The 112,332-nt window shown below is 61.7% G+C and carries 105 protein-coding genes and 2 tRNA genes (1 of these 107 cut by a window edge); 56 read left to right on the plus strand and 51 right to left on the minus strand.

The annotated features are described in order from the left end of the window. From NCHOL11_RS05455 to NCHOL11_RS18335, 3 genes are all read right to left on the minus strand, one after another. Positions 1-279 (minus strand): DUF2280 domain-containing protein (locus NCHOL11_RS05455; protein WP_141397813.1); only part of this gene is annotated, 279 nt, incomplete at its 3' end. 314 nt (positions 280-593) lie between these two features. Continuing rightward, complete coding sequence (locus NCHOL11_RS05460) at positions 594-1,220, minus strand: hypothetical protein (RefSeq protein WP_097091409.1); 627 nt, start codon at positions 1,218-1,220, stop codon at positions 594-596. 46 nt (positions 1,221-1,266) lie between these two features. Then, a complete protein-coding gene (locus NCHOL11_RS18335) occupies positions 1,267-1,566 on the minus strand; it encodes a hypothetical protein (protein ID WP_097091410.1) in 300 nt (99 codons plus the stop codon). Between the two features lie 93 nt (positions 1,567-1,659). On the opposite strand from NCHOL11_RS18335, the gene NCHOL11_RS05470 reads away from it, so the two are divergent. Both NCHOL11_RS05470 and NCHOL11_RS05475 read left to right on the plus strand, forming a co-directional pair. Beyond that, positions 1,660-1,869 carry a helix-turn-helix transcriptional regulator gene (locus tag NCHOL11_RS05470; protein ID WP_255254794.1) on the plus strand — a complete coding sequence of 70 codons (210 nt, stop codon included), beginning with the start codon at positions 1,660-1,662 and terminating at the stop codon, positions 1,867-1,869. 779 nt (positions 1,870-2,648) lie between these two features. Beyond that, the gene (locus NCHOL11_RS05475; protein WP_097091412.1) at positions 2,649-3,341 is read left to right on the plus strand and encodes a hypothetical protein; all 693 of its coding nucleotides are present in this window, start codon (positions 2,649-2,651) and stop codon (positions 3,339-3,341) included. A 614-nt stretch (positions 3,342-3,955) separates the two neighbouring features. On the opposite strand, the gene NCHOL11_RS05485 is transcribed toward NCHOL11_RS05475, so the two are convergent. Together NCHOL11_RS05485 and NCHOL11_RS05490 are read right to left on the minus strand one after the other, a co-directional pair. Further along, positions 3,956-5,008 (minus strand): AbiJ-NTD4 domain-containing protein, encoded by a 1,053-nt coding sequence (locus tag NCHOL11_RS05485; protein WP_141397814.1) that lies wholly within the window; start codon positions 5,006-5,008, stop codon positions 3,956-3,958. 693 nt (positions 5,009-5,701) lie between these two features. Then, positions 5,702-5,778 (minus strand) — tRNA-Met (locus tag NCHOL11_RS05490). A 234-nt stretch (positions 5,779-6,012) separates the two neighbouring features. On the opposite strand from NCHOL11_RS05490, the gene NCHOL11_RS05495 reads away from it, so the two are divergent. From NCHOL11_RS05495 to trxB, 5 genes are all read left to right on the plus strand, one after another. After that, entirely contained in the window at positions 6,013-7,422 is a 1,410-nt protein-coding gene (locus NCHOL11_RS05495) for a circularly permuted type 2 ATP-grasp protein (RefSeq protein ID WP_097091415.1), read from the plus strand. A gap of 148 nt (positions 7,423-7,570) precedes the next feature. Further along, positions 7,571-8,503, plus strand: a complete 933-nt coding sequence (locus NCHOL11_RS05500; RefSeq protein WP_097091416.1) for an alpha-E domain-containing protein — start codon at positions 7,571-7,573, stop codon at positions 8,501-8,503. 16 nt (positions 8,504-8,519) lie between these two features. Further along, on the plus strand, positions 8,520-9,392 hold the full coding sequence (locus NCHOL11_RS05505; RefSeq protein ID WP_097091417.1) for a transglutaminase family protein: 873 nt from the start codon (positions 8,520-8,522) through the stop codon (positions 9,390-9,392). 24 nt (positions 9,393-9,416) lie between these two features. Then, positions 9,417-10,154 carry a peptidase gene (locus tag NCHOL11_RS05510; RefSeq protein ID WP_097091418.1) on the plus strand — a complete coding sequence of 246 codons (738 nt, stop codon included), beginning with the start codon at positions 9,417-9,419 and terminating at the stop codon, positions 10,152-10,154. Between the two features lie 129 nt (positions 10,155-10,283). Continuing rightward, positions 10,284-11,246 (plus strand): thioredoxin-disulfide reductase, encoded by a 963-nt coding sequence (gene trxB / locus NCHOL11_RS05515; protein ID WP_097091419.1) that lies wholly within the window; start codon positions 10,284-10,286, stop codon positions 11,244-11,246. 161 nt (positions 11,247-11,407) lie between these two features. On the opposite strand, the gene NCHOL11_RS05520 is transcribed toward trxB, so the two are convergent. Further along, the gene (locus tag NCHOL11_RS05520) at positions 11,408-11,698 is read right to left on the minus strand and encodes an acyl carrier protein (RefSeq protein WP_097091420.1); all 291 of its coding nucleotides are present in this window, start codon (positions 11,696-11,698) and stop codon (positions 11,408-11,410) included. A 29-nt stretch (positions 11,699-11,727) separates the two neighbouring features. Beyond that, on the minus strand, positions 11,728-12,729 hold the full coding sequence (locus NCHOL11_RS05525; RefSeq protein WP_097092751.1) for a GNAT family N-acetyltransferase: 1,002 nt from the start codon (positions 12,727-12,729) through the stop codon (positions 11,728-11,730). A gap of 50 nt (positions 12,730-12,779) precedes the next feature. Here NCHOL11_RS05525 and NCHOL11_RS05530 point away from each other — a divergent pair, with 50 nt between their 5' ends. The 19 genes from NCHOL11_RS05530 (at position 12,780) to NCHOL11_RS05620 (ending at position 36,534) form a co-directional block, all read left to right on the plus strand. Next, the gene (locus tag NCHOL11_RS05530; RefSeq protein ID WP_097092752.1) at positions 12,780-14,312 is read left to right on the plus strand and encodes an acyl-CoA ligase (AMP-forming), exosortase A system-associated; all 1,533 of its coding nucleotides are present in this window, start codon (positions 12,780-12,782) and stop codon (positions 14,310-14,312) included. Continuing rightward, positions 14,309-15,541, plus strand: coding sequence for a pyridoxal-dependent decarboxylase, exosortase A system-associated (locus tag NCHOL11_RS05535; RefSeq protein WP_097091421.1), 1,233 nt, complete (start codon positions 14,309-14,311; stop codon positions 15,539-15,541). Before NCHOL11_RS05530 ends, NCHOL11_RS05535 begins: the two co-directional genes overlap by 4 nt. 133 nt (positions 15,542-15,674) lie before the next feature. Next, on the plus strand, positions 15,675-16,319 hold the full coding sequence (locus NCHOL11_RS05540) for an XrtA/PEP-CTERM system exopolysaccharide export protein (RefSeq protein WP_097091422.1): 645 nt from the start codon (positions 15,675-15,677) through the stop codon (positions 16,317-16,319). A gap of 1 nt (position 16,320) precedes the next feature. Then, positions 16,321-17,838, plus strand: a complete 1,518-nt coding sequence (locus NCHOL11_RS05545; RefSeq protein WP_097091423.1) for an XrtA system polysaccharide chain length determinant — start codon at positions 16,321-16,323, stop codon at positions 17,836-17,838. 11 nt (positions 17,839-17,849) lie between these two features. Next, the gene (locus NCHOL11_RS05550) at positions 17,850-18,767 is read left to right on the plus strand and encodes an AAA family ATPase (protein ID WP_097091424.1); all 918 of its coding nucleotides are present in this window, start codon (positions 17,850-17,852) and stop codon (positions 18,765-18,767) included. After that, entirely contained in the window at positions 18,767-20,347 is a 1,581-nt protein-coding gene (locus tag NCHOL11_RS05555; protein ID WP_441339470.1) for a hypothetical protein, read from the plus strand. The genes NCHOL11_RS05550 and NCHOL11_RS05555 overlap by 1 nt, the downstream gene beginning before the upstream one ends. Positions 20,348-20,366: 19 nt before the next feature. Continuing rightward, a complete protein-coding gene (locus NCHOL11_RS05560; RefSeq protein ID WP_097091426.1) occupies positions 20,367-21,590 on the plus strand; it encodes an XrtA/PEP-CTERM system-associated ATPase in 1,224 nt (407 codons plus the stop codon). 8 nt (positions 21,591-21,598) lie between these two features. Beyond that, positions 21,599-22,447, plus strand: coding sequence for an XrtA system polysaccharide deacetylase (locus NCHOL11_RS05565; protein WP_097091427.1), 849 nt, complete (start codon positions 21,599-21,601; stop codon positions 22,445-22,447). Continuing rightward, positions 22,444-23,514 carry a FemAB family XrtA/PEP-CTERM system-associated protein gene (locus tag NCHOL11_RS05570; protein WP_097091428.1) on the plus strand — a complete coding sequence of 357 codons (1,071 nt, stop codon included), beginning with the start codon at positions 22,444-22,446 and terminating at the stop codon, positions 23,512-23,514. Before NCHOL11_RS05565 ends, NCHOL11_RS05570 begins: the two co-directional genes overlap by 4 nt. Continuing rightward, positions 23,511-24,740 (plus strand): TIGR03087 family PEP-CTERM/XrtA system glycosyltransferase, encoded by a 1,230-nt coding sequence (locus NCHOL11_RS05575; protein ID WP_097091429.1) that lies wholly within the window; start codon positions 23,511-23,513, stop codon positions 24,738-24,740. The genes NCHOL11_RS05570 and NCHOL11_RS05575 overlap by 4 nt, the downstream gene beginning before the upstream one ends. Positions 24,741-24,766: 26 nt before the next feature. Continuing rightward, positions 24,767-26,272 (plus strand): exosortase A, encoded by a 1,506-nt coding sequence (gene xrtA, locus NCHOL11_RS05580; RefSeq protein WP_097091430.1) that lies wholly within the window; start codon positions 24,767-24,769, stop codon positions 26,270-26,272. Between the two features lie 11 nt (positions 26,273-26,283). Next, on the plus strand, positions 26,284-28,179 hold the full coding sequence (locus NCHOL11_RS05585) for an XrtA/PEP-CTERM system amidotransferase (protein ID WP_097091431.1): 1,896 nt from the start codon (positions 26,284-26,286) through the stop codon (positions 28,177-28,179). A gap of 105 nt (positions 28,180-28,284) precedes the next feature. Continuing rightward, positions 28,285-29,634, plus strand: coding sequence for an exopolysaccharide biosynthesis polyprenyl glycosylphosphotransferase (locus NCHOL11_RS05590; protein WP_441339471.1), 1,350 nt, complete (start codon positions 28,285-28,287; stop codon positions 29,632-29,634). Continuing rightward, entirely contained in the window at positions 29,634-30,767 is a 1,134-nt protein-coding gene (locus NCHOL11_RS05595) for a glycosyltransferase (protein ID WP_097091433.1), read from the plus strand. Before NCHOL11_RS05590 ends, NCHOL11_RS05595 begins: the two co-directional genes overlap by 1 nt. A 62-nt stretch (positions 30,768-30,829) precedes the next feature. After that, on the plus strand, positions 30,830-31,582 hold the full coding sequence (locus tag NCHOL11_RS05600) for a class I SAM-dependent methyltransferase (protein WP_097091434.1): 753 nt from the start codon (positions 30,830-30,832) through the stop codon (positions 31,580-31,582). Positions 31,583-31,611: 29 nt separating this feature from the next. Further along, entirely contained in the window at positions 31,612-32,901 is a 1,290-nt protein-coding gene (locus tag NCHOL11_RS05605; RefSeq protein ID WP_097092753.1) for a hypothetical protein, read from the plus strand. Then, positions 32,898-34,043 carry a glycosyltransferase family 4 protein gene (locus NCHOL11_RS05610; protein WP_097091435.1) on the plus strand — a complete coding sequence of 382 codons (1,146 nt, stop codon included), beginning with the start codon at positions 32,898-32,900 and terminating at the stop codon, positions 34,041-34,043. The genes NCHOL11_RS05605 and NCHOL11_RS05610 overlap by 4 nt, the downstream gene beginning before the upstream one ends. Next, positions 34,040-34,792 carry an FkbM family methyltransferase gene (locus tag NCHOL11_RS05615; RefSeq protein WP_097091436.1) on the plus strand — a complete coding sequence of 251 codons (753 nt, stop codon included), beginning with the start codon at positions 34,040-34,042 and terminating at the stop codon, positions 34,790-34,792. The genes NCHOL11_RS05610 and NCHOL11_RS05615 overlap by 4 nt, the downstream gene beginning before the upstream one ends. Further along, entirely contained in the window at positions 34,792-36,534 is a 1,743-nt protein-coding gene (locus NCHOL11_RS05620; protein ID WP_097091437.1) for an MFS transporter, read from the plus strand. Before NCHOL11_RS05615 ends, NCHOL11_RS05620 begins: the two co-directional genes overlap by 1 nt. Here the strand turns inward: NCHOL11_RS05620 and NCHOL11_RS05625 are convergent. Beyond that, positions 36,531-38,225, minus strand: a complete 1,695-nt coding sequence (locus NCHOL11_RS05625; protein ID WP_097091438.1) for an amidohydrolase — start codon at positions 38,223-38,225, stop codon at positions 36,531-36,533. The two genes, NCHOL11_RS05620 and NCHOL11_RS05625, sit on opposite strands and share 4 nt — an antisense overlap. Further along, positions 38,222-39,091: an NAD(P)-dependent oxidoreductase gene (locus NCHOL11_RS05630; RefSeq protein WP_097091439.1), complete on the minus strand. Its 870-nt coding sequence runs from the start codon at positions 39,089-39,091 to the stop codon at positions 38,222-38,224. Before NCHOL11_RS05630 ends, NCHOL11_RS05625 begins: the two co-directional genes overlap by 4 nt. 97 nt (positions 39,092-39,188) lie before the next feature. On the opposite strand from NCHOL11_RS05630, the gene NCHOL11_RS05635 reads away from it, so the two are divergent. Beyond that, positions 39,189-40,436: a threonine ammonia-lyase gene (locus NCHOL11_RS05635; protein ID WP_097091440.1), complete on the plus strand. Its 1,248-nt coding sequence runs from the start codon at positions 39,189-39,191 to the stop codon at positions 40,434-40,436. A gap of 121 nt (positions 40,437-40,557) precedes the next feature. Beyond that, on the plus strand, positions 40,558-41,376 hold the full coding sequence (locus tag NCHOL11_RS05640; protein WP_097091441.1) for an arginyltransferase: 819 nt from the start codon (positions 40,558-40,560) through the stop codon (positions 41,374-41,376). Positions 41,377-41,412: 36 nt separating this feature from the next. Here the strand turns inward: NCHOL11_RS05640 and NCHOL11_RS05645 are convergent, their stop codons facing one another. The 5 genes from NCHOL11_RS05645 to NCHOL11_RS05665 form a co-directional block, all read right to left on the minus strand. Next, complete coding sequence (locus NCHOL11_RS05645) at positions 41,413-41,790, minus strand: VOC family protein (protein ID WP_097091442.1); 378 nt, start codon at positions 41,788-41,790, stop codon at positions 41,413-41,415. Between the two features lie 91 nt (positions 41,791-41,881). Further along, positions 41,882-42,652, minus strand: coding sequence for an RcnB family protein (locus NCHOL11_RS05650; protein ID WP_097092754.1), 771 nt, complete (start codon positions 42,650-42,652; stop codon positions 41,882-41,884). 125 nt (positions 42,653-42,777) lie between these two features. Then, positions 42,778-43,263: a GAF domain-containing protein gene (locus NCHOL11_RS05655; RefSeq protein ID WP_097091443.1), complete on the minus strand. Its 486-nt coding sequence runs from the start codon at positions 43,261-43,263 to the stop codon at positions 42,778-42,780. 9 nt (positions 43,264-43,272) lie between these two features. Beyond that, entirely contained in the window at positions 43,273-43,677 is a 405-nt protein-coding gene (gene arfB, locus NCHOL11_RS05660; protein WP_097091444.1) for an alternative ribosome rescue aminoacyl-tRNA hydrolase ArfB, read from the minus strand. Next, the gene (locus NCHOL11_RS05665) at positions 43,664-44,341 is read right to left on the minus strand and encodes an RluA family pseudouridine synthase (protein ID WP_097091445.1); all 678 of its coding nucleotides are present in this window, start codon (positions 44,339-44,341) and stop codon (positions 43,664-43,666) included. Before NCHOL11_RS05665 ends, arfB begins: the two co-directional genes overlap by 14 nt. A gap of 65 nt (positions 44,342-44,406) precedes the next feature. On the opposite strand from NCHOL11_RS05665, the gene NCHOL11_RS05670 reads away from it, so the two are divergent. Beyond that, on the plus strand, positions 44,407-45,393 hold the full coding sequence (locus tag NCHOL11_RS05670; RefSeq protein ID WP_097091446.1) for an acyltransferase family protein: 987 nt from the start codon (positions 44,407-44,409) through the stop codon (positions 45,391-45,393). Between the two features lie 102 nt (positions 45,394-45,495). Here NCHOL11_RS05670 and wrbA read toward each other — a convergent pair whose 3' ends face one another. Next, on the minus strand, positions 45,496-46,095 hold the full coding sequence (gene wrbA, locus NCHOL11_RS05675) for an NAD(P)H:quinone oxidoreductase (protein ID WP_097091447.1): 600 nt from the start codon (positions 46,093-46,095) through the stop codon (positions 45,496-45,498). A gap of 116 nt (positions 46,096-46,211) precedes the next feature. Continuing rightward, positions 46,212-46,931, minus strand: coding sequence for a pirin family protein (locus tag NCHOL11_RS05680; protein ID WP_097091448.1), 720 nt, complete (start codon positions 46,929-46,931; stop codon positions 46,212-46,214). A 105-nt stretch (positions 46,932-47,036) separates the two neighbouring features. Between NCHOL11_RS05680 and NCHOL11_RS05685 the strand changes: the two genes are divergently transcribed. Then, on the plus strand, positions 47,037-47,930 hold the full coding sequence (locus NCHOL11_RS05685; RefSeq protein ID WP_097091449.1) for a LysR family transcriptional regulator: 894 nt from the start codon (positions 47,037-47,039) through the stop codon (positions 47,928-47,930). A 208-nt stretch (positions 47,931-48,138) separates the two neighbouring features. After that, on the plus strand, positions 48,139-48,846 hold the full coding sequence (gene ctrA, locus NCHOL11_RS05690; RefSeq protein WP_097092755.1) for a response regulator transcription factor CtrA: 708 nt from the start codon (positions 48,139-48,141) through the stop codon (positions 48,844-48,846). 202 nt (positions 48,847-49,048) lie between these two features. Here the strand turns inward: ctrA and NCHOL11_RS05695 are convergent, their stop codons facing one another. Next, entirely contained in the window at positions 49,049-49,738 is a 690-nt protein-coding gene (locus NCHOL11_RS05695) for a hypothetical protein (protein ID WP_097091450.1), read from the minus strand. A gap of 100 nt (positions 49,739-49,838) precedes the next feature. Continuing rightward, positions 49,839-51,089 carry a S8 family serine peptidase gene (locus NCHOL11_RS05700; RefSeq protein ID WP_097091451.1) on the minus strand — a complete coding sequence of 417 codons (1,251 nt, stop codon included), beginning with the start codon at positions 51,087-51,089 and terminating at the stop codon, positions 49,839-49,841. A gap of 157 nt (positions 51,090-51,246) precedes the next feature. Between NCHOL11_RS05700 and NCHOL11_RS05705 the strand changes: the two genes are divergently transcribed. Further along, positions 51,247-51,735, plus strand: coding sequence for an RNA polymerase sigma factor (locus NCHOL11_RS05705; protein ID WP_097091452.1), 489 nt, complete (start codon positions 51,247-51,249; stop codon positions 51,733-51,735). Continuing rightward, positions 51,732-52,427, plus strand: a complete 696-nt coding sequence (locus tag NCHOL11_RS05710; protein WP_097091453.1) for an anti-sigma factor family protein — start codon at positions 51,732-51,734, stop codon at positions 52,425-52,427. Before NCHOL11_RS05705 ends, NCHOL11_RS05710 begins: the two co-directional genes overlap by 4 nt. Positions 52,428-52,434: 7 nt before the next feature. On the opposite strand, the gene NCHOL11_RS05715 is transcribed toward NCHOL11_RS05710, so the two are convergent. The 5 genes from NCHOL11_RS05715 to NCHOL11_RS05735 all read right to left on the minus strand — a co-directional run bounded on the left by NCHOL11_RS05715 (position 52,435) and on the right by NCHOL11_RS05735 (position 55,401). Continuing rightward, positions 52,435-53,193, minus strand: coding sequence for a metallophosphoesterase family protein (locus NCHOL11_RS05715; protein ID WP_097091454.1), 759 nt, complete (start codon positions 53,191-53,193; stop codon positions 52,435-52,437). A 23-nt stretch (positions 53,194-53,216) separates the two neighbouring features. After that, entirely contained in the window at positions 53,217-53,771 is a 555-nt protein-coding gene (dcd, locus tag NCHOL11_RS05720) for a dCTP deaminase (RefSeq protein ID WP_097091455.1), read from the minus strand. Between the two features lie 8 nt (positions 53,772-53,779). Beyond that, a complete protein-coding gene (locus NCHOL11_RS05725; RefSeq protein WP_097091456.1) occupies positions 53,780-54,223 on the minus strand; it encodes a cytidine deaminase in 444 nt (147 codons plus the stop codon). Further along, a complete protein-coding gene (locus tag NCHOL11_RS05730; RefSeq protein ID WP_255254730.1) occupies positions 54,220-54,843 on the minus strand; it encodes a GH25 family lysozyme in 624 nt (207 codons plus the stop codon). The genes NCHOL11_RS05725 and NCHOL11_RS05730 overlap by 4 nt, the downstream gene beginning before the upstream one ends. 75 nt (positions 54,844-54,918) lie before the next feature. After that, the gene (locus tag NCHOL11_RS05735) at positions 54,919-55,401 is read right to left on the minus strand and encodes a UPF0262 family protein (RefSeq protein WP_097091458.1); all 483 of its coding nucleotides are present in this window, start codon (positions 55,399-55,401) and stop codon (positions 54,919-54,921) included. Positions 55,402-55,520: 119 nt separating this feature from the next. Here NCHOL11_RS05735 and NCHOL11_RS05740 point away from each other — a divergent pair, with 119 nt between their 5' ends. After that, on the plus strand, positions 55,521-57,005 hold the full coding sequence (locus NCHOL11_RS05740) for a replicative DNA helicase (protein ID WP_097091459.1): 1,485 nt from the start codon (positions 55,521-55,523) through the stop codon (positions 57,003-57,005). Positions 57,006-57,050: 45 nt separating this feature from the next. Here the strand turns inward: NCHOL11_RS05740 and NCHOL11_RS05745 are convergent, their stop codons facing one another. Then, positions 57,051-57,491 carry an MAPEG family protein gene (locus NCHOL11_RS05745; protein WP_441339472.1) on the minus strand — a complete coding sequence of 147 codons (441 nt, stop codon included), beginning with the start codon at positions 57,489-57,491 and terminating at the stop codon, positions 57,051-57,053. Positions 57,492-57,624: 133 nt separating this feature from the next. On the opposite strand from NCHOL11_RS05745, the gene NCHOL11_RS05750 reads away from it, so the two are divergent. Next, positions 57,625-58,680 (plus strand): family 43 glycosylhydrolase, encoded by a 1,056-nt coding sequence (locus tag NCHOL11_RS05750; RefSeq protein ID WP_141397815.1) that lies wholly within the window; start codon positions 57,625-57,627, stop codon positions 58,678-58,680. Between the two features lie 117 nt (positions 58,681-58,797). On the opposite strand, the gene NCHOL11_RS05755 is transcribed toward NCHOL11_RS05750, so the two are convergent. The 13 genes from NCHOL11_RS05755 to NCHOL11_RS05815 all read right to left on the minus strand — a co-directional run bounded on the left by NCHOL11_RS05755 (position 58,798) and on the right by NCHOL11_RS05815 (position 71,336). After that, positions 58,798-59,589 (minus strand): phosphoadenylyl-sulfate reductase, encoded by a 792-nt coding sequence (locus tag NCHOL11_RS05755; RefSeq protein WP_097091461.1) that lies wholly within the window; start codon positions 59,587-59,589, stop codon positions 58,798-58,800. Next, positions 59,582-60,022, minus strand: a complete 441-nt coding sequence (locus tag NCHOL11_RS05760) for a DUF934 domain-containing protein (RefSeq protein ID WP_097091462.1) — start codon at positions 60,020-60,022, stop codon at positions 59,582-59,584. The genes NCHOL11_RS05755 and NCHOL11_RS05760 overlap by 8 nt, the downstream gene beginning before the upstream one ends. Next, positions 60,015-61,646 (minus strand): nitrite/sulfite reductase, encoded by a 1,632-nt coding sequence (locus NCHOL11_RS05765; protein WP_097091463.1) that lies wholly within the window; start codon positions 61,644-61,646, stop codon positions 60,015-60,017. The genes NCHOL11_RS05760 and NCHOL11_RS05765 overlap by 8 nt, the downstream gene beginning before the upstream one ends. 2 nt (positions 61,647-61,648) lie before the next feature. Beyond that, a complete protein-coding gene (locus NCHOL11_RS05770; RefSeq protein WP_097091464.1) occupies positions 61,649-61,945 on the minus strand; it encodes a DUF2849 domain-containing protein in 297 nt (98 codons plus the stop codon). Continuing rightward, complete coding sequence (gene cobA, locus NCHOL11_RS05775; protein WP_097091465.1) at positions 61,942-62,730, minus strand: uroporphyrinogen-III C-methyltransferase; 789 nt, start codon at positions 62,728-62,730, stop codon at positions 61,942-61,944. Before cobA ends, NCHOL11_RS05770 begins: the two co-directional genes overlap by 4 nt. Before the next feature lie 135 nt (positions 62,731-62,865). Continuing rightward, positions 62,866-64,299 carry a succinylglutamate-semialdehyde dehydrogenase gene (gene astD, locus NCHOL11_RS05780; RefSeq protein WP_097091466.1) on the minus strand — a complete coding sequence of 478 codons (1,434 nt, stop codon included), beginning with the start codon at positions 64,297-64,299 and terminating at the stop codon, positions 62,866-62,868. An 89-nt stretch (positions 64,300-64,388) separates the two neighbouring features. Continuing rightward, positions 64,389-65,489 (minus strand): redox-regulated ATPase YchF, encoded by a 1,101-nt coding sequence (gene ychF, locus NCHOL11_RS05785; RefSeq protein ID WP_097091467.1) that lies wholly within the window; start codon positions 65,487-65,489, stop codon positions 64,389-64,391. A gap of 69 nt (positions 65,490-65,558) precedes the next feature. Continuing rightward, a complete protein-coding gene (locus NCHOL11_RS05790; protein ID WP_097091468.1) occupies positions 65,559-66,263 on the minus strand; it encodes a DUF2490 domain-containing protein in 705 nt (234 codons plus the stop codon). 61 nt (positions 66,264-66,324) lie between these two features. Then, complete coding sequence (locus tag NCHOL11_RS05795) at positions 66,325-67,953, minus strand: alpha-D-glucose phosphate-specific phosphoglucomutase (protein ID WP_097091469.1); 1,629 nt, start codon at positions 67,951-67,953, stop codon at positions 66,325-66,327. A gap of 140 nt (positions 67,954-68,093) precedes the next feature. Beyond that, a complete protein-coding gene (gene pth, locus NCHOL11_RS05800; protein ID WP_097091470.1) occupies positions 68,094-68,663 on the minus strand; it encodes an aminoacyl-tRNA hydrolase in 570 nt (189 codons plus the stop codon). 157 nt (positions 68,664-68,820) lie between these two features. Further along, entirely contained in the window at positions 68,821-69,435 is a 615-nt protein-coding gene (locus NCHOL11_RS05805; protein ID WP_097091471.1) for a 50S ribosomal protein L25/general stress protein Ctc, read from the minus strand. Between the two features lie 111 nt (positions 69,436-69,546). Next, entirely contained in the window at positions 69,547-70,425 is an 879-nt protein-coding gene (locus NCHOL11_RS05810; protein WP_097091472.1) for a TraB/GumN family protein, read from the minus strand. Continuing rightward, positions 70,422-71,336, minus strand: a complete 915-nt coding sequence (locus tag NCHOL11_RS05815; protein ID WP_097092757.1) for a TraB/GumN family protein — start codon at positions 71,334-71,336, stop codon at positions 70,422-70,424. The genes NCHOL11_RS05810 and NCHOL11_RS05815 overlap by 4 nt, the downstream gene beginning before the upstream one ends. A 163-nt stretch (positions 71,337-71,499) precedes the next feature. On the opposite strand from NCHOL11_RS05815, the gene NCHOL11_RS05820 reads away from it, so the two are divergent. The 3 genes from NCHOL11_RS05820 to ppdK all read left to right on the plus strand — a co-directional run bounded on the left by NCHOL11_RS05820 (position 71,500) and on the right by ppdK (position 77,335). After that, positions 71,500-72,372, plus strand: coding sequence for a glycine--tRNA ligase subunit alpha (locus NCHOL11_RS05820; RefSeq protein WP_097091473.1), 873 nt, complete (start codon positions 71,500-71,502; stop codon positions 72,370-72,372). Continuing rightward, on the plus strand, positions 72,372-74,486 hold the full coding sequence (gene glyS, locus NCHOL11_RS05825) for a glycine--tRNA ligase subunit beta (RefSeq protein ID WP_097092758.1): 2,115 nt from the start codon (positions 72,372-72,374) through the stop codon (positions 74,484-74,486). The genes NCHOL11_RS05820 and glyS overlap by 1 nt, the downstream gene beginning before the upstream one ends. Before the next feature lie 149 nt (positions 74,487-74,635). Next, positions 74,636-77,335, plus strand: coding sequence for a pyruvate, phosphate dikinase (gene ppdK, locus NCHOL11_RS05830; protein WP_097091474.1), 2,700 nt, complete (start codon positions 74,636-74,638; stop codon positions 77,333-77,335). Positions 77,336-77,388: 53 nt separating this feature from the next. Here the strand turns inward: ppdK and NCHOL11_RS05835 are convergent, their stop codons facing one another. After that, complete coding sequence (locus tag NCHOL11_RS05835; RefSeq protein WP_097091475.1) at positions 77,389-77,823, minus strand: hypothetical protein; 435 nt, start codon at positions 77,821-77,823, stop codon at positions 77,389-77,391. Between the two features lie 141 nt (positions 77,824-77,964). Between NCHOL11_RS05835 and NCHOL11_RS05840 the strand changes: the two genes are divergently transcribed. Further along, positions 77,965-78,041, plus strand: a tRNA-Arg gene (locus tag NCHOL11_RS05840). A gap of 189 nt (positions 78,042-78,230) precedes the next feature. Here NCHOL11_RS05840 and NCHOL11_RS05845 read toward each other — a convergent pair. The 5 genes from NCHOL11_RS05845 to NCHOL11_RS05865 all read right to left on the minus strand — a co-directional run bounded on the left by NCHOL11_RS05845 (position 78,231) and on the right by NCHOL11_RS05865 (position 82,855). Beyond that, positions 78,231-79,685 carry a cobyric acid synthase gene (locus NCHOL11_RS05845; protein ID WP_097092759.1) on the minus strand — a complete coding sequence of 485 codons (1,455 nt, stop codon included), beginning with the start codon at positions 79,683-79,685 and terminating at the stop codon, positions 78,231-78,233. A 60-nt stretch (positions 79,686-79,745) separates the two neighbouring features. Further along, positions 79,746-79,967 (minus strand): hypothetical protein, encoded by a 222-nt coding sequence (locus NCHOL11_RS05850; protein WP_097092760.1) that lies wholly within the window; start codon positions 79,965-79,967, stop codon positions 79,746-79,748. A gap of 25 nt (positions 79,968-79,992) precedes the next feature. Next, positions 79,993-81,252, minus strand: coding sequence for an N-succinylarginine dihydrolase (locus tag NCHOL11_RS05855; RefSeq protein ID WP_097091476.1), 1,260 nt, complete (start codon positions 81,250-81,252; stop codon positions 79,993-79,995). Further along, complete coding sequence (locus NCHOL11_RS05860) at positions 81,249-82,268, minus strand: arginine N-succinyltransferase (RefSeq protein ID WP_176502189.1); 1,020 nt, start codon at positions 82,266-82,268, stop codon at positions 81,249-81,251. The genes NCHOL11_RS05855 and NCHOL11_RS05860 overlap by 4 nt, the downstream gene beginning before the upstream one ends. Positions 82,269-82,369: 101 nt before the next feature. After that, positions 82,370-82,855: an RNA pyrophosphohydrolase gene (locus tag NCHOL11_RS05865; RefSeq protein ID WP_097091478.1), complete on the minus strand. Its 486-nt coding sequence runs from the start codon at positions 82,853-82,855 to the stop codon at positions 82,370-82,372. A gap of 181 nt (positions 82,856-83,036) precedes the next feature. On the opposite strand from NCHOL11_RS05865, the gene NCHOL11_RS05870 reads away from it, so the two are divergent. Continuing rightward, positions 83,037-84,413: a cryptochrome/photolyase family protein gene (locus NCHOL11_RS05870; RefSeq protein ID WP_097091479.1), complete on the plus strand. Its 1,377-nt coding sequence runs from the start codon at positions 83,037-83,039 to the stop codon at positions 84,411-84,413. Positions 84,414-84,449: 36 nt separating this feature from the next. Beyond that, entirely contained in the window at positions 84,450-85,715 is a 1,266-nt protein-coding gene (locus NCHOL11_RS05875; protein ID WP_097091480.1) for an SAM-dependent methyltransferase, read from the plus strand. A 4-nt stretch (positions 85,716-85,719) separates the two neighbouring features. Here the strand turns inward: NCHOL11_RS05875 and NCHOL11_RS05880 are convergent, their stop codons facing one another. Together NCHOL11_RS05880 and purF are read right to left on the minus strand one after the other, a co-directional pair. Then, positions 85,720-86,430 (minus strand): SDR family NAD(P)-dependent oxidoreductase, encoded by a 711-nt coding sequence (locus NCHOL11_RS05880; protein ID WP_097091481.1) that lies wholly within the window; start codon positions 86,428-86,430, stop codon positions 85,720-85,722. Between the two features lie 93 nt (positions 86,431-86,523). Further along, a complete protein-coding gene (purF, locus tag NCHOL11_RS05885) occupies positions 86,524-88,002 on the minus strand; it encodes an amidophosphoribosyltransferase (protein ID WP_097091482.1) in 1,479 nt (492 codons plus the stop codon). Between the two features lie 182 nt (positions 88,003-88,184). Here purF and ccmC point away from each other — a divergent pair, with 182 nt between their 5' ends. From ccmC to NCHOL11_RS05920, 8 genes are all read left to right on the plus strand, one after another. After that, on the plus strand, positions 88,185-88,907 hold the full coding sequence (gene ccmC / locus NCHOL11_RS05890; RefSeq protein ID WP_097091483.1) for a heme ABC transporter permease CcmC: 723 nt from the start codon (positions 88,185-88,187) through the stop codon (positions 88,905-88,907). Between the two features lie 5 nt (positions 88,908-88,912). Then, positions 88,913-89,044, plus strand: a complete 132-nt coding sequence (locus NCHOL11_RS18505) for a hypothetical protein (RefSeq protein WP_255254731.1) — start codon at positions 88,913-88,915, stop codon at positions 89,042-89,044. After that, positions 89,041-89,487, plus strand: coding sequence for a cytochrome c maturation protein CcmE (gene ccmE / locus NCHOL11_RS05895; RefSeq protein ID WP_097091484.1), 447 nt, complete (start codon positions 89,041-89,043; stop codon positions 89,485-89,487). Before NCHOL11_RS18505 ends, ccmE begins: the two co-directional genes overlap by 4 nt. Before the next feature lie 46 nt (positions 89,488-89,533). Next, complete coding sequence (locus NCHOL11_RS05900) at positions 89,534-91,465, plus strand: heme lyase CcmF/NrfE family subunit (RefSeq protein ID WP_097091485.1); 1,932 nt, start codon at positions 89,534-89,536, stop codon at positions 91,463-91,465. Beyond that, on the plus strand, positions 91,462-91,989 hold the full coding sequence (locus NCHOL11_RS05905; RefSeq protein WP_097092761.1) for a redoxin family protein: 528 nt from the start codon (positions 91,462-91,464) through the stop codon (positions 91,987-91,989). Before NCHOL11_RS05900 ends, NCHOL11_RS05905 begins: the two co-directional genes overlap by 4 nt. Further along, positions 91,986-92,396 carry a cytochrome c-type biogenesis protein gene (locus NCHOL11_RS05910; protein WP_097091486.1) on the plus strand — a complete coding sequence of 137 codons (411 nt, stop codon included), beginning with the start codon at positions 91,986-91,988 and terminating at the stop codon, positions 92,394-92,396. Before NCHOL11_RS05905 ends, NCHOL11_RS05910 begins: the two co-directional genes overlap by 4 nt. Beyond that, positions 92,393-93,040, plus strand: coding sequence for a tetratricopeptide repeat protein (locus tag NCHOL11_RS05915; protein ID WP_097091487.1), 648 nt, complete (start codon positions 92,393-92,395; stop codon positions 93,038-93,040). The genes NCHOL11_RS05910 and NCHOL11_RS05915 overlap by 4 nt, the downstream gene beginning before the upstream one ends. A 130-nt stretch (positions 93,041-93,170) precedes the next feature. Continuing rightward, positions 93,171-95,099, plus strand: a complete 1,929-nt coding sequence (locus NCHOL11_RS05920; protein WP_097091488.1) for a potassium transporter Kup — start codon at positions 93,171-93,173, stop codon at positions 95,097-95,099. A gap of 60 nt (positions 95,100-95,159) precedes the next feature. Here the strand turns inward: NCHOL11_RS05920 and NCHOL11_RS05925 are convergent, their stop codons facing one another. Beyond that, positions 95,160-95,624 carry an Hsp20 family protein gene (locus tag NCHOL11_RS05925; protein ID WP_097091489.1) on the minus strand — a complete coding sequence of 155 codons (465 nt, stop codon included), beginning with the start codon at positions 95,622-95,624 and terminating at the stop codon, positions 95,160-95,162. 461 nt (positions 95,625-96,085) lie between these two features. Between NCHOL11_RS05925 and NCHOL11_RS05930 the strand changes: the two genes are divergently transcribed. After that, entirely contained in the window at positions 96,086-97,336 is a 1,251-nt protein-coding gene (locus NCHOL11_RS05930) for a lipoprotein-releasing ABC transporter permease subunit (protein WP_097091490.1), read from the plus strand. Then, a complete protein-coding gene (locus tag NCHOL11_RS05935) occupies positions 97,329-98,018 on the plus strand; it encodes an ABC transporter ATP-binding protein (RefSeq protein ID WP_097091491.1) in 690 nt (229 codons plus the stop codon). The genes NCHOL11_RS05930 and NCHOL11_RS05935 overlap by 8 nt, the downstream gene beginning before the upstream one ends. Here NCHOL11_RS05935 and NCHOL11_RS05940 read toward each other — a convergent pair. After that, complete coding sequence (locus NCHOL11_RS05940; RefSeq protein ID WP_097091492.1) at positions 98,004-99,812, minus strand: diguanylate cyclase; 1,809 nt, start codon at positions 99,810-99,812, stop codon at positions 98,004-98,006. The genes NCHOL11_RS05935 and NCHOL11_RS05940 overlap by 15 nt on opposite strands. Before the next feature lie 180 nt (positions 99,813-99,992). On the opposite strand from NCHOL11_RS05940, the gene dnaE reads away from it, so the two are divergent. Beyond that, a complete protein-coding gene (gene dnaE, locus NCHOL11_RS05945) occupies positions 99,993-103,535 on the plus strand; it encodes a DNA polymerase III subunit alpha (RefSeq protein WP_097091493.1) in 3,543 nt (1,180 codons plus the stop codon). Here the strand turns inward: dnaE and NCHOL11_RS05950 are convergent, their stop codons facing one another. From NCHOL11_RS05950 to NCHOL11_RS05965, 4 genes are read right to left on the minus strand one after another with little or no spacing between them, the layout of a single operon-like run. After that, on the minus strand, positions 103,536-104,603 hold the full coding sequence (locus tag NCHOL11_RS05950) for a PA0069 family radical SAM protein (protein ID WP_097091494.1): 1,068 nt from the start codon (positions 104,601-104,603) through the stop codon (positions 103,536-103,538). Between the two features lie 44 nt (positions 104,604-104,647). Beyond that, positions 104,648-105,175 carry a molybdenum cofactor biosynthesis protein B gene (gene moaB / locus NCHOL11_RS05955; protein ID WP_097091495.1) on the minus strand — a complete coding sequence of 176 codons (528 nt, stop codon included), beginning with the start codon at positions 105,173-105,175 and terminating at the stop codon, positions 104,648-104,650. Then, positions 105,175-106,962, minus strand: a complete 1,788-nt coding sequence (locus NCHOL11_RS05960) for a lytic transglycosylase domain-containing protein (protein ID WP_097091496.1) — start codon at positions 106,960-106,962, stop codon at positions 105,175-105,177. The genes moaB and NCHOL11_RS05960 overlap by 1 nt, the downstream gene beginning before the upstream one ends. Continuing rightward, the gene (locus NCHOL11_RS05965; protein WP_097092762.1) at positions 106,959-107,669 is read right to left on the minus strand and encodes a uracil-DNA glycosylase family protein; all 711 of its coding nucleotides are present in this window, start codon (positions 107,667-107,669) and stop codon (positions 106,959-106,961) included. Before NCHOL11_RS05965 ends, NCHOL11_RS05960 begins: the two co-directional genes overlap by 4 nt. 138 nt (positions 107,670-107,807) lie before the next feature. Here NCHOL11_RS05965 and NCHOL11_RS05970 point away from each other — a divergent pair, with 138 nt between their 5' ends. The 4 genes in view from NCHOL11_RS05970 to NCHOL11_RS05985 are tightly spaced (at most 16 nt apart) and all read left to right on the plus strand, a layout consistent with a single transcriptional unit that may run on beyond the window. Next, positions 107,808-109,460, plus strand: coding sequence for an electron transfer flavoprotein-ubiquinone oxidoreductase (locus NCHOL11_RS05970; protein ID WP_097091497.1), 1,653 nt, complete (start codon positions 107,808-107,810; stop codon positions 109,458-109,460). 16 nt (positions 109,461-109,476) lie between these two features. Further along, a complete protein-coding gene (locus NCHOL11_RS05975; RefSeq protein WP_255254732.1) occupies positions 109,477-111,108 on the plus strand; it encodes a tetratricopeptide repeat protein in 1,632 nt (543 codons plus the stop codon). After that, on the plus strand, positions 111,095-111,964 hold the full coding sequence (locus tag NCHOL11_RS05980) for a 4-(cytidine 5'-diphospho)-2-C-methyl-D-erythritol kinase (RefSeq protein ID WP_097091498.1): 870 nt from the start codon (positions 111,095-111,097) through the stop codon (positions 111,962-111,964). Before NCHOL11_RS05975 ends, NCHOL11_RS05980 begins: the two co-directional genes overlap by 14 nt. Next, positions 111,961-112,332, plus strand: the 5' portion of a protein-coding gene (locus NCHOL11_RS05985) for an N-formylglutamate amidohydrolase (RefSeq protein WP_097091499.1). 345 nt of this gene lie beyond the right edge of the window; the window shows 372 of its 717 coding nt (coding positions 1-372); the start codon lies at positions 111,961-111,963; the stop codon falls past the right edge of the window. The genes NCHOL11_RS05980 and NCHOL11_RS05985 overlap by 4 nt, the downstream gene beginning before the upstream one ends.

The raw sequence follows: 112,332 nt of genomic DNA on the forward strand, positions 1-112,332 counted from the left end.
GTCATAGTTTTTCTGCAGCGCGTTGAGGCGGAATGCCTGCGAGGCAATCGGGATCGCCGAAATGTCCTCGAGATAGGCCTTTCTGACCGCTTGAAAAATTGTCCGCCACTTTTCACCTGCCTCGAATTTCGGATGATCCGGGTTGTATGTGCGAACCTGCTGGACGGTGGTCTCAATCCCAAACTCGTCCTTCACCATCACCACCACCTCGGCTGGTGTGGAAAACCTCGCCAAACCCTGGACAATGGCAAGTTTCGCATCGTTCGAAAGTTCGGCCACAGTAGATCCTAGGTGGGGGTAGGGTGGGGGGATGATCACACGGATTGTCGGTGGAGTGAACCCAAAAATTGGGTTGGCAATTCCGAAAGTTCAGTTCGAACAACTGTGCGCCAACAGTCTTTCAGCTCAACCATAGCTCTGCGGAAACAGTCTTTAAACACTCTTCCTTGATTTACCTGACTGAAATGGGTGAGCAGAAAAGGAAGCCGAAGGATGGGGGCGGTAGCGATTTCCTCCATGAGCGATTACTCGCGGCCTCTTTATCAATCCTCATCGACCACAGGCGTAGCAAATCGTCTCAATGCTAATTACATTCAGATCGAATTGCATCCGAACGGAACAGGGTCGAACGCGTCAAGAAGCTGAAGTTCTTCTTGTAACGCATCTGGAAGGACCCACCATCTTGCTTCGCGCGCCCACAGCGCCGCTGACGGGTTATCCTCCAGGAGGTCTTGCACGAATAGCTCCGGCGTTAGCTGACGGATGCCGTTCGTAGGGTGCCAATACCCCGCGCTCTCGGCCTGCCGTAGCAGCTCAGCACGCAACAAGGCGGGATCGTGGCTCTCCTGCAATAACTCAACGCTGTTGGCCGCCAAGAGAGCCAGAAATACGTCAACGTCCGGGCAGCTTGGTTCGGACGGGTCCCCGCTGCCGCCGGCGAGCGCCGCGTTCTCGACGGCTAGGCCGGCCATAAACTTCAGCAACTGGGGTGGATCGTTGAGTTCTGTGGCCTTCCAGTCACCGCCGCAGGCGTCAGCGGTCGTTCGCCACTCTCGAGCTAGATACAAAAGGCGGCCTCTTCGATCCAAGCCTAGATTCGTTTCTGCATGAGCCCATGCAAGATACATACAGGCGAGGGCGTACATCTCCTCTCCGTCGAGCAATCCTTTGACCCGCTCGACGTTGATTTGCTGACATTCATGTCTGTGCTGTTCTAACATCGGAAGCGCGGTCCCAGCGACCTCAGGGGAGCTGAACTGGTCGACATTACCGAACGCTTTCGACGGTCGCACTTCCCAATGCCAAGAGAATAAAGAGAATGATCAGCACTCCCCAGCGGTTCGCTCTCACCAAGCGGAGCGAACCCGTGGAGCTCAAGATCGCAATATTAACCGCGGATGTCACCGCCGGGATCAGCACCAGCCCTGCCAATGCCGCCCAGACGCCATGAAGCTGGAATATGTACAGGAGGAGGATGCCCGTGACACCTAAGTGGACATAGTGCTCGGCACGGACCCGCGTGTTCCAAGCCCGCAATCCCGCGTCATTCAATTCTTCTCTAGCCATACCAGGGCTCCCTCACCCAGCGTCAGGCAGGGCATTTACATACTATAGTTGATAAACTCCGCCGCCGACAAGCGCCATTGATCGGCTATGGACATGCGCCGCCTTGTCGGAAGGAATCTCTCCCGCATAAGGCGGGAGAAGGGGCTGACACAGGAGCAACTGTCGGAGCGCTGCGGCCTTTCCCAACAGTACTTAAGTGGGCTTGAACGAGGTAGTCGCAATCCAACAATAACCACGCTGTTCGAGATCGCCTCTGCGCTTGGCGTCAGTCATGTCGACTTGGTGCTGCCAGATCGTGGCTGAGAGGTGGGCACCGTGTAGAGGCGCCCAGTTCTCAGAATTGCGCTGAGCGAATCGGGTTAGCGCGGCTTCCCCTTACCTGCTTCGATGCGGGACAATGTCCGGGCAACCCTTGCATTGATCGTGGTTGCCGCCGCTCCTTTGCTATCAGCGGCATGCCGACCCGGATCCATCAGACCCGGCAAATCGGTCACCGTCCCAAAAGCCCCGGGCTGTCGTCGGTGTGGGCCTGGGCTTCTCGCCCAGTCGGGAGAAGGTCATTCTCCCGCTGCGCTGGAGAGTCGCCCATCTATCTACCGTCAGATCTTAAAAGATCGGTGCCGCTCATGTTGCATCTATGTTGCATGGAGCTGCCGGGACCCTCGCGAAAACGGCGGAAAACCGCGGAAAGCGGTGCAATACCAATGCAACATAGAAACGACCAAATTTGATCGGCTTCGATATCACTTTGGGCCATATTTTCAATGAGTTGCGTTGGTAGCGGAGGAGGGATCTTTATAGCGCACTAAACCATTGAATTTACTCAGTTCGTGCGTCGCGCCAGTTTGTTTTGGCCCCTTTTTGGCACCACAGAATTCCCCGGTTCAAGTCCTCATCCGACCTGCAAATCGGTTAGCTGATCCACCTCACGCGCAGGGGCAACTCCAATCGTCGCGCTCGAAAGCACCGCGATCTGGGTCGCCGGGCGAAGACGATATCGACGACCGCCGCCCTCGCGCGTATCGTCCAATTGGTGATCCGATCAAAATTGCTTGATCGGCGATTGTCTGGGGCGGCGGATAATGACTTACGACGAATATTCTGAAAGGTTCTTAGCCGCGCTTTATTTGGAAACGGAGGAATTTGGCGCAACCTATGTGTCTGCGCAGAAGATTCACGAGACTTACGGTTTCAGGCCGGAGAGAAGCAATTGGATCCAGCGAATGACGGACGATTGGGAACACACCTTTTTCAAGGATGTCACCAAAGTCATCGGCGGTTATGACGGATGGAACTTTCGCCTTTCCCCTGAGGGTTATCGGCATATTGAAGCAAACTTTCGCGATGTGGGGGAAGTTCGCGAATTCCTCGATCAAAACGCCCTTCTGCCTGAGCCTTCGACCGCTACGGAACTCCGAGATTCGGCTGAGGCAGAGATTGTCCCTGCCGCGAACCGATTAGTTCGCCTTGATCATAATCAACCCGAATATCGGGAAGTCGCACGAGGCCTTAGCGAGCTTTTTGAGCAAGTCCGACAGGATAATCAAATCGGCGAAACTGCGGAGGAACGAGATCGCTTATTGCGGTCGTTAGCTGCAGCAACAGAACTATGGTCCGCTGCCGAGCTGCACCTCATTCAAATTCGCGTTGGCATCATCATGGCGATTGAGGATACCGCCAGCGCTGCCGTAAAGGTCGGCAAAGCCCTTGGTGAGGCCTTGCTGGTCGACGCTATCAAGCGAATTGTGAAGCTGGCGGTTGGAATTGAGTTCTGAGACTTATCCGCTGCGGCGGCGAGGCAAGCAGCTCCTGAGCGAAGTCCATCGCGTCTGTGGCTCGACGACGGGTGATCGGTGAAGATCGTGTAGGGGTACGCCCGGATTTTTATCTCGTATTATTTTTGCAGCTGTAGAGGTCAGAATACTGGTTCAGTGAACTTCCGACAATTGCCTTGCACGTGGGAGTGGCGGTCACTCCGACCGTTCAGTGCTCCGCTCATTTCGAACTGGCCGGTCAATCGGTTTAGGTCGTAGAACCATGTGATCCTGTCGCCTTTGTCGACGAGGGAAATCTTATCGTCCGTAAAGTCTGCCGTCCCTCCAAAGGCACGATCATTCGATTTCCCGGTAAACGTGTGCCTGTTCTCATCGATGGCGAAGCGCAAAGTGACAGGGCGACCTACCGAACGTATGCTGCAAACGAGTTCCAGATGACCGGGCGCGACGGCTTGTGCAAGTGCCAGTACAAAAAGCAACATGTTCTTCCTTTAGACTTTGCTAATTTATCTGCAATTGAACAGCTTGTACGAAAGAATTTCCGCTATTTTCCGCCGCAAGAGGCGTTAAATCTCCACCTATCCATGTCCATGCGCCTGAACCCTTATGCTTGCTTACAGTATGTTCTCAGACCTTCTGATTAGGTAAGTCACGAAGGCAGCGCATGATCCATACATATACAGGGCTTCGGTTTCCCCAACATTCACCTCATCCTCAAAAACCTTGGCGTGCCGTATGCCCTTTTCATCACTTGTATAGTCATACAACGCGTTTACACCCCTCTTAAAATTGGGATTTATTTTGCCCGATTTTTCGAGGCTCTGGAGTGCGGAGCTCAGTGTCTTGGAGGAACTGTCGATCAGAACTGCCACAGATTCCACTGCATGGATACTCTCTCGAACGCTCTCGGCCCAGTTGCCGCGCGTCAGTGCGTTACCAGCTGCAATCAAATGAGATCTGGTACTCGCAAATTTGTGAGTAGATGTGACCTTTAGCCCTTGAAGAACGGCTTCTCCTTCTTCTGCAGATGAATAGGCAATCACGCATCCATCTGCGATCCGGTATGCGGCACATGATTGAGCCAGGGCAGCATTAATCTCCTTGGTCAAGTTAGGGCCCGTCAAATAATGACGGCACAAAAATTCTACAAAATTCAATATCTCTACGTAGTTACCATTAGAAAATATATTTTTCGCTAATTGAATCTGAGGTTTTACGAACGGTATGAATTCGTCACTCATGCCATTCAGGTGATCAACATGCCACGATCGAAGAATAGATTTCCAAGTGGAATCTAAGTTGTATGAACTGTACTTGGAACTGTAATTCTCATGGTCAGTAGCATCTTCCAGTCTCCGGTGGATAACATGCCAGAGTTTGGCCCGCATCGCCGCGCTGACCTGCCGAAGCGCTAATTGCGTCGGCAACGCATCCACGCCTTCGGCTTGGCCGAATGTAATCTTCGATCGGTCGACTTGATGAGACATTGATGCTCCGAGATGATTCGCTTCCGATACGATAACGCAAGTCGACAGGAGAAAATCAATACGGGGCAAGGTGCTTGGTCGCGCAAAGCGACGGTAGACAGCTTGGCTGACACATTTTAAGAATGATCTCATGCGTTCGGGCGTGATTTCCCAGCGCATCGCATTTTTGCGTCGAAACACGGGCAACCCGCCATGTCGGGCGGCCCACGAAATAAAACACCCTCACGGGAAATACGTGGGGGCGCGTGCCCGTGTTCGCGCAAATCAACCGTCCCGGCGCCAGGCCGGGACGAACACGGGGGTGTGTATGTCAGAAATACTGAACCGCAAAGAATACGGAGACGACGGATCGCTGGCGCTCGATTTGTCGTGCGGGTGCACCATTGTTGTACCCGAGAGGAGCCGCGTGCTGGTGATCGGGAACGAATTTGTCTGCTTCAAGTGCGATATTGGCGCCCCGCAGATGTTTGCGAACCGGCCGAGGGACGCGAAGGACACGGAAGCCGAATAGCGGTTCTTCGGAAGCAAGAGTGGGGCGCTGATGTGAATGTCAGCGCCCTCGTTCTTTTAAACGTGGTAGCCGCAATGGGACTTGAACCCGACACGGTGGGATTTCCGATAATTTTGAGTCCAATCAGTAACTTACTGTAATCTAAGAAGTTGCTGCGGAGGGTGTTACTGCGCTTTTTAGGCGTGGGGTCAACGGCTCGCGGATTTGGCCACATTTTGACACCAACATTGCGGAGGTGCGATTTTTATCAAAAATTGACCAAAAAAAAGTCACGTAAAAACAGCAACTTATCTCGGTGTATCTGCGGTGGGGTTGCTACGCTATGCCGAAAAAATGCTTATTTTTCAACGACTTACAAGCGTTGGTAGCGGAGGAGGGACTTGAACCCCCGACACGCGGATTATGATTCCGCTGCTCTAACCAGCTGAGCTACTCCGCCCCATGGGCTGCGCGGGGCGTGGCCCCTGCGGTGGGCGCGCTATAAGCAGAGCCGCTATTGGGGTCAACGGGGTTTGGCGCGGGATGCGCAATTTCTGTCCGTGACGATGAAGCGTGTGGAAGAAAATCTTTGTGGGCGCTTTGCCGTGGGTCTTTTTGCGCTTGCAATCGTTCGGCCACGTTGCACTAATGTTGCAATGCACAACCGGGCTGTGCCCGAGGGAGGATCGACGCTTTGCCCTTCCACGAAATGTTTGAGCCGGATGGTTCGATACGGCCTTGCTATGCCGAGGTGCAGAATTGGGTGGAGCGGACAGGCATTGCGGGCCTCAACCGGCGACTGGATGAGGCGGAAGCGATTTTCAGGCGGATCGGGATCACTTTTGCGGTCTATGGCGAGGGTGGCGATCCGGAACGGCTGATCCCGTTCGACCTGCTGCCGCGCATCTTCACCGCGCAGGAATGGCGGGTGCTGGACCGGGGCATCCGGCAGCGGGCGCGGGCGCTCAATGCTTTCCTGCATGACGTCTATCATCGCGGCGAGATCGTGAAGGCCGGGATCATGCCCGCCGAGATCATCTACCAGAACAGCGCCTACCTTGCCGAAATGGCGAACTTCACGCCGCCGGGTAAGGTGTACAGCCATATCGTCGGGATCGATATCGTGCGCACCGGCCCTTCCCGGTTCGAGGTGCTGGAGGATAATTGCCGTACGCCGTCGGGCGTGTCCTACATGCTCGAAAATCGCGAGATCATGACGCGCATGTTCCCTGAGCTTTTTGCGCAGGGGCTGGTGGCGCCGGTCGATGATTATCCAGCCGAGTTGCTGAAGAGCCTGAAGGAAGTCGCGCCGCCAGCATGCAAGGGCGATCCTGTTGTCGTGCTGCTGACGCCCGGGTCGCTCAACAGCGCTTATTATGAGCATAGCTTCCTTGCTGACCTGATGGGCATCGAGCTGGTGGAGCCCGCCGACCTGTTCGTCGATGAGGATCGGGTGTGGATGAAGACGACGCTTGGCCCCCGCCAAGTCGACGTCATTTACCGGCGGATCGACGACGAATATATCGATCCGCTGGTGTTCCGGCCTGACAGCCTGCTCGGCATTCCAGGCATCTTCAACGTGTATCGCAACGGCGGAGTGACGCTGGCATCGGCGCCGGGGGCAGGGATCGCGGACGACAAGGCGGTCTATATCTATGTGCCCGAAATGATCCGATTTTACCTGGGTGAACAGCCAATCCTGGACAATATACAGACATGGCAGTGCGGGAAGCCCGATGAATGCGCCTATGTGCTGGAGCATCTGCACGAACTGGTGGCAAAGGAGGTGCATGGGTCTGGCGGCTATGGGATGCTGATCGGGCCTAAATCCACCAGTGCGGAAATCGCGGCCTATGCTGATCGGATCAGGGCCAATCCGGGTGAGTTCATTGCGCAGCCGACGCTTGATCTGTCCACCGTGCCGACGCTTGGCCCCGCTTCCGTGGTCGGGCGGCATGCTGATTTCCGTCCCTATTGCCTGGTGGGCAAGCAGATCCGGTTGGTGCCCGGGGGGCTTACGCGCGTGGCGCTGACGGAAGGGTCGCTGGTGGTGAACTCCAGTCAGGGGGGCGGGGTGAAGGATACATGGGTGTTGCAGGATTGATGGAGGTTGCCAGCGCCTTTCGCAGTCATCGTCATCCCAGCGGAAGCTGGGATCTCGTGAGGCTATGCAGCGCGCTCTCGCCTGAGATCCCAGCTTTCGCTGGGATGACGGCGAGGGATGGCATCGCGCGGCGGGGGAGGTCGCGCCCATGCTGAGCCGCACAGCTGAAAATCTCTACTGGATGGCGCGCTACATGGAGCGGGCCGAGGCTACGGCGCGGCTGTTGACCATGGGGCAGCGCATGGCGATCCTGCCCGGGGCGCACCACAGGGACGAGTGGCGCTCGGTGGTGCGGGCGACGGGGGTCGAGGGCCAGTTCCCTGAAGGCGTTCAGGTGACGGAGAGCGATGCGGTCGCCTATCTGATGCTGGACCTCAACAATTCCAGTTCGATCCGGTCCTGCCTGCTGCGGGCGCGGGCCAATGCGAAATCGGCGCGCACCATGCTGACCCAGGATATGTGGGAGGCGCTGAACGAAGGGTGGCGCAAGCTCGACAGCTATGATGTGGGTGAGGCGCGCCAGCAGCTGCCCGCGCTGATCGACTGGGTTAAGACCCGGGTCATGACTTTCCGGGGCGCGGCCCATTCAGGGCAGTTGCGCAATGAAGGGCATGATTTCCTGCGGGCGGGGTCAGCGCTGGAACGGGCGCAGATGACCCTGCGGCTGCTGGACGTCAAATATTATGTGCTGCTGCCGGAAACCGAAGTGATCGGCGGCAATCGCGACCATTATCAATGGACGTCAGTGCTCTATGCCTTGTCCGGCGCGCGGGCCTATCACCATGTTTATGGGGGCACCTATACGCCTTGGCAGATCACCGATTTCCTGATGCTGAACCGCCTTTTCCCGCGCAGCGTCGCCTATTGCTACGACCAGCTTGCCTATCGGCTCAACCGGCTCGCGGGCTGGCACAATGGGCGGGGCACGTGTCACGAGACGGTGCGACAGATGGTGGATCATCTGGAGCAGCTGGACAGTGGAGAGATTTTCCGCGTCGGCCTGCACGAGACGGTGCAGGGCGGGTTGAAGATGACCAATCAACTGGGCGCGGAGATCGCCCAGACCTATCATTTCGGATGAAGGAGCGCCGCACACCGTGAAATTGCTGGTGCGTCACCAGACGACTTATCGTTACGCCGCGGCGGCAGGCCGTGTGGCAATGCGCCTGAAGCTGATGCCGATCGATACGGCGTCGCAGAAGGTGCTGGAGTGGCGGGTCAGTGTGAATGGCGAGCCGATCGAAGCCTTTCGTCCCAACAGTTTCGGCGAGATGGAGGCGGTCTGGATCCGCCACGACCGGCTGGACGATGCCTCGATCGTCGCGGAGGGCCTGGCCGAAACGGTGGATACCAGTGGCGTAATGGGCAATGTCAGCTGTGGCGTGCCGCCTGCCTTTTTCCTGCGGGAGACGCCGCTAACCCGCGCGTCCGAAGCGATCCGCGCGATGGCGCTTTCATTGCCCGATGCGGATGGGCCGCTGGCGCGGCTGCATGCGTTGTCGGCGGCGGTCAGCGATGCCGTGGCTTATCGCAGCGGCGTTACATCGTCGGCGACCACAGCGGCGGAGGCCTTTGCGCTAGGGGCCGGGGTGTGTCAGGATCATGCGCAGATATTCATCGCTGCGGCGCGGATTTTGGGGATTCCCGCGCGCTACGTCACGGGATATCTGCTGGCGGAGGGCGGTGTCGCCTTGCATGAAACACATGCCTGGGTGGAAGCTTTGGTGCCGGACCTGGGCTGGGTCGGCTTCGATCCCTCCAACCGGGTCTGCGTTACGGAACGCTATTTGCGGCTGGCATCTGGGCTGGATGCCAATGCGGCGGCGCCCATCCGGGGATCGGTGACGGCGGCGGGCGAGATGTGGATTGACGCGGACGTTCGGATCGCGCAGGCGGAGGAAGGGGTGGAAGAAAGGCAGTTGCAACGCCAGCAACAACAAAGCCTTCAGACCGCCATCCCGCAGGGTTGAACGAATATAGGAGCCCGGTGGGCGATGACCTATTGTGTGGCGGTGCGCGTGGACCAGGGTCTGGTCATGCTGTCGGACACTCGCACCAATGCGGGCATGGATAATATCGCCCGCTTCCGGAAAAGCTTTACCTACAGTGTGCCTGGCGAGCGAGCGATCGTCCTCATGTGCTCGGGCAACCTGTCGATCACGCAAGGCGTCAAGACGATGCTGGGTCAAGCGATCAAGGAGGCACAGCTTGATCCCGATGTCGAAAGCATCCTCAATTGCGCGACCATGCACAGGGCGGCGCAGTTGGTCGGCGATGCGATGTGCGAGATGCAGCAGCATTATCGCAGCACGATAGAGATGCAGGGATCGGGCGCGGACGCTTCCATCCTGCTCGCGGGGCAGCGGCGTGGGGGCAAGCCGCGCCTTTACCTCATATATTCGGCGGGCAATTTCATCGAGGCGACTGAGGACACGCCGTTCTTCCAGATTGGCGAGCATAAATATGGCAAGCCGATCCTGGACCGCATCATCAAACGGGAGACGACGCTGGAGGATGCGACGAAGGCGGTGCTGGTGTCGATGGATTCGACGCTTCGGTCGAACCTGTCCGTCGGCATGCCGCTGGACCTGACAGTGATCGAGCGGGACCAGTTCGACTTTCGTGTGAAGACACGCATCGAAGCCGATAATGAGGAGTTCCAGCTGCTTTCGCACAGCTGGTCGGCGGCGCTGCGCAAGGGGTTTGAGGACCTGCCCAACGTCATGGATTGACTCGCGTGGCAACGCGGAAGCCGGAAATCGGCAACAATCGAGTGATTTCCGATGATCGGGAGGGTTGCGCGCGGGACGCTGCTGCCTATGTCATCGCGGCACACGAATCCATGAGCTGGGGACCTTTAGATGACCGCAACGCATTCCACTCGCATGCTGATCCTGGGCTCTGGCCCGGCCGGGCTTTCGGCCGCCATTTACGGCGCGCGGGCGGGTATGGCGCCGATCGTGGTGCAGGGCATGCAGCCGGGTGGGCAGCTGACCATCACCACGGACGTGGAAAATTATCCGGGCTTCCGTGACGTGATCCAGGGTCCCTGGCTGATGGAGCAGATGCAAGCGCAGGCAGAGCATGTCGGCGCGCAGATGATGTATGATCAGATCATCGATGTCGACCTTTCGGAGCGACCCTTTCGCCTGACGGGCGACAGCGGCACGCGCTACTTCGCGGACACGCTGGTGATCGCGACGGGCGCGCAGGCCAAGTGGCTGGGCACTGAAGGCGAACAGCAGTTGCAGGGCAAGGGCGTGTCGGCCTGCGCTACGTGCGACGGTTTTTTCTATCGCGGCAAGAAGGTGGTGGTGATCGGCGGCGGGAATACGGCCGTCGAGGAGGCGCTGTACCTCACCAACCACAGCCATGACGTCACGCTGATCCACCGCCGCGATTCGCTGCGGGCTGAGAAGATCTTGCAGCAGCGGCTGTTTGCGCATCCGAATATCAAGGTGCTTTGGAACCAGAAGATCGAGCGGTTCGTGGGCGGCGGCAATCCGGAAGGGCTGGTTGGCGTCGATCTGGTCGATACGGTGACGGGCAAGGCTTCGCATATCGAAACGGACGGCGCGTTCGTCGCGATCGGCCACCAGCCGGCGACGGAACTCTTCGCGGGCAAGCTGCCGATGGACGACGGCTATCTGGTCGTGGAGCCGGGCACGACGCGCACGTCCATTCCTGGCGTTTTTGCGGCTGGCGACGTCAGCGACAAGATTTATCGGCAGGCGGTGACGGCTGCTGGCATGGGCTGCATGGCGGCGCTGGACGTCGAGAAGTTTCTGGCAGAGGCCGACTTCGAGGCGATGGCAGCGGAGTAGGGCGATGGGCGGGCGCGCATTGCGCGCCTCGTCTGCTTGAGACCCAGCTATCTACGGTAGGCCCTTTGCTTGTCGAAGGGCTTTCCTTGCTCGTCGAAGAAAGGGAAGGGCTTCGACAGGCTGAGCCCGAACGGACCTGTTGGTACTGAGGGGAGGACTGTTCAGGCCTCTGTCTTCGCCTGCGCAAAAGCGACCAGTGTCCCGAAGGTCTCGAAGGTTTCGCCGTCGATGTCGTCATCCTCGATCAGGATGTCGAAACGGTCTTCCATTTCCGTAAGCAGGCTGGCGACGGCCATCGAGTCCAGTTCCGGCAGCGCGCCGAATAGCGGCGTGTCGGCGTCGAACGCGTCGACCCGTTCCTGAGAAAGTCCCAGCACATCGCGCAGAAGATCGCGCATCGGCTTCGTCATGTCGCTTGTCCGGTCGACCGGCATAGAGGTTTCCGCCCGCATGATGGGGCGTCTACCTAGTCGTTCCGCTCCTAGCCCACAAGGGCGGAAATGGCTGTGCGGGCGGCGGGAAACCAGGTGGAGGCAAAACGCGGATTGAAGAAGTCGAGTCGATAGAGCGTCTGGCGCTCCTCCATCCACTCCGTCTTGTAGGCATTGTCGCCGGTCCCATAGTCGATATGGCTGACCTTGTCGGCATCTATGGCGTGAGCGAACATGGCATGGCTGAGCAGCGTACCTGGGGACGCGCCATCGAAGGCCCTGTCGTGCGCGAGCTTGTGGATCAGGGCCGTGCCGTTTTCCACGGTCCAGAACTGCGTCGCCACGGGCTGACCCTTGAGGCGCGCGAAGCCGAGCCGCAACGTACCGGCGTCGGCCTCCCGCTCCGCCAAGGCGCGCAGGAAGGAAAGGCCGGGTTCAGGCTGTTTCCAGCTGCTCGCATGGACCGCCACATAATCCTGCCACAGCGCGTCGGTGACGTCATGGCGGATTTCAAAGGTGAAGCGGTTGGAGCGGGCCTTCCGATGGACCTGATTGCGCAAGCGGCTGGGGCGGTCGGCCCAGTAGGCCGCGAAGTCGCGGCCGTTGAGGTTTAGGACGTGGCGCCCGCCCATCGGACGACGCACGCCGAACCATCCGCTGCGGCGGAAGGCATCGAGCAGCAGGTCGGCGCTGTCCGCGACGGGATAGAGGTCGATATGGCGGCCCGTCTTGAACAAAATGGCGGCGAGAACCTCCACCAAACGCCGCTGTGTTTGCGGGTCGGGATCGCCGAGATAGACCGGTGCCCAGGCGAAACTGTACCAGTTGGCGAGCGCGCTCTGGCGATCGTTTGAGGGCGACAGCAGGAACAGCCAGGCTTCGTTCGAGCCTTCCTGCGCCTGGAGAATGCGGAGGGGGTTGCTTGCAAGACAATGATGGTGGAGCGATTCGAACCAATCGATGCGGTCGAAGAGGGAAAGGGCGCGATCCATGCGGCCCGCCAACGCCAGCCGGGCTTCGGCGATCGTGCTATATTCCCTTGTGACCAGCAAATCATTATCTCCCCGGCACCGTCCCCACACCATAGGTGAAAAGTCTGGAAATGGAGTTAAGCAGCGCCACCCTGATCGATGGCGAGGAAGTTCGCCCGATTGACCACTTGCTGCTGCGTGGCGATCCGGCGCGCCCGGCGCTGGATGGCCGGTCGGGATCACAGAATTTCGCTGAACTGGAAGAGACGCTTGGCCGTCTGGCTGCATGGCTGGCGGGGTTCGGGCTTGAGAAAGGCGCGCGGGTCGCCAGCTGGATTGCGAAAGGACCGGTTGCTGCGCTGATGCCGCTTGCCGCGCCGCGTGCGGGGCTGGTTCATGTGCCGGTCAACCCACTGCTGAAACATGGGCAGGTGGCGCATATTCTGGCCGACAGCGGCGCGCGGTTGCTGATTGGCTCGCCGGCGCGGCTGGATACCCTGGAGCCGGACGACCTGCCGGGTGACTGCCGCCTGTTGCGGGAGGAGGATGCAGCCGCGGCCATGAGTGGCGGGGATGGACTGCCGCCCTCTGAAGCAGGCCCGGATGATCTGGCGGCGATCCTCTACACAAGCGGATCGACCGGACGGCCCAAGGGAGTGATGCTGAGCCACGCCAATTTGTGGCTCGGGGCGGTGAGCGTGGCCAGCTATCTTGGGCTTGGCGCGCAGGACCGGACGCTGTGCGTGCTGCCCTTCAGTTTCGACTATGGGCAGAATCAGCTGTTTTCGACCTGGTATGCGGGCGGCTGTGTCTATCCGCTCGACTATCTGACGGCGCGTGACGTCATGAAGTCGGTAGACAAGCGCGACATTACGACGCTGGCCGGGGTGCCGCCGCTTTGGGTTCAGCTGACGGAGCTTGAATGGAAGCCGGAAGTGGCGGGAAAGCTCAAGCGCCTGACGAACAGCGGAGGAGCGTTGACGCGGCCGCTGGTTGCGAAGCTGCGCAGCCTTTTTCCGCAGGCGGACCTCTATCCGATGTACGGCCTGACGGAGGCGTTTCGCTCCACCTACCTGCCGCCTGCGCTGGTGGACAGCCATCCGGATTCGATGGGGTCGGCGATCCCGTATGCGGAGATTTTGGTCGTGCGGCCGGATGGCAGCCTGACCGATGACGATGAAGCGGGGGAACTGGTTCATTGCGGGCCGCTCGTGGCGCAGGGCTATTGGCGGGATGAGGCACGTACGGCGGAGCGGTTCAAGCTTGCGCCGCCGTCCTCTCGCTATGGCGGCATCGCGGTCTGGTCCGGTGACACCGTGCGGCGCGATGAGCAGGGGCTGCTCTACTTCGTCGGCCGCGATGACGCGATGATCAAGTCTTCGGGCAATCGCATCAGTCCGACGGAGATCGAGGAGGCTGCCGTAGCCGTGCCGGGCGTAGCGGAAGCGGTCGCGCTGGGGATCAAGGATGAACGGTTGGGGCAGGCGGTGCTGCTGCTTATCCGATCAGTCGAGGCAGAGGCCGAGGCTTTGGTGGAGACAAGGTTGAAGACCGAACTGCCCAATTTCATGCAGCCACGGACGATTATCAGGCTGGCGGAATTTCCACGCACGCCCAATGGCAAGATCGACCGTATAGCTCTTGCCAAGGAATTTGATCGATGAAGCCGATGGGACCTGTTCCTCCCTTTTTCGAGGGTGAAGAAGGCATGTTGCTGATCGGCGGATGCGGCGCGGCAAGCCTGGTTGACGAAGCGGGAGATACGCCGCTGTTCGTGTACGACATGGGGATAGTCGAGCGGCAGGTGCGTGACTTGCGAGAGGCGATGCCTGCGCAACTGTCGATCCATTATGCGGTGAAGGCGAACCCCTATCCGGCGCTGCTGGAGCGCATGGCGCGGCTGGTCGATGGCTTTGACGTGGCTTCGGGCGGTGAACTGGCACGTGCGCTGGAAGCAGGCATGGATGCCGTGCATGTGAGCTTTGCCGGGCCGGGAAAGCGCGACGACGAACTTGCGGCCGCGATCGACGCGGGGGTGACGCTGAACCTGGAGTCGGAGGGAGAGGCGCGACGCGCGCTTGCGATTGCCGAGAAGCGCGGGCGGACGCCAAGGCTGGCGGTGCGAGTCAATCCGGATTTCGACCTTAAGGGCTCGGGCATGAGGATGGGCGGGGGGGCAAAGCCCTTTGGCGTCGATGCGGATCGCGCAGCGGTGCTTGCCCGCACGCTGATCGATGCGGGGGCTGACTGGCGCGGCTGGCATATCTTCGCAGGATCGCAGGCGCTGGCGGCGGAAGCGTTGATCGAGACGCAGGCGGCGACTGTGGGATTGGCGGCGCGGCTTTCGGACGCCGTGGGCGTTGCGCCGCCGCTGGTCAATCTGGGTGGCGGATTTGGCATTCCCTATTTTCCGGGCGATCAGCGGTTGGACATCGCGCCGATCGGGGAAACGTTGGGCCAGACACTCCAGGCGCGGGCCGACATATTGGCGGACAGTGAATTTGCGATGGAGCTTGGCCGCTGGCTGGTGGGCGAAGCGGGTGTCTATCTGACCCGTGTGGTCGATGTGAAGCAGAGCCAGGGCGAGACGTTCGTCGTGGTTGATGGCGGGCTCCACCACCAATTGGCGGCGAGCGGGAATTTCGGCACGGTGGTGCGGCGCAACTATCCGATGGCGGTGGCGAACCGTTACGGCGCTTCGCCTGCTGAGGAGGCGGTGACGGTAGTTGGGTGCCTGTGCACGCCGATCGACAAGCTGGGGGACAAGGTCGCTCTGCCCCCCATAGTGGAAGGTGATCTAATCGCCATCTTCGCCGCAGGGGCCTATGGAGCGTCTGCAAGCCCTTCGGCCTTCCTTGGCCATCCGCCTGCACTCGAACTATTACTTGGCTGATATACCAATAGTTTGACGCCTAACCGTATCTTTACCCTTTGAAGGCAAGAAGAGGCCCAAAGCCCATCGCTTTGCGGCCGCTTCACCTCTCTGGCGGCTGTGCTTGCGTGCGGCCCTGTCATGAGGTGAAGATATGCGTTTCCTGTCGGTTTCCCGGGCTTTGATCGGCGCATCGCTGCCTGCTTTGGCGCTGTCGGGCTGCGCTTCGGGAGGCGGGGGACCCCAGTTGCCGCCAGCATCCTTCGTGGCGCAGCAGGAGGGGCCGGGCGAGGAATATGTGATCGGCCCGCTCGACGACCTCACCGTCTTCGTGTGGCGCAATCCGGAATTGGGCGCGAAGGTTCAGGTACGGCCGGACGGGCGCATCACGACGCCGCTGGTTGCCGACATGCCCGCCGTGGGCAAGACACCCAAGCAACTGGCCGACGACATGAAGGTCGCGCTCACCAAATATATCGAAAATCCGCTGGTGTCGGTGATCGTCAACAATTTTTCTGGCACGTTCAGCCAGCAGGTGCGGATCGTCGGCGCGACCGAAAAGCCTGCGTCCATTCCTTACCGTGCCAACATGACGCTGCTTGACGCCATGATCTCCGTTGGAGGCCTTAGCGAATATGCGGCGGGCAACCGGGCGCGGCTCGTCCGCTTCAACAAGGAGCAGGGCAAGCAGCAGGAATTCAACGTCCGTATCGGCGATCTGCTGAAGCGCGGCGACAGCAAGGCGAACGTCATGCTGGCACCGGGCGATGTCATCATCATTCCTGAAAGCATGTTCTGATATGGCGGGTCTCTACGACGAACTGCTGGTCGCCCTTCACGGCATATGGACCCGGCGCTGGCTGGCGCTGGCCGTGGCATGGGGCGTGTGCATGCTGGGCTGGCTGGGCATTGCCCTGGTGCCCAACAGCTATGAGAGCAAGGCGCGCGTCTATGTGAACACGCAGTCGCTCTTGCAGGACAAGGTCGGCATCACGCAGGTCCAGTCGCAGCAGGATCTGGACCGCGTGCGCCAGACGCTGGCGAGCACGGCGAATCTGGAGCGGGTGGTCAAGGAAACCGACCTCAACCAGACGATCAGCGGCCCGCGCGACATTGCGGCCAAGATCACGGCGCTTCGCGAAGGCATCACGGTGATGGCGCAGGCTGACCCGAGCATGATCGACATCAGCGCCAAGTCGGCGGATTCCAGCCTGTCGGACGGCGCCAATGCGCGGATCGCGCAGCAGGCGGTGCAGAAGCTGATCGAGATATTCCAGGAAACCAACCTGTCCTCAGATCGGGTCGAGACCAGGCAGAGCCTTGCCTTCCTCGACCAGCAGATCGCGCAGCGCGGGCGTCAGCTTGCCGCCGCCGAGCAGCGCCGTGTCGAGTTCGAGCAGCGCTATGCGGGGATGCTGCCGGGTGCGGGGTCCATCGGCCAGCGCATGGACGCGGCGCGGATGGAGATCAACAACATCGAATCGCAGCTGGTGCAGGCGTCGAGCGCGCTGAGCGCCATGAACGGTCAGCTTGCCGGTACGCCGCAAGTGCTGCCGGGCGTCGGCGCGTCGGGCGGCCCATCCGCGCTCGCGCAGGCACAGGCGGACCTGGCCGGTATGCGTGCGCGGGGTTGGACCAATGACCATCCCGACGTGATAGCGGCCCAGCGGCAGGTCGATGCGCTGCGGCGGCAGGGTGGCGGTAGCGGTGGGGCGGCTGGCTCGCCCAACCCGGCTTATCTGTCGATTAAGTCGATGCAGGCGGACCGCGCGGCGACGGTCCAGGCGCTGCAGACGCGCAAGGCGCAGCTTCAGGCTGACTTGAACGCCATGTCCTCACGCCAGACCGATGAACCGGGCCTTGCCGCCGAGCAGGAAAAGCTCGACCGCGACTATGAGGTGCTGAAGACCCAATATGACAAGCTGCTGGCCGACCGGGAGGACGTGCGCCTGCGCGGCGACGTGAAGACCGAGACGGGCTCTGTCCAGTTCCGCGTCATCAATCCGCCGAGCGCACCCACCGCGCCGGTCGCGCCAAACCGGCCGCTGTTGCTGCTGGGTGTGCTGATCGTCGGCATCGGTGCTGGCGTCGGCACCGCCTTTGCAATGGGGCAGCTCAAGGGCAGCTTCCCGACGGCGGCACGGCTGGAGCGGGCGGTCGGCCTGCCGGTCATCGGATCGATCACGCAGACGGTGAGCGCCGCGCAGAGGGCGGTCGAAAAGCAGCGGTTCAAATGGTTTGCCGGTGCGAGCGGGGGGCTGGCGGCGCTGTGCGTGCTGTTGATCCTCGTCGAATTCATCCAGCGCGGCATGGCCTGAGGAGCGGGACAATGAACAAGCATAGCTCGCTGTCCAAGGGTTCGCTGATCGAGCGGGCGACGGAGATCTACGATTTCAGCGCGGCCTTGCAGGGGCGTGCTGCTCCGGCGGTCGAGGTGCCTGCGGATGAGCCCATGCCGCCCGTGGTGGAGGTCGCCCGGCCGGTGACGCCGGATGCAGGACATCGCGCGCCGGATTGGCGCGGGCCGGTGCACAGCATCGATCGGATCACGCTCGGCGAAAATGGCTGGCTGGTGCCCGATGGGCCGGTGACGGCGATCAGCGAGGAATTTCGGCTGCTGAAGCGCGATCTTCTCGCGCAGTTGGGCGATGATCCACGCGGCAATCGCGTACTTGTCTGCTCAGCGCATAGTGGGGAGGGCAAGAGCTTCTGCGCGATCAACCTGGCGCTTAGCCTGGCAGCGGAGAAGGACCGGGAAATCCTGCTGGTCGATGCCGACTTTGGCAAGCCCGGCATTCCCGAGGCGCTCGGGCTGACGAGCGGGCCAGGATTGATGGACGGCATCGTCGATCCGTCGATCGCGATCGAGGATTGCGTGATCCGTACTGACATTCCGTCTCTTGCCGTGCTGCCCGCGGGACAGCGCAGCAACAATGATACCGAATATCTTGCGTCCGCGCGGACGGAAATGCTGCTTAGCCGTCTGACCGAGGGACGGCCGGACCGGATCATCCTGTTCGATTCGCCGCCTCTGCTTGCGGCATCGGCCGGTGCCGTGCTGGCGAGCCATGCCGCCATAGCCCTGTTGGTGGTGCGTGCTGACCAGACCAGCGAAAGCGCGCTACGCGACGCGGCAGGCATGCTGAAAGCCGCGGGCCAGGTGCAACTGCTGCTGAACGGCGTCACCTTCTCGGCCACGGGCCGCCGCTTTGGCAGCTATTACGGCAAGGGGAGCGACGACGCATGATGTTGCGTACTTCCCTGGCGTTGCTGGGCGCGGTAGCGCTGGCTGCGTCGCCTGTCCTGGCGCAGGAGCGGAAGGTCGATGTCACGCCTTATCTGGGCGTCGACCAGACCGTGCTCGTGCCGCTGAAAGGCGGCGGCGATGTCTTGACCTACACCAATGTGACGGCGGGACTGACCGCGCAATTGCAGACGCGCCGGGTCGAGGCGGTCGCAGATATTCAATATAATCACAGCTTCGGCTGGGGGCGTGAGGCCAGCGATCAGGATGTGATCAGCGGCATCATTTCGGGCCAGTATCTGGTCTCGCCGGGGCTGACGCTCAATGCGGGGGCGCTTGCCACGCGCATTCGCACCGATGGCCTGTCGGGTGCGGCGACGTTGAACGACAGCCAGACGAGCCAGGTCTATGCAGGCTATGTCGGCCCATCCTACGCGTCATCCTTCGGCGACATCGACGTCACTGCCTCCTATCGCCTTGGCTATGCGCGGGTCGACGAAGATGTGAATGCCGACTTTGCCGGGGCGTCCGCTGCGGGCTCTTTCGCAGACTCCGTGACCCATAGCCTGGCTGGTTCGGTCGGCGTGGCACCGGGTGTCTGGCTGCCGATCGGCATCGTGGCCAGCGCCGGATATGACCGGGAGGATGCGAGCGAACTTGATCAGCGGTTCGAGGATGCTTGGGGCCGCGTGGACGCTACCCTCCCTGTGTCGCCGACCGTCGCGATCGCCGGTGGCGTCGGCTATGAGAGGATCAAGATCAGCCAGCGCTCGCCCGAATTGGATGTGAGCGGCGTGCCCATCATCCGCAACGGCCGCTATGTCACTGACGACAGTTCGCCACGCGCGCTCATCTACGATTTTGACGACATCATCTGGGACGTGGGCGTGCTTTGGCGGCCCAGTCACCGCACCTCGCTGGAGGCGCGTGTCGGCGAGCGCTATGGCGGCATGACCTATAGCGGCAGCTTCGTCTGGCAGGGCCGGGGACAGTCCTTCGCGCTGGTGGTGTTCGACGGCATCGACAGCTTCGGGCGGATCATCACGTCGAATGTCGCGGCGGTGTCGGGCAGCAGCCTGAATGTCGTCCGCAACCCCTTCACGGGCGACTTCACCGGCTGCGCCTTTTCGCAAAGCGGGGGAGGGCAGTGCTTCAACGATGCGTTGGCCGGAGTCACGGACGCGAACTTCCGCTATCGGGGTGTCGCTGCGCAATATGCGGCGCAGCGCGGTCCTTGGGGCGTTGGCCTCGGCCTTGGCTATTCGCAGCGCAAGTTCGTGACGCCTTCGGGCCAGACCGTGTTCGTGCGTAGGACGCGGGACCAGAACTGGTATGGCACGGCATCGCTCAGCTATGTCATCGACAGCCGGTCCAGCCTGGATAGCGCCATTTACGCCAATTATTTCGATGCGAGCGGCGCGCGGCTCGACGTGCTGAACCTGGGCGCGTTCACCAGCTACAACCGCCTCATCAACCGCAATCTTCAGGCATCCGCTTCGCTTGGGCTCGACAGCGCCAAGGCGGACGATCTGGATGCCGTCATCAACGCCATGGGCCAGGTCGGCCTGCGGTACAGCTTCTAATCGCGTCCGGAGACAAGAGATGTACGACCAGTTCTACGGATTTGAGGGCCGCCCATTCCAGCTGACCCCCGATCCGCATTTCTATTTCGAAAGCGCGACGCACAGGAAGGCGCTGTCCTATCTGGGCTATGGCCTGGCACAGGGCGAAGGCTTCATCGTCATTACGGGCGACATCGGCGCGGGCAAGACCACGCTGGTCGGACATCTGATGGCGACGATCGACCCGGCGCGGCTGACCGCCGTAAAGATCGTGTCGACGCAGGTGGGCGGCGACGACATGCTGCGCTTGACGGCGCAGAGCTTTGGCTTGCCGACCGAGGACATGCCCAAGGCACAGATTTTGCGGCAGATCGAAGCCTTCCTGCATGGGCAGGCGCGGGCGGGACGACGGTCCTTGCTGATCGTGGACGAGGCGCAGAACCTGTCCGTTTCGGCCATCGAAGAGCTGCGCATGCTGTCCAACTTCCAGTTGGGCGGACAGTCTTTGTTGCAGATATTCCTGCTCGGGCAGCCGGAATTTCGCGACCTGCTGAAATCGGCCCAGTTGGAGCAGTTGCGCCAGCGCGTGATCGCGACTCATCATCTCGATCCGATGCAGCCCGAGGAGATCGAGCCTTATATCCTGCATCGCCTGTCCATCGTCGGGTGGAATGGCGATCCGCATTTCACCCCCGATGCCTTCGCGGCGATTTATGCCGCGACCGGGGGTGTCCCGCGCCGGGTCAATGTGCTCGCTAGCCGTGTGCTGCTGTTGGGAGCGCTTGACCAGTTGTCGGAGATCGATGCGGCAGCGGTGCAGGCGGTGATCGAAGATATGGGAGCGGACAGCGACGCGGCCGTGCAGCCGATGCCGTCATCCGTGCTGGATCGCGCGGAGGAAGCGCCTGCTGCGGCACCCGCTGCTGCGGCTGTGGCATCGCAGGCGGAACCTGCGCGCGAGACATTGCGCGCTGAACTCAATGCGCTGCGGTCGCGCCAGCCCGAGCCTACGCCTGCGTTGATGGACGAGATTGCCGGGCTGCGTGCTGACGTCGAGGCGCTCCGGCTTGAGCAGACCACCATGCAGACGGTCGATCCCGAGGCGCTGAAGGATTGTTTCACCCTGATCGAGGAGCGGCTTTCCGCACTGGAATTCCGTGTCGGTGAGCAGGACACGGCGCTGCGCCGCGTGCTGACGCTGCTGGTGGACTGGGTCGAACGTGAACAGCGGATGGGCGACGCGCCGCACAGCGCTGCCGCCTGACCGCGATCATGGTGCTGAATGCCCTGTCGGTCGATGTGGAGGACTGGTTCCATGTCGGCGCCTTTGAGCAGACGATCAGCCGGTCTTCGTGGGACGGACTGACGCACCGGGTTGAGCGCAACACGGATGCCGTGCTGGCCCTGTTCGCCGAAGCAGGAGTCAGCGCGACTTTCTTCACGCTTGGCTGGGTGGCGGAGCGCTATCCCGCGTTGATGCGGCGGATCGCGGAGGCGGGGCATGAAGTGGCGAGCCATGGCTATGACCACGCGCGCGTCTTCACATTGAGCCCGGAAGCGTTCCGCGCCGATTTGCGACGGTCGCGCGCGCTGTTGGAGGATGCCAGCGGGCAGCGCGTCATCGGCTATCGCGCGCCGAGCTTTTCGATCGATCATCGCACGCCCTGGGCACATGGCATATTGGCGGAGGAAGGCTACCGCTATTCGAGCAGCGTCGCGCCGATCCGGCATGACCATTATGGCTGGCCTGAATCGCCGCGCTTTGCCTGGCGGCCGGTGGCGGGGCAGGATTTGCTTGAGCTGCCAGTGACGACAGCCGAGTTTGGCGGTCGGCGGCTCGCGGCTGGCGGCGGAGGGTTTTTCCGGCTGCTGCCTTATGGCTTTTCGCGCTGGGCGATCCGGCAAGTGAATGGGCGGGAGCAACGGCCTGCGATCCTCTATTTCCATCCGTGGGAGATCGATCCCGATCAGCCGTGCGTCGCCGGAGCACCGCTCAGGTCGCGGCTGCGCCATTACAGCAACCTGTCGGTCATGGCGGACAAGTTGCGCCGACTGACCGCTGATTTTGCCTGGACGCGGGTGGATGCGCTGGTCGCTCGCGAGGCGGAGCGCGCGGCATGAGGCTGGATGGTGGGGCCGGTGTGGGCGTGGTCGCGCTAGACCTGGATGATGCGGCACAGGTTGCTGCGGCGGATGCCTTCATGAAGGGCAGCGCGAACGGAACGCCCTTCCATCGGCCCGCCTGGATCAAGGCCATCGAGCGGGGGACGGGCAACCGTGCATATATGCTGGCCGCAGTGGCTTCGTCCGGGCAGATTGCTGGACTTCTGCCGCTCACGCATATGAAGAGCCGCCTATTTGGGGAGGCTTTGGTGTCTTCGGGCTTTGCCGTCGACGGCGGGATATTGGCTAGCGATCCTGCCATCCATTCGGCACTTGCTTGCGCAGCTGAAGGGCTCGCGCGCGATCGCCGGATCGGTTCGGTCGAACTGCGTGGGGGCTCGTCGCCGGCCGAGGCTTGGAGCGTGCACGAAGGAAGTCATCTCGGCTTCGTCCGGCCGATCGCGCCGGATGATGAGGCGGAACTGCTCGCCGTGCCGCGCAAGCACCGTGCGGAACTGCGCAAGGCACTGGCTAATCCGGCGCTGCGGGTCGAGGTGGGGCGGGACCAACGTCTCGCGCAGGCACATTATGATGTTTATGCGCAGAGCGTGCGTAATCTCGGGACGCCGGTCTTTCCCAAACGCCTGTTTCGCGAAGTGCTGGCGGCGTTCGGCGAGGACGCGGATATTTTGATCGTTTATGAAGGCGACCGGCCGGTTTCGGGAGTGCTGACGCTTTACCATCAGGGGCGGGTCATGCCCTTTTGGGGCGGCGGTGTCGCCGATGCGCGCCGGCTGCGTTCCAACGAACTGATGTATTATCGGCTGATGAGCCACGGGCGGACGCGCGGCATGCGCATCTTCGATTTCGGGCGATCCAAGACGGGGAGCGGGCAGGCCGCATGGAAGAAGAGCTTCGGTTTCGATCCCGTGCCGCTCGCCTATCACAGCTGGTCGGCAACGGGCGAACGGCGCGATATAAACCCCAATAGCGCGCATTATCAGCGCCGCGTGGAGATGTGGAAGAAGCTGCCGCTGCCCATCGCCAACCTGATCGGGCCGTTGATCTCTCGGGGGCTGGGATGACGGGCGAGATCCTCTTCCTTTGCCACCGCATTCCTTTTCCGCCCGATCGGGGCGACAAGATCCGTTCCTACCACATATTGAGGCGGCTTGCGGAGATCGGGCCTGTGCATGTCGGCTGCTTTGCCGATGATGATCGCGATCTGAGCTTCGCACCGGCCATGGCTGACATGACGGCGAGCCAGTGCGTGCTGAAGCGGGACCGGTCCCGCGTCATGGCTGGGCTTGCCGGGCTTGCGAAGCGGCAGTCGATGCTGGTGTCCCTGTTCGATGACCCGCGCCTGCATCGATGGGTGCGGAAGACTTTAGCGGAGCGGCCGATTGCGGCCGTGATGGGATATTCGGTGCAGATGGCGCATTTCGTGCCCGATCTTCCGGAGGGCGTCCGCTTCGTCATGGACTTTGTCGATTTCGACTCCGCCAAATATGCGAGCTATGGCGCGGCAGGCGGCGGGCCCACGGGGTGGATCAACCGGCGCGAAGGACGCGTGCTGCTTGAGTTTGAGCGTGCCACAGCCGCACGCGCCGACATCAGCGCTTTTGTGAGCGAAGCGGAGGCCGCGCTGTTCCGGGCCGCGAGCGGCCTCGACACGGTGCGCGTCGCCGGGATGGATAATGGCGTTGCGCTGGAATATTTCGATCCGGCGGCAGATTTCGACCCGGTCCCCAAGCCTGGCAGCCCACTCATCGTGTTCACAGGACAAATGGACTATCGGCCAAATATCGAGGCGGTGGAGAGCTTCGCGCGCGACAGCTTGCCGGCCTTGCGGGTCCGGCATCCTGAAGCTTGCTTTGCCATTGTCGGGCGCAATCCCTCTCCGCAGGTGAGCGCCTTGTCTCAACTCCCCGGAGTCGTCGTGACCGGTGCGGTGCCCGATGTTCGTGGCTGGCTGGCGGCGGCGGATATCGTGGTCGCGCCGCTGCGGATCGCTCGCGGAATACAGAATAAGGTGCTGGAGGCGATGGCCATGGCGCGGCCGATCGTCGCGTCACCGCAAGCAGCCGAAGGCATCGACGCGCAGGACGGAGTGCATTTTCTCATCGCGGCTGATCCTCTCGAAGAGGTTGACAGCATTTGCGCGCTGCTTGCCGATCCCGAACGTGCCCGGCGGCTGGGCGACGCTGCCCGCTCGCGCGTAGAGCAACGTTACAGGTGGGACGAAACGCTGAAGGACTTGCCGGAGATGCTGTTCGGCCCTTTGCCCGCCAAGGGTATCCTTGCCGCGTGACCGACGGGACGTTGCCCCTGCCGCAAATGCGTAGCGTCGGCGTCGAAGGCTGGCGAGGGCATCTCGCCGCGCTGGGCGTCGTGGCGTTGCTGATCCTGACGCTCTTTCATCGCGACGTGGCGGGGATGGTATCGATCTGGTGGAACGCCTCCACTTTCGGCCATTGCCTCTTCATTCCGTTCCTGATCGCATGGCTGGTGCAGCAGAGACTTCCCGGTTTGCGACAGCTTCGGCCTGTCGCCTGGGCCCCCGGATTGCTCTGGATGGCGTTGGGCGCATTCGCCTGGCTACTTGGAGCGGCGGCGGGCGTAGCGTTGTTCCGCCATGCCGCGATCATCCTGATGTTGCAGGGCAGCGTGGTCACGCTGCTAGGCCCTGCCGTGGCGAGAGCGCTGCTATTCCCTCTTTTCTATGCCTTCTTCATGATTCCGGTGGGGGAGGAACTGGTCGCGCCGCTGCAATTGATCACGGCGCGGCTCTGCATGGTCTTTCTCGGGATCGTCGGCGTTCCCGCGCATCTGGACGGCATCTTCATAACGACGCCGGCCGGATATTTCCGGGTGGCGGAAGCCTGTTCGGGCGCAAAGTTCGTAATCGCCATGACCGCCTATGGCGTGCTGGTCTGCAATGTCTGCTTTTCAAGCTGGGTGCGCCGTATCCTCTTCCTGGTGGGCGCGCTGCTGCTGGCCGTTCTGGCCAATGGCCTGCGAGCCTTCGCGACCATATGGGTGGCGCATCTGACGAGCATCGAGACCGCAGTTGGCTTTGACCATGTCATATATGGCTGGGTCTTCTTTGCGATCATCATGGTTGTGACGATGGCGGTGGCGTGGCCATTCTTCGATCGACGGCCGGGCGGGCCATGGTTCGATCCCGCCAAGTTTCGCGCTACCACCCGCGGCCGCCTTCCGCTCATCGTCGCAGGCGGTACGGCTAGCGCGTTGGTGCTGGCCCCGCCCGTTTGGCTGATAGTGAGCGCGGCGGCGAGCAAGCCGCTGCCCGCTGCGCCGCTCCTGCCTCCGGTCAAGGATTGGGTTCTGACTCCCGCCGCGCCCAGCTACCCTTGGAGGCCGCGATTTGATGGAGCGGACTATCTTGTCCTTGGCCGCTACCGGAATCCGGCGGGAGAGGTGGTTGACCTCGCCATCGCCACTTTCGATCGGCAGGATGAAGGGCGCGAGCTTGTCGGCTTCGCTCAGGGCGTGGTCGATCCCGATCAGCGCTGGTCATGGTCGTCCCCTGCGCCCGCTCCCGCGAATGGCCGGGGCGAGCAGATCACTGCACCTGGCCCTGTGGTCCGCCACGCGGTCAGCTTTTACAAGGTCGGAAACGCCGCTGTGACGGGCAGCGCGCCGCGCGTGAAGATCGACACGATGTTCGCCCGGCTGCTTGGCCGCGATCAGCGAGCGGCTGCCATCATCGTTTCGGCCGAAGAGAGGCAGGGCAAGCCCGCTGATCCCGCCATCGCCCTGTTCCTGCAAGACATTGGCGATGTGAAGGATTTGGCTGACCGCAGCCTCGGCATCCGCTAAAGCCCGTTCGCATGTGCGGGGTAGCGGGCATCTTCCATCTTGAAACGGCCAAGCCGGTCGATCCGGCGCGGGTGCGCGCCATGCTGGACGTCATGCCGCATCGCGGGCCGGACGGCAGCGGTATTTGGACAGCGCCGGGCGTGGGGCTGGGGCATGTGCGCCTTTCGATTATCGACCTTGGCGGGGGGGCACAGCCGATGCTGACCGAGGACGAGAGCCTTGCCGTCACGTTCAACGGAGAAATTTACAATTTTGCCGAGGTTCGCGCCGAACTTGAGGCGAAAGGCCATGTGTTCCGCACCGACAGCGATACCGAAGTCATCCTCCACGGCTATCGCCAATGGGGCGAGGCCTGTGTCGAGCGCTTCCATGGGATGTTCGTCTTTGCCCTGTTCGACGCGCGGGCGCAGTCGCTTTGGCTGGTGCGCGATCGGCTGGGGGTGAAGCCTCTCCATTATGCCCAGCTTTCGGATGGCAGCTTGATCTTTGGATCGGAATTGAAGAGCCTTCTTGCCCATCCGTTGCTGCGCCGCGCACCCGATCTGGCGGCGGTCGAAGATTTCATGGCCTATGGCTATGTGCCCGACGACGCGTGCATCGTTGCAGGCGTGCGCAAGCTGGGGGCGGGGCATACCCTGCGGCTGGTACGCGGGCGGCCCGTGCCGCAGCCGCAACGCTATTGGGACGTGAGCTTCGCCGAACGCAGCAAAGCGAGGCCAGAGGCTCTTGAGGAGGAACTGGTCGCCCTTATGCGGCAGGCGGTCCGATCGCGGATGGTGTCCGATGTGCCGCTGGGCGCCTTCCTGTCCGGTGGGGTGGACAGTTCCAGCGTCGTGGCGCTGATGGCAGAGGCTTCCAACCAGGCGGTGAAGACCTGCACCATCGGCTTCGATGTCGCGAGCCTGGACGAAAGCGCTTATGCCGACCGGATCGCCCGGCGCTTTGCCACAGATCACCGCATGAGGATCGTGTCGCCTGACGATTATGGTCTGATCGATACGCTTGCCTTTCATTTCGACGAACCTTTTGCTGATGCTTCCGCGCTGCCTACCTACCGGGTGTGCGAACTGGCGCGGGAGAAGGTGACGGTGGCCTTGTCAGGCGACGGCGCGGACGAAGCCTTTGCCGGATATCGCCGCCATCGGTTTCAAATGCAGGGGGAGCGGGTGCGCGCGCTTATCCCCGCATCGGTTCGCGAACCGCTGTTCGGCACGTTGGGCCGCTGGTATCCCAAGGCCGATTGGGCGCCTCGATCGCTGCGGGCGAAGTCCACCTTCCTTGAATTGGCAGGCGAGGGGAGCGAAGCCTATGCGGCGTCCGTCAGCGTTACCCCCCATGCTCTTCGCCAGAAGCTGTTCAGCCAGGACATGCGGAGCCGACTGGGAGCCTATCGGGCGGAGGACCGCTATGTCCGCGCGATGGCGCAGGCGCCCGCGCGTGACCCCTTGGACCGGGCGCAATATGCCGACATTCATATCTGGCTGCCCGGCGACATACTGACCAAGACCGACAGGATGAGCATGGCCGTGGGGCTGGAGGCGCGTGAGCCATTGCTCGATCATCGGCTGGTGGAGTTCGCCGCCCGCCTGCCGGTGGCCCAGCGGATCAGGGGCAACAGTGGCAAATATCTGATGAAGAAGGCGATGGAGCCTTACCTGCCCCACGACATTCTCTATCGTCAGAAAATGGGGTTCGTCACGCCGATCAGCAGCTGGTTTCGGGGGGCTTTGGCGGGTGAGGCGAGCGCAATCGCTGGCGGATCGGCGCTTGCCCGGACGGGCTGGTTCGATGCCAAGGCGCTGGGGCGCATCGCGGCCGATCACAAGGCCGGAATGGCGGATCATGGTCGCCTGCTTTGGCAATTACTGATGCTGGACAAGTCGCTCGCCCGTTTGTTCGGGCTCTGACCGCCGCGCAGACGGTTGGCGACACGGGCCCTTCATGCAAAACCTTGCATGCAAGTCATACCGGTGCCAACGGAGCGGGCGGGTCAAGGGCAAGCAAGGACGCAAGTGACAGTTTCGAAGGAAATCGTTCGGGCGCGACTTTATCTGCTGTGCCTCCTTGGAGACCTGGCGGGGCTGTTCCTGTCTTTCCTGCTGGCGAACTGGTTCGTGCTCGGCGCGCTGCTCGGCGAGCCGGGGAAGCCGCATGGTCTGGTCATGTTCGCCATGGTAGCGCCGCTCTACATCTTGCTGGCGGTGCAAGGCGGTGCTTACGGCATTCATATGCTGGACGACATCCGGCGTGGCATCTTTCGCGGGCTGCTGGCCTTGGCGCAAGCGGCCTTGCTGATGCTGCTGGTGGTCTATCTCGGCAAGATCGCTGAACAGCTTTCCCGTTTGACCTTCATCACCGGCCTTGGCTTTTCCGCCGTCAGCGTGGCGCTGGTGCGCCTGGCGATTGCCCGGCTTGGGGCTCGTTTGCTGGGCGAGGTGCCGCATCTCACTGCCGTCATCCGGGATGGCGTGGACATCGAGACTGGCGCGCACATGGAAGTGATCGACGCTGCTGCCGCGAACCTGCGTCCTGGCCGCCACGATGCCGACATGGCGGCACGACTGGCGGCGGCTGTCGGCATGGCGGAGCGCGTGATCGTCGCATGCCCGATGGAGCGGATGAGTGACTGGTCGGTTGCGCTCAAATCTCTTTCCGCGCGCGGGGAAATCGTGGTCCCGGAACTGCTGCGCTTCGCCCCGGCGCGCGTGGATGAGTTCGACGGCCAACCGACCATCATCGTTGCTGGCGGTCCCTTCCAGTTCCGCGACCGCATCATCAAGCGGATTTTCGACATCATCGTCGCGACTGTCGCGACCATCATCATGTCGCCAGTACTGATTACGGCCGCACTGGCGGTGAAACTGACCAGTCCCGGTCCGATCCTCTTCAAGCAGCCGCGCATCGGGCGCGATGCCCGGCCGTTCAGCATCTACAAGTTCCGGTCGATGCGGATCGAGGCGGCCGATCACAATGCAGACAAGCTGACGGCGCGTGACGACGATCGGGTGACGCCGGTCGGGCGTTTCCTGCGCCGTACCAGCATCGATGAACTGCCGCAGCTGTTCAATGTGCTGCGCGGCGACATGAGCATCGTGGGACCGCGTCCCCATGCCGCGGCGGCCAAGGCGGGCGACAGCCTTTATTGGGAAGTCGATGAGCGCTATTGGGAGCGGCATTGCATCAAACCCGGCATGACCGGCCTTGCCCAGGTTCGCGGCCATCGCGGATCGACCGACCATCATCAGGACTTGATCGACCGGCTCCAGTCGGACCTTGAATATGTGACGAAATGGTCGATCTGGCGCGACCTGCGGATCATCGTCGCGACCATCGGCGTGCTCGTGCATCACAAGGCCTATTGATGAGTGCGCTGGACCTGACCCTTTTGCTTATCCTTTTCGCCTCCATCGTGGCGCTGCTTTGGCCGTTTCTGTTCTATCCGCTGATCCTGCGCGCTCTGCCTACTAAGCCGGAGGCACTCCGAGCGGGCGCTGCCCCCTCGGCTTCGCTGCTTTTCTGCGCCTATAACGAGGCTGCGGCGATGCCCGAGAAGCTGGCCAACCTCGCAATGTTGAAGTGCCTCCATCCAGACCTGGAGATCCTGGCTTTCGATGATGGATCGTCCGATGAAACGGCGGCCCTGATCGCCGCAGAGGGCGATCTGGTCACGCTGATCCAGGGACCGGGTCGCAGTGGGAAGGCGCATGGCATGAAGCAACTGGCGGCGCGCGCTACAGGTGACGTCCTGATCTTCACGGACGCCAATGTGATGTTGGATGAACGAGCGATCGGCAATCTTCTCGCCCGCTATGCCGATCCGCAGGTCGGTGGGGTGCTCGGCTCGCTGCACTATGTTGGTGAAGGGGACAGCGCGACGGCGTCGGTGGGTTCGCTCTATTGGCGGATCGAGGAGCGTTTGAAGGACGAGGAATCGCGCACCGGCAATGTGCTGGGCGCGGACGGATCGATCTTTTCCATCCGTCGCAGCCTCTATCCCGTCTTCCCCGATAGCGTGCTTGATGACCTGACGGTGTCGATGGCGGTGGTTTTTGCGGGGGCGCGTTTGGTCAAGGCCAGGGATGTTATCGCCAGGGAAAGGCTGGTTGCGGGCAGAGGCGATGAATATCGTCGGAAGGTCCGCATTGCCGCACGGGCCTGGCACACGCATCAGCATCTTCGGCCTGAGCTTCGGCGCATGGGGGCGCTCGACCGTTTCAAATATGCGTCGCGCAAGATCATCAGGTGGTTCGGGGGCGTGTTCATCCTGACCGGTGGGCTTGCGGCCTTGTCGCTAGCGTTGAGAATATCCCCTCTGCTGGCGCTTGCCGCGGCGCTCTTCGCCTTGCTTCTGCTGATGCTCGGAATGCGGGCCAGGTCGGGCCCAATAGCCGCTCTGACAGACATTCTCATCGCTTATGCGGCCACGCTTCAGGGGGTGATAAAGGCCATGTCGGGCCGCACCGTCACCATCTGGAATCCCGCCAAGTCACGCTGATCCCTCTCGCCAAAGGCCGGGCATGATGTATAGGCCCTCCCAATGCTGATCGGAGCCAAGGCGTGATTACTTTCCAGCGGGTGGCAAAGGCCGCCGGCAAGCATCTGACCCGGACCATGCTCGTCTTGCGCAAGGCGATTGGCGCGCGCGCCAATCGGGCGTGCACGGCTTGCGGCCAGTCGGTCGTCGGCTTCTTCCGCTATGGCGACAATGCGGAATGGGGTTGCCCCAACTGTGGCGCCTCGCCACGCGAGCGGCTGATGAACCATCTGATCGCGGAAAAGACTCTCACGGTCCCGGAACAAGGCGCCATTCTGCACATGGCGCCAAATGAAGGCAGCCTGGTCCGTCGCTTTTCGACCGCCGCCGACTATGTGCCAGCCGACCTTGATCCGGCGCGCTATTCCGTTCCGGGCATGCGCCGCGTTGACCTGATGGCGCTGGCCGATGCGGACCGCTATGACCTGTTCTACGCCAGCCATGTCATGGAGCATGTGCCGGACGATCAAGCCGTCCTGCGCAATATCTATCGCGCGCTTAAACCGGGTGGTGAAGCCTGGCTGATCGTGCCGTTGTGGGACAAGCCGACCGAGGACGGCAGTTTCGACATCCCGCCGCGTGAACGGGAACGGCGATTTGGTCAGTGGGACCATGTTCGCCAATATGGGCTCGATTTCGCTGATCGCATCCGGGATGCGGGGTTCCAGCTGGAAGAGATCGACGCAAGCGGCATCGATGCCGACACACGTCATTTCTTCGCGCTCGACGATCGCCTGTTCCGCGCCCGCAAGCCGGTGGGAAGCACCGCGGGGTGAGCGCGCTGCTCGGCAGGACCATCACCAGGATGGAAGGGTCCGCCCGCTTCATCGCGCTCATCAAGCTTGCCAATGTCGGGCTGACGCTGATCTGGGGCTTTGCTGTCACTTATGTTTTCGTGCGTGTCCTGCCGCTGCGCGAATTTCAGGCGTTCCTGCTGCTGGTCGCCTTTGGCAACTTCACCATTTCAGCAGAATTTGGCCTGACCAGCATCATTTATGCCCGGCTGCGGCGCTACTGGCTGGGCCATGGGGAGGGGAGCGCTGATGGCTTCCGGCGTGAGGAGATGGGCGTCCTTTTCCTGTTCCTCGCCATGCTGATCCTTGGCGGTGTCGTGATCCTGCTGGTCGCGCTTGTGGCTGGCGGGCTCGATACGACGATGCCGCTTCTGTTCATCCTCTTCTTCATCTCCGCCTGCATCAACTTGCCCGCCTTGCTCGCCAAAAGAGCGCTGGCGGCGGTGGACGGGAATTTCATCTGGGAGATGCTGGATTGCGTGCGGCGGCTGATGACGATCGCATTGCTGCTGCTGATCCTGAAAGGATTGGACGCGCGCCTGTCGGTTACGCTGCAAATTTTGATCAGCCTGACCGTGATCGGATATGCCATCGCGCTGGTGCATCGCCGGTTGGGGATGACGGCGCAGGACTGGCTCGCCTTCAGTCGGGGTGGGGCGCATGTGCGCACCCATTATCTGCAGGACATCGGTGCCTCTGCGCTGTTCACCATCTCGGAGATCGTGGCCTATAACGCACCCTATTTCACCATAGCGACTGCCGCCCAGGACGCCCGGCCGATGCTGCTCTTCGACTTTTTCTTCAAGATGTCGCGGGCGCTTTCCATGGCGATCCGGGCGATGGTGGAAGCCGCGCTTCCCCGCATAACCCGCGCCTTTCATGCCGGAGAACGCGCTCGACTGCGTCAGTTGCTGATCCGCGCTTTGTCAGTTGCTGTCGTCTTTGCGCTCACCGCCTCGGCTGCGCTCCTGCTGGTCGGGCAGTGGATTTTCACCAAACTCTTTGCGGGCCGCGCCGCAATCGGCATGGTCGACCTGTTGCTGATTGATGGAGCCTTGCTGGCGCTCACCATGATCTGCGTGTCCGTCTATGTTCAGGCGGCGTTGGGACGATTTTCAGATCTGCTCAAGCGCTCGCTACCATTCCTTGCGGGATCGCTTCTCAGCGTGCCGCTGGCCATGCTGTTCGGGGATTGGTTCGACCGGGGGTTCCTCGCGCTCTACGCGCTGACGATGATCCTGGTTGCCGCGCTACACGCGCTTTCCTTACGCCGCCTCCTGGCTGAAACGGCCGCGCGATGAAGGTTGCGATGATCGATCCGTCGCTCTTTACCGGGCGATATGATGACAGTCTGTGCGCGGCCTTGGCCGGCCAGGGCGCTGACGTGGCCCTGTTCGGACGGCCGATGCGCCAGACGGATGCCATCACGCCGGAAGGATATCGCTACGAGCCGCACTATTTCCGGCGGAGCGAGGCGCTGCGCACAAGACTGGGCGAGGGGAAGGCTTTCCGGCTGCTCAAGGCCGCCGAATATGGCACGGATTGCGCTTTTGGTCGGACCAGCGCTCTGGCAGCAGCAGATGTCGCTCATTTCCAGTGGTTGCCGCTCGCGCCCGCCGACCGCCTGCTCCTGCGCCGTTTGAAGGGGCGGGTGGCGCTGGTCCATACGGTCCACAATGCGGATGCCTATCATGCGGATGCTGGTGTGCAGGGCAGGGGATATCGCGCTTTGCTCGACATGTTCGATGCGCTGATCGTGCATGGCGATACGACCCGCGAGGCACTGGAGGCGCAGGGCATCGCTTCGGCGCGCATCCATGTTGTGCCGCACCCGCCGATGCGCCTTGCTTCAGCCGGTGCCGCAGATCTGGCCGCCATCGCCGACCCTTCCGTGCCGCGCTTGCTCTTCTTCGGCACGATCAGGCCCTATAAGGGCGTCGACATATTGATCGACGCATGCCTCTCGCTCTGGCGGGCCGGTCATGTCTTCGAACTGGTCCTTGCCGGGAAACCCTTCATGGACATCGGCCCGCTGCTCGACAGCGTGAACAAGGCGGGCTTTGGCAACCGGCTGATCACCGATCTTGGCTTCCTCTCCGAGCATCGGCTCGACGCCCATATGGCGAAGGCGGATGCCATCATCTTTCCCTATCGCCATATCGATTCCAGCGGTGCGTTCCTTTCGGCCCTGCATCATGGCAAGGCGATGGTGACATCGGACGTGGGCATGTTCGCGGCCCTGCCCGAAGACGTGGCGATCCGTACAACGGCCGGAAATCCAGCCGATCTTGCTCAAGCCCTCTTGCGGCTCTTCCAAAGCCCCGCCATCAGGCAGACGGCTGGCGCGGCGGCACGCGCCTATGGTGAGACTATGGGCAGTTGGAAGGACATGGCCTTGGCAACGATCGGCATCTACCGCTCAGTTATGGCCACGTGCGGATGAGCCGATATGTTCGCGAACTGGCCGACCGCGCGCTGGCGGTGCGCCTCGCCATTGCGGGCCGTGTGCACCAATATCCTGAAATCCAGGCGCTTCGCCGCTTCCTCTCCGCCTTTGCGATCGATTGCGTGTTCGACGTAGGCGCCAACCGCGGGCAATATGCGACCATGTTGCGCAAGGATGCGGGCTTTTCCGGCACGATCCTGTCCTTCGAACCCAATCCCGAGATTTTTGAAGAACTGTCCCGCCGGGCAGCGTCCGATCGCAAATGGCGTGTCTTCAACCTGGCCTTGTCCGACTTCGACGGGCCAGCCAGCTTCAACATCATGGCGGCCGATCAGTTCAGCTCACTCAAGAAACCCTCGGATGAGCAGGATGCGATCTTTGCCGATCGCAATCGTGTCACGCGCACAGTCGAAATGCAGTGCAGGCGGATCGATCGGCTTTTCCCAGAGCTTCAGGCTGAGCATGGCTTTTCGCGCCCCTTTCTGAAGATGGATACGCAGGGCCATGACCTGTCGGTGTGCGAAGGCGCAGGCGCGATGATCTCCAACATGGCGGGCGTGCAAACAGAACTTGGCGTGCGGCCCATCTATGAAGGCGGGGCCAGCTATCGCGCCATGATCGACTGGCTGGGAGAGAGGGGCTTCATGCCGTCGGCCTTCTTCGCCAACAACAAGGGGCATTTTCCCCTCCTCGTCGAAATGGACGGCGTTTTCGTCAACCGGGCGCTGCTCCCGCAAGGAAGCTGATGTACGCGCCACCAGTCCGATCTGTTGATGCCCGGCGCCTATTTCTGGCGGGCGCGATCGGCCTTGCCTTATGGGTGGGCGCGACGTTCCTGTGGCATGTAACCTATCGGCAGGGCGTCAGCCTGGCTGTCATCCTGTTTCTGGATCAGGATTTCCCGGCGCTCCTGGGCGGCCTCTTCCTGATGGCTCTAGCTGCCCCTTTTGCGGAGGGTATGGGATTTCGCCTGCCCAAGCCGCGCGCGCGCGTGATCGTGCCGCTGATAGTAGTTTTCGGCCTAATCGCCTGGGCCGGTCATTATTGGCTGTTCCAGAATTATGCGATCTCGCGCGACGAGGAAGTGGCGCGCTTTGCCGCTGCCTATATGCGCGAAGGCTTGCTCGCCCGACCGATCCCCGCCGAATGGGAGCCCTACCGGCGTGCGATCATGCCGGAGTTTTTCTCTCCCTTCGGCGCCGCAGATTATTGGACCGCCGCCTATCTGCCGGTGAACAGCGCCATCCAGGCGCTGTTCTGGCGGATGGGTGATCCTAATCTTGCGGGTCCTGCACTGTTGATCGCGGGGCTTTTCGCCCTGTGGCGCGTGGCGCTGCATCTCTTTCCGACGCGGGGCGATGCTGTTTGGGTGACAATGCTGCTGGCGTTGTCGTCCACGCAGCTGTGGGTCACGGCGATGACCCCCTATGCCATGACTGGCCATTTCGCGCTCAACATGATCTGGCTCGCGCTGGTCCTGCGGGGGGGCATTGTGGGGCATGTCAGCGCGGGTGCGGTCGCACTGCTCGCCGCAGGGCTGCACCAATGGCATTTTCCGCCGATTTTCATCGCGCCCTTCATCTTGTGGATGCTGTTGTCGCGCCGCTGGGCGGTGGCCGCCTTTCACATCCTCGTCCTGGTTGCCATCGTCATCGTCTGGGCAAAGCTATGGCCGGGTTTCCTCGTCCAACTGCTTGGCCCCGCATCCGATGTACGACCATCCGCAGGGGTCGCGGACAAGGTGGGCAGCTTGTTCGAACGTTTGGGGGACCGGTGGCAGCCACTGGTCAATCTCAGCCGCTTTGCCGCGTGGAATAACATATTGATGGTGCCGCTCGCCGCGTTGGGCGTGACGGCGATGAAGTGGCGCAGCGCGCTCCGAGGCCAGGAGATCGCGCTGCCGCTGGCGCTTGGATGCTTCGCCGGTTGCGCGCTGGCGTTGGCGCAGGGCTATGGCTGGGGGTTTCGCTATGCCCATGGCTTCATCGGGCCGTTCTGTCTGCTGGCGGGGCTTGGATGGGCCCGCTTTCGGCCGGCGGCGATGCGGCCGCTCTATCTGGGCGTCGTGATCACGCTGGTCATGAGCGCCTTTCTGGTCTGGCGGACCCATGTTTTCGTTGCGCCCTATGCCGCCAGCCACCGCATGATCGATGCGTCGCAAGCCGACGTCGTCCTGGTGGACCCGCGCGGCGGTCTGTATGTCACCGACCTGGTACGTGGGCGAGACGGAGTGCCGGGACGGCCGATGGTCATGAACCTCGGCATGCTGACGCTGGAGCAGGTGGACGGGCTTTGCCAACATTATGTCGTGGAGCTGTTCGATCGGGCTGAGTTCCGGCCGCTCGGTGTGCCGCTCGCCCGCTGGAACCTTGGGCGCATGGATGCGCTGCGCGCCCATATGAAAGCGGTGGGCTGCGACAAGCCCGTCCTTCCGCCACTGGTGGAGACGATCGATGAGGCGATGAAAGCTTCGGGCGACGTGCTCTAGGGCTTGCTGCCCTTCATATAGACCCGTTTGCCGCCGATCCAGGTTTCCAGAACCTGCGTGGCCCGTACCTCGTTGGGACGAGCGACGGAAATATCCCGGTCTATCAGGATGAAATCGGCCCGCTGTCCGGGGATCAGGCTGCCGAACCGCTTTTCGGCAAAGCCTGCAAAGGCCGCCTGCCGCGTGTAGCCGTCGAGTGCGGCGTCGAAGCTTACGCGTTGCTGGGGCGTCCATCCGCCAGCGGGTTCGCCCGAGCCGTCTTCCCGACTCATCGCTACTGCCATGCCAGCGAACGGGTTGGGTGTCGTAATCGGTGCGCCCGATCCGAATGCCAGCGGGACCCTGTTGTCGAGCATCGCCTTCCAAGCATAGCCGCCGCTCAATCTCTTTTCCCCCAGACGTCCTACCGATACGCGCCAATCGGTCGCCAACCGCGCGGGTTGCATTGACGCAATGACGCCATTTTGCCCGAAGCGGGGCAGGTCGGCGGGATCGACGATGGCCGCCTGCTCGATCCGCCAGCGCCTGTCGCCCTTGTAGGTCAGCGCGAGCTCCGTGATCGCGTCCAGCACCTCGCTATTCGCTGCATCGCCCGTGGCATCGACGGCGATCTGGAAATTGTCCATCGCCGCGCGGCTCATCATGTTGCGCATCTGCGTCGAGGGGATCAGCGAATATCCACGCTGCCCGGGCGCGTCCGCATAGTCGGCCTTGAGCCACGCCCCGCGCGAGGCCAGCGATCCATCCAGATCCAGCTTCAGCCCGCCCATGCGCAGCCGGTCCTCATAGAGCCATGGCGTAGGCTCGGGTCCCGCGATCAGCACCATATTGTCGAGGCCCTGCGCATAGGAGATGATCCGCACCCGCAGCGCCCCGCGATCAGCCGACCGGCGGAACGCCTGCCAATCCTCAATCGTCGTGCCCATGTCGGCGATGCCGGTGACGCCATTGGCGAGCAGCAACTGCTGCGCCTTTTCCAGCGCGATGTCCCGGTCTTTAGGGGCGGGAGGGGGAACAACACGTTGGATCATGTCCATCGCCTTGCCCACGAACACGCCGGACGGCTTGCCTCCGGCCATTTCGATGCGACCGCCCGCTGGCGCCTTGCTCCCCGCGCTTATGTTGGCGGCCCTTATCGCAGCCGAGTTGGCCCAGCCCGCCTGACCATCAGCGCTTTCCAGCCAGACCGGCACGTCAGCCGTGGCAACATCGAGTTCAGCCGAGGTCGGGGCGCGATTGAGCCCCCAACGTTCCGCGCTCCAGCCCCGCCCGATTATCCATTTCCGCCCACCATTGGCGGCGACATATTCCCTTATCCTTGCCTGCGCCTCCGCCAATGATCGCGTCTCGGAAAGGTCGAGTGTTACCTGCGTCAGCCCCAGCGCCATGACGTGGCCATGCGCATCGATGAGGCCAGGGATCAGCGTCTTCCCGCCGCCATCCAACTGAAAGTCCAGCCCCTTGGGCCAGCTCTCGCCCTTCTTGAGTTTCCTTTTGCGGGGCGGCGCTTCATAGCGGCCCGGCAACAGCCTCTCGACCTTGCCTTCATCGTCGATCAGCAGCGCGCGAAAGCGCACCGTGCGTCCATTGGCGTCGACGGCGATGCCGTTCACATTGTCTATGACGCCGGACGCGAATGCGGGGAACGGCAGAGCGAGCGCGGTGACGGCCGCCAAAAGGACTTGATTCATGCCTTGGTGATCCGCCGGACCAGCGCGCTCGTATCCTGCCGGCTGCCACCCATCGCCTGCACATCGGCATAGAATTGATCGACCAATGCGGTCACGGGCAGGGTCGCACCATTGGCGCGCGCTTCTTCAAGGGCAAGGCCCAGATCCTTGCGCATCCAATCAATGGCGAAGCCGAAATCGAAATTGTCCTGAGCCATGGTCTTCCAACGATTTTCCATCTGCCAACTCTGCGCCGCGCCCCCCGATACAGCTTCGAAGACCTTGTCCAGATCGAGTTCGGCCGCCTGGGCGAAGCGCAGCGCTTCGGAAAGCCCCTGCAGAACGCCGGCTATGCAGATCTGGTTCACCATCTTGGTTGTCTGGCCCGCGCCTGCGCCGCCGACATGCACGATGCGCGCGGCATAGCTTTGCATGACGATCCTCGCCGCTTCGACAGCAGGCCCGGTTCCCCCGCACATGATGGAGAGGCGGCCATTCTCCGCGCCCGCCTGTCCACCTGAAACCGGGGCGTCGACGCAATGCAGTCCCCGGCTTTCGCCTTCGACGAACAGCTGCCGTGCAATCCGCGCGGACACGGTGGTGTGATCTATGAAGAGGCTGCCCGGCTTCATCGAGCGGAATGCGCCTTCCTTGCCGAGGGTCACTTGCGAAAGGTCATCGTCATTACCGACGCAGCTGATCACGATTTCGGCCTCTTCCGCCGCCTTGGCCGGGCTGACGGCGACGGCGCCGCCATAGGCCTCCGCCCATTGCTTCGCCTTGCCGATCGACCGGTTATAGACGGTCAGCTGGTGCCCGGCCTTCGCCAGATGTCCGGCGACGGGGCCGCCCATGACGCCCAGACCGATAAACGCGATATTAGCCATATGCCTCGTACAGTTAGCCGCGTGGCCTTTTGCCATAGGGCGAGATTTCGCCAAGGGCCAGTTCCTTCCGAGCTAAATTTCCGCTAGGGGCGAGCGCATGAACACGTTGAGCAAGATCGAAAGCGCAATGCCGCTGCCCGTAACCGTCGATGACATATTGGCGGCGCGCGTGCGGATTTCGGGCGCGGTCGTGCACACCCCGACGCTGATCAGCCAGACCTTGTCCGACATGCTCGGATGCAAGGTTTACCTTAAGTTCGAAAATCTTCAGTTCACCGCCGCTTATAAGGAGCGTGGCGCGCTCAATCGCCTGCTTCAGCTGGATGCTGCTGCAAAGGAAAAAGGCGTGATCGCCGCATCCGCCGGCAATCATGCACAGGGCCTTGCCTATCACGGCCGCCTCCTGGGCGTGCCCGTGACGATCGTCATGCCAGTGACGACGCCGACCGTGAAGGTCACGCAGACGCAGGGGCATGGCGCGACGGTGGTGCTGCATGGCGAGAAGTTTGACGATGCCAGCACATATGCGCGCCAGCTCGCCAAGGAACATGGGCTGACCTTCGTCCATCCCTTCGATGAACCGGACATCATGGCGGGGCAGGGCACTGTCGCGCTTGAGATGCTGGAGGACGCGCCGGAGATCGACACACTCGTCATACCGATCGGCGGCGGCGGCCTGTTTTCCGGTATGGCCACGGCGGCCAAGGCGATGAAACCTGACATCCGCATCTATGGCGTGCAGGCGGAACTCTATCCGTCCATGTACAGCCACATCAAGCAGACGAACCTGGCCTGCGATGGCGATACGCTGGCGGAAGGCATTGCCGTCAAGCAGCCTGGCGAGCTGACGCGCCGCTTCGTGGAGCGTCTGGCGGATGATGTGCTGCTCGTCGATGAACGCCATTTGGAAGAAGCGCTGAGCCTGCTGCTCCAGATCGAGAAGACGGTGGTCGAGGGCGCGGGTGCGGCTGGCCTCGCCGCGCTGCTGACGCATAAGGAATTGTTCGCGGGCCGTAATGTGGGCCTGATCCTGACGGGCGGCAACATCGATCCGCGCCTTCTGGCGAACGTGCTGCTGCGTGACCTCGCGCGCTCGGGCCGCCTGGCGCGGCTGCGCATCATCCTGCAGGATCGTCCTGGCGCTTTGTTCCATGTCGCGCGCATCTTCGATCAGGAAGCGGTCAACATCCTGGAACTGTCGCACCAGCGTATCTTCACCAATCTTCCGGCGAAGGGCCTCAGCCTGGATGTCGAATGTGAAACGCGCGATGGCGAGCATCTCGACCGTCTGATCACGGCGCTCAAAGCCGCTGGATATGAGGTCGCGCCGATCGAGGTTGCGTGATTTGCGCCTTGATCCGGGGCGGCGCATTTTTCGTGGTAAATAACCTTTTCACGGACGGCTGCGGGCGTCATAGTCTGTCCATGACTCAAGTTTGGCGCAGCGTTTTGACGGAGACCGTGGCGTGAGCGCACCATTTCGTTTCCCGCGCTTCTTCGTGACGAACCCCAGCCCGTGCCCCTACCTGCCGGGCCGCAGCGAGCGTAAGGTTTTCACTGAACTGAACGGCGACAATGCGTCGGAATTGAATGACGCGCTTGGCCGCATTGGTTTCCGCCGCAGCCAGAACGTCGCCTATCGGCCGAGTTGCGCCGACTGCTCCGCCTGTGTTTCGGTGCGTGTGGTGGCGGGCGAATTCACGCCCAACGCCACGCAGCGCAAGCTCATCCGTCGCAACAGCGACCTGGTCGTGACGGCTTGCAAGCCTTGGTCGACCGAAGAACAGTTCGAACTGCTCCAACGTTATCTCAAGGCGCGCCACCCCGGCGGCGGCATGACCGAGATGGACGAGATGGATTTCGCCGACATGGTCGAACAGACTCCGGTCGAAAGCCATGTGGTCGAATATCGCGAGCCGGGCAGGAATGGCCGCCCCGGCAAGCTGATCGGCGCATGCCTCACCGACCGGCAGGGCGATGGCCTGTCGATGATCTACAGCTTCTTCGATACGGAGCTGGAGCATCGCAAGGGCCTCGGCAACTTCATCATCATGGATCATATCCTGCGCGCCGCGAAAGCCGGTCTGCCCTATGTGTATCTCGGCTACTGGGTCGAAGGTTCGCAGCGGATGCAATATAAGGTCCGCTATCGTCCGCTCGAAAAGTTGAGCCGCAGCGGCTGGGTCCGTTTCGACCCGATGGAGCAGGATCGGGCCATTCAAGGCGTTCTGCCGCGCGACGAACCGCCGCTGCCGATCGAACTGGCGGGCATCTTCCGGAAATGATGATTGTTCGGAGCGCTTTTGGCGCTTCTTTAGGACCTATTTCGCGACAAGCGTGACAGCCTCGATCTTGTTGCCGTCGGGATCACGGACGAATGCGCCATAATAGTGCGCATCATAGTTCGGCCGCACGCCCGGCGCTCCCTCGTCCGTTCCGCCCAGTTCCAGCGCCAGCCGATGAAACTCCCGCACGGTGTCCCGGTCGGCTGCCTCGAAACAGATATGGACGCCGTTCCCGGATGATGCCCGTTCTCCATCCACCGGCGTTTCCACGCTGAACACCACGTCCGTGACGCCATAATCTAGCGAATGCGGATAGTCCCGGACGCTGCGATATCCCAGTAGCGCCATCAGCGGGTCATAAAAGGCCCGTGCGCGTTCGACGTCATTGGTTCCAACCGACACATGATGAAGCATGTCTCGCCTCCCGGTAGCCATGGTTTGCTGCCAGGCTAAAACCGCTGACTCAGGCTGTGGTTGCGTTGGTCGCCCTGACGACGCGTGTCGGTTAGCGGGGATCGATCACTATCGTCGTGGTTGTCGCCCCGGGATAATAATAGCCGCCAGCGATGTAGCCGGGAGCCTGCGTCGTCGTCACCATCGGTGCTCCGGGACCGCTGTGATGAACCACGGCAGGCGGTGCTGAATAAGGCGGAGCGTCATAGTCGACACCGTAGTTGCTCCGCGCTTCGCCTTCGAAGCGGCCCTCATATTCGCCGCTCATTGTCCGGCCGTTCTCATCGCGCCAGGTTCCGGTCCAGCGCCCCTCATGTTCATGAGGTGGCGGAGGAGGGCTGTCATGCGCGGTCACATCGTCATCATAGGGGACGCCCGGCCGTGCGCGATCACCATCTTGAGCATCCCAATCGACGTTGCTGCGATAGTCGCGCACACGTCCGTGATCGTCGACCATCACCGCATCATCATAATAGCGGGACCAGCCATATCCGGCGACCGGTGCCGGAAGGCCATAGCTGCCATGATCTCCGACGCGATAGGCGGGGCGGGTCCAGTAGGAAGGCAGGACATAGCCCACCACCGGCTTCCTGTAGGCACCCCACCCGCCCGGCGCATACCATCCTGCGAACCAACGGCCCTGAACGCGCGGACCCCAGCGATGAACGACGGTCCCGCGATGCATCCCGGCATGAACAGAGCGCGCGCCGGAAAAGCCTTTGCCCATCATCGGGAGCGCTGCGCCGCTGCCACTTGCCATTGCCGGTGTGGCAAGGCCGACAGCAAGGCCGGTGCCTGCCAGCATGATGCTCCAGATCCGCATGCGAAACTCCCCGTTGTTCAAGGCCGCCCCATGCGCAGCCGCGATGTTAACGGTTGGTTTAGCATGATGATCCATCCCGATCCACGCGGGTGGAGGGCGAAGCCTGTCCCGAAACGAAGCAGCTTTCAGGCCAGGCGCTTGCCGATCCGTGCCATGATCATCTCCAGCCCCTCCCGGTCGGCAGCATCGAACCGCGCTGGGGTGGGGCTGTCGAGGTCAAGCACCGCGACAACCTGGCCATTCACCTCAACCGGCACCACGATCTCCGAAGCACTTGCCGCGTCACAAGCGATGTGCCCCGGGAAAGCATGAACATCCTCGACCAGTTGTGTCTGCCCTGAAGCTGCTGCCGTACCGCAGACGCCGCGGCCCAAGGGTATGCGGATGCACGCAGGCTTGCCCTGAAAAGGCCCGAGCACCAGTTCGCCGCCTACCATGCGATAGAAGCCCGACCAGTTGAGGTCCGGCAGAAACTGCCAGATCAGGGCAGCGACATTCGCCATATTGGCGATCGCGTCGGGTTCATCATTCGTCACCGCTTCCGCAGCGGCCAGCAGATCCTTAAAGAGCGTCGCCTTGTCCCCATCGGCCGGGGCGTTGAAGTCGTACATCGGAGGTCCTCAATCCAGCCGCACCTTGCCACGGCCTTGTTTCACTGAACTGCGCGCCTTCTTGGCGTCGACGCGGCGCGCTTTGGCCGCCTTGCCCGGCTTCGTGGCGATCCGTTTCGCATCGCGCTTGTAGGCCTGCGCAATCATCTCGGCCAGCCGTTCGCGGGCGTCCTGGCGATTGGCCTCCTGCGTGCGGAAACGCGACGCCTGGATGACGATCTCTCCGCCGGAGGTCAGGCGCGACCCCGCCAGTTCCTTCATTTTCCGATATGCATGCACCGGCAATCCCAGCCGGTATAGATGGACCCGCAGTTGAACAGCCGTAGCGACCTTGTTGACATTCTGCCCGCCGGGACCGCCGGCAGTGATGAAACGCTCCTCCAGCGCTTCTTCGGGAATGTCAAAGTCCGGCATCGTCCAGATACTCCGGCCCGAAACCCGCCGCCGCGAAGGTGGAGGGCAGGGGAGCGGTCGCCTCCGCCGGGGCCTTATTCCCGCGCGGGATGCTGAGGAAACGGCTGTGCAGCAGCATCGGTCCCTCGCCCCTCCCATATACCGGGTCCCCCGCGATGCCGAAGCCAAGGCCATGCAAGGCATGCGATCGAATCTGGTGAGTCCGGCCGGTGCGCGGCGTGAAAATGACCATGGCGCGCCCATCCTTGACCGCCAATTTGCGCCACTCGGTCACGGCCGACTTGCCGTCCTTCGCTGCGATCATTCGCCATCCCTTTGCAGCGCTGCTGACCTTCTTCAGCGAAAGCTCGATGACGCCGCTATCGGGCTCCGGCACGCCGTCCAGCACCGCAACATAGCGCTTGCTGACAGTGCCCGCCTCGAACTCGGCAGCATAGCGTTTGTGCGCCTTGGGATTGCGCGCCAGCAACAGGCAACCGCTCGTGTCCCGGTCCAGCCGATGCACTGGCAGTGGCCAGCGCTGAAAACCGAATGTCAGCGATGAGAGATGGTTCTCCAGGCTCAACGAACCGTCGCGCGGCGCATCGACCGGCAGTCCGGCAGGCTTGTCGAGGATGATGGCTTCACCATCGATGAAGAGAACTCGGTCATGCAAAAGGGACAAGGAGTGATTCCCGAAGCAGTTGGAAAGATTGACGCGCGGCCTGCGTCCTATAGGTCGTGGTAGCCATGGAGAACAGGGGGCACGAGGTCCAGCAAAAGTCCGCACGGCCGAAACACGCTCAGGGTGGCGGTCGGCTCGAATGGATCGATGTTGCGCGCGGCATCGGCATCATCGCCGTTGTCGCGGGGCATGTCTGGACCAAAGGCCCTTTCCGGGACGCGCTCTACAGTTTTCACATGCCCCTCTTTTTCCTGCTCTCCGGCATGCTGTCCCGGCCGCAGCCCCCTGGACGTTTCGCGCTGCGGCAACTGTCGTCGCAGATGCGCCCCTATGCGGCGTTCCTCGCATTGCTGATCGTCGCGGATCAGATTATCGAGCCGATGAAGGGGCAGCGGCCCATTTTCAACCAATGGCCACAGGATCTCCTGCCGATCCTGCTCGGCGGGTCATGGCTACGCGGGCCCTATACCATATTCTGGTTCGTGCCTTGCCTGATGGTCTCGCGCATCCTTTTCAATGCGTTGCTTTCCCGCTGGCCAGATCCGCTGGATCGCCGATGGTTGATCACGATCATTCCCGCAATTGTGTGCGCATATGCGGTGGGAGAGATGACGAAAACCTCTGTGCTGGGATTGCTCACCGTTCCAATGGCGTTCGTGCTGCTGTGGGTGGGTGCGGCGTGGCAGCTGGTGCAGTGGGAGCGATGGATGTGGTTGCCATTGGGTGGGATCGGACTGGCGGGATTGTCAGGACTGCTCCCCACGCTCAACATGAAGGCTGCCGATTATGGTCTGCCCATCTTCTCGCTGGCTTCGGCGGTCGCTACATCGGTGCTGATCTTTCGCATATCCGTCCATCTCGCGCCCTATGGCGGTTGGTTGGCAGCGGTGGGGAGGGCGTCGCTCGTCATCATGTATCTGCATGTCGCGGTGATCCACTATCTCTCGCCGCATCTCGATGAACCTTGGCTGCTGCTGAATGCGTTGCTGCTGCCGACCGGCATCTATTATCTGCTGCGCGCCACCCCTGCCGCTCGCCGCCTTTTCCTCTGAAAAAAAAGGGGCCGGCGCACCCATCCCGCGCACCGGCCCCAATGTTGCGCCTTGCGACCCAAGGCTCAACCGCTGCACCGAGAGGGGGAGTGCAGCAAATGTCTAGCCGTGCAGCTTGATAGCCGTCTCCGCGATCCGCTTGCCCTGATAACGGGCACCTTCCAGTTCATCCTCGTCGGGCTGGCGGCTACCATCGCTATGCGCGATGGTCGTCGCGCCATAGGGTGCGCCGCCGCGAACCTTGTCGACGCCCATCTGGCCGGTGTGGCCATAATCCAATCCGACGATCACCATGCCGAAATGCAGCAAGTTGGTGATGATCGAGAATAAAGTCGTCTCCTGCCCGCCATGCTGGCTGGCGGTCGATGTAAAGGCGCCGCCGACTTTGCCGTTCAGCGCACCCCGTGCCCACAGCCCTCCGGCCTGGTCCAGGAACGCCGCCATCTGGCTCGACATACGGCCAAAGCGCGTGCCGGTGCCGATGATGATCGCGTCATAGTCGGCCAGTTCAGCGACGGACGCGATCGGAGCCTGCTGATCGAGCTTGAACCCGGCATTCTGCACGACTTCCAGCGGGGCCGTCTCCGGCACGCGCTTGATATCGACCTGCGCTCCGGCAGCGGACGCGCCTTCCGCCACGGCTTTGGCCATCGTTTCGATGTGGCCATAGGATGAGTAATAGAGGACCAGCACCTTTGCCATGACGAGTCTCCAATCTTGTTAATGCATTGAACGGAAAAAGGTTTCTTGAGGGGTTTGGCCGCCCGCCACGCCAGGGGGTGGGGCAGGGCGGGCGGCCGTAGGCTCCACAGCGGAGCCTATTCGCTGTCTACCAACACGATTTCACTGTCCTCGATCGCGGTGATCGTGATGGGCTGTCCGCCGAGGATCGCAGCTCCATCGCGCGCTTCGAACGTCTGGCCATCGATTTCGATGCGCCCAGTCGCGGGAACGAGGTACAGGTGACGTCCCTCAACGCTTTCATAGGTGACGCTCGTGCCAGCCTTCACCGTCCCGCCCAGCAACCGGGCGTCGGCACGGATGCGCAGTGCTTCCTGATCCTCGGCATAGCCGCTGGCGAGCACCACCAGCTTTCCGGAGCGATCGTCCCTGGGAAAGGGCTTCGCGCCCCAGCTCGGGGCGTCGCCCTGCGCCTTGGGGATGATCCAGATCTGGAACAGGGTGGTCGTCTCGTCCTCCAGATTATATTCGGAGTGACGGATGCCGGTGCCTGCGCTCATCACCTGGACGTCACCTGCTTCCGTGCGTCCTTTGTTGCCCAGGCTGTCCTGGTGCGTGATCGCGCCCTTGCGGACATAGGTGATAATTTCCATGTCGCGGTGCGGGTGCGGGGGGAAACCGGTGTTCGCCGCGATCTCATCATCGTTCCATACGCGGATCGCGCCCCAACCCATGCGATCGGGATCAAGATAATTGGCGAAGGAAAAATGATGGCGCGCATTCAGCCACCCATGGTCGGCATGGCCGAGGCTGTCGAATGGACGGCGTTCGATGCGGTTTGCTGCGGTGGTGTTCATTGCTGTGCCTTTCCTTGGCGGGTAACCATTCCCGCTTGCTTTCGACCTATTTAGCGATAAGGATTGTTTCTTAAATCAGCAGTGTCGAAACGGATTGTTTCCTTTATGCGCCTTCCTGATCTCGAAGCCTGGGCGATGTTCGCTGCGGTCGTTGAGCATCGCAGCTTCACTGACGCGGCAAAGGCGCTCAGCATATCGAAGGCAACAGTTTCAAAAGCCGTCACGCGCCTTGAGCAGCATCTCGAAACCAGCCTGTTCAACCGCACGAGCCGCCGCCTTGCGCTGACCGAAAGCGGAAAGCGTCTGGCCGCCCATGCTGCCCGTATTCTCGAAGAGGGCCAAGCCGCCGAAGAGGCGGCGCGGCAAGACACGGCAGAATTGTCCGGCACCATCCGGCTAGGCGCGCCGATGACGTTCGGGCTTCTCCGCATCGCGCCGCTGATTGCCGAGTTTGCCAAGCTTCACCCTGCCGTCGATGTTGATCTTCACCTTTCAGACGCGCGGATCGATATGGTCGAGATGGGGCTCGACGCCACCCTTCGTATCGCGGACATGCCGGACAGCTCATTGCGGGCGCGGCGGCTGGGCGACGTCAAGCTTCACGTCATCGCCTCGCCTTCCTATCTCGCGGAGCGGGGACGTCCTACCCATCCTTCCGACCTCGGCGCCCATGACTGTCTTTGCTATTCCAACGCCCCAACGCCTGACGTCTGGCGTTTTTCTGGACCGGGGCAGCAGAATGTCGTGATCCAGGTCAGGGCGCGCATTACCGTGAATAGCGGTGACGCGATGCTGCCCGCGTTGAAGGCGGGGATAGGTATCGCCCGGCTGCCCGACTTCATCGTCAGCGATGGCCTCGCATCAGGCGAATTGGAGGAGGTGCTGGTCGACTGGAGACCTTCGCCCCTCGGTCTGCACTTGGTCACGCCACCCTCGCGTTTGCGCCCCGCGCGGGTTGAAGCGCTGCTTGATTATATTACTCGCCATCATGGCTGCTAGGGTTCGTTGCGCAGGTGAATCCATCTTGACTCGAAATGAATCACTTCACCGGAAAATCTTTGGAAATAGATTCAAATTCCCGCGACTCGCGCATTTCTGCGGGTTAGCGAAAAATTAACCTTTGTCCTTCAGAAGTTTTTTGGTTAATGAATTGGAGCAGACGCCGTTCTTAGGGGTTGACGGGATCTGCAAGGACAGGGGCTTCAATATGCGCGTTCTGCTAATAGAAGATGAACCGACCACGGCCAAGGCGATCGAGCTCATGCTCACGACCGAAGGCTTCAACGTCTACACTACCGACCTTGGCGAGGAAGGGCTCGACCTGGGCAAGCTGTATGACTACGACATCATCTGCCTCGACCTGAACCTGCCGGACATGCACGGATATGACGTGCTGAAAAAGCTCCGCGCCGCCAAGGTGCAGACGCCGGTTCTCATCCTTTCTGGTATCGCGGAGATGGATAGCAAGGTTCGCTCCTTCGGTTTCGGCGCCGACGATTATGTCACCAAGCCTTTCCATCGCGAAGAACTGATCGCGCGGATTCACGCCGTGGTCCGCCGCTCCAAGGGGCATTCGCAGTCCGTCATCCGCACGGGCAAGCTGGCCGTCAATCTCGATGCCAAGACCGTGGAAGTCGATGGCAACCGCGTCCACCTGACCGGTAAGGAATATGCGATGCTGGAGCTGCTTTCGCTCCGCAAGGGCACGACGCTGACCAAGGAGATGTTCCTCAATCATCTTTACGGCGGCATGGACGAGCCTGAACTCAAGATCATCGATGTTTTCATCTGCAAGCTGCGCAAGAAGCTGGCGCTCGCTTGCGGTGGCGACAACTATATCGAAACCGTCTGGGGCCGCGGTTATGTGCTGCGCGATCCTGATGAGGCGGAAGAGATTGCGACCAAAGTCGCCTGAACCAATATTTTCTAGCTGCTGAAAAAGGCCGGTGATCCATAATGGGTCGCCGGCCTTTGCGTTGGTACTGCGCTCACGTCCGCCCCGAACCATGTGGAAAAGGGCCAGCGATCCTTGTGGATCACCGGCCCTTCCATGTCAGGCGAATTAGGGGCGGAGGAAAGGGCTTAAAGCCTCAGGTGGGGGAACCGCCCCTTAGGGGTCAATTGTCCGCCTGATTGGAAGACGTGCTTTCACTGGAGCCCGCGGCTTGTCCGCTTCCAGACAGTTGGCCCGTGGCATTCAGCGCGGCACTTCCATTCAGAACGCCACCGCCGCTTCCAGCAGGTTGCGCGGCGCTGGATTGGGCCGTCCCGGCAACATCGCCAGCTGCCGATCCTGCACCATTAACGGCGCCGCTGGCCCGATTGCGTGCTGCGTCGGCCGTTGCGCTTGCTTTTCCCTGTGCCGCCGCGCCAGCGGTGACCGCACGATCTCGCACGGCGCCCGCCGACTGGCTCGCACCATCGCGAACGCCACCGACGGCATTGGCCACGTCATTGGTGCCCAACGTGTCTGCAGTCAGGCTGCCGCTTGCCGATCCGCTGGCAGAGCCCGAAGCATTTGCGCCGCGGCTTTTGCCCTTGCGGCTGACTGACCCAGCAGCAGCACCGTCGACGCGGCCTGAACCCGACCCGCCAGCCGACACACGGCCATTGTTGAGGTCAACGCTGCGATCAATGCCAATGCCGCCCGAGCCGTTCAATGTTCCGCCCAGCGATCCGCCAACGCCACCCAAAGTGCCGCCAAGGCCTCCACCCAAGCCGCCTCCGCCGCCAAGCAGCTGAGCAGACGCAGGAGCCGCGCTGAGGGCGGCGAGGCAAGCCGTGGCAAGAATGATTGTCTTCTTCATCGATCGTCTCCTTGTTCATTGTCGATCCGATGAAAGGAGAACGGGATCGGGATGCGACTTAATCCCAGGCGCCTCGACAAATTAAACAAATAACTGAAAATCAATTATTATTTCTGCATTCGCCGCAGATGATGCCATGGCCGAATGCTTTGCTGGGCCCCGCCTTCGCTTCTGCGATCAGCCCATTCAAGCTGCCTTTCGCCACCAGCCGTCCTGCAACGAGGGGCGCCGCGAAAGAAGTCCCTCTAACCCGGCCTTTTCCGCCATCGGTGCGGGCCGCATACATGTCGGCGCCAGGCGCTGCGAAATCGACGTGCCGTGCGCGGCCTGCTTCCGGCAGCAATCGGCCCCGGCCATCGACCCCCGTTACAGCCACGACGTCGGGATAGGATGCTGGATAGGCGGGAGGGGCAGCCGGGCCGTCATTGCCCACAGCAGCCACGATCCTGACCCCCTTGTCCCGCGCAAGACGGATCGCGCCTGCCAATAACGGGTTGCTGGGGCCCACCAAGCTTACCGTTACCACCTTCACCCCACGCGCGGCCATCCATCCCAGCGCGCGTACGATCGCAAATGCGCTGCCGCCGGCGGGATCGTCACCATAGACGTCTGCCACCAGAAGCGGCGTGCCGGGCGCTGCCCCCCGGATGGCGCCCGAACCGCTGATCAGGGATGCCACGGCCGTACCATGCGCACTGGCCCGGGGGGCGCCCCGTGCGAAGCCGCGCTGCTCGATCGCACCGGGGAGTGACGCGTGGCGGGCCACGCCCCCGTCAATGATTCCGGCAGCAGGCGATGTTACATTGGAGCCGCCCGCCAGAGCTGCTCCTTTCAATTTTGGTGCGGCACCTCCGGGAAAATAGAGATTGTCCGCGCTCGCCTCCGCTTCCGGCGCGATGGACCGGACCTGCTTCAGCGCGCTGGCTAGGCTCCGGCCAGCCGGTATCGTCAGCCGTGCGAGCGGCAGGCCGATCCCTTCGACAGTATCGCTCGCTACAGAATATCCCGCGCGACGAAGCGCTTCGATGCTTGTTGGACTTGCCCCCATCAGCAGGACGACGCCACGCCGTGCCACTTCCTGCCTGTCGTCCAGTTCGACGCTGTCACGATGCCGCCGGAGCAGGTCAGCAATCCGCGCTGTCCTTTCTGCCACCAGGCGCTCCGCAAGCCTGGCCGGGGAAAGCCGATCCAGTCCGCCACGATCTAACGCGCGATCGGCATTATCAAGCAGTTGGGGAACGGCATTGTCGATCGAACCCAATGCGCCACCGGGGGACGGCAGCAATTGCGCCTGAGCAGCCGGGCCCGTCAGCAGAAACCCAACAATGATCAAGGAACGATGCATCTTCATCTCAATCTCTTCACCCTCGCAGGGCCTGGGAGCAAAGCCCCCTGTCCTTTCGCATTCATCATGACCCATCGCGAATTAATTTCCGCTATATCCAACTCGTCTGGGATGAAACGCGCGAAGCCAGCCGTTTCATCCCTGAACATGAGATGGAGAACGGATGTCGTTTGAGAGCGATCTGTTGGCGATCCTTCCCCGGCTACGCCGCTTCGCCGTCAGCCTTTCGCGGGATCGCGCCGATGCGGACGATCTCTGCCAGGCTGCGCTGGAACGAGCGCTGAGGGCGCGCGACCAATGGCAGCCGGGGACAAGGTTGGACAGCTGGATGTATCGTATCATGCGCAATCTCTGGATCGATGAAGGCCGTTCGCGTCAACGTGCTTTGCGAACCTTTGCGCCGGAAGAAGCCGGGCAGAATGTCGGCTATGCGGGGGACCATGACGTGGAAGCGCATATGACCCTCTCCGATGTCGATCGGGCCATGCAGGCGCTTCCCGACGAACAGCGGGAAGCCATCGCCCTCGTTCTCGTGGAGGGGCTGTCATACAAGGAAGCGGCCGAAATCTTAGGCGTCCCGATGGGCACATTGACGTCACGTCTGGTCCGCGGTCGCGGAGCCCTTATCGAACTGTTGGGAGAAGCGGCATGACCGACATTGACGAAGCCATGCTGATCGCCTGGGTTGACGGAGAATTGGACGAAGTGAGCCGCCGCCGTGTCGACCGCGCCATCGCGGAAGATCCGGCGCTCGCCCAGCGGCTAGCGGCGCATCTTCAGCTAAGGGAACGCCTCTCTGGCCATTATGCGCCGGTCGAAGCGGAGCCGGTTCCACCGGGCATGCGGGCCCTGCTTGAAGAATGCGGCAAGATCATCCCGATCGGCCACTCATCAGCACCCCGGCAGCGGAAACTGTGGATAGGCGGCGCAATCGCGGCAAGCCTTGTGCTCGGCCTTGGAATAGGCCGCATGTCCCATGGTCCAACTGGGCCGATAGGGTTGAGCGATGGCATCATGATGGCGAAAGGCAACCTTGCGTCGGCGCTGGAAACCCAGCTCGCCTCTGCTCAACAAGACGCGCCCATCCGCATCGGTCTCAGCTTCAAACGGCGAGGCGGCGGGTGGTGCCGCAGCTTCGAAGGCAGCATCATGTCGGGCGTCGCATGCCGGGAAAGGGACGGGTGGCAGGTTGAGCAGTTGGTCGCCGCAGGGTCTCGATCTACGGAGTATCGTCAGGCTTCGTCGACAGACGAACGGGTCACCTCAACGATAGATGCCTTGATGGAAGGCGCTCCTGCCGACGCCGCGCAGGAAGCTGCCGCCCGGGCGAGCGGATGGCGGTAGCTTCAGTTCAGGTTTGCAGCAGCCAGCGATCGGTGCCTTGAAGACCGATCGCTGTCAGCTTGCCGCTCTTCCAGGCGCCCGTGTCTATGCCGATCCGATTTGCCTGCTCATCAACCTCAGTGGAGATGCTGTGGCCATGAACGACCATGTAGGGATGGGGCTGCCGGTCATGCAGAAATTCCGCCCTGATCCAGCGCAGGTCGGCTGCTTCCTGTTCTTCCAGCGGCAGTCCTGGCCTGATCCCGGCATGAACGAAAAGGTAATCGCGCATGACCAAGCTATCTTCAAAGGCGTCCAGGAAATCGACATGCTCGCGCGGCACATGCCGCAGCATCCATGACGCCATATCGCCATCGGTCATCGCTGCCCCGATGCCGGGTTCCAGGCCATAGCTCTCCAGCGTTGCTATACCGCCGATACGGCGGCAATAGGCCGCGAACTGCGCACTGCCGCGCGCGGCGCCAACGAACACTTCCTCATGGTTGCCCTTGATCAGGTGGACGTTGCGCGAAGCACCAGCGAGCGCCATAGCGCGCTCGATGACTGCGGCGGACTGCGGACCGCGATCCATCAGGTCGCCAAGCAGGACGAGATGGCAGGGCAGGGGAGCGCGAGCCCCATCGTCCTGTTCGATCAGTTCCAGCAACTGCTCGAAAAGGTCCAGCCGCCCATGAATGTCACCGATCGCATAGACCCGCCGGTCCGAACCGATATCCGGCACGAATGACGGCGCAGGCTGCGATCTGGAGCGGAAAAATCTAAACATCGCGCCCCATCCTCGCACAGCGTCTAGAGTCGAGGCAATGTGACGCCTTGCTGCCCCATATATTTGCCAGCGCGATCAGCATAGCTGACCTCGCACGGTTCATTGCCCTTGAGGAACAGGAACTGGCACGCCCCTTCATTGGCGTAGATTTTCGCTGGCAGCGGCGTGGTGTTGGAAAATTCCAGCGTCACATGGCCTTCCCAGCCGGGCTCAAGCGGCGTCACATTCACGATGATGCCGCACCGCGCATAGGTGGATTTGCCAAGGCAGATCACCAAGACGTCGCGCGGCACCCGGAAATATTCGACCGTCCGGGCGAGCGCGAAGCTGTTGGGCGGAATGATGCAGCATTCTGTCTTGCGATCGACAAAGCTGTTCGCCGCGAAATCTTTCGGGTCCACGACCGCGCTGTCGACATTGGTGAAAATCTTGAACTCGTCCGCGACCCGAGCGTCATATCCATAAGAAGAGAGGCCATAGCTGATGCAGCCGTCACGACGCTGATTTTCCACGAACGGCTCGATCATTCCATGGGACATGGCCTGCTCGCGGATCCACTTATCGGACAAAATCGACATGGTTTTTCTTAGCTCTTGCTGGGAGGAACAAGCCCCAAGTCATTGGGACCGAATGAGAAAGGAAGAAGTTCGGTGACGCTGTGGTGAGCAAAGGACCCGCCATCGGCAGCGGCACAATAAATCGCGATCGGCCGTCCGGCTACCTGCTCTGCTTCATTGAGGATCTGCCGGCACCGGCCGCAGGGTGTCACCGGTGACGCGTCGCCTCCGGCAACCGCGATGGCTTCTATGTCGGCCAGCCGTCCCTGCGCGTTCACCGCCGCAACAGCCACCGTTTCCGCGCAAAGCGAAAGCCCGAAGCTCGCATTCTCGAAATTCGCGCCGACGATAATCTCACCGCCAGCTAACCGCACCGCAGCACCGACGGCAAAGCGACTATATGGTGCATAGGCATTGCCCCGCGCCGCGCGCGCGGCCTCGATCAAGCTTTCGACATCCGCTTCCATGCTCATGGCGCTACCACGCCCCATCTCACCGGACCATCGACGCCATCGATATGGCGCATGTCATTCGCCGTCCACATCACCCATCGCCGGGTGGCATAGTCTGGCGGGAAGAAATTGCCGTCCAGCCACAGCGTCCGGTTTATGCCCGACGCGATGTCATATTCCTCCTCGAAAGCCTTCGAGATGTTGAGGAGGACGGGCTTTCCGGCATTGCTCTCGACCAGATTGACCAGCGTATTGAGTTCCGACAACACGGCGTCCCGCCCCGGCCGCGCAACGCAGTTCGGATCGAAGTCCAACCGGATCACCGGGGGCAGGGCGGCATTGTCGCGCGGTACGGTCGTGATGAAACGTGTCGCCTGACCTGCAGCCCGACTGCACAGGCTGAAATCCAGCACCGCGCCATAACGCAGCCCCGACGATCGCGCCGCAGACCAGTTCCGTGCAAAGGCAGGATCGCGGCCGTCCTTCCCCTTTGCCGCGCGGATATAAGCGAAATCAACGCCATTCGCGGCCAAGGTGCCCCAATCGATCGCGCCCCCGTCGGCGGTTACCGCCACGCCCTGAACCGGATAGACATCGCGCCCCGGCGCCCAGCGGCAGGCATAGACCCACGCGCCCGCCACCAGCAGAACGATGACAGCCGCGCCCGCAAGGATGCGGACCAGAAACTGGCCTGAAGAATGCTGGCGAATGTCCCCTTACCCCTTGATGTGCAGCACGCAGATCAGCGTGAACAGGCGTCGTGCCGTGTCGAAATCGACCTTGATCTTGCCCTCCAGCCGCTCGATCAGCATTTCCGCTGCGTCATTGTGAATGGCGCGGCGCGCCATGTCCACCGTTTCGATTTGCTGGGGCGAAGCGTTGCTGATCGCCTGGTAATAGCTGTCGCAGATCGCGAAATATTCCCGGATCGGTCGGCGGAACCGGCCCAAGCCCAGGATGATCGCCTCCAGCGGCTCGCCATCCTCCCGTTTGATCTCGATCACCAGCCGCCCGTCCTCGACGCGCAGCAGCACCCGATAAGGCCCGCCATAGCCATCGCCGTGGACGCGCTGAGGCGCGAAAAAATTGTCTTCAAGCAGGTCGAAGATGGCGATCCGCCGCTCCTGCTCGACGTCCGCGTTGCGCCAAAGGATCGTGCGCTCGTCAAGCGTGATGTCTATGATGCGCGGGTCGGTCATGAGTCCCTAGTCCCTGCTTGCGCGGCCGTTGAAAAGCAAGGGGGAGTTCTCCACAGCTTTGCAGGATCTGCCGTAGCTTGCCCCTTGCGCAGCCGGGCTGCTGGCGCGATGAGGGGGGGATGGTCGAATTGGTGCAAATGAATCCTGTCATGGAAGCAGGCATGCCTGAACTCCCCCGCAACGTGGAGGCTGAGGCGGCGTTGCTTGGCGCGCTGATGATCGACAACCGCATCGCCGAGGACATCCAGCTCAAGCTAAAGGCCGAGCATTTCTTTGAGCCTCTGCATGGCCGCATCTACGAAGCGGTCATGAAGCTGGTCGAGCGGGACATGGTGGCCAACCCCGTCACGCTCAAGCCGCTGCTGGAACAGGACCCGGCGCTCAAGGAGTTGGGCGGCGTCGGCTATCTGGCGCAATTGACCGGGAATGGCGCCGCGCTTCTCGGCGCGCGTGACTTCGCAACCCAGATTTACGACCTTGCTCTTCTTCGTCAGCTTGTGAATGTTGGCCGAGAACTCGTTGAAAATGCGCTGGATACGAGCGAAGATGTCAACCCACGCGAACAGATAGAGCAGGCGGAAGTCGCGCTCTACAAAGTCTCGGAAGGGGAGGGAGAAACCGGATCGGTCAAGAGCTTTGCGACTGCCACCACCATGGCGGTCCAGGTCGCCGAGCGCGCGCTCAACAGCGGCGGGCACGTTTCCGGCATCACCACCGGCCTCACCAGCCTCAACGAAAAGATCGGCGGCCTCCACAATTCGGATCTTATGATCCTCGCCGGGCGTCCAGGCATGGGCAAGACCTCGCTCGCCACCAATATCGCTTATAATGCGGCGTCCCGCTGGATGCGTGACCATGCGGACGGCATCCCGCCTGAAAAGAATATGGGTGCGAAGACCGCCTTCTTCAGTCTGGAAATGTCCGCCGATCAGCTCGCAACACGCGTGCTGGCCGAACAATCGGGCATTAGCGGCGAAGCGCTTCGCATGGGCAAGATCAGCCGCGCCGACTTCCAGAACCTGTCCCGCGCCGCGCGGGAGCTACAGGAACTGCCCCTGTTCATCGACGACACACCGGGCCTGACGATCGCTGCGCTGCGCACCCGCGCGCGCCGATTGAAGCGGCGTCATGACATCGGCCTCGTCATCGTCGACTATCTTCAGCTGCTGCAAGGCAGCGGGCGGGGCAGTGATAACCGCGTGCAGGAAATTTCGGAAATTTCCCGTGGTCTCAAGACCTTGGCTAAGGAACTTAATGTTCCGGTTCTGGCGCTTTCCCAGCTCAGCCGTGCCGTCGAGCAGCGCGAGGACAAGCGGCCGCAGCTGTCCGACCTGCGTGAATCGGGCTCCATCGAGCAGGACGCCGACATGGTCTGGTTCGTCTTCCGCGAGGATTATTATGTCGCGGCGAAAGAACCGGGGAACAAGGAGAGCAGCGAGCATCTTGAATGGGCGCAGGAGATGGAGCGGATCTACGGCCTCGCCGAACTGATCGTTGCCAAGCAGCGTCACGGCTCGACAGGCCGCATCCGCATGAAGTTCGACGCGAAGATTACCCGCTTCTCCGATCTCGCGGACGGCGGTTATATGGGTGATTATGAGTGAGGCGCCTGGCGCTGTTCCAGGCGAACGCCGGGATCGGTAGGGGCCTCAACTGGTAAGGAGCGCCTGCAACACCAGCGCCAGCCCAATCAGGCTCACCATGAAGACCAGCGTTCGCACCACCGGCACGCCAAGGGCATACAGCGGCAGATAGACGATCCGGGCACCGAGCCACATCCATCCGCCGATTGCAGTCAAGTCGCTCGTCCGCTCTGCTAGCACCACGCCGAGCAACGCGACGATGGCGATCGGATAAGTCTCAAGGAAGTTCGCCTGCGCGCGCACCAGCCGTCCGGCGACGGGTTCCAACGGCGGCAGCGTCTCATCGCGCGCGCCCATATTCCATTTCGGCCCATATTGCTTGGTTTTGAAATGCCCCGCTGCGAAGATATGGACCAATAGGAGTACGCAGCTCCAAGCCAATATTTTAAGTTCGATCGCCACGCTGGTCCCCTTTTCCACGACTGATGCTGCCCACAGTATCGCCATTCCTGCACATGCGCCATGATGCTCGTCGCGTGGATGGCTTTATGCCAGGAGCAACCGGATGGCGCTCGACTGAACGGAACCGTTCGATTATGCAGTATCTTAAGAACTGCCAATCGCATATAAGGACATCGCAGTGATCATCTCCCGGCGTCGCGCTCTTACCTTGCCCCTTCTTGCAAGTGCTTGGTCCGCTGCTCCAGCCTGGGCGCGCGAAGCTGGCAGAGGCTCGCGGCTACAATATACGGGCAATCCGCTGCGCCTGCCGATGGGCGTTTGCGACCCGCAAATCCGGATTTTCGATGACGTCGCTTGGCTCTATGCCACCCATGACGCTAGCCCCACGAGCCGCACCTTCACGATGAAGGATTGGCAGATCTGGCGAAGCGACAATCTCGTCAACTGGTCTCATGAAGGCACGCTGCGCCCGGAACAAACTTATTTCGGCAAGCCAAGCGACCACTGCTGGGCCACTGACGCCATCCGGCGCAATGGCAAATATTATCTCTATTTCTCCATGGGGCCTGAAAATATTGGCGTGGTCGTCAGCGACGCGCCCGCAGGGCCTTGGCGCGATCCATTGGGCAAGGCGCTGATCGCGAAGGGTCAGGTTCCCACCGAAACGCGCGACCCCGGCATATTACAAGAGGCTGATGGCACCAGCTATATCGTCTTCGGCACCTATGACTTTTATATCGCGCGCCTGTCCGAAGACATGATCTCGCTTGCGGAAACCCCGCGCCGGATCACGATCGCCGATCCGGAAGGGCCTTATCGTCTTGGTAAGACCGACGACAAACCGTTCCTGCATCGACGCGGGAAATATTATTATCTATCCTGGGGCACCTATTACGGCATTGGCACCTCGCCCTATGGTCCTTTCCAATGCAAGGGTCCCTTGTTGCTGCCCGAAAATGTGGAGCCGTCCTTCCTCAACGACAACTCCATGCGCGGCCGTTATGCGCCACCGCCCGGTTTCAAACCGAAAAATTGGCTGAACTTCGACCGTCATGGCTCCTTCTTCAAATGGCGCGGCCGCTGGTTTTTCGCGTGCAACGATCAGTCGCAGGAAGGCACCACGCCGCTATTTCGGCAGAGCGTGATCTTCAACGTCCACTATCTCCGCGACGGCAGGATTGCGCCGCTTAAACTGATGGCGAATGGCGTGATCTCACCAAAGAAATCTGGCTGAAACGTCGATCATCACCCGTCATGCCAGCGGAAGCTGGCATCTCTGGCTTAAGGTCGCGACACGCCTCACGAGATCCGAGCTTCCGCTGAGATGTCGTGATCTATTCAGCTCAGGCCATCAGAAAACAGGCTGGTTGGCCGGGTCCTCTGGATCAACCGAGGGCACGGGGATCGGCGTCACGGGCGAGTGAATGCCGCATTCCACCTTGTCCCAACCGCGCCAGCGTCCTGCGCGCGGGTCTTCACCCGGCAGCACCTTCGACGTGCATGGCTCGCAACCGACAGACAGATAACCCTGCGCTTCCAATGGATGGCGCGGCAGGTCATGCTCGGCGAAATAGGCTTCCAGATCGTCCTTCGTCCAGTCGCCCAGCGGATTGATCTTCAGGCGGCCGTCTTCCACCTCGAACCGCGGCATGTTCTGCCGCGTGGTTGACTGGAAAGCCTTGCGCCCCGAAATCCACGCATCCAACCCTTGCTTGGCGCGGTTCATCGGTTCGACCTTGCGAATGTCGCAGCAGCCGTCAGGGTCGTAGGACCAGCGGAGGCCCGTTTCGTCCTTCTTCGCCAGAACATCCGCATCCGGCGTGACCGACCGGCTGTTGATAAAGCCCATGCGGCTGATCAGGGTATCGCGATAGTTGAGCGTTTCCGCGAACATCTTGAGCGTATCGACGAAGATCACGGGAACGGACGTGTCGGCCCTCGCCACCAGATCCAGCAGCACGGCGCTTTCCGTGCCGAAGGAAGACACAACCGCCACCTTGCCGGCTAGACCTTCGGCAAAGACGGTCTTGAGCATCGTCAATGCATCCACGCCGTCGAAACGCGCGTTCAGCGCGTCCGCATCAGCCTGCGTGAAGGCAGGGCGGGCGTCGATGACGTCAAGCTGGCGGGCAGGTTCAGCCATATATACTCTCCGGGTGCCGCTTCGCCCAAACCGGGCTGCGGCCATCGACGGTCTTTTGATAGACGTCGGCATAGCGATTGAGGGCGCGCTCGACGGCGGCGTCGTCCAGCGCCTTGTCCGGGCGGAAGCTGTCAAAGCCGCAGCGGCGCATCGCGACCAACTGGTCGACGAGCACGTCGCCGACCGCTCGCAACTCGCCCTGATACCCCGCCTCACGCAGGATACGCGCCGCCGAATAGCCGCGTCCGTCGCCATAAGCGGGGAAGTTCACCTCGACCAGTGACAGCCGGTCAAGATAAGGCAGCAATTCGCGCGCATCCTCGCCCGCCTCGATCCTGACGGCGGTCGAATTGGACTGGCCCGTGAAGGATTCGACCGTCACGGCGGGTTCCTGCGCGGCTTCACCGTCGCGGAAAGTCAGGAACTCAACCATAGATTGCCTCCTTGAAGGGCTTCATGCCAAGACGGCGATAGGTGTCGAGGAAGCGCTCCCCTTCCTGACGCTCGGCGAGATAGAGGTCCGTCACCTTCTCGATGGCATCCACGACGCCATCCTCGGAGAAGCCGGGGCCGGTGATCTGACCGACGGCAGCATCCTGCGCACCCGATCCGCCGAGCGACAGCTGGAAATTCTCCACGCCCTTACGGTCCACGCCCAGCACGCCGATATGGCCGGCATGATGGTGACCGCAGGCGTTAATGCAGCCGGAAATCTTGACCTTCAGTTCGCCCAGCTCCTTCTGGCGGCCTGCGTCGGCGAACCGTTCCGAAAGCTTCTGCGCCAGCGGGATTGATCGCGCGTTGGCAAGGCTGCAATAGTCCAGGCCGGGGCAGGCGATGATGTCGCCGATCAGGTCCAGATTGGCTTCCGCCAGTCCGGCCTCGTCCAGCTTCTGCCAGATGACGTATAGGTCCGCCTTCTTCACATGCGGCAGGACAAGGTTCTGCGCATGGGTTACGCGCAGTTCGTCCAGTGAATAGCGTTCCGCCAGGTCTGCCACCAACTCGATCTGCTCGGCCGAAGCATCGCCCGGAATGCCGCCGCGCGGCTTCAGGCTGATGTTGACGATCGCATAGCCCGGCTGCTTATGTGCTGCGACCTGCCGGTCCACCCAGAGGGCAAAGGCCGGGTCGCTGCGATCGATATCTTCGCTCAACCCCTGCTCATAAGCCGGGTTGGCGAAGAAGGGCCGGATGCGCGCCAGTTCTTCACGCGGCGGATTGAGGCCGAGCGTGCGCATATGTGCGAACTCTTCCTCGACCTGCCGCTTATATTCCTCGACGCCCAGTTCATGGACCAGGATCTTGATCCGCGCCTTGTACTTGTTGTCGCGGCGGCCATAGCGATTATACACGCGCAGGCATGCCTCCAGATAAGGCACGATCTCATCTTCGGTCACGAACTCATTGATAAGCGGCGCAACCATCGGCGTCCGCCCCATGCCGCCACCGGCATAGACTTCCGCACCGATCTGCCCATCGCGCGATATCAGCTTGAGGCCGATATCGTGGAGCCGCATCGCCGCGCGATCCTCCTCCGCCGCAATCACCGCGATCTTGAACTTGCGCGGCAGATAGGTGAACTCCGGATGGAAGGTCGACCATTGGCGCAGCAGCTCGGCCCACGGGCGGGGGTCCGTCACCTCGTCGGCGGCGACGCCTGCATATTGGTCGGACGAGATATTGCGGATGCAATTGCCGCTCGTCTGGATCGCATGCATCTCGACCGTCGCCAATTCGGCGAGAATGTCGGGCGCGTCGGCCAGCTTGATCCAATTATATTGCAGGTTCGTGCGCGTCGTGAAGTGGCCATAGCCCTTGTCATATTTGCGCGCGATCTCGCCCAGCTTGCGCATCTGCTTGGCGGACAGCGTGCCATAGGGAATGGCAACGCGCAGCATATAGGCGTGAAGTTGCAGATAGAGGCCGTTCATCAGCCGCAACGGCTTGAACTGATCCTCGGTCAGCTGCCCGGCGAGCCGCCGCTGCACCTGATCGCGAAATTCCTCAACGCGGGCATCCACGATGGACTGGTCATAGCTGTCATAACGATACATGGTCAGATCACCCAGTTGCCGGCATCGGCGTCGTTCGGTTTAAGCGTGAGGTCGGGACGCACGGTCGGACCCAGAGCGCGAATGCGATCCTTGATATGGGCGGGACGCACACCTTCGTCCGTCACGGTTGCATCGATCACATAAGGAGCGACCACGCGTAGCGCCGCTTCCTCGGCCCGCGCCATTTCATCGCCCCGGTCGCCCACATCGACCGACTCGCCGACCTGCCGGGACCAGCCATCGCCCGCCCACCAGATCACGTCCCCGGTGCCAAGGTCATTCCCGGTCAAAATCTTCACGAATGCATCTCCGCCCCATTATTCATTTGTGCAGCAAAGCCAGCCAGCACATCCTGCGCCAGCGCGTAAGCCGCAACGTCCCCAACCACAATCAGCGCCGGGCTTTTTACCTGTTCCCGCACCACCATGTCGCCCAAGTCCGCCAGCAGCGTCCGGAGCGTCCGCATGTTCGCGCGCGTGCCATTTTCCATAACCGCGACCGGAATGGCGGGCGATACGCCATCGGCGATCAGCTTGTCGGCGATGTCGGTCGCCGTCGCCACACCCATATAGATAACCAGCGTGCGGCCATGACCGGCGAGCCCTGACCAGTCCTGATCCGTCAACCCCTTGCATTGCCCCGCCACGAAGGTCACAGCGCTTGCCGCATCGCGATGGGTAAGGGGAAGCTGCGCCTGCGCCGCACAGCCGATCGCTGCGCTGATGCCAGGCACGATTTCGACCGGCACGCCAGCCTTGCGGCATGCCTCCATCTCCTCACCACCGCGCCCGAAAACAAACGGATCGCCGCCCTTCAGCCGCACGACGCTGCGTCCGGCAAGCGCCAATTGCACGAGCAGGGCGTTGATGCCCTCCTGTGGCATCGAGTGACGGCTGCGCTGTTTGGCAACGGAAATCAGTTCGGCTTCAGGCGAGGCCATCGCCAATATCTCGGCCGACACCAGCCCGTCGTGCACGACGACATCCGCCTGCGCGATCAACCGCGCAGCGCGTAACGTCAGCAGTTCCGGATCACCCGGGCCCGCGCCGACGAGAAAAACGGTAGCAGGTAGTTGTTCGGCCATGCTGGGCAGATGGCGGAAGCGCGCAACGGTTTCAATTCAGAATGCTTTGCCGATGGCGAAGGAAAATTTGGGGCCATACTATCCCACCTCGTCATCCCAGCTTCCGCCAGAATGACGGAAGCGGCGAGATGAACCTCAATCTCCCATCCCACTGACATCCACTTCCTTCAGCCCGATCCCAATCGAAGCTCTGGGCTGCTCGATCTCCGCCGATGAAACCGGGTAAGCGCAATAATCGGCTGCATAATAAGCGCTCGGCCGGTGATTGCCCGAAATACCCTGACCTCCGAAAGGCGCAGACGATGACGCCCCGTTGGTCGGCCTGTTCCAGTTGACGATCCCCGCCCGGATATTCGCCCAGAATTGGTTATACAGCTCCGGCGATCCACCGATCAGTGATGCAGAAAGGCCATAACGGCTATTATTCGCCTCGGCGATCGCAGCCGGGAAATCGGGGACGCGGATCACCTGCAACAAGGGCCCGAACAACTCCACGTCGGGGCGCTCGCTCATGTTGGTCACGTCGATGATCGCGGGGCTCAACAAAGGCCGGTCTTCCGACAGCCGGACGAGATGCTTTATCGGCCGCCCGCCATGGCTCATCAGATAGAGGAAGCTTTCGGTGAGTTGGTCCGCTGCCTGATTGTCGATGACCGGCCCCATGAAAGGCGCAGGATCGGCATGGGGATGATCGATGATCAGCCGATCGGCGACTTTCTTGACCTCGCCGATCAACATATCGGCCAGTTCTTCCTTGACGATCAACCGGCTCGCGGCCGTGCAGCGCTGACCGCTCGACAGGAAAGCCGATTGCACGACCAGGACGGCGGCGCTGGCGATATCGCCGGTATCCCAGACGACGATCGGATTGTTGCCGCCCATTTCCAACGCCAATATCTTGCCCGGATTATGGGCGAACTGGCGATTGATCGTCAGTCCCGTAGCGGCCGAACCGGTGAAGAGAATGCCGTTGACGTCCTCATGCGCGGTAAGCGCTTTGCCCTCGTCCGGCCCGCCCAGCACCAGCCGCACGACGTCCTGCGGGACGCCCGCTTCATGGTAGAAGCGCACCAGCATCTCGCCCACTGCTGGCGTCTTTTCCGACGGCTTGAACAGCACGCCATTCCCGGCGAGCAGGGCAGGCACGATATGGCCGTTGGGCAGATGAGCGGGGAAATTATAAGGGCCAAGCACTGCCATCACGCCATGCGGCTTGTGCCGGACGGATTGGCGAGCACCCATCGCCGCTTCCAGCCGCCGCTGGCCGGTACGTTCCGAATAGGCGGCCACCGAGATATCCACCTTGTTCATCACAGCCGTCACTTCGGTCCGCGCATCCCAAAGCGGCTTTCCGGTCTCCCGTGCGATCAGGTCCGCCAGCGCCTCCTCATTGGCGCGCACGACATTGACGAAACGGCGCAGCGTCTCGATACGATAGGAAATCGGCTGAGCCGCCCAGGACGGCCATGCTGCCCTGACCGTCGCAACCTCCGCCTCCACATCGCTGGCATTTCCCTGCCACAGCAGTGCACCGGTGGCGGGTTCAGTTGAAGTCAGCGTTGCGGACATATACTTGGTATGGCGGATAACGGCCCGTTAGGGAAGCGGCGGGAGGTCAAGGAGTTCGTCCGTTAATAGCCGCCCGCAGCGTCACGACGTCAGACGTTGAAGCGGAACAGCATGATGTCGCCGTCCTGGGTTACATAATCCTTGCCTTCGGACCGCCACTTGCCCGCTTCCTTGGCTCCAGCCTCGCCATTGAACTGGACATAGTCGGCATAGGCCATGGTTTCGGCGCGGATGAAGCCTTTTTCAAAGTCGGTATGGATTGCGCCGGCCGCTTGTGGAGCCTTCGATCCCTTTGCGACCGTCCAGGCGCGCGCTTCCTTCGGGCCAACGGTGAAGAAGGTGATGAGGCCCAGCAATTCATAACCCGCGCGGATAATGCGGGCGAGGCCTGCTTCGGTCAGGCCCAGAGCTTCCAGATATTCGGCACGCTCTTCAACCGGCATGGTGATAAGTTCGGCTTCGATCGCAGCGGATACGATCACTGCCTTCGCGCCTTCGGCCGCTGCCTTTTCGAACACGCGAGCGGAGTGCGCATTACCCTCTGCAGCTGCCTCTTCCTCGACATTGCAGACATAAAGAACGGGCTTGGCGGTCAGCAACTGGGCTTGCTGGAAAATGCGAGCTTCCTCGTCATCGCCGGGTTGCGTCAGCCGCGCGGGCTTGCCGTCGCGCAGCAGGTCCAGCGCCTTGCCCAATACCGACGCCGCCGCCTTGGCTTCCTTGTCTCCCTGCGCCGCCTTCTTGGCGAAGTTCGGGACACGCTTTTCCAGGCTTTCCAGGTCAGCCAGCATCAATTCGGTCTCGACCGTCTCCGCATCGGCGATGGGATCGACCTTGCCTTCGACGTGGGTGATGTCGCCATCTTCAAAACAGCGCAGCACATGGACGATGGCGTCCGTTTCGCGGATGTTGGCGAGAAACTGATTGCCAAGTCCTTCACCCTTGGACGCGCCTCGCACCAGGCCTGCAATGTCAACGAAGGACAGCTGCGTTTCGATGATCTTGGCGCTGCCGCCGATCTTGGCGATGGTCTGGAGCCGGTCGTCGGGTACGGCCACGCGGCCTTCATTGGGCTCGATCGTGCAGAAGGGATAGTTCGCCGCCTGCGCAGCCTGCGTTTCGGTCAGCGCATTGAAAAGGGTGGACTTGCCCACATTGGGAAGCCCGACGATACCGCAACGAAAACCCATGGACCTGCCTTCACGTCAAAATGATGGCCGGGCCGATAGCCTGTTCCGCGTCCGAAGGCCAGCCTGTGCTCAGCGCCGGAAGAAGAGCGTCACGGATGCGACGTGATTCACGCGCTCGTTCCCGCCCCGCTGGTTGATCAGTTGATTGAGATAGCCGATCTCGGCGGTGGATTTGCCCATCAGCTTGACCTCCGCCCCGACGAAGCTGCGCAATTGGTCGAAGCCCGCCCGTTGCCCCCAATTCGTGCTGTTGAGCGCTGCGAATCCCTCGGCGTAGACCAGTGCATTGACCGCTTGGCTGCCGGGCTTCAGCGGCTTTTCATAACGTAGCATTTCCCGCAGCCGCCATCCCATGCCGCTGCCGTCCGAACGCCAGCGCTGCTCCAGCCGCGTTCGGGACGAAAATTCGCCACCCCTCGGCTTGCCGATCGTCCAGCTGATCTGCTGGAAGCTGCGCTCTTCATTAACGTCGCGCCCGCCCTGCGACGGCAGGACGATGTTCCCGTAGCCCTGATAGATGGACAACTCGGGCGACAGCTTCCACCCCACCGCGCCTCGGAGGATGGTCTGGTCGGCTTGCGACGCGCCATTGCCGAAGCGGGGCTGAATTTCGGCGAAATAGATGAGCTTTCCGCTCACCGGACCCATCGCTGTCAGGTTGAGCCAGACCTGCTCATCTTCGGCTGTCGCGGCATGTGCAGCAGCGTCGGTCAAAAGGGTCGAGGCACTCAAGAGAGCGCCGAAAAAATGAACAGCAGGGCGAGGTCGGAACATGGGGCGTCCCTAGTCTCTCGCCCTTGCCATCCGATTTCCTTCCGGTGACTTTTTATGTCCGTCAGGTAATCACGCTCGGCTGCTCCATGCCGGTGAAGCCGGTGATATCCGCGATTTCTCGCGCCGCGCGCACCAGTGGCGCCAGCGCATCTTCGGTTTCCATGTCGAGCTTGCCGTGGCGGTCCACATAGCGCTCGATATAGACGCGCAGTGTCGCGCCTTCGGTGCCGGTCCCCGACAGCCGGAATACGACGCGCGATCCATCCTCGAACAGGATGCGAATGCCCTGGTTCCTGCTGACCGACTGATCGGTCGGATCGCTATAGGCGAAATCATCCGCACTCTGCACCGTGCCGCCGCTGTTCGCCGTGCCGGGGAGGGCAGTCAGCCTGTCGCGAAGTGCAGCCATCAGTGCGTCCGCACGATCCTTGGCGATGGCTTCATAATCGTGCCGCGCATAATAGTTGCGGCCGTAAGTCGCCCAATGCGTCTGCATGATCTCCGCCACGCTTTGCCTGCGCGACGCCAGGATGTTGAGCCACAGCAGCACCGCCCAGATGCCGTCCTTCTCGCGTACATGGTCGGAGCCTGTTCCCGCGCTTTCCTCGCCGCAGATGGTCGCCATGCCCGCGTCCAGCAGGTTGCCGAAGAATTTCCAGCCTGTCGGGGTTTCATACAGCGGGATGCCCAGCTTTTCCGCCACGCGATCCGCTGCGCCGCTGGTGGGCATCGATCGCGCAATGCCCGTGAGGCCCTTTGCGTAGCCGGGCGCGAGATGGGCATTCGCAGCCAGCACCGCTAGCGAGTCCGAAGGCGTCACATAACAATTGCGGCCGATGATCAGGTTCCTGTCCCCATCGCCATCCGATGCTGCGCCGAAGTCGGGCGCGGCGTCACCCATCATGCGGTCATAGAGTTCTTTTGCATGGACGAGGTTGGGGTCGGGATGGTGATGGCCGAAGTCGGGAAGGGGTGTGCCGTTGCGCACGGTTCCCGATTGCGCGCCCAAACGCCGCTCGAAAATCTCTTTCGCGTACGGGCCGGTGACCGCGCTCATCGCGTCGAAGGAGAGGGTGAAGCCTTCGGCAATCATCTCGCGAATGGCCGGGAAGTCGAACAGTTGCTCCATCAGGTCGGCATAGGCGGCGACCGGATCGACGATCTCGACCGTCATCCCGGCCAGTTCACGCGTTCCCAGCGTGTCTATGTCGATGTCGCCGGCATCGACGATGCGATAGCTGTCGATCGAGAGCGTCCGCGCGTGGATGGCGTCAGTCACTTTCTCCGGCGCGGGGCCGCCATTACCTACATTATATTTGATGCCAAAATCCTCGTCCGGCCCGCCTGGATTATGGCTGGCCGAAAGCACAAGGCCACCGAATGCACCTGAGGAGCGGATGAGGTGCGATGCCGCGGGCGTGGACAATATGCCGCCTTGGCCGACGAGCACTCGACCGAAGCCATTGGCGGCCGCCATCTTGAGCACGACCTGGATGACCTCGCGGTTGAAGTATCGTCCGTCACCACCGACGACCAACGTCTGGCCTTCGAAGCCGGAGAGGCTGTCGAACACCGACTGCACGAAATTGGCTGCATAATGCGGCTGTTGAAAAACGCGGACCTTCTTGCGCAAGCCGGACGTGCCCGGCTTCTGGTCATTGAAAGGCTTGATGGCGACGATCTGGATCACCTGTATCCTCTTGAGAAGTGGAAGGTCAGGTATCCTCTATGGCGCTTGGATGCTGCGTTGCGCAATGCGTCGCCCAGATTTCACCGTGCGGGCAGGGCGGCGGGCCGTGGACTCATAACTTTCCCCGCAGTCTCTGCTGATCAGTCCGCGAGCCTTAGCGCAACCTCATTCATGAAGCGGGCGTCATCGCCCTTCGCCAGCCACTCTGCCTCCGCGCCGATCGCTCCCAGCATATCGGCCAGTGCGTCCATCTCGCTCTTGTGATAATTGCCCAGCACATAGCCATGCACCCGGTCCTTGTGCCCCGGATGGCCAATGCCGATCCGCACGCGCCGGAAATCCGCGCCGATGTGCGCGTCCGTCGACCGCAGGCCATTATGCCCAGCATTGCCACCGCCGCGCTTCACCTTCACCTTCATCGGCGCGAGGTCCAGCTCGTCGTGGAAGACGGTCACATCCTGCGGCGTCAGTTTGTAGAAGCGCATGGCCTCCCCGACTGAACGGCCGCTTTCGTTCATGAAGGTGGCGGGCTTCAGCAGGACGATCTTCTCTGTTCCGATGCGGCCTTCCTGCACCCAGCCATGAAACTGCTTTTTGGGTGGGGAGAAGCGATACATGTCGGCAATGACGTCAGCCGCCATGAAGCCGACATTGTGCCGGTGCATCGCATATTGGGTGCCCGGATTGCCGAGGCCTGCCCAGATCTGCATCCGTATCTCCCAGCCTGTATAACAACAAAGCCCCGTTCGCTCTGAGCTTGTCCAAGGGCTCGCCTGAACGAAATGAAGGCATTCTTCGCTTCGTTCAGTTGAGGCTTCGGCTTCGCTCAGCCCGAACGGGGCTGCTTTAGTCGTAACGGAAGAAGGCTTATTCGCCTTCCGCCGGAGTCTCGTTGTCACCCTCGGCGCTCTTCAGGGCAGACGGAGCAACGATGGTCGCGACGGTGAAGTCGGTTTCATCATGCGCAGCCTTGGCGCCACGGGGCAGCTTCACAGCGCCGATGTGGATCGATTCACCGACGTCGAGACCCTTGAGGTCCACGACTACGTCGTCGGGGATTTCGGCCGCATCGACAATCAGTTCGATGTCATGCGCGACGATGTTGAGAACGCCGCCCTTCTTGAGGCCAGGCGAAGCGTCTTCATTTTCGAAGCGCACCGGCACGTTGACGTGGACGGTGGCATGTTCCGAAACGCGCAGGAAGTCGGCGTGCAGCGGACGGTCGGTCACGGGATGGAAAGCGACGTCCTTGGCAAGGGTACGAACCTTGTTGCCGCCGACTTCCACAAAAACGACCGAATTGAAGAAGTGGCCGGTGCCGAGCAGCTTGTTGAGGAGCTTTTCCTCGACGTGGATCGACTGGGGTTCTTCGTTGTTACCATAGATGACGGCGGGTACGCGGCCCTCACGGCGGAGAGCGCGGGAGGCTCCCTTGCCTGCCCGATCGCGTGCCTCGGCCGACAGCGTAAGCTGCTCGCTCATTGCGTGTCTCCAAAAGCTGATATGTCAAAACCTCCCGCAACGCCTCCAGGGATGACCATCACGGGAAGGCGGCCCTGTAGCAGAAAAGCGGGCAATGGCAAGGGCGCGGCGTTATTGCACCCGTGTCATCCTGTATCCGCGCTCTTCCAGCAAGCTGATGAGATTGTCCCGCCCGGTCAGATGTCCGGTGCCGACCGCTATGAACGGCCGGCCCCTCAATTGGGCGATCGCAACGCTCCAGTCCCGGTTGCGCGCGACGAGCACGGCTTGCTCAACAGCTGGATCGGGCCGCTCTCCGACTTGCTCCTCGCGCGCAATCGCGGCCATGTCGCCCTTCAGCCAGGCTTTCAGGATCCGCTCGTAAAGCGCCTTCATGTCCTCCGCTTCCGCCACCGTTTGCGTCAGAAGTCGCCGCTGCGATGCTTCCGGCAAGGTATCGAAAGCACCGAACTGCCGCGCGACCGTCTCCAGTCCGTTGATCGGCTTGCCCGTATCCCGGAACGCCTCGATCAACACGGTCTCCACCCCTGCGCTGGCGCTTAGATGGAGGGATTGCTGTGCCGCCGCCGACAAGAGCATGGCCGCCGCCCAGCTTTCATAGCCCGACATGAGCCGCAAGTCGGCCCCGCCATCATCAGCGACCCGCCGCAATTCGGCCTGCTCGGACGCAGGCACCCGGGCCTCGAGCGGCGGGAGGCCGGGACTGCGACCCATCTTCTCGAACAAGGCCCTGGTTCGCTGCGAGTCCTGTATCTCGGCGGATTCCAGCACCAGCCGGTCGGCATCCCCGATCGCGCGGTCTATGTCACCGGTCCGCCAATCGACACCGCGAGGCAACACATGGATCGTGCCGAACAGCCAGCCATCCAGCCCATGCCCCTGCACCTGCAACAGCGCAGGCCCGTCTTCAACCGGCGGCGGGCCCTGCTCCCGTCCGCAAGCCGCCACGAGCAGCAGCACGCATAAACCCAGCCATCGCAGCCAGCTCACTCAACAACCCTGACCGAAGCCACGCCCAGATCCTTGAGCTGGTCCTGCACGCTGCCCTTGCCCGCCAGATGCCCGGCGCCCACGGCAATGAAGACGGTTCCGGGCTGCGCCAGCCGCTCCTTGATCCACTTGGCCCAACTGCCATTCCGCTGGATCAGCAGCACCTGCGCCAGCTCCGGCGTGGCCTCCAGCGATTCATTCATCTCTGCTGCCAACTTGGCGGGATCGCCCTCCTGCCAATGCGCGATCAGCCGGGAAAATTCCTTATCCATCTCCGGCAACCCGTCGACGGTTGCGGTCAGGAACTTGACCTGACTGACCATCGGTAGTCCGGCGAAGTAGCCAAGCTGCTGTTCTATCGTCTCCAGCGCGCCGACCTTCTTGCCCGCAGCCTTGGCCGCTGCTGTCAGGATCTTCTCGGCGCCCAGATCGGCTTCGTAGCCCAGCTTCTCAAGAGGCTTCACCGCCAGCGCCATCCCGGCCATCCAGGGATTGAATGGCTCGAACATCTGCCAGGGCAATCCGTTCGCCGCCATCGCTGCCTGATATTTCCCGCGCATAGCCGGGGCGAGCCGATCCGACAGCTTCACGCCGTCGCGCGCCAGACCCTTGTGCGCCATGGCGGCGGCCATCGCCTGCGGATCGTCTGGCTCGACAATCTCCAAAATCAGCTCGTCAGAGCCGTCGAATGCCCGCTTCACGCCGCCCTTGAACCACTCCGTCCGTGGTTTCAGTACATGGACAGTGCCGAACAGATAGATGGTCGTGTCCTCGTCCCGCACCTGCCACAGCGCAGGCGTCACATAGCCGGACTTCGCAATCGGCGGGCGCGCCGTGGCTTGCTGCTCCTGCGCGCAGCCACTCAACATCAACAGGCCCGCCGCCACCAGGCGGGAAAGCGACCATCTCATACCGCGCATCGATCCATCATCATCAGCAAACTTCGCATCCATGCGGGGCAGGGGGGATTTGGGCAAGCGGATTAGTGCCTGCCTAGCCGCTTTTCCTTGACCCTAAAGCCCTCCTGCGCCAAGGCGCGCGCGATCAAACCGTCATTTTCGCAAGGGACCGTCCGTGGCGACAGGCAAGCCGCTTTCCTTTCAGGACCTGATCCTCACCCTGCATGCCTATTGGGGCCGCCAGGGCTGCGTGATCCTGCAACCCTATGACATGGAAGTCGGCGCGGGCACCTTTCACCCTGCCACCACCTTGCGCAGCCTCGGTCCGGACGCCTGGAACGCTGCCTATGTGCAGCCCAGCCGCCGCCCGACCGATGGCCGCTATGGCGAAAATCCCAATCGCCTCCAGCATTATTACCAATATCAGGTCATCATGAAGCCGTCCCCGGCGAACCTTCAGGAGCTTTATCTGGGCTCGCTGGTGGAGATCGGCATCGATCCGCTCGTCCACGACATCCGCTTTGTCGAGGACGATTGGGAAAGCCCGACGCTCGGCGCCTGGGGCCTGGGCTGGGAAGTCTGGTGTGACGGCATGGAAGTCACCCAGTTCACCTATTTCCAGCAGATGGGCGGCTTCGATTGCAAGCCTGTCGCGGGCGAGCTGACCTACGGCCTCGAACGCCTCGCCATGTATATTCAGGGCGTCGACAGTGTCTATGATCTGAAGTTCAACGACGCGGGCGTGACCTATGGCGACGTCTTCCTTGCCAATGAACAACAGATGTCGAAATGGAATTTCGAGATCGCCGACACCGAAAAGCTGTTCCGCTGGTTCAAGGATGCCGAAGCCGAGTGCAAGGCGTCGCTGGAAGCAGGCGTCCCGCTCGCCGCCTATGATCAGGCGATCAAGGCAAGCCATGTCTTCAACCTGCTCCAGGCGCGCGGCGTCATCTCCGTCCAGGAACGCGCCAGCTACATCGGCCGCGTCCGCGACCTCGCCAAGGGTTCGTGTGAGAAGTGGATGGAAGTAAACGGGTGGGCCGCGTGATGACCGATTTCCTCCTTGAACTTCGCTGCGAAGAAATCCCGGCCCGGATGCAGATCAAGGCATCGGAAGACCTCGCCCGCCTCTTCACCGATGAGTTGGCAAAAGCTGGCCTGAAGTCGCAATCCATCGACAGCTTCGTCACGCCGCGCCGCCTCGCCCTGGTCGCGCGCAGCCTGCCCCTTGAGACAGCGGCCGTCAGCGAGGAGTTCAAAGGCCCCCGCACCAGCGCTCCCGCGCAGGCGCTGGAAGGCTTTCTCCGCAAGACCGGCCTCACCCAGGACCAGCTTGAGGACCGCGAGGGCGTCTGGTTCGCGACCGTCAACAAGCCCGGCCGCGCGACGGCGGAAGTGCTGGCGCAAGCCGTGCCCGCCATCGTCCGTGCTTTCCCTTGGCCCAAATCCATGCGTTGGGGCACCGCTTCGCAGACGACGGAGAGCCTGCGCTGGGTCCGTCCGCTGCAAGGCATCGTCGCCATCCTCGGCGAGGATTTGGTCGACATTGAGATTGAAGGCATCAGGTCGAGCTACGCCACGCTTGGCCATCGCTTCCATCATCCCGGCGAAATCACCATCGGCGGCGCGCACGACTATGTCGAAAAACTTCGCGCCTGCCATGTGATCGTCAGGCATCAGGAACGCCAGGCGATCATCGAGGCAAAGGCGAACGAAGCCGCCGCCGCGAAGGGATATATAGTGATCGAGGACAAGGGCCTCGTTGCAGAAAATGCCGGGCTAACCGAATGGCCTGTCCCGCTGCTAGGCGATTTCGACCCGGCCTTCCTTGATGTCCCGCCTGAGGTCATTCAGCTAACCCTCCGGATAAACCAGAAATATTTCGTCCTGCGCGACGGTGCAGGAAAGCTTGCTCCGGCCTTCATCTGCACCGCCAATATCGAGGCCAAGGATGGCGGCGAAGCGATTATCGCGGGCAACCGCAAGGTCCTCGCCGCGCGCCTGTCCGACGCCCGTTTCTTCTGGGAACAGGACCGCAAGACCAGCCTCGAAGATCACGCCAAGAAGCTCGAACGCATCACCTTCCACGAAAAGCTCGGCACAGTCGCCGACAAGGTGGAACGCGTAGCCAAGCTGGCCCGCTGGCTGGTAGAAAAAGGCATCATCTCTCCCCTCCCGCAAGCGGGAGGGGCCGGGGGTGGGCAGGCAGCGACGCCCGAGGAACTGGCAAACCTGGCCGAACAAGCCGCCCGCCTCGCCAAGGCCGACCTCGTCACCGAAATGGTCGGAGAGTTCCCCGAACTCCAAGGCATCATGGGCGGCTACTACGCCCGCGCCGAAGGTCTGCCTGACGCCGTCGCCGATGCGATCCGCGATCACTACAAGCCGGTCGGGCAGGGTGATGAGGTGCCCACTGCGCCGGTAACGGTGGCAGTGTCGCTGGCGGACAAATTGGATACACTGCGCTCTTTCTTCGGCATCGAGGAAAAGCCAACTGGCTCGCGTGATCCGTTTGCGCTACGCCGGGCGGCGCTGGGCGTTATCCAGATTGTGACCACCAACAACCTGCGCTTTGCTGTTGCGGAAGGTGACCTCCTCGACTTCTTCGCCGACCGCCTAAAAGTCCAGCAAAAGGAAGCAGGCGTCCGCCACGACCTGATCGACGCCGTGTTCGCGCTCGGCGGCGAGGACGACCTCGTCCGCCTGCTTGCCCGCGTGAAGGCGCTCCAATCCTTCGTCGCCACCGATGACGGCACCAACCTCCTCGCCGGATACAAGCGCGCCGCCAATATCCTGAAGAAGGAAGAACCCACTCGCTCCGTCATGCCAGCGGAAGCTGGCATCTCAGGCGGGTCGAGCGAAGCTGAGACCCCAGCTTCCGCTGGGGTAACGCAATTGACCTACGCCCCCGAACCCGCTGAAGCCGAGCTAATCGCCGCTCTTGATGCGGCCGAGCCGCGCGCAAGCGCTGCTGTGCAGGCGGAGGACTTTGAAGGCGCCATGGCCGCGCTCGCCAGCCTGCGCGCGCCGATTGACGCCTTCTTCGACAAAGTGACCGTGAACGACGCTGACCCGGCCAAACGCTTGGCGCGTCTCGCGCTGCTCGCGCGGGTGCGGGACGCTGTGCATGCGGTCGCTGATTTCTCGAAAATTGCAGGGTAATTCGTAAGAACCGGGCTGCGAAGCGTCGGAAAAGAATAGAGAAGGCCAAGGATCATCGTAAAAGCGGGTGCGTTCGTCGCCCCGCCTGTTGTAGGAATGTTGCTGCAACGCACAAATACACGGCAATCAGTGCAGGGAGAGCCGGGACTATGTTGAAAATGGAAGAGGCCAGCATGAGCACGACCGCGACGCGTTATGTCTATCGTTTCGGCGGCGGCGTCGATGATGGCGGCAAGGGTGACAAGAATCTCCTCGGCGGCAAGGGCGCCAATCTGGACGGCATGGCCGCCATCGGCCTGCCTGTGCCTCCCGGCTTCACGATCACGACCGAAATGTGCACTCGCTATTATCAGGATGGCGGCATGTTCCCGGAGAGCCTGAAGGCGGAAGTCGCGAACGGCATCGCCCATATCGAGGGGGTCACGGGCAAGAAGTTCGGCGACGCGGCCGACCCGCTGCTCGTCTCCGTCCGGTCCGGCGCGCGCATTTCCATGCCCGGCATGATGGACACGGTCCTCAACCTCGGTCTCAACGATGAAACCGTCCTCGGCCTTGCCGCCGCGTCGGGTGACGAGCGTTTCGCCTGGGACAGCTATCGCCGTTTCATCCAGATGTACTCTGACGTGGTGCTGGAACTCGACCATGGCGCGTTTGAGGAAGCCCTTGAGATCGCCAAGGAAGATCAGGGCTACACGCTCGACACGGAAATGACCGCCGACAACTGGAAGGCGCTCGTTGCTGAATATAAAGGCCTTGTTTCAAAGCTCTGGAACAAGCCCTTCCCGCAGGATGTGAACGACCAGCTGTGGGGCGCAATCAGCGCCGTATTCGGCAGCTGGCAGGCCGACCGAGCGAAGGTCTATCGCCGCCTGAACTCGATCCCCCATGACTGGGGCACCGCCGTAAACGTGCAGGCGATGGTGTTCGGCAACATGGGTGACACATCGGCCACCGGCGTTGCCTTCACCCGCGACCCCGCGACTGGCGAGAACGCCTATTATGGCGAGTACCTCATCAACGCGCAGGGCGAGGACGTCGTCGCGGGCATTCGCACGCCGCAATATCTCACACGCCAGGCGCGCGAGCGGGCAGGGGCCAAGCCGCTGTCGATGGAAGAGGCGATGCCGGAAACCTACGCCGAACTGGCGCGGGTGTTTCAGATCCTCGAAACCCATTATCGCGACATGCAGGACATCGAGTTCACGGTGCAGCAGGGCAAGCTCTGGATGCTCCAGACCCGCTCCGGCAAGCGCACTGCCAAGGCCGCACTCAAGATCGCCGTCGACATGGCGACGGAGGGTCTGATCAGCAAGGAGGAAGCCGTCGCCCGCGTCGATCCGGCCGCACTAGACCAGCTTCTGCACCCCACGCTCGATCCCAAAGCGCCCCGCGATGTGCTGACAAAGGGCCTCCCGGCGTCTCCGGGCGCGGCTTCTGGCGCGATCGTATTCGATGCCGATACGGCCGAGCGCCGCAACGAGCTGGGCGATTCCGTCATTCTCGTCCGCGTCGAAACCAGCCCCGAAGACATTCACGGCATGCACGCCGCAAAGGGCATCCTGACCGCGCGTGGCGGCATGACGTCACACGCGGCGGTGGTGGCGCGCGGCATGGGCCGTCCTTGCGTGTCCGGCGCTGGTAGCCTGTCGATCGACAACGCCGCCAAGACGCTGCGCATCGAAGGGCGCACGCTCAAGGAAGGCGACATCCTCACCATCGACGGTTCGACTGGCGAGGTGATGGCGGGTGAAGTGCCGACGGTGCAGCCCGAACTGGCTGGCGACTTCGGCACGCTGATGGGCTGGGCCGACAAGGTCCGCCGCCTGAAGGTTCGCGCCAATGCCGAAACCCCGCTCGACTGCCAGACCGCGCGTGATTTCGGCGCGGAGGGCGTCGGCCTCTGCCGTACCGAACATATGTTCTTCGACGCCGCCCGCATCACTGCGGTCCGCGAGATGATCCTGGCGGATACCGAGAAGGGCCGCCGCGCCGCGCTCGAAAAGCTGCTGCCCGAGCAGCGGGACGATTTCGCGCAGATCTTCATGGTGATGGCCGGTCTGCCCGTCACCATCCGCCTGCTCGACCCGCCGCTGCACGAATTCCTGCCTCATGGCGAGGCGGAGTTCGAGGAAGTGGCCAAGGCAGCGGGCGTCGGCGTGGATGCGCTGAAGCGCCGCGCCGCCGAACTGCATGAGTTCAACCCCATGCTCGGCCATCGCGGTTGCCGCCTCGGCGTCACTTACCCCGAAATCTACGAAATGCAGGCCCGCGCCATCTTCGAAGCCGCGCTTCTCATCAAGCAGCGCAGCGGCGAAGCGCCGATCCCGGAAATCATGATCCCGCTTGTCGCGACAAGGAAGGAACTGGAGCTGATGAAGGCGATCGTCGATCGCGTCGCCAGTGAAGTCTTCGCGGAGCAGGGCGCCTCGGTCGAATATCTCGTCGGCACCATGATCGAACTGCCGCGCGCTGCGCTGAAGGCAGGCGAGATCGCCGAAGTGGGCGAGTTCTTCTCCTTCGGCACCAATGACCTCACGCAAACGACGATTGGCATCAGCCGTGACGACGCGGGCCGCTTCCTGACGCAATATGTCGACAAGGGCATCTTCGCCCGCGATCCATTCGTCAGCATCGATGTGGAGGGCGTAGGCCAACTGATCGAGTTGGCGGCCGAGCGTGGTCGCGCGACCCGTCCGGGGATCAAGCTCGGCATCTGCGGTGAACATGGCGGCGATCCCGCCTCGATCGCCTTCTGCGAGGCTACCGGCCTCGACTATGTTTCGGCCTCACCTTACCGCGTCCCGATCGCCCGGCTCGCCGCTGCGCAGGCCGCGCTGGCGAAGAAGTAGCGCAAACCCATCAACCCCCTCCCGTACGCGGGAGGGGTTAGAGGGCATTCACCTTATGTCTCCAAATAGCGCCGCTCATGCTCGCGGACCTTGCCGGTTTCGAGCAGCCGCGCCTGCGTGCGCCATTCCTCGCGCGCGATCGTTCCCGGTTCCCGCCCCAGCCGTGCCTCCAACGCCGCTTGCTGCTCGTCACTGATCGCGCCAAGCTGGTCATAACGATGATAGCCCGCCTCATGCAGTGCGGCCGCATCTGCCGCTGAAATCCCTCTGACCCGTGTCAGATCATCCCGATCAGAGCGATCATGCCCAACGCCGGGAGGAACAGCCGCCACCCGCGCATCCCGTTCCTTTAACGTCTGCCGGTGCGCGATCTGCTCGTCCCGCCACAGCCGCTTATATTTGCCGCGTCCGCTCATCATCAGGCCCAGCACAAGCCCAACGAGCAGTGCGATGACCAGCAATATGATTTCGTTCAAAGTGAAAGCCATGCCTCGCCTCCTTCCCCCAATCCGCAACGAGCAAATGCCGGGAAAAGTTGCGCCTGCGAAACTGCGACGGCAGCCCCGTAAAAAAAAGTGAAAAAGGGGCTTGCCCAATCATCCGCCCCCCTCTATCTGCCGCTCCACAACGCGCCCGTAGCTCAGCTGGATAGAGCATCAGACTACGAATCTGAGGGTCGGACGTTCGAATCGTTCCGGGCGCGCCATTTTCTTTTCCCAAGAAAATCAGCAGCATGTAAGATGATCATAGGTGATTGTCTTAGCTGTTCAGGCGCGACTGTGCCGGTCGGAAGTCCAACAAATATCCGCCCGTTAGTAACAGGGGAAGCCACACGGCTGAACGGTGGGCGAGCTTGCCGACAAGCCGCATCATTTCCCACAGCAACCCGTCCGCGTCAGCCTTTCGTCGCCATCTCGATCATCGCATCGATGTCAGCATGCAGCTCCAACTGCCCGGCAATGTCATCGAGCGCCTGTTCCACCGACGCGGCATAATCCACCGCTCCGGATTTCACGCCCAACGACGCCAGCAACCCAGCACGCGCTTCCGTGCTGGCAAAGAGGCCGTGCACATAGGTGCCGCAAATGCGGCCGTCCGCACTGACAGCTCCATCCGTCCGGCCATCGGCCAGTCGCGCAAAATGCCGCGCGCGATCGGGGCCGTCGGTCAGGCCGACATGCATCTCATATCCCGTGAAGCTTTGCCCCCACGCCGTGCCCGCCACCCGCTCCAGCGACTTATCGCCCATCAACCGTGTGTCCACATCAAGCAGGCCCAGCCCCTCGATCCTTTCCGGTTCCCCCTCGATGCCGTGAGGATCTGAGATGCTGCGGCCAAGCATCTGATACCCTCCGCAAATGCCCAAAATGGGCCTGCCGCGCCGATGATGCGACAGGATGTCGATGTCCCATCCCTCCGCCCGCAACGCGCGCAGGTCGGCGATGGTCGCCTTCGAACCCGGCAGAATGATCAGGCTGGCCTGGGCGGGGATCGGTTGCCCCGGCGGCACCATGACAAGCTCCACGTCAGGCTCGAGCTTGAACGGATCGAGATCATCGAAATTCGCGATGCGGGGCAGGACAGGGCAGGCAATCACCGTCCCCCTGGCGCCACGATCGATATTCCTCTCCAGCACCACGGCGTCTTCGCTGGGCAGCCTGGCAGTGGCCGATAGCCAGGGGATCACGCCAAAGCCTCGCCAGCCTGACAATTGCTCGATCTGGCGATAGCCATCCTCGAACAGCGCGGGATCACCACGGAACTTGTTGATCAGAAATCCTCGGATCATCGCAGCATCCGCCGGATCGATAATGGCCTTGGTGCCTGCGATCGCGGCAATGACGCCGCCACGATCTATGTCGCCGACCAGGATGACAGGCACATCCGCGGCCCGCGCGAAGCCCATGTTCGCGATATCACCGGCCCTTAAATTGATTTCGGCGGGCGATCCGGCGCCCTCGACCACGACGATGTCGCATTGCTGCCGGAGCCGCACATAGCTTTCCATCACCGCACCCAAAAGCTCGGCTCGCGCCGTCCGGAAATTCCCAACGCCCAGAGTGCCACGAACCTTGCCATGCACGACCAGTTGCGACGTCCGGTCAGCCTGCGGTTTCAGCAGCACCGGGTTCATGTCGCTATGCGGCTCCATCCCGGCCGCCAGCGCCTGGAGAGCCTGGGCCCTGCCGATTTCTCCGCCATCGGCAGTGACGGCTGCATTATTGGACATGTTCTGCGGCTTGAAAGGACGCACGCTGTAACCACGGCGCACCAGCGCGCGGCACAGCCCCGCAACGAGCACCGACTTGCCGACGTCGGATCCTGTTCCCTGAAGCATGATGGCGGCCATGGCGCGCTCCTGCATGCGGCTCCGCTCCCGGTCAACCGCCGCCTTGCCCCGAAACGCCGTTCAGTAGGTCAGGCGCCGCCGCATCTCGACGGCATCGATGATCATCCCCCCGGCCATGAATACCGATCCGGTGCATGCCAGGGCAAGCAATTGGCCGCCGAAACCTGGATATTGCCCCATATAGACGATGCCGCGCTCCGTAGCGCCCAGTGCAAGCGCATAGATGACCAGAAATGCCTCGAACTTCGTCTTTATCGTGAAAAGGCGCTTGATCCGGTTCATCATTCCACTCGAGCTGCGACTAGCTCTAAGGAATTAAGTCGCCCGAAAGTTGCAAATGGTCAACAAGCATTAACCACGATTGTTCGATCTGCGCGATCAGGCGGGTGTCGGCAAGATCAGTGGCGATGATCTCCTCAGGCCAACTACGCTCGACAATGTTCGCGATGGCGTCGAGCTTGGCTTCGTTCACCAGAAACCGTGGATCGATATTCGCCGGGTCCGCGACGACCCTCAGCCGCAGGCAAGCTGGTCCTCCGCCATTGGCCATGGATTGGCGCACGTCGACGGGGATCAGTTCCCGGATGGGACCATTGCCCGCGACCAGATTTTCCAGCCATGCCCAGACGCTCCTGATGGCCTTTGCTTCGGCGGGCAGGACCAGGGCCATGCCGCCATGGGGCATCGTGACTAGTTGCGCGTTGAAAAGATAGCTTTGGATGGCGTCGATCAGGCTTATCGCCCGTGCTGGCACTTCGATGATCTGCACCGCCGGGAAGAGCGCCCGCAACTGCGTGTAGAAGCGGTCCTTGTCCGCAAAGGCTTGCTCATGGGCGAACAGCAGGCCTTCGTTGGCGACTGCTACCACGTCATTATGGAATGCGCCGGCCGCGATCGCCTCTTGCGACTGCATCACGAACAATGTGCGCGCAGGATCAAGGCCGTGCAGCCGCGCTACCGCCTTGCTGGCTTCGACATGCTGGCGCGCAGGATAGGGGCCACCCGATTGGCCATAGACGAATATTTCAACGCCTTGATCCGAATGCCGGTCACACAGCCGCATATTGTTGGCGGCGCCCTCGTCGCCAAAAGGCGCGGGGATCGGCGGATGCACCGCGAATGCGGACTTGTCGGAAAAGGCGACCTGCAATTGGGTGAGCGTCTGCTGCCACTCATGGCTGCGATGGGGCATGGTCACCAGATTGGCGACCGTCAAATGGGTACGCCCGTCTGCCGTGTCCGGCCCCGGCGACACCGTGGCGGCATTGGCTGCCCACATTGACGACGCGGACATGGCGGCCGCCCGGATATGGGGCTCTGCTTCGCTGATGTTCGTGCCCAGTGCGTTCAGCCAGCGACCGTCCGGCCGCCATTGCGGTACGAAAATGCCTTGGGTCAGGCCGAGGCGAAGGTTCGTGCGCATCTTCTCGATGCCTTGCAGGGCGGCTGCCCGGGGGTAGGATGCCGCTCCTGCATTGTTGGCCGAAGCGAGATTGCCATGGCTCAGGCCCGCATAATTGTGGCTCGGGCCGATCAAGCCGTCGAAGTTGATCTCCCTGACGCTCATGCGCGCGGCACCATCGTGAATGACTGCCCCGGCTCGATCGCCAGCCGTTCAGCGCTTTCCCGGTCGAGTGATACGCCCTCGTTGCTGGCGCGTTTGACGAGGCCGTAGGTGCAGCGAAACTCGGCGCGCTGACCGCAAGCGATCAAATGCTTTTCGCCGCCCCCGTCATGGACTGAACCAAGTGTCACATCCTGCGCATGGGCGATGGTTTGCAGCGAGTTGATCTGTCCGACCATCGTCGGCCCGCCGTCGAAAATGTCGACATAGCCCGGATTGGTGAAGCCCTCCGTCTCCAGCATTCGCATTGCCGCGCGGCCATTGGGATGGGGAAGGCCGATGACGGCACGCGCGCTTTCGTTCAGCATGGCGATGTAGATGGGGGTTTTAGGCATCAGGTCGGCGATGAACTGATTGCCATGGATGGCATTGAATTCGTCCGCTTCCTGAAATGTCATGCCGAAAAAGCGCCCGGCCAGGCCGTCCCAAAATGGTGAGCCGCCCGCTTCATCGATCACGCCACGCAGCTCCGCGATCACTCGTTCTCCGAAGCGCTCGCGATGATTACGGATGTAGAGATAACGGCTGCGGGCGAGGAGGAGGCCAAGACCCTCCGCGCGCTCTCGCGGATGCAGGAACAGGCCGCCTACTTCCGTCGATCCCTCGAGGTCCGTGACGAGCGAGAGCATTTCCGCCCGGAACGTCCGCGAAAGCTCGCGGCTATGCTGGGTCAGGACGCCCAGGCGGTAGGAATAAAAGGGCCAGCTTTGCCCGACCTTGCTGAAAATCTGGCAGGTGCCCCGAACTTGCCCTGTAGTGCAGTTTTCGAGAACCATGAGAATGAGTTCGTCTTCAACCTCCCCACCCTCGCGAGCAAGAGCCAGTTCGGTCCGGACCAGCTTCTCTTCCAACGCCTTCCGGTCAGCGGGCAGGTTCGTAAATCCTCCCCCCGTTTGTTTCGCTAATTCATACAGGGTTTGCAGATCATCCGCCCGCGCCGTCCGCATGACAAAGCTCAAGCCATCACCTCCACCGCCAGGGCTCGATCAGGAAAGGAAAGCGCCCTCATGCACCAGAGCTTATCAAACGAGCCTGCCCGCCTCCACCCTCGCGGTGGCTTTTAGATGAGCGCTTTGAATTCCTGCAGAATGTCCCGGTAGAGCTTGCGCTTGAAAGGAACTATGACGTCGGGAAGCGCTTCCGGCTCGATCCATTTCCATTCCGAAAATTCCGGGTCAGCGGTAGCGATATCAATGTCGCCATCAGTGCCGAGAAAGCGTGCCAGGAACCACGTCTGCCTCTGTCCGCGGAACTTGCCGCCCCACAGCTTCCCGATGAGTTCAGGCGGCAGGTCGTAAAGATGTTCGTCCCGCGCCTTCGCGATGATCTCGACATGATCCGGCCTGATCCCCGTTTCTTCGCCAAGTTCACGAAGCGCGGCTGCTTTTTCCTCTTCCCCGTGGTCGATCCCACCTTGCGGCATTTGCCAAGCCTCCACCTGGCTATCGATCCGCTGGCCGACAAAAACCTTGCCGTCCATGTTGACGAGCATCACGCCGACACAAGGCCGATACCCGAGTTCCGAATCATTTGGCACTGACGCCATATTGTCCCCTGATCAATGTCCTCGCCGCTAACCCTGGGCCGCAGCTTTCTATATTGCCAAGATAATCGGCCGACCTGCGCCCGTCCATGAGCTAAAAAATACAGTGCCGTATCTGGACAGCTTTTCGCGCCGAAATGGTCGAGGGGTTGGAAGCCTCGCCCAGCAATGGCAAAGCTGTGATATGTCCGATCCCGTCATCCTGTGGTTCCGCCAGGACCTCCGCCTCTCCGATCAAGCTGCCTTGGCGCAGGCGGCCAGCGAAGGACCCGTTATCCCGGTCTACATTCTGGACGATGCAACGCCCAAGCAGTGGAAAATGGGAAGCGCGCAACGATGGTGGCTCCACCATAGCCTCAAATCACTGGATGATAGCCTTCGCCGCAAGGGATCCCGTCTTATCTTGCGCAGAGGGAAGAGCGTAGAGGAACTGCAGCGGCTAAGCCGGGAGACGGGCGCTAAACGGGTGCATGCGCTGGCGCACTATGAACCATGGTGGCGCAATGCGGAGAAGGCAGTAGCCCGCGATCTCGACCTTCAATTGCATGGAGGCATGCTACTGCTCCCGCCCGGCAGCATCCGCACATCTGGTGGAAAGCCCTATCAGATATACACTCCTTTTGCCCGCGCCGCGATGCAGCATATGCCGCCTGCGATCGCCAGTCCGGCCCCTGCTGAGATCGCTTCTCCCCATAAGTGGCCTAAAAGTGAGTCCCTCGACGATTGGGACTTGCTTCCCAGCAAACCTGATTGGGCTGTCCATTTCTCTGACGACTGGTCTCCTGGGGAAGCCGGCGCCCGCCAGAATGTTGCGTCGTTCATGGATGAAGCTGACGAGTATGACACGGCACGCAATCTTCCCTCGATCGAAGGCACATCCCGACTTTCCCCCCACCTGCATTTCGGCGAGGTTTCGCCCGCTTATGTGTGGCACCGCATCAGTGATGCAGCGACCAGCGCCACGACCTTCCTCAAGGAACTGCTTTGGCGCGATTATGCGCATACTCAAATTTGGGCATTCCCAGCCTATGGATCACAGAATGCTCGTGCCGGTTTCGACCGGATGCCATGGCGGGATTTGCGCGAAGCAGGCTCCGATCTAGCGGCCTGGAAGCAAGGGCAGACAGGCTATCCGATAGTGGATGCCGGAATGAGGCAGCTTTGGACGACCGGATGGATGCACAACCGAGTCCGCATGATCGCCGCGAGCTTTCTCATCAAACATCTTCTGATCGATTGGCGGCACGGGGCTCAATGGTTTTGGGATACCCTCGTTGACGCAAGCTATGCGAACAACAGCGTGAACTGGCAATGGGTGGCTGGGAGCGGTGTTGACGCAAACCTGTTTTCGCGGATCATGGCGCCATTAACGCAGTCTCCAAAATTCGAGGCGGCGGACTATATCAGGAGGTGGGTGCCTGAACTGGTGCATCTGGATGACAAGGCAATTCATGATCCTGACGCCTTTGAAGCAAGGCCGCGATCCTATCCTCCCAAGCGCGTAGGGCATCGCGAGGCGCGGGAACGTGCGCTTGCCGCATATCGGCGCAGCAGGGCGTGACGACAGTATCCATGAGCGAGCGGCAGAGGTGAGGGTATGAACGCAATCGATCCCAAGCGTGGCAGGCGCGCGTCAGCCGTGCGACGATTGCCTGAGGATGAACCGAGCCGTTGGCTGGAGCGCCTGACTGCACCCCACTTCCACCGCCTTCTGGACCGCATCGATTCGGGACTTGAGAAGGGCAAACTCGAAGCGACACTGCCCGATGGCACGATCAGGATGTTGGGCGGGCGGGCGGCAGGGCCCGCGTGCGAAGTCAGGTTGGTCCGCTGGCGTGCTCTACTGCGGCTGATCGCTGGTGGGTCGGCGGGTTGGTACAGGGCGTGGGCTGCAGGTGAGTGGAGCAGTCCCGATCCGGTTCCGCTGTTCGAACTGTTCATGGCGAATGCCATGACCTTGGGCAATGTGGCGCGCCCGAACGGCCCAGGACGATGGTTTGCGGCGCTTGCGCATCACCTGAGGCGCAATAATCGGCGGGGATCGCGTCGCAACATCGCTTATCATTATGACCTGGGGAACGATTTCTACGGCCTCTGGCTGGACCGCAACATGCATTATTCGAGCGCGTTGTTTTGCGATCCAGACGACCGGAGCGAAAGCCTGGAGCGCGCGCAGCAGCGCAAGGTGGACGCTATACTGGATCGGCTCCACCTCAAGCAGGGCAGTGCGCTGCTGGAGATCGGCTGCGGATGGGGAGGGCTTGCCGAGCAGGCGATGCAGCGCTCGGCCATCCGCTATGATGGGCTGACGCTATCGACCCACCAAGCCGATTACGCGCGTGAACGGCTGGGTGCCGGAGCCAATATCCTCCTGCGTGATTATCGCGATGCCCAAGGTCAATATGACGCCATCGCCAGTGTGGAGATGGTGGAAGCCGTTGGCCAGGAATATTGGCCTGCCTATGTGAGTGCGATCAACAGGCTTCTGAAGCCCGGGGGGCGAGCCGCGGTTCAATATATTCTGATCGATGATGCCATTTTCGATCGATATGCCCGTGGAGCTGATTTCATTCAGACCTATATTTTCCCAGGCGGCATGTTGCTTTCCGAAAGCCGCTTCAGGGCTCTGGCGGAGGCCGAAGGGCTGGAATGGCGCGACGTTCACCATTTTGGCCAGCATTATGCGGAGACACTCAGGCGATGGCGCGAGCAATTCGATCGCACTGTCGATCGCGGCCTTCTACCCGCCAGCTTCGACCAGCACTTCGTGGCGCTTTGGCGCTATTACCTCATGTATTGTGAAGGCGGCTTCAGGAGCGGCACGATCGATGTCGCCCAGGTTACGCTGGTCAAGCCCGGCTGACGAATCAATCTATGCGCAGGTGATAACCGTTCGGCTGGTCCGACAGGACGAGGTCGGCGATCGCTTTGCCAACGACCTCCGGTTCTTTCACCGTTGCCGGATCTTCCCCTGGATAGGCTCTGGCGCGCATGGCGGTCCGCGTTGCTCCGGGGTCAACGATATGGGCGCGGATCGCGGAAATATTCTTCACTTCCTCGCCATAGGCGCTGACGAGCGTTTCGAGCGCTGCCTTGGATGCGCCATAGGCCCCCCAATAGGCGCGGGGCGCACGTGCGACCGATGAGGTAATCGCAACGACGCGGGCATCAGCGCTAGCTCGAAGCATTTTGTCGAATGCCGCGATCAGGGCCTGCGGTGCCGCTATGTTCAAGGTGAGCTGCCGGGCAAATTCCTTGGTATCGATAGCGGGAACTGCGGCCAAGCTACCGAGCGTTGCGGCATTGAGCACCAGGACATCCAGAGCCTGCCACCGGCCAGATACCGCTTGCGCTAGTCGTCCGATGCTCTCTCCATCTATAAGGTCAAGTGGCGCGATGGTCGCGCTGCCGCCGACGCCGTGAATATATTCTTCCACCTCCTCAAGCCCGCCAGCGGTTCTGGCCGTCAGAATGACGTGAGCACCGGCAGCGCCCAACGCCTTGGCGGTGGCAGCGCCGATCCCGCGGCTCGCGCCGGTTACCAGGGCAAGCTTACCGGAAAGAGGAAGAGTGGACATGAGGTATCCTGTTCGCCCTTCTGAGTGAAAGGCCGTTCATTGAAAAGGGAATGGCTGCTCAGGCCGAGCAGCCATCCAGATTTGCTTTAGTGATCAGACAACCCGCTCGGCGAGCAGTTCAAGCTGGTTCTGCACCACGGCATCATCCTGATCGGTGAGTGTGGTGGGATAATCGCCGGTAAAGCAGGCGTCGCAATATTGCGGCCGGATGTCCGCCCGCTTTGCCTCGCCCAGCGCTTTGTAGAGCCCGTCAATCGAGATAAAGGACAGGCTGTCGGCATGGATGAAATCCTGCATTCCGCCGATATCCAGACGATGCGCCAACAGCTTGGTGCGCTCGGGCGTGTCGACGCCATAGAAGCAGCTATGCTTCGTCGGCGGACTGGCAATTCGCATGTGCACTTCCTTGGCCCCAGCTTCGCGCATCATTTGTACGATCTTGAGGCTGGTGGTCCCACGAACGATCGAGTCGTCGATGAGAACGATGCGCTTGCCCTGGATCAGCGCGCGATTCGCATTATGCTTGAGCTTGACACCAAGGTGCCGAACCTTGTCCCCCGGCTGGATGAATGTACGTCCGATATAGTGCGAGCGGATGATGCCAAGCTCAAACGGGAGGCCGGATTGTTGGGCATAGCCGATCGCCGCAGGCACGCCGCTGTCGGGCACGGGGATGACCAAGTCGGCATCGACCGGGTTCTCGATCGCCAGTTGAGCGCCGATGGCTTTGCGAACCGAATAGACGCTCGACCCATCAACGATAGAATCGGGGCGGCTGAAATACACATGTTCGAAGATGCAGGGGCGGGGGTGTACGTCGCCGAACGGGCGGTGGCTCCGGACGTCTCCATCATGCGTAACGATGACAAGCTCGCCAGGATCGATAGAGCGGACATGTTCAGCACCGACGACGTCGAATGCGACGGTTTCAGATGCGAAGATCGTGGCGTCACCCAGCTTTCCCATCACCAGGGGGCGGATACCAAGCGGATCGCGACATGCGATCATGCCTTCAGGCGTGGTCACGATCAGTGAATAAGCACCCTCGACCTGCTTCAGCGCGTCGATGAACTTGTCGAGCAGCGTCCGGTAGGTCGAGGTTGCGACCAGATGGATGATCACCTCGGTATCGGAAGTCGACTGGAAGATCGAACCGCGCCGGATCAACTCGCGCCGAAGCTTCATGGCGTTGGAGATATTGCCGTTATGTGCGACGGCAAAGCCACCGGAATTAAGCTCTGCATAGAGCGGCTGCACATTGCGGAGCGAGGTTTCGCCCGTCGTTGAATAGCGGACATGGCCAGATGCGGTATTGCCCGGCAGGGCGCGAATCACTTCATCACGGTCGAAATTGCCCGCCACATGGCCCATCGCCCGGTGGGTGTGGAAATCATGGCCATCCCAACTGGTGATGCCAGCAGCTTCCTGACCGCGATGTTGCAATGCGTGGAGTCCAAGTGCGACGATCGCCGAAGCGGTCTCCGCCTGGATGACTCCGAAGATGCCGCATTCTTCACGCAGCTTGTCGTCGTCGAACGGGTTTGTCGTAAACATGGGTGCGAGCGGGTCCATAGCCGATGCCGTGCGCCTCAAAGGGCTGCTTCGCGCGCATATAGTGGCTCGATCCTGATTTGTCGCCTGTTTGAAACAAAAAAGGCTGTCGAGCGGCGAAGATGGGAAAGTTTCCTGGGTGGTCGCGGACAGAAAAGCGCTACTGGCTTTGCGCGTAAGGCAGAGCTAAAGAGCCTCTCCAAATGCACCGTTTTGCCAATCCTGCCCGCTTCCTGAAGATCGCGCGGCCGCTGACCGCCTGGCTGTTCTGGCCTGGGCTGATACTGCTTTTGGCAGGTGCGGGTTGCGGTCTTCTTGTTACCCCGGCTGATTATCTGCAGGGTGAAACGGTAAGGATTCTTTATATTCATGTGCCTGCCGCATGGCTGGGGATGGCGGGATGGACCGGGATCGCGATATCCGCGCTGATGCAGCTTATATGGCGGCATCCGCTTGCAGCTGTTGCGGGGCGGGCCATTGCAGTTCCAGGCGCATTATTTACCGCGATCTGCCTCGTCACGGGATCTATCTGGGGCCGTCCCACCTGGGGAACGTGGTGGGAATGGGACGGTCGGATGACCTCCATGCTGGTGCTCTTCTTCCTCTATCTGGGATATATAGCGCTGGCCAATGCAAGTGCGCGGCAGGATCAGGGTGGCGTCAGTCCCGTGACGGCAATCTTCGGTCTTGTCGGGGCGGTGAATATTCCCATCATCAATCGCTCGGTCGTGTGGTGGAACAGCTTGCATCAGGGCCCCAGCATCACGCTGCGAGGATCAAGCATCGACCTGTCGCTTCTCTGGCCACTTGGCTTCACGCTCACGGGATTTTCTCTCCTGTTCGGGGCGATCGTGCTCATGCGGATGCGGACTATATTGGCGCGTAACAAGGTTGAGGCGCGCATGCAGCGGCTGGCGCGGGGATAATCGACATGAATCAGTGGGCTTTTGTCGCCGGCGCCTACGCGCTGACCTTTTTGGGCACGCTCGTCCTGTGCCTTTCCTGCTGGCGCTCCATGCGCGACGCGGAGGCAGCGGCGCAGAAATTGACGGACAGGTCATGAAGGCGAAGCATCAACGCCTCGTCCTCGCGCTGGTCGCGCTCTTTGCCTTGATCGGTGCGGGCTTGCTCGCTGCCTCTGCGCTCCGTGATGAAGCCGCCTATTTCTATGCGCCCGCCGACGTTCGCGCGAAAGGTGTAGAAGAGGGCAAAGCCATTCGTCTCGGCGGCATGGTGGTCAAGGGCAGCCTCAAGCGGGCGGCAGACGGCGTAACCCTGCATTTTGACGTGACTGACGGGAAGGCGACTGTTCCTGCGGTGTTCAAGGGTATTGCGCCTGATCTTTTCAAGGAAGGGTCTGGTGTAGTTGCGGAAGGGGCGTTTGATGGCGCGGGCACCTTCGTTGCCACGAACCTGCTGGCGAAGCATGACGAACGTTACATGCCTCGGGAGCTGGAAGGCCTGCAATATAACGAAACGACCCACGAGATGAAGGCGGGCCAGTGAGAGCGGCATTCATGACCATCGGGCCTCAGCCAGCGGTGAGGGCGGCATGATCGCAGAAGCAGGTCTCGTCGCGCTATGGCTGGCCGCAGCGCTCGCGTTTCTTCAATTAGGTCTGGTGGCTTTCGGACTGGCGGGAAAGAAAAGCGAACTGCTCGAGGCCGTGCGGCCGGTAGCGGTCGCCCAAGGGGCGCTGACCACCATCGCCTTCACCGCACTGATCGCGCTGTTCATGCGATCGGACATGTCCGTGTTGCTGGTCGCCAACAACAGCCATTCGATGAAGCCATGGCTGTACAAGTTCGCTGGAACATGGGGCAATCATGAAGGCTCCATGCTGCTCTGGGTCACCGTCATGGGCGTGGCTGGCGCTGCGGTGGCCTTGTTCGAACGAGCGCTACGGCGAGATACGCATATGGCGACACTCGGCGGACAGGCTGCGATCAGCCTTGGATTCTATGCATTTCTGCTTTTTGCTTCCAATCCTTTCGCGCGGATCAATCCGCCCGCGGCTGATGGTCAAGGGCTCAACCCGCTGTTGCAGGACCCTGGCCTCGCCTTCCATCCGCCCACCCTGTATCTCGGATATGTCGGGTTGTCGGTGGCTTTTTCCTTCGCGATCGGCGCGCTGCTGACGCGGCAGGTGGATGCATCCTTTGCACGGGCGATGCGGCCGTGGGTTCTGGCTGCGTGGATACTCCTCACGCTCGGCATCACGGCTGGCAGCTATTGGGCCTATTATGAACTGGGCTGGGGCGGTTGGTGGTTTTGGGACCCTGTCGAGAACGCGTCGTTGATGCCGTGGCTGGCGGCGACAGCGCTTTTGCACAGCGTTACGGTGCTCGCCACGCGCGATGCGCTGCGCGCGTGGACGGTGATGTTGGCGGTTATCGCATTTTCGATGTCGATGGTCGGCACATTCCTTGTCCGTTCGGGCATCCTGACCAGTGTGCACGCCTTCGCGGTCGACCCTGAGCGCGGCAGCTTCATCTTGGTCCTGTTGGGAATTTACATCGGGGGAGCGCTCGCGCTCTTCGGATGGCGGGTGGGTGCGGTACGCGAGGGAGCGCCTTTTGAGCTTGTCAGCCGCGAGACCATGCTGGTGGTCAACAATCTGCTGCTCTCCGTCATCCTTGGTCTGGTGTTGATAGGGACGCTCTATCCACTTCTTACCGAAGCCTTTGGGCACAAGGTCTCGGTTGGTGCGCCCTATTTCGATCGGATAGCGGGACCCATCGCCCTGATCCTGATGATCGTCATGGCGGCAGGACCTTTGACTCGGTGGCGCCGGGACAATTTGGCTGAGGTTGGGCGGCGATTGATCGTCCCGGCCGTCATCGCCATGATCGCCTTTGCTGCTGTGGCTATACTGGCATGGGGCCGGATCGGCGTGCTGCCGTTCCTCGGGCTGGTCATTGCCCTGGCTGTCGCGGCGGGAAGTGTGGCCCCACTCTGGAAGCGTAATTTGCGGCGTACCCCCCTGTTTACCTGGGGAATGGTTGTTGCGCATTTGGGGTGTGCCGTCAGTCTTGCCGGCATGGCCTGCGATTCCGCTTTCACCGTAGAAAAGCTTGCGGCGGTTCGGCCCGGTGACGTGGTCGAAGCGGCAGGTTGGAAATTGCGTCTCACGCGGATCGTTCCGATAGCAGGCGATAACTGGACTGCGTTGCAGGCTGACATGGAAGCGAGCCGGAATGGAGGCCCCCCCGTCATGCTGCATCCACAATCGCGCTTTTTCCCTTCACCTCCCACGACCACGACCGAGGCAGCGTTGCTGACGCGTTGGAATGGTCAGCTTTACGTCGTGCTGGGCCAAGAGGCGGACCAGGGACGCTGGCAACTTCGGGTTTGGTGGAAGCCGTTCGTCACGCTGATATGGTTCGGCGGTGCGCTAGTCGCCCTAGGTGGCGCATTGGCGCTGGTGGGACGTGAGCGTCGTGGCTGGCTTCTCAAATGGCGCGGCAAGGCGGCGGTCGCATGAGGAAGCTGCTCATCTGGCTGCCGCTGGCACTCTTTGCGGGATTTTTCATCCTTTTCGCCAGTGGTTTGTTGAAGCCTGACGACCGCGTTATCACGTCAAAGCAGGTGGGCAAGACCTTGCCCGACTTCACTCTGCCGCCAGCGGCGAGCGATCGGCCCGCGTTGATGAGCCGTGAGCTGGCAACGGGCAAACCGCGCCTGCTGAACATCTTCGCCAGTTGGTGTGTGCCCTGTGCCGCCGAGGCGCCCCAACTTCTCGCCTTGAAGCGGGCAGGGGTGGAGATCGATGCCATCGCAATCCGTGACGCTCGTGAGGATGTGGACCGGTTCCTGGCGCGCTATGGCAATCCTTATGACCGGATCGGGCTCGATGCGCGCAGCAGCGTGCAGATCGCCTTGGGTTCATCCGGCGTTCCGGAAAGCTTCGTCATCGATGGAAAAGGCCGGATTGCCTATCAACATGTGGGCGACATACGGGCGGACGATATTCCCATGATCCTCCAGCAGTTGGAGGATGCCCGGTGAAGGCCCTGCTAACCCTGTTCGCATTGCTGTTGACCCCGCCGCTTCTGGCGCAGTCGGCGCTTCCTCCTGCTCCCTATGCGGACCGGCAGATCAGTGATCCTGCACTGGAACGCAAGGCGAAGGCGTTGATGGAGACGATCCGCTGCCTCACCTGTCAAAGCCAGTCAATCGCAGACAGCAATGCAAGCATGGCTGGCGATATGCGGTCGCAGATCAGGGAAAGGATCATGGCCGGGGAAGAGCCCGAACATATTCGCCGCTGGCTAATCGAGCGATATGGTGATTGGGTGAGCTATGAGCCCACAGCTGACCCGGTTCTCTGGCCGCTTTGGGGTGCGCCATTATTGCTGATCGGCCTTGGTTTGCTGCTGTTGCGTGGCCGCATCAAACGGAAGGCACGGCGATGAACGGCTGGCTGATAGCGGCGGCTTTTGCATTCTGTCTCATGGCGTTGCTCCTCGCGGTAGGACGCATTCCGCGCATGTCATGGGAGCTGACGGCTGCGGCTGTGCTGCTTGGGCTCGCCGGTTATGCTTGGCAAGGAAGCCCCGGATTTCCTGGGCAGCCGAAAATGGCATCGGCCTCCACGGACAGGGGGCAGTTTGACGAGCAACTCGCAGAGCGGCGCCGCGGAATGGCGGAGCGCTACGGCAAGGCTGGACAGTGGCTGATGTTGTCGGATGGCCTCGGCAGGCAAGGCAAGACCAAAGAGGCGGCAAATGTCATACTGGCGGGCCTGAAGCAGACGCCCGATGATCCCAATTTATGGCTGGGTCTTGGGAACGCGTTGATCGCTCATGCGGGTGGGGTGGTGTCGCCGAGCGCCGACTTTGCTTATCGTCGTGCGATGACGCTGGACCCGGACGCCCCTGCGCCACCTTATTTTTATGGCTTGGCCCTCGTTCGCGCCGGTCAGTTGCAGGCTGCAAAGGAACTGTGGGCGCCTCTGGTCGCTAGAGCTCCCGAAGGATCGGAAATCAGGGCGGAACTGGAACTCAGCATTGCGCGTATCGACGCAATGTTGGCAGCGGGAACGCCTGTCGCCCAGTGATATGGCGGTTCAATTGCGCTGGTCATGGAGGCGTGGTAGGGGGCGCCCCTTCTTAATGAATATTGGGAATTTTCCCGTACATCGCCTAGGCTTGAGTGTCGTATGAATATGACCATCTGGCGTTTCCTTCATGGCTGATCACATGGCGAGCGGCGTCGACCACTCCGGCGACGAATCGGCCGAAGAACACGGGCACGCGCGTCAGAAGGCCACGCTGAAACTCGTCGTGGGTGCGGTCGGTATCGTGTTCGGCGACATCGGCACCAGCCCGCTGTATGCGTTCCGCGAAACGTTCGCTGGCCATCATCATCTGGCTCTCGATCCCGCTCACATCCTGGGTGTCATCAGCCTGATGTTCTGGTCGATGATGCTGGTCGTAACGCTCAAATATGTCACGATCATCATGCGCGCCGACAATAAGGGCGAAGGGGGGAGTCTTGCGCTTCTTGCATTGATCAACGGGCAGACCAAAACGCAGCGTTGGTCTCGCGGAATCGTTTTGCTGGGCGTATTTGCAACCTCGCTTTTTTATGGCGATTCGATGATCACCCCGGCCGTATCGGTGCTGTCGGCCGTCGAAGGGCTGGCAGTTTACAACTCCCAACTCGCGCCAGCGATCTTGCCGGCCGCTGTGGTCATATTGCTGGGGCTGTTCTGGATTCAGGGCTTGGGGACCAATCGGGTCGCTGCCTTTTTTGGTCCGATAATGCTCGTCTATTTCGTGACGATCGCGGCGTTGGGCGTGATCAGCATCATCGAGACGCCGGGTATTCTCTACGCCTTCAACCCCTATTGGGCGGTCATGTTTTTTCTGACCGATCCGCTGCCGGCTTTCCTTGCCCTCGGCGCGGTCGTTCTCGCGGTCACGGGCGCGGAAGCGCTATACGCGGATATGGGCCATTTCGGACGCAGCCCGATCCGCGTGTCGTGGCTCTTCTTCGTGCTCCCGGCCTTGATGATGAACTATATGGGGCAGGGAGCTCTGCTGTTCCGCGAAGGTGCGGCGGCTCTGCACAGCCCCTTCTACCATCTTGCCCCTCAATGGGCACAGCTGCCGCTGGTCGGTCTTGCAACCCTAGCTGCCATCATCGCGAGCCAAGCGGTTATTTCCGGCGCGTTTTCGGTCACGCAACAGGCGATCCAGCTCGGCTTCATGCCGCGCCTGCGGATTGCGCATACCAGCGCCTCGACCGCCGGGCAGATCTATATCCCCATGATCAATTGGGGGCTGATGGTGATGGTGATCCTGCTTGTGCTGGTTTTCCAGACATCGTCCAATCTGACCGCCGCTTATGGTATCGCAGTCACTGGCGCGATGTTCATCGACAACCTGCTGCTTACCGTGCTGCTTTACCGGCTGTGGAAGTGGCGTTGGTATTATTCGGCACCACTGCTGGCAGTGTTCTTCACCGTTGACGGGGCGTATCTTGCAGCGAACTTCACCAAAGTGCCGGATGGCGGCTGGTTCCCGCTGCTGATCGGCTTCGTGGTGTTCACGCTGCTGACGACCTGGTCGCGGGGCCGTCGACTGGTGCAGGATCGGCTGCGCGAGGGCGCCATGCCTATCCCGGTGTTCGTGGCGTCGGCAGCAAATAGCGCCGTTCGCGTGCCGGGAACAGCGGTCTTCATGACGTCGACGTCCAACGGAGTTCCGCATGCGCTTCTGCACAATTTGAAGCACAACAAGGTTTTGCATGAACGAGTCATCTTATTAACCGTGAAAATCAGGGACGTGCCGGTCGTGGAAGAGGATGGCCGGTGCAAGTTGGAGGACCTTGGGAAAGGCTTCTTCCGGCTCGTGCTGGAATATGGGTTCATGCAGGAGCCGGATGTTCCGGCGGCGCTCAAGAATGTCACGGGATGCGGGCAGGCGTTTCGGATGATCGAAACCAGCTTCTTCCTCGCGCGGCAGACATTGTTGCCGTCCGCCAAGCCCGGAATGCCGCTGTGGCGAGAGAAGATTTTTGCCTGGATGCTGCGCAACGCTGAAAGCGCGATGGAGTTTTTCCGGCTGCCGACCAACCGCGTCGTCGAATTGGGCAGCCAAGTAGAAATATAGACGCAGAAAAGGGCGCGACCATCAGGCCGCGCCCCATGAACATTCCTAAACGGAAGCGGATCAGGCCGCGTCGCGATCCTTGTTGATATCGACGAGCTGACCGCCGTTGATGGAAATTTTCTTCGGCTTCATCGCTTCGGGGATTTCGCGAACGAGTTCGATCGTCAGCAGGCCGTCCGCAAGATCGGCCTTTTCCACCCGCACGAAGTCGGCAAGCTCGAAGCGCCTTTCAAAGCTGCGATTGGCGATACCGACATGCAGGAACTTGGAACGATCCGAACTCGCGCCATCGTCCTTGCGTCCCACAACCTGCAGCAGGTTCTGCTGCGCGGTGATGTCGATTTCATCCGTCCGGAAACCGGCGACGGCGAGCGTCACGCGGTAACGGTCCTCGGAAAGCCGTTCGATGTTGAAAGGGGGGTAGTTGTCGCCCTGCTGCAACCGCGCGTTGTTTTCGATCAGGTCGAAGAGACGATCGAAACCGACGGTGGAGCGGCGATAAGGGGTAAGGTCAAAACCACGCATGTCATAATCTCCATCAGAGCAAAATGAACATACCGGACCCTCAAAAAGGCATCCGGCGATACGATGCACGACCCCATTTGGCGGACGCGCGAGGTTGATATGGTTGAAGGAAAACCGGTTTCAAGAGGCCTGTCATGGGCGGAATCAAAAGTGCCCGGACCGCGTTTCCACGATCCGGGCACTAATGGACGATTGCTCGTCTCCCCCTTGGCCTGCCTCGACCACTTCTCAGCCCCCTAAGCTTGAAGTGGGAAGCAGTATCCCTGAACCACGGCCATTAACCTGTGCTTCGTTGACTTTGCTATGGCCCGCGGAGGCCGCTGTCACGGGCTATTTCCTTGGCCGAAGATTTTCCCTTCACCCCTGTGGCTGACGTGCAACAATCCGTTGCGCTTGCCGTTAGTGGAGACCCTGCTAGACGGGCACTAATCGACATCACATAAAGGGCCGTTCGCGCCACCATGATCTTATCACGCTACGAACGCATGATCGCCAAGCGCTATCTGCTGCCTGGCAAGGGAGAGGGATTCATCTTCCTGGTCGCGGGCATCAGCCTGGCCGCCGTGATGCTTGGCGTCGCGGCGCTCATCATCGTGATGAGCGTTATGAACGGCTTCCGGGCAGAGCTGTTCGACAAGATCGTCGGGTTGAACGGTCATGCCGTGGTTCAAGGCTATGGCGGACGGTTGCCGGACTGGCGTTCGATCCTGAATGAAGCGAAGGCGACGCCGGGTGTCACCAGCGCCACACCGCTGATCGAGCAGCCACTGCTCGGCAGCTTCCAGGGGCGGGTGGAAGCCGTTCTTGTCCGTGGCATGACCGTCAACGACATCCGGAACAATGCGACCCTGAAGGCAAAGGTGCTCGCGGGGAGCATGGACAATCTCACCGCCAATGCGGGTAAGGTCGGCATAGGATCAAGATTGGCCGAAAATCTTGGTCTCCAGCTGGGTGACAGCATCACGATCATCAATCCCGCAGGCCGCTCCACACCCTTTGGAACGGTGCCGCGCCAGATATCCTACCAAGTCGCTGCGATCTTCGAGGTCGGGGTGTACGACTATGACAAGGCCTTCGTGGTGATGCCGATGGAGGATGCCCAGACGCTGCTGCTCTTGGGCGATGTGGTCGGCATGATCGAGGTGGAGACGGTCGATGCCGATCGGGTCGGCACGATCCTGGAGCCGCTGGCCGGGAAGGTCGCAGGCCGCGCGGTCGTGACCGATTGGCGGCAGATGAACGCGTCCCTGTTCGAGGCGCTGGCCGTCGAGCGGGTGGCGATGTTCGTGGTGCTTTCGATCATCGTGCTTGTCGCCGTCTTCAACATCCTTTCGTCATTGATCATGCTGGTCCGTGCAAAGACGCGCGACATCGCGATCCTGCGCACGATGGGGGCGAGCAGGGTGGGCCTGGTGAAGATCTTCATGACCGTGGGCGTGACGATCGGGTCGCTCGGGATGGCTGCGGGCTTGGTGCTGGGCTTCACCTTCCTCTTCTTCCGTCAGAGCGTCGTGAATGCGATCCAGTTCATGACCGGGCAGAATCTGTGGGACCCTTCGATCCGCTTCCTGACCGAGTTGCCGGCAAAACCCGATCCGATAGAGATCACGATCATCTGCCTCATGGCGCTGATCTTCAGTTTCCTTGCGACGCTCTATCCCGCGTTCAAGGCCGCCAATACCGATCCCGTGCAGGTGCTGCGCTATGAATGACATATTGAAGGTTGAGGGGCTGAAGCGCAGCTTTACCCAGGGCGGCGTGACGATCGAGGTTTTGCGCGGCGTCGACCTGACCGTGGGGCAGGGCGAGATTGTGGCGCTGCTCGGGCCGTCAGGCTCTGGCAAGTCCACGCTGTTGCAGGCTGTCGGCCTCTTGGAAGGCGGCTTCGACGGGTCGATCCGCATCGATGGCGAGGAAGCCGCGCGTCTTGATAATGACGGAAGGACGCGGCTGCGCAGGGACGCGCTGGGCTTCGTCTATCAGTTCCACCATCTGCTTCCGGATTTCAACGCCGCGGAAAATGTCATCCTGCCGCAGGTCATTCGTGGCCAGGACAACGGCGCGGCCCGCGCGCGCGCTGAATCATTGCTCACCTCCCTGGGTCTGGGTCATCGTGTTGATCACCGTCCGAGCCAGCTTTCGGGCGGCGAGCAGCAGCGCGTCGCCGTCGCCCGCGCATTGGCGAACCGGCCCGCTCTGATCCTGGCGGACGAACCCACCGGCAACCTGGATGAGCGCACCGCCGACATCGTGCTGGCAGAGTTTCTCCGATTGGTTCGGGAGGAAGGTTCAGCTGCTCTGGTGGCGACCCACAATGAACGGCTCGCGGAAAAGATGGACCGCGTCGTGCGTCTTCATGAGGGCCTGCTGGAAGAGGCTTCAGACCTGAACTGAGGCGTCGTCCCGGACAGTTGCCACGACGATCTGGTTTCTGCCTTGGGCCTTCGCCCGGAGGAGGGCCGCATCCGCGGTTTGGACGAGCTGGTTCGGCCTTCCATGATCGGGATAAGCGGCAAGCCCGAACGATGCCGTGACCGGCCCAAGCTGCTGATGGCCATGCTGCACGCGAAGGTTCTGAATCCTGGCCTGAACCTGCCGTGCACGGTCGATCGCCTGATCCAGGGAGAAGTGCGGCATCAGGAGTACGAATTCTTCACCGCCGAGGCGGAAGGCGTAGCCATCTTCGCGGAGGGATTCGTTCAGAACATTGCCGACGGCCCGCAGCACGGCGTCGCCCGCGTCATGGCCATGCGCATCGTTGAACCGCTTGAAATGATCGATGTCGATCATAAGGCAGGCGAGGGGGGACCGGTCCCGGCTGCTGACCGCCACGGCATCTTCAATGGCTGCGTCGAATTGCCGCCGGTTCGACAGGCCGGTCAGCGCGTCGACCATCGCCATTTCGCGCAGGGCGTCGCGAAGGCGGAGGTTCGCAAGGGCCAGCCCGATATTTTCGGCCAGCATCTCCAGATATTTCTCGCTCCGTTCGATCTGATCGGCCGAGACGTTGGCAGGTTCTTCGAAATACAGGAGGCCGATCGTTTCCCCCTGTGCTGCCAGCGGCATGCAGATGGTGGGAGCAGGGGTTTCCGAACCCAGATGCTCGCAGGGGATGTCGATGATGTTGCCGGACGGCCGGTGCGTTTGCCCGCGACGCAGCGCCCAACAGGCTGACGGGGAGAATTCCGCCTTGGACCATTGTGGGGACAGCCAGTCGCAGGCCTGACGCATGGCGTTCCGGCGCGCATCATAGATGTACAGCCTGCCCGCGAAGCCCGGCGCGATTTCCGGGGCGAAACGCCGCACGACGCCAGTAAGATCGGCGCTGTTGTCGCAACCCTGAAGCCGCTGCGTCATGCGGGAAAGAAGGTCCTGCATGATGCGATCGGCGTCGCGTTCCTTTTCCAGCCGTTGGCGTTCAAGGCCATTTTCCCGGAAGATTCGGATAGCCTGAGCCATGTCGCCGATTTCATCCACATGGGAAATGTCCGGCGGAATGGCCGCGAAGTCCTGCGCGGCCAGGCGCGTGACGACGTCGCTCAGGCGCACGACGGGGTGCAGGATGCGCTGTTTGAGGATGAAATAGAGAACGCAGAGGAACAGGAGCGCGGTCGCCCCGAGCATGATTTCGGACATGCTGCGCCATTGGCGCGCCGTCGCGGTGGCGCGGGCTATGGCTGCTTCGGTCCGTTGGTCCAACATATATTGGAACTTGCCGATCTGAGCGGCGATCCGGTCAAGCTCCCGGCCATATTCGTCACCGAACAGGATGGTTCGCGCAGTGTCCTGATCGCCTGCCTGGGCGGCGCGAAGTGCAGCCTCCTGCTCATCGGTCAGGGCATCCGCCCAATGCAGCGCGTCGCGCAGGGCCCTGAGTTCGCTCTCTGTCGCGCCTGCGTCGCGCAAATGGCTGATCCGCTGTTCCACTGAACGCAGCGCGGCCTTTTCACGCTGATAGGCGACGAGGTGGGTGGGATCGCCGGTGATCGAAAAGGATCGCGCCTGTTCGGTCTGGCGATAGCTGTCCTCAAGCAGCGCCGAGGTCAGTTGATCGAAGCGCGCGCGTTGCTCGACTGCCTCACGCTCGTTTTTCTCAGCGCCCGACGCCATGAGCATCGTGGTTCCGGAGGCGAGGGTAAGCAATAGGGTGGCGCCATATGCCCAATTGGTGATCGTCGACAAACGCATGGGGCGCACACTATATCGGAGAGGTTGGAGAATGCTTAACCGCGTGGAAAGCAGTCTCAAAGAGCGAGATGCCGCCAAATTGGTGGTCGGGGGCCTTTCGAAAGGACCGGGGAATGCTTATCCACAGCATTTCTCAAGAAGGACTGGCGCCAAGGCGGCCAGGGACGCTATCAACGCAAAATGCCTCATGCCGGTTTTGTACCCCTTCGCATCTTTTCCTCTTACACCATGCTGGAAGGTGCAATCGAGCCGAAGAAGATCGCGAAGCAAGCGCGGACGCTGGGCTTCCCCGCAGCAGCGATCACCGACCGAAACGGCCTTTATGGATCGATGGCATTTTCGGATGGGTGCAAAAGCGAGGGCGTGCAGCCGATCATCGGGGCCATGCTGGGCATATTGCGGCCGGGGCGTCCCGCCAATGCCGCCGCGGTACACGATTGGCTGGCCCTTTATGCTCAGGATGAGGCGGGGTACGACAATCTCTGCGCCCTGGTATCGATGGCGCATCTCGATCGCCCGGTCGAGGAAGTCCCGCATGTCACTTTGGAGGCTCTGGCTGGCAGGACGGACGGGCTCATAGCGCTGACCGCAGGCGCGGAAGGGGCGATTGCCCGGCTTTTCGCGGAGGATCAGCCGGACGCCGCGCTTGCTTATGTCGATCGGCTTGCCGCGCTCTTTCCGGATCGGCTGTATGTCGAAATTTGCCGCAGGCAGGACCCCGTCGAGGGCAAGGCGGAAGCTGATTTGCTCGATCTTGCCTATGCGCGTGACCTGCCGCTGATCGCGACCAATCCGACCTGTTTTGCCGAACCTCATTTCCATGAAGCGCATGACGTGATGCTTTGCATCGCCGATGGCGCCTATGTCGAAACGCCTGATCGGCGGACCAGCTCGCCCGATGCCTGGATGAAACCCGCGGCCGAGATGCAGCGCCTGTTCGAGGATTTGCCTGAAGCTTTGGCCAACACGCTGGTCGTGGCGCAGCGCTGTGCGGTCGCTGCACCGAAGCGCAAGCCGATCCTGCCCAGCCTTGCCGGTGACATCGAGGGCGAGGCGCGGATGTTGCGGGAGCAGGCGGCCCAAGGGCTGGAACTGCGGCTCGCAAAGGCGGGGATCGAGGGTGACGAGGCGCGTCAGCCTTATTTCGACCGGCTGACTTTCGAAACCGACATCATCATCCAGATGGGGTTTCCCGGCTACTTCCTGATCGTGGCCGACTTCATCAAATGGGCGAAGGAGCAGGATATTCCTGTGGGGCCGGGCCGTGGTTCGGGCGCGGGGTCGGTGGTTGCCTGGGCGCTCACGATCACGGATCTCGATCCGCTGCAACTGGGGCTGCTGTTCGAGCGCTTCCTCAATCCAGAGCGTGTTTCGATGCCGGACTTCGACATCGATTTCTGCGAAACGCGGCGCGGCGAAGTAATCCGCTACGTCCAGCAGAAATATGGCGTCGATCATGTGGCGCAGATCATCACCTTCGGTAAGCTGAAGGCGCGCGCGGTGCTGAAGGATACCGGCCGCGTGTTGCAGATGAGCTATGGCCAGGTCGACAGGCTCGCCAAGCTGGTGCCCAATCATCCAACGGACCCCTGGACGCTGGAACGCTCCTTGAACGGCGTTGCAGAGTTGAGGGCCGAATATGACAATGACAATCAGGTCAAACGGCTGATCGACTATGCAATGAAGTTGGAGGGCTTCCCCCGGCATAGTTCGACCCACGCTGCGGGCGTCGTGATCGGCGATCGGCCCTTGTCACAGCTTGTGCCCCTATACCGCGATCCGCGTTCGGATATGCCGGTGACGCAGTTCGACATGAAATTTGTCGAAGGCGCGGGGTTGGTGAAGTTCGACTTTCTCGGCCTCAAGACCCTGTCCGTCTTGCAAAAGGCGGTGCAGCTGCTGGCGGGGCGCGGTGTCGAGGTCGATCTGAGCAGCCTTAGCTGGGATGATCCGGCGGTTTATGATTTGCTCCAGCGGGGCGATACCGTGGGCGTGTTCCAGCTGGAATCGGAAGGGATGCGCAAGACGCTGGCGGCCGTCCGGCCCACCAACTTTGGCGATATCATCGCGCTCGTGTCGCTCTACCGCCCCGGCCCGATGGACAATATCCCGATGTTCGGCCGCCGCAAGAACGGACAGGAAGATATTGAATATCCGCATATTCTGCTGAAGCCGATCCTCGAAGAGACCTATGGCATCTTCGTCTATCAGGAGCAGGTGATGCAAGCCGCCCAGATACTGGCGGGCTATTCCTTGGGGGACGCAGACCTTCTCCGCCGCGCCATGGGCAAGAAGATCAAGGCGGAAATGGACGCGCAGCGGGCGCGGTTTGTGGAGGGATGCGCGAGGAGCGACATTCTAGCGGCCAAGGCTAATGAGCTGTTCGATTTGATCGACAAGTTCGCCGGCTATGGCTTCAACAAGTCGCATGCTGCGGCCTATGCATTGCTTGCCTATCAGACGGCCTGGTTGAAAGCCCATTATCCGGCCGAATTCTACGCCGCATCGATGGCGTTCGATATCCATCTGACGGATAAGCTGACCATATTCGTTGATGACATGCGTCGCATGGGGCTCAGCTGCCTTGCGCCTGACATCAATCGCAGCCTCGCTGACTTCTCCGTAGAGCCGATCGAATATGAGGGGGAGGATGCCCGGCTCGGCTTTGCGGTTCGCTATGCCTTGGGCGGGCTGAAGGGCGTGGGCGAGAAGGCGATGGAGCAGCTTGTCGCCGAACGCGACGGCGGTGGGACATTCAAGTCTCTCGATGATTTCGCCGACCGGATCGAGCCGCGATTGTTGAACCGCCGCCAGTTGGAAAGCCTTGCCGCGTCAGGGGCGTTCGATGAAATTCACCCTGACAGGGCGGGCGTGCATGCAGCGGCCGACACGATCCTGAGCGTCGCCGCCAGTGCTGCCGAAGCGCGCGAGAGCGGACAGGGCGGCCTGTTCGGCGATGTCGAAACGCCGCACGCAGACGTGCGCATTCCGCCGCATCAGACCTGGTCCACTGCCGACCGGATGGCGCAGGAAAAGGAAGCGTTCGGCTTCTACTTCTCGGCGCATCCCGTCGATCGATACCGGCATCTGGCTGATGCACGTGGGGCGAGGAGCTACGGGGCGATCTGCGCCGAGCAGGTGGCGGAAGGGGGGCGGGCCAACGCAGTCATGGCGGCCATGGTTGAGGAGGTCCGCTGGCGTGAGACGCGGCGCGGCGCACGCTATGCGGCGGCGACATTTTCCGACAGCAGCGGGCAGTTCCAGGCAAGCTGCTTCGATGAGGACGCGTGCAAGGCGATCGAGGCCATGGCTCGTGACGGAGACTGTGCGCTGCTGATGGTGGAACTGGATCGCATGCCAGGCGAAGAAACGCCGCGCGTGACGATCAGGGGCGTGGAGCAGTTCAATCAGCTTGCCAGCGCATCGCGGATGGAACTGGTCGTGGATGTGCAGGATAGTGCCGCCGTGAACGAACTCGCGCAATTGCTGTTGCGCAGCAGGGGCGGGCGAAGCGAAGTATTCCTGCGCGCGCCAGTGGCGGGCGGCAAGGCTGCCCGGATGTTCCTGGGCGATGATTATCTGATCGGGGCGGACCAGGTCGACGCCATCGCACTCATCCCCGGCCTTGCGATCCAGAGTTTCGAGCGCATGGAGCCGAAGGCCGATGGCTATCGGGCACGGACCCGGCGTTCGGGGTTCAGGCTGGTTGCGGCAACGGCCTGATCAGAAAAGTTGAAGCTGCGGACCTGCCGGTGGGCGGAACAGGTCGGTCCTGAGCGTCAGTCGTTCGCCCGAGAAACCGGCGCGCCTTCGCGCCTTGATGAAGCGGGTGCGGATCAGGTCAGCCCAGATGCCCTGTCCGCGCATTCTGGTTCCGAAGTCAGGATCATTGTCGCGGCCCCCCCGGATGTCACGGATGATCCCCATGACCTTCGCGGCCCTGTCGGGATAATGTTCCTGTAGCCACGCCCGGAACAAGGGCGCGACTTCGAACGGCAGGCGCACGGGTATGAATGTGGCGTCCCGGGCGCCCGCCGCGGCGGTCGTTTCGACGATGGCCTCAATCTCATGATCGGTGATGGCGGGAATGATGGGAGAGACGCTGGCGACCACGGGAACGCCTGCTTGCGCCAACTGGCGAATGGCTTCCACCCGGCGAAGAGGGTGAGCCGCACGCGGTTCGAGAGTGCGTGCAACCTTGGGGTCAAGCGTGGTGACGGATATCATCACCGCCACCAGCCGATCACGGGCCATGTCTTGAAGAAGATCTAGGTCGCGAAGGACTCGGTCCGACTTGGTCGTGATGAAGATTGGGTGACGACATTCCGCCAATATCTCAACGCATTGCCGCGTGATCTTCCAGTCTCGTTCGATCGGTTGATAGGGATCGGTGTTCGTCCCCATGGCGATCGGCGAGACCCGGTAGGAAAGCTTGGACAGTTCGGCGCGCAGCAGGTCGGGCGCGTCCGCTTTGGCGAAGAGGCGTGTTTCGAAGTCCAGCCCCGGTGACAGGTCGTGATAGGCATGGGTCGGCCGTGCGAAGCAGTAGATGCATCCATGCTCGCAGCCTCGATAGGCATTGATCGATTGGGTAAAAGAAAGATCGGGCGATGTGTTGCGGCTGATGATCGTGCGGGGATGTTCCACCGTGACCTGCGTCCGGCGGCGCGGTGTTGGTCCGTCTATGGCGTCAACGGCATCAAGCCAGTCGCCGTCAGCGACCTGTTCCGCCATGTTGAAGCGGTGACTGACGACGTTCAGCGTCGCGCCTCTACCCTTTTCAGCAACCATGTCTTATTAGAACATAAAGAGAACATGGTAGCAAGGGTGGGGATTCAGCGCTCCATCAGGCGGGGCATCAGTTCGACGAAGTTACAGGGACGGAAACGGCTGTCGAGTTGGCTGGAGAGGATGCCGTCCCAGGCATCTTTCACCGCGCCGGTAGAACCCGGCAGCGCGAAGATATAGGTGCCGCGCGAGACACAGGCGGTGGCGCGTGACTGTATCGTCGACGTCCCGATCGTCTGGTAGCTGAGCCAGCGGAACAGCTCGCCGAAACCGGGTATTTCCTTGTCCTGGACCTGGGCGACCGCTTCGGGTGTCACGTCTCGGCCCGTGACGCCGGTTCCGCCAGTAGTGATGATGCAATCGACTTGGGGATCGTCTATCCAGCTGTGGAGGCGCGCGACGATGGCGGCTCGATCATCCTTTTCGATATGGCGCGCAGCCAGAATGTGGCCCGCCGCCTTGATCCGATCGACCAGGGTGTCGCCGGACCGGTCTTCTGCAAGGCCCCTGCTGTCCGAAACGGTGAGGACGGCAATGCGCACCGGCAGAAATGACCGGCTTTCATCGATCGGCATCAGTCAGAGCCGCCCGCGATACTGGGGGCCGAGAGCGTGTTGTTCTGGCTCATCCGGACCATGCGCGTCCCCTTGGCGGTGGGGAAGGTCGGCCACATGCCCTGTGCCATGCCGGTCAGGCAATCCGCGCTTCCCTTCGCCTGGATCTGGTACATCCAGTAGTTGCGCATGACGATGTTCACATAAGCGCGGGTTTCATAATAAGGCAGCGACTCCATGAACAGCAGAGGGTCGCCATTGTCCTTGACCTCGCTGTTCCAGCGCTGAACGGGCAGTGGGCCTGCATTATAAGCAGCCATGACCTTTGGCAGAAGTCCGCCCGTAGCACTCATGTTGCGGAGATTTTCGAGGTAGCGTTGGCCATATTCCATGTTGGTCGACGGCACGAACAATTGGGCTGCGGAAGCAAGGCCCATGTCACTGCCGGTGCCAGGCAGGACCTGCATCAGCCCGCGTGCTCCCGCACTGCTGACGACATCGCTGCGGAAGCCCGATTCCTGAAGTGTGTGAGCGTAGATCAGCGCTGGATCGACACGCCAGCCGCCGTCGGGACGCCAATCCGGCGTTGGGAATCGTGCGAAGCTGTCGGGCTGTTTACCCGCCGGGCCGTTATGGGCGAGCCATAGTTGGGTGGCGGGAAGGCTGAGGGCATTGGCGAGCTTTAGCAGGGCGTCATATTGAGCAGCGCCGCCCAGCCGGGCCTGATGGCGGATGAACTGGTCAGCCTTCGCAAGCTGACCGATTGACGTGAGAGCAATCGCAGCGCGGACATTCGGGCTGTCCTTCAGCTGTTGCCAATCAGCTGATCCGAAGCGCGGAGCGGTCCTCGCGCCGCCCAGCGGCAGGCCAAGCGTTTCGCGGGCGAGCAAGCCGTAGAATGTTTCGCCGGATCGCGCGGCGGTCTTGAGGAGATTCTCGACCTTTTCCGCCTGACCGCAGGCCATGTAGGCGCGCGACGCCCAATAGGCGCCAGCCGCGCGCATGTCGGCATTTCCAGCGAGTGCAGCGACATTGGCGAAGGCAGGCGCCGCCGCAGCGCAGTCATGCTGACGCCATGATGCAAGGCCGAGCGTCCAGTGCGCCTGCACCATCCAGTCGCCGCCCGCACGGGTCTCAAGGGAGCGGTTGGCCATCCGCCGCGCGTCCGCATCGTTATTCTCGATATAGTAGGACCATGCGACGCGCTGGCGTACTTCGGTCAGGCCTTCGGGCGTCAGGCCGATTTCTCCCGACGCGAGCAGCGTTTCCGCTCCCACCGGATCGTCATTCTTGATGAAGGGCGTGATCTGACCAACCAGCGCCTGGGCCAGCAGGTCGGTCTTTGTCGTCGCGACATATTCGCGGCGCGGCGCTGAACCCAGCCAAACCATCTTCTGGACCTGGGGGAGCGTGGGGAGGATCGTCGCGCCCCGCTTCTGCGCGAGCCGGGAAAGTTGATCCGCGTTGGGAAGCCAGGCCGCCTTGTTCACCAGGTCGAGTACGTCGAACAGCTCAACGCGCGGCGAGTCCTTGGCTACATAAAGGTCGGAAAGCGCGACTGAGCGCATCGGGTCCTGCGGGTCCAGGGCCAGGATCAACGCTTTCGCATCAGCCCAGCGCTGATCCGACAGCGCCGAATAGATGGCCGAGTAACGCGTCTTGTCGCCCTCGTCGACGGACAGGGCTGGGTTGAACCCTGACCTGAAACCAGCCGTTGCCGCCGCATTATCCGCTTTGGCGGGCACGGCCGCGGCGGCACTGATGGCGGCCAGTGCCAGGCAAGACGATCGGGTGAGCGCGCGAATCACTGATGCATATCCTCGACCAGGCGTTGCAATGTGCGCCAACATTCCGCTTTCGCCGCGGGCTGCCCCAGCAGGAGCCGCGGATGGAAAGTGGCTAAAGCAGGCACAGTGCCGCCATCATGGTTAAAAAAGTGTAAACTTTCCATTCCCTGCCTGTCTTGTACGGGAAGGAAAGTGCGGATCGTCCGGTCGCCCAGAAGCAGCAGCCTGCCGGGAATCGCGAGCGAAACATGGGTGCGCATGCGGTCAGCGGCTGCATTGAGGTCGGCCGCCTCCACCATGCCGCCGGGCGGGCGGGCGCAGAAGAGGGAGGCGATATAGACGCTCTCCCGGGACAGGCCGACAGCAGACAGCATCGCGTCGAACAAGCGTCCGGCGCGATCGGCAAGCAATGTGCCTGCGTCCATGTCGGCTGGATCAGGCATGTCGGTAATCACCATCAGCGGCGATCCAGCTTGCCCTTGCGGCGATATCGGCGTGCCTGGCCATCGGCGTTCCGGTTGCGCCGAATCCCGGGCGAGCCAGTCCGTAAACTCCTGAAGCGAGCCTGGCTTCTTCACAGTGGCCGGAGATGAAGGGGCTGGCGCCAGCGGAACGGCCGGTGCCGGACGAAGCCAGTTCACCGGCTCTTCCGCCGTCGCGCAATCCACGCCCGCCATGTCCCACCACGCCAGATAGGCGCTGGCGGCATCGGCCAGATCTTCCGTCATTCCCCGCATCGATCTTCTAGGGCCAGAGGTTGACGCCGGGGTCAAGAATCTTCATCGGCAACCGGTGGTAAATCGTTTGAGTAACGCGGCGGCCGGACAGGAGAGGGAAACCATCCGGCTCGTCCCGATGGAGGGATTATGAGCGAACGGGAATCGATGCCCTATGACATCGTCATCGTCGGCGGGGGACCGGCGGGGCTGTCCGCGGCGATCAGGCTGAAGCAACTGGCCAACGACTCTGGCCAGGAACTGGCGGTGTGCGTCCTGGAAAAGGGCTCGGAGATCGGCGCTCATATTCTTTCGGGCGCGGTGATCGACCCCCGGGCCCTTGATGAGCTGATCCCCAAATGGCGCGACATGGGCTGCTCGCTGGCGGAAACGCCGGTGCGGGACAACCAGCACTGGTTCCTGACGAAGCGCGGCAAATTGCCGGTGCCGCATATTTCGACGCCGCGCTGGATGCACAACAAGGGGACCTATACGGGTTCGCTCGGCAATCTGTGCCGCTGGCTGGCCGAGCAGGCCGAAGGATTGGGCGTCGAGATATTCCCCGGATTCGCCGCTGCCGAGATCCTCTACAATGAGGATGGCAGCGTGAAGGGCGTCGCGACCGGTGACATGGGCATTGATCGCGAGGGCAATCGAAAGGGCGATTATCAGCCGGGGCTGGAGCTGCACGCCAAATATACCTTCTTCGCTGAAGGCGCGCGCGGCCACCTGACCAAGATCCTCAAGCGCCAGTTCGAACTGGACAAGGATTGCGAGCCGCAGGTCTACGGCCTTGGCATGAAGGAATTGTGGGATATCGATCCCGCCAAGCACAAGCCGGGCCTGGTGATCCATACCCAGGGTTGGCCGCTGACGGACGCCTATGGAGGCGGGTTCCTCTACCATCAAGCCAATGGGCAGGTTGCCTTGGGCTTCGTCGTGGGCCTGGGATACCGCAACCCCTATCTCTATCCGTTCGAGGAGTTCCAGCGCTGGAAGCAGCATCCGGCGATCCGCGAATATCTGGAGGGTGGCCGCCGCGTTTCCTATGGCGCGCGCGCGATCAACGAGGGCGGCTGGCAGTCGGTGCCCAAGCTCGTCTTCCCCGGCGGTGCGCTGATCGGCTGCTCCGCAGGCTTCGTCAACGTGCCGCGCATCAAGGGCACGCACACGGCGATGAAGTCGGGCATGCTCGCGGCAGAGGCGGCGTTCGAGGCGATTCAGAACGAACGCTCCCGCGATGTGCTGCACGACTATGATGACCGCCTGCGCTCCAGCTGGGTTGCGGACGAGTTGAAGCTGGTCAAGAATGCGGAGCCGCTGCTGGCGAAGTTCGGCAATACGATCGGTACGCTGCTGGCGGGCGTCGATATGTGGATGCGCACGCTGAAGATCGGGTTGCCCTTCACGATGAAGCACAAGCCGGATAATGAAAAGATCTGGCCCAAGGAGATCGGTCACAAGATCGATTATCCCAAGCCCGACGGGGTGATCAGCTTCGATCGCCTGTCCTCTGTGTTCCTGTCGAACACCAATCATGAGGAAGATCAGCCGGTCCACCTGCAGCTGAAGGACCCGTCGATCCCGATCGCATACAACTTGCCGCTCTATGACGAGCCCGCGCAGCGTTATTGCCCGGCAGGCGTCTATGAGGTGGTCGGTTTGGAAGAGGGCAATCCCCGGTTCCAGATCAACGCCCAGAACTGCGTCCACTGCAAGACGTGCGACATCAAGGACCCGACGCAGAACATCAACTGGGTCGTGCCCGAAGGCGGCGGGGGGCCGAACTATCCCAATATGTAGGCGCCTGCTCTGCGCAATGTCACTGCCGATGCTGCTGGCCTTCCCCGCTGGCGCATCGGTGGATCGGTCGAGCGCGCTGCATGCCTATGCCCGCGGCCGACTGGCCGACAGTTATGGCGAGGCGAACGTAGCGGTCAGCAACTATCGGGACGCGCTGGCGGGAGACGCGAGCAGTTTGGCGGTGGCGCGGCGGTCCTACCTGCATGGCCTGATCAGCGGGGACATGGCGCTGGCGCTTCAGTCGGCAAGGTTGCTGGACAGCCGGGGGGTGCTGCCGCGTGACGGGACGCTTCTGTTCCTGGGCGACGCGCTTGTGCGCAGGGACTGGAAGACGGCGAGGCAAGTTGCGGACCGTGTAGCGGCAGAAGGGAATTTCGGCTTTCTTGCGCCGATAATCCGCAGCTGGATATCGATCGGGGAAGGTCGAGCGGTGCCGCCGGAGATTGATCCGGCAGATCGCTACGCGTCCCTGGGGCGGCGCTACATCGACGAGCATATCGCGCTTCAGGCGCTTGCGCGGGGAGATGCTGCCGCGGCTGGCCCAGCGATAAACCGCGCGTTGGCGTTGCGAACGGTAGAGCTAGGCGAGATGCGGCTGACCTTTGCGGCGCAACTGGCCAGCCGAAAGGCGAGAGCCGAGGCGTTGGCCCTGCTTCCTGAAGGGAAAGCCGACTATGTTCTGGCCCGGCAGGATATTGCGCATGGCCGGAGCGGAGGCGAAATCGGGCGAGCGCTGAGCCCCGCACAGGGCTTTGGCCGCCTTCTTGCCCGTTTGGCTTCGGACATTTCATCGGACGAAAGCACGCGGATGCTGGCGATCAGGCTCGCGCGCATCGGGAGCTTCGCTAATCCAGCTGGAGCGGATGGCAGGCTGGTGCTGGGGCAGTTGCTGACCGATGCAGGACATGGGCAGCAAGCTGTTTCGGAATTGAACAAGGTTGTGGAAAGCGGCTGGTTCGGGACCCTTAGGCAGACGGCTCTTGTCAATGCCTGGGCTGCATCGGATGACAGCAGCGCTGCGATATCGCTGGCGCGTGGATTGGCTCAAGCTCCGGGTGCCGACGTGGAACGTCTGGTGCGGCTTGGGCAGTTGCTGGCCCGCGAAAAGGATTTTGGCGGCGCGGCGGACGCGTTTCATTCTGCCGAAACACGCTATGCTGCGGATAATGTGCCTTGGGCATTGCTGCTGATGCGGGGGAGCGCCCTTGAGCAGGCGGGACGTTGGGAAGAAGCACGTGCGGTGCTGGAGCGGGCGGCGAAGATCGCACCGAATGAACCGGCTGTGCTGAATTACCTCGGCTATGCACAGGTCGAGCGGCGGCAAAATGTTCCAGCGGCGTTGGAGCTTCTCAAGAAAGCCAGTGCGCTCAAGCCGGACGACGCGTCGATAACAGATTCTCTGGGATGGGCGCATTTCGTGACAGGAAATGTGGAAGCCGCGGTGCCAGTGCTTGAGCGCGCTGCTGAAGGCGCCCCTGCCGACGTGACGATCAACGAGCATCTGGGTGATGCGCTCTGGGCCATCGGGCGGCGCTTCGAAGCGCGCTATGCCTGGAGGGCTGCGGCGGTGTTCGCTGAAGGAGACGTCGCGGCGCGGCTTGATGCGAAAACCAAATTGGGGATGAGGCCGGAATATGCCGCTCCTTGACGCTGCGACATTGACCGAAACCGCCTATGCCAAGGTGAACCTGGCCCTGCATGTGCGGGAACGGCGGACCGATGGCTATCATGCGCTGGAAAGTCTGTTCGTCTTCGCGACGGATGGCGATCGGCTGAGCGGGTGCCCGGACGTGGGCAACGAGATCAGCCTGACGCTGGATGGCCCTTTTGGAGCGGCCCTGGGCGCTGGTGCGGACAATCTCGTCGTGAATGCGGCGAAGAAGTTGCAGGGGCATCTTGGAGAGAAGCGGGGCGCGCGGTTGAAGCTGACGAAAAATCTGCCGGTTGCTTCAGGCATCGGTGGGGGATCGGCTGACGCGGCGGCGGCGCTGCGACTGCTCAATCGCTTGTGGGATGCTCAATTGCCCCGTGCCGAGCTGGAGCGGATCGGCCTGGAACTGGGTTCCGATGTGCCTGCCTGTGTCAGCAGTGTCACGCAGATGGTCAGGGGCCGGGGCGAGGTGCTTGAACCTTGCCACATCGACGGATTGAGTGGGATTCCGATGCTGCTCGTTAATCCCGGCGTCGGCGTATCGACGGCCAGTGTGTTTAGCCGGTGGGACAGGGTTGATAGAGGTCCTTTGACAGCGTCAACGCTGGAGGCCCTGATCGTGGATGCCCGCAACGATCTGGAAGAGGCAGCGATCGGGGCCGCGCCGGTCATTGCTGATGTGATTGCCCTTTTGCGGGAGCAGTCGGGGGTGCGCCTGGCCCGCATGTCGGGATCGGGCGCGACCTGCTTCGCCCTTTTCGATACTTGGGACAGCCGAGCAGCGGCGGCGCGCCATATATCGGCACAGCAACCGGGCTGGTGGTCATTGGAAACGGAGATCGGCGGGGCGTGAGCGAGGCTTTCACACAGATCGATGGCGGGCCGCTTGATGTGCTGATCATAGCGGATCATGCGTCCGCCCATGTGCCTGCCGACATCGACCTTGGCATCGATCCCGCCCTGCTCGGCAACCACATCGCAATAGACATCGGCGCGGCGGAGGTGAGCCGGATGCTGGCGGAGCAGTTGGGATGCACCGCGATATTGGGCGGTGTTTCCAGATTGGTGATCGACCTCAACCGCGAGGATGACGCACCCGGCCTGCTACCGGTCATGAGCGACGGTCATCCGATCCCCGGCAACCGGCATGCCGATCTTTCCGACCGGATGGTGCGTTTTCATCATCCCTATCATCATCAGATCGCCCGATTGCTCGACGGA

This window comes from Novosphingobium sp. Chol11 (genome assembly GCF_900218065.1).
GTDB classification, from domain to species: Bacteria; Pseudomonadota; Alphaproteobacteria; order Sphingomonadales; family Sphingomonadaceae; genus Sphingobium; species Sphingobium agri.

What these genes read in the sequence shown, in the direction of transcription:
- NCHOL11_RS05650 (WP_097092754.1), bottom strand. Translation starts at nt 42,652, where the DNA reads ATGCGGATCTGGAGCATCATGCTGGCAGGCACCGGCCTTGCTGTCGGC.
- NCHOL11_RS18335 (WP_097091410.1), bottom strand. Translation starts at nt 1,566, where the DNA reads ATGGCTAGAGAAGAATTGAATGACGCGGGATTGCGGGCTTGGAACACG.
- trxB (WP_097091419.1), top strand. Translation starts at nt 10,284, where the DNA reads ATGACCGCAACGCATTCCACTCGCATGCTGATCCTGGGCTCTGGCCCG.
- NCHOL11_RS05865 (WP_097091478.1), bottom strand. Translation starts at nt 82,855, where the DNA reads ATGGCGTCAGTGCCAAATGATTCGGAACTCGGGTATCGGCCTTGTGTC.
- NCHOL11_RS05565 (WP_097091427.1), top strand. Translation starts at nt 21,599, where the DNA reads ATGGTGCTGAATGCCCTGTCGGTCGATGTGGAGGACTGGTTCCATGTC.
- dcd (WP_097091455.1), bottom strand. Translation starts at nt 53,771, where the DNA reads ATGTCGATTTTGTCCGATAAGTGGATCCGCGAGCAGGCCATGTCCCAT.
- NCHOL11_RS05635 (WP_097091440.1), top strand. Translation starts at nt 39,189, where the DNA reads ATGAACACGTTGAGCAAGATCGAAAGCGCAATGCCGCTGCCCGTAACC.
- NCHOL11_RS05610 (WP_097091435.1), top strand. Translation starts at nt 32,898, where the DNA reads ATGAAGGTTGCGATGATCGATCCGTCGCTCTTTACCGGGCGATATGAT.
- NCHOL11_RS05540 (WP_097091422.1), top strand. Translation starts at nt 15,675, where the DNA reads ATGCGTTTCCTGTCGGTTTCCCGGGCTTTGATCGGCGCATCGCTGCCT.
- NCHOL11_RS18505 (WP_255254731.1), top strand. Translation starts at nt 88,913, where the DNA reads ATGAATCAGTGGGCTTTTGTCGCCGGCGCCTACGCGCTGACCTTTTTG.
- NCHOL11_RS05550 (WP_097091424.1), top strand. Translation starts at nt 17,850, where the DNA reads ATGAACAAGCATAGCTCGCTGTCCAAGGGTTCGCTGATCGAGCGGGCG.
- arfB (WP_097091444.1), bottom strand. Translation starts at nt 43,677, where the DNA reads ATGCCGGACTTTGACATTCCCGAAGAAGCGCTGGAGGAGCGTTTCATC.
- NCHOL11_RS05850 (WP_097092760.1), bottom strand. Translation starts at nt 79,967, where the DNA reads ATGAACCGGATCAAGCGCCTTTTCACGATAAAGACGAAGTTCGAGGCA.
- NCHOL11_RS05545 (WP_097091423.1), top strand. Translation starts at nt 16,321, where the DNA reads ATGGCGGGTCTCTACGACGAACTGCTGGTCGCCCTTCACGGCATATGG.
- NCHOL11_RS05755 (WP_097091461.1), bottom strand. Translation starts at nt 59,589, where the DNA reads ATGGCTGAACCTGCCCGCCAGCTTGACGTCATCGACGCCCGCCCTGCC.
- NCHOL11_RS05790 (WP_097091468.1), bottom strand. Translation starts at nt 66,263, where the DNA reads ATGTTCCGACCTCGCCCTGCTGTTCATTTTTTCGGCGCTCTCTTGAGT.
- ccmE (WP_097091484.1), top strand. Translation starts at nt 89,041, where the DNA reads ATGAAGGCGAAGCATCAACGCCTCGTCCTCGCGCTGGTCGCGCTCTTT.
- NCHOL11_RS05655 (WP_097091443.1), bottom strand. Translation starts at nt 43,263, where the DNA reads ATGTACGACTTCAACGCCCCGGCCGATGGGGACAAGGCGACGCTCTTT.
- NCHOL11_RS05695 (WP_097091450.1), bottom strand. Translation starts at nt 49,738, where the DNA reads ATGAAGAAGACAATCATTCTTGCCACGGCTTGCCTCGCCGCCCTCAGC.
- wrbA (WP_097091447.1), bottom strand. Translation starts at nt 46,095, where the DNA reads ATGGCAAAGGTGCTGGTCCTCTATTACTCATCCTATGGCCACATCGAA.
- NCHOL11_RS05645 (WP_097091442.1), bottom strand. Translation starts at nt 41,790, where the DNA reads ATGCTTCATCATGTGTCGGTTGGAACCAATGACGTCGAACGCGCACGG.
- NCHOL11_RS05855 (WP_097091476.1), bottom strand. Translation starts at nt 81,252, where the DNA reads ATGAGCGTCAGGGAGATCAACTTCGACGGCTTGATCGGCCCGAGCCAC.
- NCHOL11_RS05555 (WP_441339470.1), top strand. Translation starts at nt 18,767, where the DNA reads ATGTTGCGTACTTCCCTGGCGTTGCTGGGCGCGGTAGCGCTGGCTGCG.
- NCHOL11_RS05870 (WP_097091479.1), top strand. Translation starts at nt 83,037, where the DNA reads ATGTCCGATCCCGTCATCCTGTGGTTCCGCCAGGACCTCCGCCTCTCC.
- NCHOL11_RS05930 (WP_097091490.1), top strand. Translation starts at nt 96,086, where the DNA reads ATGATCTTATCACGCTACGAACGCATGATCGCCAAGCGCTATCTGCTG.
- NCHOL11_RS05805 (WP_097091471.1), bottom strand. Translation starts at nt 69,435, where the DNA reads ATGAGCGAGCAGCTTACGCTGTCGGCCGAGGCACGCGATCGGGCAGGC.
- NCHOL11_RS05950 (WP_097091494.1), bottom strand. Translation starts at nt 104,603, where the DNA reads ATGGTTGCTGAAAAGGGTAGAGGCGCGACGCTGAACGTCGTCAGTCAC.
- NCHOL11_RS05835 (WP_097091475.1), bottom strand. Translation starts at nt 77,823, where the DNA reads ATGGCTTTCACTTTGAACGAAATCATATTGCTGGTCATCGCACTGCTC.
- NCHOL11_RS05630 (WP_097091439.1), bottom strand. Translation starts at nt 39,091, where the DNA reads ATGGCTAATATCGCGTTTATCGGTCTGGGCGTCATGGGCGGCCCCGTC.
- ctrA (WP_097092755.1), top strand. Translation starts at nt 48,139, where the DNA reads ATGCGCGTTCTGCTAATAGAAGATGAACCGACCACGGCCAAGGCGATC.
- NCHOL11_RS05475 (WP_097091412.1), top strand. Translation starts at nt 2,649, where the DNA reads ATGACTTACGACGAATATTCTGAAAGGTTCTTAGCCGCGCTTTATTTG.
- NCHOL11_RS05915 (WP_097091487.1), top strand. Translation starts at nt 92,393, where the DNA reads ATGAACGGCTGGCTGATAGCGGCGGCTTTTGCATTCTGTCTCATGGCG.
- NCHOL11_RS05605 (WP_097092753.1), top strand. Translation starts at nt 31,612, where the DNA reads ATGGAAGGGTCCGCCCGCTTCATCGCGCTCATCAAGCTTGCCAATGTC.
- NCHOL11_RS05900 (WP_097091485.1), top strand. Translation starts at nt 89,534, where the DNA reads ATGATCGCAGAAGCAGGTCTCGTCGCGCTATGGCTGGCCGCAGCGCTC.
- NCHOL11_RS05920 (WP_097091488.1), top strand. Translation starts at nt 93,171, where the DNA reads ATGGCTGATCACATGGCGAGCGGCGTCGACCACTCCGGCGACGAATCG.
- NCHOL11_RS05745 (WP_441339472.1), bottom strand. Translation starts at nt 57,491, where the DNA reads ATGGCGATACTGTGGGCAGCATCAGTCGTGGAAAAGGGGACCAGCGTG.
- NCHOL11_RS05735 (WP_097091458.1), bottom strand. Translation starts at nt 55,401, where the DNA reads ATGACCGACCCGCGCATCATAGACATCACGCTTGACGAGCGCACGATC.
- NCHOL11_RS05700 (WP_097091451.1), bottom strand. Translation starts at nt 51,089, where the DNA reads ATGAAGATGCATCGTTCCTTGATCATTGTTGGGTTTCTGCTGACGGGC.
- NCHOL11_RS05535 (WP_097091421.1), top strand. Translation starts at nt 14,309, where the DNA reads ATGAAGCCGATGGGACCTGTTCCTCCCTTTTTCGAGGGTGAAGAAGGC.
- NCHOL11_RS05585 (WP_097091431.1), top strand. Translation starts at nt 26,284, where the DNA reads ATGTGCGGGGTAGCGGGCATCTTCCATCTTGAAACGGCCAAGCCGGTC.
- glyS (WP_097092758.1), top strand. Translation starts at nt 72,372, where the DNA reads ATGACCGATTTCCTCCTTGAACTTCGCTGCGAAGAAATCCCGGCCCGG.
- pth (WP_097091470.1), bottom strand. Translation starts at nt 68,663, where the DNA reads ATGCAGATCTGGGCAGGCCTCGGCAATCCGGGCACCCAATATGCGATG.
- NCHOL11_RS05530 (WP_097092752.1), top strand. Translation starts at nt 12,780, where the DNA reads ATGGAGTTAAGCAGCGCCACCCTGATCGATGGCGAGGAAGTTCGCCCG.
- NCHOL11_RS05760 (WP_097091462.1), bottom strand. Translation starts at nt 60,022, where the DNA reads ATGGTTGAGTTCCTGACTTTCCGCGACGGTGAAGCCGCGCAGGAACCC.
- NCHOL11_RS05710 (WP_097091453.1), top strand. Translation starts at nt 51,732, where the DNA reads ATGACCGACATTGACGAAGCCATGCTGATCGCCTGGGTTGACGGAGAA.
- dnaE (WP_097091493.1), top strand. Translation starts at nt 99,993, where the DNA reads ATGCCTCATGCCGGTTTTGTACCCCTTCGCATCTTTTCCTCTTACACC.
- purF (WP_097091482.1), bottom strand. Translation starts at nt 88,002, where the DNA reads ATGGACCCGCTCGCACCCATGTTTACGACAAACCCGTTCGACGACGAC.
- NCHOL11_RS05970 (WP_097091497.1), top strand. Translation starts at nt 107,808, where the DNA reads ATGAGCGAACGGGAATCGATGCCCTATGACATCGTCATCGTCGGCGGG.
- NCHOL11_RS05875 (WP_097091480.1), top strand. Translation starts at nt 84,450, where the DNA reads ATGAACGCAATCGATCCCAAGCGTGGCAGGCGCGCGTCAGCCGTGCGA.
- NCHOL11_RS05560 (WP_097091426.1), top strand. Translation starts at nt 20,367, where the DNA reads ATGTACGACCAGTTCTACGGATTTGAGGGCCGCCCATTCCAGCTGACC.
- NCHOL11_RS05905 (WP_097092761.1), top strand. Translation starts at nt 91,462, where the DNA reads ATGAGGAAGCTGCTCATCTGGCTGCCGCTGGCACTCTTTGCGGGATTT.
- NCHOL11_RS05500 (WP_097091416.1), top strand. Translation starts at nt 7,571, where the DNA reads ATGCTGAGCCGCACAGCTGAAAATCTCTACTGGATGGCGCGCTACATG.
- ychF (WP_097091467.1), bottom strand. Translation starts at nt 65,489, where the DNA reads ATGGGTTTTCGTTGCGGTATCGTCGGGCTTCCCAATGTGGGCAAGTCC.
- NCHOL11_RS05470 (WP_255254794.1), top strand. Translation starts at nt 1,660, where the DNA reads ATGCGCCGCCTTGTCGGAAGGAATCTCTCCCGCATAAGGCGGGAGAAG.
- NCHOL11_RS05845 (WP_097092759.1), bottom strand. Translation starts at nt 79,685, where the DNA reads ATGGCCGCCATCATGCTTCAGGGAACAGGATCCGACGTCGGCAAGTCG.
- NCHOL11_RS05935 (WP_097091491.1), top strand. Translation starts at nt 97,329, where the DNA reads ATGAATGACATATTGAAGGTTGAGGGGCTGAAGCGCAGCTTTACCCAG.
- NCHOL11_RS05740 (WP_097091459.1), top strand. Translation starts at nt 55,521, where the DNA reads ATGGTCGAATTGGTGCAAATGAATCCTGTCATGGAAGCAGGCATGCCT.
- NCHOL11_RS05725 (WP_097091456.1), bottom strand. Translation starts at nt 54,223, where the DNA reads ATGAGCATGGAAGCGGATGTCGAAAGCTTGATCGAGGCCGCGCGCGCG.
- ppdK (WP_097091474.1), top strand. Translation starts at nt 74,636, where the DNA reads ATGTTGAAAATGGAAGAGGCCAGCATGAGCACGACCGCGACGCGTTAT.
- NCHOL11_RS05980 (WP_097091498.1), top strand. Translation starts at nt 111,095, where the DNA reads ATGCCGCTCCTTGACGCTGCGACATTGACCGAAACCGCCTATGCCAAG.
- NCHOL11_RS05570 (WP_097091428.1), top strand. Translation starts at nt 22,444, where the DNA reads ATGAGGCTGGATGGTGGGGCCGGTGTGGGCGTGGTCGCGCTAGACCTG.
- NCHOL11_RS05670 (WP_097091446.1), top strand. Translation starts at nt 44,407, where the DNA reads ATGGAGAACAGGGGGCACGAGGTCCAGCAAAAGTCCGCACGGCCGAAA.
- NCHOL11_RS05520 (WP_097091420.1), bottom strand. Translation starts at nt 11,698, where the DNA reads ATGCGGGCGGAAACCTCTATGCCGGTCGACCGGACAAGCGACATGACG.
- moaB (WP_097091495.1), bottom strand. Translation starts at nt 105,175, where the DNA reads ATGCCGATCGATGAAAGCCGGTCATTTCTGCCGGTGCGCATTGCCGTC.
- cobA (WP_097091465.1), bottom strand. Translation starts at nt 62,730, where the DNA reads ATGGCCGAACAACTACCTGCTACCGTTTTTCTCGTCGGCGCGGGCCCG.
- NCHOL11_RS05925 (WP_097091489.1), bottom strand. Translation starts at nt 95,624, where the DNA reads ATGCGTGGTTTTGACCTTACCCCTTATCGCCGCTCCACCGTCGGTTTC.
- NCHOL11_RS05620 (WP_097091437.1), top strand. Translation starts at nt 34,792, where the DNA reads ATGTACGCGCCACCAGTCCGATCTGTTGATGCCCGGCGCCTATTTCTG.
- NCHOL11_RS05680 (WP_097091448.1), bottom strand. Translation starts at nt 46,931, where the DNA reads ATGAACACCACCGCAGCAAACCGCATCGAACGCCGTCCATTCGACAGC.
- NCHOL11_RS05595 (WP_097091433.1), top strand. Translation starts at nt 29,634, where the DNA reads ATGAGTGCGCTGGACCTGACCCTTTTGCTTATCCTTTTCGCCTCCATC.
- NCHOL11_RS05625 (WP_097091438.1), bottom strand. Translation starts at nt 38,225, where the DNA reads ATGAATCAAGTCCTTTTGGCGGCCGTCACCGCGCTCGCTCTGCCGTTC.
- xrtA (WP_097091430.1), top strand. Translation starts at nt 24,767, where the DNA reads ATGCGTAGCGTCGGCGTCGAAGGCTGGCGAGGGCATCTCGCCGCGCTG.
- NCHOL11_RS05965 (WP_097092762.1), bottom strand. Translation starts at nt 107,669, where the DNA reads ATGACGGAAGATCTGGCCGATGCCGCCAGCGCCTATCTGGCGTGGTGG.
- NCHOL11_RS05765 (WP_097091463.1), bottom strand. Translation starts at nt 61,646, where the DNA reads ATGTATCGTTATGACAGCTATGACCAGTCCATCGTGGATGCCCGCGTT.
- NCHOL11_RS05615 (WP_097091436.1), top strand. Translation starts at nt 34,040, where the DNA reads ATGAGCCGATATGTTCGCGAACTGGCCGACCGCGCGCTGGCGGTGCGC.
- NCHOL11_RS05705 (WP_097091452.1), top strand. Translation starts at nt 51,247, where the DNA reads ATGTCGTTTGAGAGCGATCTGTTGGCGATCCTTCCCCGGCTACGCCGC.
- NCHOL11_RS05510 (WP_097091418.1), top strand. Translation starts at nt 9,417, where the DNA reads ATGACCTATTGTGTGGCGGTGCGCGTGGACCAGGGTCTGGTCATGCTG.
- NCHOL11_RS05815 (WP_097092757.1), bottom strand. Translation starts at nt 71,336, where the DNA reads ATGAGATGGTCGCTTTCCCGCCTGGTGGCGGCGGGCCTGTTGATGTTG.
- astD (WP_097091466.1), bottom strand. Translation starts at nt 64,299, where the DNA reads ATGTCCGCAACGCTGACTTCAACTGAACCCGCCACCGGTGCACTGCTG.
- NCHOL11_RS05940 (WP_097091492.1), bottom strand. Translation starts at nt 99,812, where the DNA reads ATGCGTTTGTCGACGATCACCAATTGGGCATATGGCGCCACCCTATTG.
- NCHOL11_RS05975 (WP_255254732.1), top strand. Translation starts at nt 109,477, where the DNA reads ATGTCACTGCCGATGCTGCTGGCCTTCCCCGCTGGCGCATCGGTGGAT.
- NCHOL11_RS05880 (WP_097091481.1), bottom strand. Translation starts at nt 86,430, where the DNA reads ATGTCCACTCTTCCTCTTTCCGGTAAGCTTGCCCTGGTAACCGGCGCG.
- NCHOL11_RS05460 (WP_097091409.1), bottom strand. Translation starts at nt 1,220, where the DNA reads ATGTTAGAACAGCACAGACATGAATGTCAGCAAATCAACGTCGAGCGG.
- NCHOL11_RS05715 (WP_097091454.1), bottom strand. Translation starts at nt 53,193, where the DNA reads ATGTTTAGATTTTTCCGCTCCAGATCGCAGCCTGCGCCGTCATTCGTG.
- ccmC (WP_097091483.1), top strand. Translation starts at nt 88,185, where the DNA reads ATGCACCGTTTTGCCAATCCTGCCCGCTTCCTGAAGATCGCGCGGCCG.
- NCHOL11_RS05575 (WP_097091429.1), top strand. Translation starts at nt 23,511, where the DNA reads ATGACGGGCGAGATCCTCTTCCTTTGCCACCGCATTCCTTTTCCGCCC.
- NCHOL11_RS05685 (WP_097091449.1), top strand. Translation starts at nt 47,037, where the DNA reads ATGCGCCTTCCTGATCTCGAAGCCTGGGCGATGTTCGCTGCGGTCGTT.